This is a genomic window from Spirillospora sp. NPDC029432, from assembly GCF_040703975.1.
Lineage (GTDB): Bacteria > Actinomycetota > Actinomycetes > Streptosporangiales > Streptosporangiaceae > Spirillospora.
Genome location: NZ_JBEZWH010000008.1, coordinates 1 through 115,343 on the forward strand (window position 1 = coordinate 1; position 115,343 = coordinate 115,343).

Below are 115,343 nucleotides of genomic sequence, written 5' to 3' on the forward strand. Positions count from 1 at the left end.
ACGGCTTGGACACCCCCCCGCCCCGGGCCGCGGGGGGGGGGGGGGGCGCTGGGCCCGGGCGGCGGGGCCCCCGCGCGGGCGGCGGGGGGGCCCCACGGCCGCCGGCGCGCCGCCGCGCACCGCCGTCCAGCCGGGCCCGGAGACCGCGGCGCCGTCCACCAGCACCGCCGGCGGCCCGCCCGTGCCGGTGAGGACCAGCGTCAGCTCCGCGGTGTTCGCGGGCAGCTCGTAGCGGCCGGCGCGGGGGGCCTCGTGCTCGGCGTACGGGTCGAAACCGCCCTGACGGCCGATCTCCGTCCCGTCGGCCAGGACGCGGCACGGCGCGGCCGATACCACCAGGACGGTCGTCCCGGGCCCCGGCACGGTGGTGAACGCGACCTGCTCGCCGGGCGGGCCGTCCCCCGCGACGGTCATCCACTCCGGGCGGCGGTGGGCGGCCGGGTCGGTCACCACGGCGACGTGGGCGCGCAGCCGCACGTCCTCGTCCGGGACGAGCCGCAGCTCGACGTCGTGGTCCCCGGCGGGCAGCGGGCCCGACCCGATCGCCAGGTACCCGAGGTCGTCGAACGGGACGGCCGCGCCGTCCACCAGCAGCGTCTTCGCCGCGGCCGCGCCGACGGCCAGATGCCCCTCGGCCGGTACGGTCAGCCGCGTGCGGAACGTAACCGGCTCTCCGGCGCGCACGTCGCCGAAGTCGAGGAACTCCTCCGGCACGTGCCCCTTGGGCCCGAGGACGCCGCGGTGCACGGGGTCCTTGCGGATGCCGCGCGAGTCGGAGTACACGGCCGTGCGCCAGGGTTCGCCGTCCGGCGTTCCGCGGTGCCAGATCCCGTGCGGGCCGAAGGTGGCGTGGGCGGGCGTCCAGCCGTCCTCGCCCTCGACGCGGTGCAGCAGGTCCCAGCGTTCCAGCGGTACGGGTTCCCCGGCCGGGCGGGCGAAGTCCCCCCAGGTGTTGTCGAGCGTCGGGACGAGGTCCATGTCCCAGGACGAGCCGAGGTCGATCACGGTCTCCGGCCCGGGCGCGGCGGGGGCGGGCGGCGCGTCCGCGGCCTCGCCGCCGGGGAAGACGAGCAGTGCCGCGGGCCCGTCGTCGAACGGCACGACGACCTTCGTCCCCGTCCCGGACGGCGTGCACGCGAGCGGGCGCGGCGGCCCGCCGAACGGGCTCACCAGGTACGCCGGGCCGGTCGCGCCCTCGACGCGCACCGGCACGTCCCGCAGGTAGCGGTCGGGGTCGAAGTCGTAGGTGACGTCGAGCCAGCCGAGATCGATGCCGCGCTCGTCGGGCCGCCCGACCGAGACCCGGCTGGCCATGGACGCCGACGCGGTCAGGAACACGACGGTCGCGCCGTCCACCTCGCGGACCAGGGCGGGGACCGGCGCGTCCACCCGGCGCCCCTCCCCCAGCAGCGCGCCGAGGCCGGCCACGTCCGGAACGGTCTCGACGAGCCCGGCAAGCCTCGCGACCGCCTCGCCGGCCGCGGCGTCGCCGACGCCCTCGCACGGCGGCGGGCCGATCGCGATGACGCGCCCGCCGCCCTCGGCCAGTTCGGCGAGCCGCCGGGCGGTGCCGCCCTCCAGGACGGTGCAGGCGGGCAGGAGGACGGTGGCGTACGACTCGCCGGCGACGTTCAGCCGTCCCCCGGCGACCTCCGCCCGCCGCGCCGAGTCGTCGTCGAGGACGTCGGCGTCGATCCGCAGCCGGTCGAGCGCGCCGGGCACCATCCGGAACCACGCCATGTCGCCGACCAGGGCGCGGTAGGTGTCCTGGGCGAGCGCAGCGGCGGCGTCCACGCCGTCCAGCCGGGTCCCGGCCTGCGCGGTCGCGGTCGGGAAGAGCACGGCGACGTCGCACACGTGCCGGCCCAGCGACAGCGCCACGCAGAGCCGCGCGACGGCGTCGGCGAAGACCTTGTGGTGCGCCCAGTACGGCTGGCGCCAGTCGGTGGCCGGCGGCGCCCACTCCCACCATCCCGCCTTCGTCGCGGCGTATACCGCGTGCGGGTTGTAGAGGGTCGCCCCGGCGCGCAGCCAGGGCAGCAGCCAGTCGAACGTCTCCTCCAGCGTGCCGCCCCAGCCGCTGGAGTGGAACGCCTCGATCCACGTGCGGTCCCGCCCGTACAGGTGCGCCAGGGACGAGTGGACGCGGGCGTCGCCGTGGTGGTCGGAGCCGGGGGCGCCGAACCACTGGTGCGTGCGCGCGTAGTCGGCGTACAGCCGCACGCCGTCCACCGGCAGGCCGGCGCGCGCCGGGTCCTGCTGGTCGCAGCCGTGCAGCAGCCCGTGCCGCTCGTGCCATTCGGCGAGCGGGCGGAAGAACGCCTCCTCGGCCAGCTCGGCGCGGGTCAGGTGGTAGTCGCGCCGGACCGCGCCGGCGCCCCCACCGCCGCCCACTGTGCCGCCCTCCTTCGTGTCGCTCCAGAGCGCGCCGAGGTGCGGTGCGAGGTCGTAGCCGCGCCGCCGCAGGAACTCCGCGGCGAACGACTCCGTCCAGGTCGGCAGCGACGCCAGCTCGTCCTGGAACGATCCCACGATCACGTCCCCGAAACGGTGCCCGAGGCGCCGCTCGAACTCGCCGTGGACCCGGTCGAGCAGCACCGCGCACGCCTCGGCCGACAGGTAGTCGAAGCCGCGCGCCGTGGTGCCGCCGCCGCGCTCCAGCCACTGCCCGGCGAAGCCCGGAACGTCCCGGACCAGGCGGGCCTGGAGGTCGGCGCCGGAGAAGCCGAGCTGGTCGTAGAACCACAGCGACACGCCCAGCTCCGCGGCGTCCTCGCAGACGCCGTCCAGCAGCTCCCACCACGCCTCGGAGAAGAACGGCGGGTCGTCGGCGTCCGACCCGAACATCGGCCCGGACGGCGCCAGGTTCAGGACGACCAGGTTGAAGACGCCGCCCTCGGTGAACCGTTCGAGCTGGCGGCGCAGCCGCGGCCGCTCCAGCCGCTCGCCGCTCCACCACCAGATGGGCGCCGGGGAGTACGCGCGCGGCGGCGAGTCCAGGACCGCGCGCAGCCGGGGCGGGATCATCCCTTGAGCCCGCTCGCGAAGCCCTTGATGACGTACCGCTGGAGCAGCAGGAACACCACCAGGATCGGCAGCGCGGCCAGCACCAGGCCGGCGAAGACCAGGCCGTAGTCCGACACGTACTGGCCGACGAACGCGAAGATCCGCACCGGGACCGTCTCGCGCGCCGAGCCGCCCAGGTAGAGCAGCGGGGTGAAGAAGTCGTTCCAGATGAACACCGCGTTCAGGATCAGCACCGTGCCGGTGATCGGCCGCAGCAGCGGGAACACCACCCGGGTGAACGCCTGGAGGTGGCCCGCGCCGTCGATCATCGCGGCGTTGGCGTAGTCGGCCGGCAGCGCCCGGATGAACCCGGTGTAGAGGAAGATCGTGAACGGCAGCTGGATGCCGGTGTAGAAGATGATCATCCCCTGGTAGGTGCCGAGCAGCCCGGCCGCGTCCACCATCTTGAACAGCGGGATCATGCCGAGCTGGAACGGCAGCACGATGCCCAGCAGGAACAGCACGTACAGCCCGAACCCGAGCCGGGTGGCGCAGCGGGCCAGGAAGTACGCGGCGAACGAGCCGACCGCGATCAGCACCAGCAGGCTCACCGCCGTGATCATGGTGCTGTTCAGCAGCGCCGAGCCGAGCGAGGCCCGCTCCCAGGCGTCGGAGAAGTTCCCGAACGTCGGGGACGTCGGCGGTGACAGCGGCGCCGACGCGATCTCCTGCTTGCCCTTCAGCGACAGCGTGATCAGGGCGTACACCGGGAACAGGAACGCCAGGGCGACGGCGATCATCACGAGTTCGAGCAGGAACGTGCGGAACCCGTAGCGGAGGCTCACGCGCTCACCTCCCGGCCGCGCAGGTAGTAGATCTGGACGAGCGACACCGCGGCCACGAACAGCGCCAGCACCAGCGCGATCGCCGTGCTGTAGCCGTAGTTGCCGAAGACGAACGCCTGCTTGTAGAGGACGGTGGACAGCGTCTCGCTGGCGTGCCCAGGGCCGCCGTTCGTCGCCGCGTACACCTGGTCGAACAGCTTGAGCCCGCCGATGGTGGACAGCATCAGGTTGATCGTCACCGCGGGCGCGAGCAGCGGCCAGGTCACGTGCCGGAATCGCTGGAACCGCCCGGCGCCGTCGATCATCGCGGCCTCGTGCAGGTCCTGCGGGACGCCCTCCAGGCCGGCCAGGAAGATGACCATGGAGTAGCCGGCGAACTGCCAGACCACCATCCCGGCCACCGACCAGATGGCCAGCGACGGGTTCCCGAGCCAGTCCTGGCGCAGGCCGCCGAGCCCGACGGCCCCGAGGATGCCGTTGAGCCCGGCGTCCGGCGCCGGGTTGTAGACGTACTTCCACAGGAACGCCACCATGACCGGGCTGACGACGGCGGGGGCGAAGAACACCACCCGCAGCGCGGCCCGCGACTTGATGCGGGTGTGCACGCCGAGCGCGAGCAGCAGCCCGATCCCGTTCTGCACGAGGACGATCGCGACGGTCAGCAGCAGCGTGTTGACCAGCGAGCCGCGGGCCGCCTCGTCGCCCCACAGCCGGGTGAAGTTCGCGAACCCGTTGAACGAGCGGTCGCCGAGGCCGTTCCAGTCGGTGAAGGCGTAGATCATGCCGCTGGCGCTCGGGTAGAGCACCACCAGCGCGTACACGGCGAGGGCGGGCGCCGCGAACCACCACGGCGGCGTCAGGAACCCGCCCCGGCGCCGCCGGGGGCGCCGCCCTTCCGGGGCGGCGCCCTTACCGGCCGGGCGGCCGGCCGCCGGCGTGGCCGGGGCGCTTGTCGTGGATGCCACTGGCTACTTCTTCCGGTAGGTCTCGTCCAGCTTCGCCAGCCCCTGGGGGATGGTGGTCTTGCCGCCGAGCAGCTCCTGGACCATGGCGAAGTGCGCGGGCTGGACCTCGGCGTTGGGCCAGGCCTGGTCCATGAACGGGACGGCCTTGCCGCCGTCCATGAAGGGCAGGAACGGGTCCAGCACCGGGTCGATCTTGGAGCTGCCGTCGCGGACGAACGGGACGCACGCGACGGCCTCGGACCAGGCGTTGATGTTGCGCTGCTCGCCGAGGAACTCGACGAACGCCTTGGCGGAGTCCTTGTTCTTGCTGCGGGCGCTGACGCCCACGCCGACGACGACGCCGGCGGGAATCCACACGTCCGCCTCCTTGTCCGCGCCGGGCACCGGGAACATCGACAGGTCGGCGGCGTTCGTGGCGGCCTTGCGGAAGTCGGGCAGCACCGCCGAGACCTGGATCGCCATCCCGGCCTTGCCGGTGGCGACCATGGAGGTGGCCTGCTCGAAGGTGGTGCCGTTGGGGTTGTCGTTGAAGAAGCCGCGCTTCTGCAGCTCCAGGTACATCTCCAGCGCCTGCACCCAGCCGGACTGGGCGAACGACGCCGACCCGGCCTTCATCTGCTCGTCGAACTTCGGGTTCTTGGCGTACACGGTCGACGGCACCAGCGCGTAGGTGATCAGCTGCGTGATCCAGGGGGTCTGCGCGCCCAGCGCGATCGGGATCCTGCCCTTCTTCTTGATCTTGTCGCAGACCTGGAGGAACTCGCTCCAGGTCTTGGGCGGCTCGACCCCGGCCTCCTGGAAGACCTTCTTGTTGTAGATGGCGCCGATGACGCTGGAGCCGGGCGAGTAGATGAAGGTCTTGCCGTCCAGCTGGTACGCGGGCTTGAAGTTCGCCGGGACCTTCTTGGTCCACGCCTGGTCGCTCAGGTCGGCGAGCAGCCCGGCCTGGGCGATCTGCGCCATGCTCATCGCGCTGCCGTTGCCCGGGAACACCACGTGCACGTCCGGGGCGTTCCCGGCGCCGAGCTGGGTGCGCACCGAGGTCTGCACCTGGTCGGTGGGCGCGTACGAGGCGTTGAACTTGACCTTGGTGTACGCCTTGGTGAGCGCGTCGAGCGGCTTCTGCTGGTCGGCGACGCCGACCAGGCGCAGGGTGCCGGACCCGCCCGACGAGCCGCCGCCGCAGGCCGCCAGGACCCCGGGCAGCGCTACCGCCGCGGCCGCCCCGCCGGTCGCGCGCAGGAAGTTGCGGCGGCTCAGGGGCGCCCTCTCGAACGACGATGTCATGTGTCCTCCTCGATGACCGGCGGGGAACCGCCGGGACCGTCCCGCTCGGGGACGGGGGTCAATGGGCCTCCGCGGTGAAGCGGTACTCCCCCGACGTCACGTGGCAGCGGAGCGCGCCGGGCTCCGCCGCGATGATCCGCACCCCGGGCGCGGCGGACGCGGGCACGCCGCCCTCCCGCACGCCGCCGGGGTCCGGCGTGGGGACGACCACGGTCGCGGACGCTCCCGGCGGCACCGTCACCTGGAGCCGGAACTCGCCGTCCTCGCGGGTCCAGGCGGTGCGGACGGTGCCGCGCACCGACTCGTACGACGCGCTCGCCGCGGTCAGCCCGCCGGGGCGGGGGCGGATCAGCAGCTCGCGGTACCCGGCCGAGCCCGGGGCCTGGCCGAGGCCGGCGACGCCCTGGTAGAGCCACTCGCCGACCGAGCCGAGCGCGTAGTGGTTGAACGAGTTCATCGCGGCGGCCTGGAACCCGCGCTCGTCGGTGTAGCCGTCCCAGCGCTCCCAGATCGTGGTGGCGCCGTGCCGCAGCGGGTACAGCCACGACGGCGCCTCGGTACGGCGCAGCAGCGCGTGCGCGAGGTCGGCGCGGCCGTGCGCGTCGAGCACCGGCGCGATCAGCCCGACGCCGAGGAACCCGGTGGTCACCCCGGGTCCGGCGGCCTCGACCAGCTCGGCCAGCCGCGCGGCGGCGCGCGGCACGAGCGCGGCGGGCAGCAGGTCGAACGCCAGGGCCAGCAGGTACGCGGTCTGGGTGTCGCCCTCGATCCGGCCGTCCGGGGACACGAACCGCTCGCCGAACGCCTTGCGGACGTGCTCGGCGAGCGATCCGTACCGGCGCGCCGTCTCGCCGCGGCCGAGGACCTCGGCGGCGCGGGCGGTCAGCTCGGCGCTGCGGGCGAAGTACGCGGTGGCGACGACGTCGCGCGGGGTCGGGGTGAGCGCGAGCCAGTCGGCGAAGTGCGGGCCGACGCGGCGGCTCCACACCAGGTCGGGGTTGTGCCGGTGGACGAAGTCGACCCAGGCGCACATGGCGTCGAGGTTGCGTTCCAGGACGCGCTCGTCGCCGTAGACGGTGTAGAGGTGCCAGGGCACCAGGACCCCGGCGTCGCCCCACCCGGGGGCGCCCTCGTCGGCGACGCCGACCAGCCGCGGCGCGACGTTGGTGAAGCAGCCGTCCGCCGACTGGGCGCCGCGCACCTCGCGCAGCCAGCCGTCGAAGAAGGCCGCGACGTCGGCGTTCAGGCACGCGGTCGGCAGGAACACCTGGGCGTCGGCGAGCCAGCCGAGCCGCTCGTCGCGCTGCGGGCAGTCGGTGGGGACGCTGACGAAGTTGGACCGCTGGCCCCACTCGATGTTGCGGTGCAGCCGCTCGATATCCGGGTCCGAGCAGGCGAACCCGCCCGCCCAGGGCGTGTCGCTGTGCAGGACCACGCCGGTGATGTCGGCCGCGTCCAGGGAGTCGAGCCCGGACACCTCGGCGTACCGGAAGCCGTGGTAGGTGAAGCGCGGCTCGAAGACCGTCTCGGCGGCGTCGCCCGCGACGAGCACGTCGGTGGCGGCGGCCGTGCGCAGGTTCGCGGTGTAGAGGCGGCCGTCGGCGTCGAGGGTCTCGGCGTGCCGGATCACGACCCGGTCGCCGCGGGTCAGGCCGCGCGCGGCGAGCCGTACCCGGCCCGCGAAGTTCTGCCCGAAGTCGACGAGGTGGCGGCCGTCCGGGTCGCGGGTGACCGACACGGCGGGCAGCTCCCGGACGGCGCGGACGGGCTGCGCGACCGACGCGACGAGCAGGCCGTGATCGGCGCCGGTGACCTGGGCGGGGAGCCAGCCGCCGGGGTCTCCCGCCGGCGCCTCCGCCGCGTCCGGGAGGTCCCAGCCGGGGGTCTCGCGGCGGAGGTCGTGGCACTCCCCCATCAGCAGGTCGGCGTACCGGACGGGCGAGCGGGCCGTCAGCCAGTCCCCGCCCGTGGCGATGACCTCGGTGGCGCCGTCGGCGTAAGTGAGGTGCAGCTCGGCCAGCAGTTCCGGGAACGTTCCGTAGTGGGCGCCGGAGCGGCGGGCGTCGAAGCCGGTGAAGCCGCTCCACCAGCCGTCGGCGATCGTCGCGGCGATCACGTTGCCGCCCGCGCGGACCAGCGCGGTCACGTCGTAGGTCTGGTACTCGATCCGGTCGCGGTAGTCGGTCCAGCCGGGGGCCAGCTCGGCGTCGCCGGCGCGGGCGCCGTTGACGCGCACCTCGTACAGGCCCTTGACGGTGACGTACAGCCGGGCGCGGACGGGCGCGGCGGGCGTCGCGAACGCGCGCCGCAGCCGGATCGCCGGTTCGAGCCCGTGGTCGGGGATGGCGAGGACGCCCTCCTCCGGGGCGTCCACCACGTCCAGCGCGGCCCGGTCGTGCGTGATCCACGACGCCGTCCAGCCGGACGGCGCGCCCATCCCGGTCTCGAACCACGACTCCGCCTCGCCCGTCGCGCCGTCCTCGGCGGTGACGGTGACGGTCCAGCGGTAGCGGGTGCGGGGGCGAAGCGGCTCGCCGCCGTAGAGCGCCCCGACGGCGGCCGGGTCGGCGACCCGGCCGGAGTCCCACACCTCGGTGCCGTTCCCGGTGCCGTCGTCGGTGCGCACGCGCACGCGGTACGCGGCGGGCGCGTCGCCGCGCCGGCCGGAGGCCAGCCGCCAGGACAGCAGCGGGGCGGCCGCGTCGAGGCCCAGCGGCTCGGCGCGGTGGTCGCAGCGGAGCCCGTAGGGCGCCAGCGGCGCGCTGGGGGAACCGGTCACCGGGGACTCCGATCATGGATATCAATAGTTCTGCTGAGAACTTAACGCGATTTTACGAGAAATTAAGAGTAGAAGTCGCCCGATCCGGGTGTCAAGGCTCACAAGCCTCAAAAGGAGGGCCGTTTCGGCGACCGCCCCGCCGATTTCCGCGCACGTCTAATAACCTCATCGCCCTAGGTCAGAGCGGCTATGAGGATTCCCTTTCCGGTGCCGTTCGGTGGAATGTGAATGGCCGGGCGGCTCCGGCGGCGCTGATTGAGATAGGAACGCTGTTCGACGTTACGAACCGGCCCGCCAGCGTTCTCGGGCGTCCGCGACCCGTTTCCGGTAGGCCGCGTACTCCTCCTCGTAGAAGGCGGCGCGGCCGGCGTCGGGATCGCGGACGCCGGCGGGCCGCGTCCACTCGGCCGTGTCGAGCCCGTGCCCCGCGGCCAGCACGGCGCCCCGCGCCCCCGCCTCCGCCGCGGCGACCCGCAGGGGTCGGCCGAGCACGTCGGCGAACAGCCCGAGCCAGGAGTCGCTGCGCGTGCCGCCGCCCGCCACGGCGAGCTCCCCGGAAAGGCCCGCGGCGGCCAGGCAGTGCCGCGCCGCGAACGCGATGCCCTCGCAGGTCGCCCGGACGAGATCGGCGGTCGTGGTCTCCAGGCTCACGCCGGTGATCTCCGCGCGGGCGGCCGGCTCGACGAACGGGGCCCGCTCCCCCGAGGGCGCGAAGAACGGCAGGACCCGCACGCCGCGCGCCCCCGGCGGGGAGGCGGCGAGCAGGTCCTCCAGGTCGCCGTGCGCCGCGCCGACGGCGTCCAGCACCCAGTCCAGCGCGGCGGTGCCGACCATCGCGGGCATGCCGCGCAGCCAGCGGTCGGGCCGCCCGGTGGCGAAGTGGAACCCGGCCGGCTCGCCGTCCAGCATCGGCTCGTCGATCACCGCCAGGCAGGCCAGCGTGGTCCCGATGATCAGCAGCCCGTCGCCCGGCTCGGTCACCCCGGCGCCGAGCGCGCACGCGGGCACGTCGAACGGCCCGGCGGTCATCGGCGTCCCCGCCGGCAGCGGCCGGTCCGCGAGCACCTCCCCCGCGGGGCGCGGCTCGGCGACGGGCGCGAGCAGTGCGGCGCGGTGCGACAGCCCGCAGGCGGCCAGCGCCCCGGCGTCGTAGGCGCGCGTCCGGGGGTTCAGGAACGGCACCGAGGCGTCGCTCATGTCGGTGCCGCGGACGCCGGTCAGCCGCTGGAAGACCACGTCCTTGCAGTACGCGGCGGTCGCGGCGGCGTCCAGCGCCGCGGGCTCGTGCCGGTCCAGCCAGGCGAGCACGGGCGCCGGGCAGCCCGGGAACAGGGCGTTGCCGGTGCGCCGGAACACCGTCTCCGCGACGCCGTTCGCCGACCATTCGGCGACGATGCCCGCCGCCCTCGCGTCCATCCAGGTGATCGCGGGACGGACCGGCCGGGCGTCCCGGTCGACCAGCCACACGCCGTCGCCCTGGCGGGTCAGCCCGGCCGCGACCGGATCGGGATGGCGGGCGGTGAGCGCGCCGAGCACCTCGGCGACGGCGCCCGCGACCTCGTCCGGATCCTGCTCGGCGCGGCCGTCCAGCGCGCGCGTGCGGGCGGGGCGCGCCTCGACGGCCAGCACCCGGCCGGTCTCACCGAACGCCGCGGCCTTGACCACGGACGTGCCCACGTCGATCCCGATGAACATCGTGGGCCTCCTCACTCTGTCGGGGGGCGCCCCGTCGGGGCGTTCAGGAGGGGTTGAGGCAGTGGGCGAGCGGCTCGCCCCGGTGCAGGCGGCCGACCTCGGCCGCGACGATCCGCGCCGCCTTCTCGGCGACGGCGCGGCTCGCGCCGCCCAGGTGCGGGGTCATGACCAGGTTCGGCGCGGACAGCACGCGCGCGCCGGGCGGCGGCGGCTCCTCGGCGAACGTGTCGAGCCCGGCCGCCAGCAGGTGGCCCGACTCCAGCGCGTCGCACAGGGCGTCCTGGTCCAGCAGCGCGCCCCGGGCGCAGTTGATCAGCACCGAGCCGGGCGGCATCAGGCCGATCTCGCGGGCGCCGATCAGGCCGCGGGTCTCGGGGGTGAGCCGGGCGTGCAGCGAGACGATCCGGGAGCGGCGCACCAGGTCGTCCAGGCCGGCGGCGCCGCCGCCGTCCGGCAGGTACGGGTCGTACACCTGGACGTCGGCGCCGAAGCCGGTGAGGATGCGCGCGACGCGGCTCCCGACGGCGCCGCCGCCGACCAGCCCGACCGCGGTGCCCTCCAGCTCCAGGCCGGTGGCGTCGTAGGTGTAGTAGCGCCCGCCCCACTCCCCGCGCCGGGCCAGCGCGGCGTGCGTCTCGGGGATGCGCCGCAGCGCGGCCAGCAGCAGGCCGACGGTGTACTCGGCGGTGGCGGTCGCGTTGCGGCCCGGCGCGTAGCAGACCCGCACGCCGCGGGCCGTGGCGGCCTCGACGTTCACGTTGATCGGGCCGCCCCGCGCGACGGCGACCAGTTCCAGGTCCGGCGCGTTGTCCAGGACCTTGGCGGTGATCGGCGCCATCTGCGTCACGCAGGCCCGGACGCCGTCCAGCGCCTCGATCAGCGCCTCCTCGGTGCCGGACGCCTCGTCCACCTCGGCCACCGGGCCGAACGGGGTCACCGGCCAGGGCAGCTCCAGCGGGCGGACGTCGGCGGCGGCGCCGAGCTCGGCGCGCAGCGCGCCGTCCAGCAGCTCCGGGAGGACGAAGCGGTCTCCCGCGGCCAGCACCCTCATGTCGTCGCCATCTCGTAGGTCACCTTCTGTTCGTCGAGGTCGCGCAGTGCCTCGGCGCCGGCGCCGTCGTCCACGATGACGCGGTCGAACACCGAGAGCGGCGCCACCCTGTGCAGCGCCACGCGGTTGAGCTTGGAGTGGTCGAGCAGCAGCACGTTGCGGGCCGCGGCGCCGAGCATGGCGCGCTTGACCGAGACGATGTGCTGCTCCTGGTGGTAGGCGAACCCGCCGGAGACCGCGGAGGTGGACACGAAGCACAGGTCGACGTGCAGCGCCGTGATGGCGTCCACGCAGGCCACCCCGAGGAACGAGTCGTGCAGCGGGTCGTAGTCGCCGCCGAGCGCCATCAGCCGGATGTCGCGCTCGCTGGCCAGCAGGTTGATCGCCTCGCGGAAGTTGGTGATGACGGTCAGCGGCGTGATGCCCGCCAGCCGGCGGGCGAGCGCGAGCGTCGTGGTGGAGTCGTCCAGCATCACCGCCATGCCGGGCTCGACGAGGTCGACGGCCCGCGCGGCGATGGCGTCCTTGGCGGCGCGCATCGACTTCATCCGGTAGGCGACGTTGCTCTCGAACACCCCGGACGGCTGGGCGGTCACCCCGCCGCGGTGCTTGCGCACGATGCCCTGGCGCTCGAGCTCGTCGAGGTCGCGGTGGATCGTCATGAGGCTCACGCCGAAGCGCTCGGCCAGGTCGGCCGCGGTGACCGAGCCCGCGGTGAGGACGAGGTCGGCGATGTCCTGCCGGCGGCGCTCGGGGCCACGGCGGCCGCTGCTGTCGTGGGTCATGCTTCGATCCTCCCGTGGAGGCGCACCGCACGACCGGTGATCGACGGAGACCAGGCGAGGCAGAGAGTGCGGGTTACGGGGTTGCGGGATGGTCGGCGAGGTCTGGATGGTCGGGAAGGTCGCGATGGTATGGCGGGCCGCCCGCTAACAGTCGCGGTCGGCCACGTCACAGAGCTTGTAACATCGCCCGCCATCTCGTCAACCCCCAGTACAGGCCCGTTTGAAGGCCGATCGTCCACCCCGGGACGCAGACAAGATAACGTCATGTTGTTGTAAGTTCACATCAGTAAGCGCGAAAACAAAGGGGTAAATATCGTGGGAGTGGGGCCACCGGACGCCGTCTGGGTCGGCATCGACGTCGGTACGCAGGGCGTCCGCGCGCTCGCCGTCACCGCCGCGGGCGAGGTCGCCGGGCGCGGCGCGGCGCCGCTGACCGGGCGGCGCGACGGCGCGCGGCACGAGCAGACCCCCGCGGACTGGTGGACGGCCGTCGCGGCGGCCGCCCGCACCGCGCTCGCGGACGTCCCGCCCGCCGCCGTGCGCGGCGCGGCCGTCTGCAGCACCTCCGGCACGGTCCTCCTCACCGATCCGGACGGCGAGCCGCTGACCGAGGGCCTCATGTACGACGATGGCCGCGCCCCCGAACAGGCCCGCGCCGCGCAGGAGGCCGGGGAGGCGCTTTGGGACCGGCTCGGCCTCCGCATCCAGCCGTCCTGGGCCCTCGCCAAGGTGCTGTGGCTCGCCCGCGAGCACCCCGCCGACCTCCCCCGCGCCCGCGTCGCCCACCAGGCCGACCTCGTCGTCGCTCGGCTCACCGGCGGGCCAGCCGCCACCGACTCCAGCCACGCCCTCAAGACCGGGTACGACCTCCAGGCCGAGGCGTGGCCGCGCGAGGTGCACGAGCGGCTGGGCCTGCCCGCTTCCCTGTTCCCCGAGGTCGTCCGCCCAGGCACCGCCGTCGGCGAGGTCACCGCGGAAGCCGCGGCGGCGACCGGCCTGCCGGCCGGCACCCCGGTCGTCGCCGGGATGACCGACGGCTGCGCCTCCCAGCTCGGCTCCGGCGCCCTCCGCGTCGGCCGCTGGAACTCGGTGCTCGGCACGACGCTCGTCCACAAGGGCGTGACCGCGGCCCCGGTGCGCGACCCGGCCGGGGTCATGTACAGCCACCGCGCCCCCGACGGCGCGTGGCTGCCCGGCGGCGCCTCCAGCGTCGGCGCGGGCGTCCTCACCGCCGGCGCCGCCGACCCCGCCGACCTCCCGCGCCTGGACGAGCTGGCCGCGCGGCACGAACCGTCCGGAGCGCTGGCCTACCCGCTGGTGTCCCGCGGCGAGCGGTTCCCGTTCCTCGCGCCCGAGGCCGAGGGCTTCCTGCTGGGGACCCCGTCCGGCGAAGGCGACCGGCACGCCGCGCTCCTCCAGGGCGTCGCGTTCACCGAACGGCTCGCGCTCGCGTACGTGCGTCAGCTGGGCGCCACCGTCGAGGGCCCGATCACGTTCACCGGCGGGGCCGCCCGCAGCGCGTACTGGTGCCGGCTCCGCGCCGACGTCCTCGGCCGCGAGGCCCGCGTCCCCGAGCACGCGGACGCCGCCCTCGGCATGGCCGTGCTCGCCGCGTACGGGACGCGCGGGGACGCCTCGCTGGCGGACGTCGCGGAGTCCATGGTGCGCGTCCGCGCGGTCGTGGAGCCCCGCCCGGGCAGGATGGAACGGTTCACCGAGCCGTTCCACCGCCTGCTGGACGAACTGGAACGGCGCGGCTGGCTGCCCTCCGAGGTGGCCGCCTACGCACGCGAGCACGGATGACGGGGCCGATGAGCACGACACTCTTCCTCACACGGCACGGGCAGACCGTGTGGCACGCCGAGAACCGGTACGCGGGGGTCAGCGACATCGCGCTCACCGCCGCGGGCCGGGAGCAGGCCGAGCGGCTCGGCGCGTGGGCCGGCGGCGCCGCGCTCGACGCGGTCTGGGCGTCGCCGCTGAGGCGCGCCCGCGCGACCGCGGCGCCCGCCGCCGCGGCCCTCGGCCTGCCGGTCACGGTCGACGGCGACCTGACCGAGCTGGACTTCGGCTCGGCGGAGGGCCGCACGCTCGCCGAGCTGCCGCCCGCCGAGGTCGCCGCGTTCCGCGCCGATCCCGTCGCGGGCGCGTTCCCGGGCGGCGAGGACCCGGCCAAGGCCGCCGTCCGCGGCGCCGCGGCCCTGCGCCGCGTCGCCGCCCGCCACGAGGGCGGCCGCGTCCTCGTGGTCGCGCACAACACCCTGCTGCGGCTGACGCTCTGCGAGCTGATCGGCATCCCGCCCGCGCGCTACCGGTCGCTGTTCCCGCAGGTGGGCAACTGCACCCTCACCGAACTCCGCCTGGACGCCGCGGCCACGGCCCTCATGTCGTTCAACGCCCCGCTCCCCTGACACGGCCCCGGCCGTGTCAGGGGAGCGGCGCCGTCACGATCCGACCGGCTCCGGTTCCGGTTCCGGCTCCTGTTCGGGGCCCGCCCGGTCGCGGTGCAGCACCATCGCCACGCGGTAGCCGACGGCGGTGATGGGGACGGCGACGATGGCGCCCGCGATCCCGGCCAGCAGCGTCCCGGCCGTGACCGCCACCAGGATCACCGCCGGGTGCAGGTTCAGCGCCCGGCCCATGATGAGCGGCTGCAGCAGGTTGCCCTCGGCCTGCTGGACGAGGATCACCGCGGCCAGCACCAGCAGCGCGTCGGTCAGGCCGTTGCTCACGAACGCGATCAGCACCGCCGCCGCGCCCGCCACCGTCGCGCCGACGATCGGGACGAACGCGGCGACGAAGGTCAGCAGCGCGAGCGGCAGCGCCAGCGGCACGCCGATCACCAGGAGCGCGACCCCGATGCCGGCGGCGTCCACCGCCGCGACCAGCACGGTCCCGCGGATGTAGGAGACGAGGGCCTCCCACCCGGCCCGCGCGGCGGTGTCGACGCGCTCGCGGGAGCGCCGCGGGATCATGCCCAGCGCCCAGCGCCACATGCCGGGGCCGTCCTTGAGCACGAAGAAGAGCAGCACCAGGGCGATCACGATGGACGCCACGGTCTGGGTGGCGGCCCCCGCCCCGGCGGCGGGATCGGGCGCGGCCCTGACCAGCGCGTTCTGCAGCGTGTCGGTGATCGAGTCGAGCTGCCTGGTGTTGATCGGGAACGGGCCGTTCAGGAGCAGGTCGCGGACCTTGTCCAGGCCCTCGTCCAGCCCCTTGCGCAGGTGCGGCCACTGGCGGACGGTCTGGTTGCCGATCAGCGCGATCGGCACCGCGATGATGGCCAGCAGCGCGAGCACCCCGGCGAGCGCGGCCAGCCACGCCGGCACCCGCACCGCGCGCAGCCACCGCGGGATCGGCTCGACCAGCGCGGCCATCAGCAGGGTCGCCACCAGCGCGAGCGTGAGCGGCGCCAGATGGACCAGCAGCCACAGCACCAGCCCGCCCGCCGCCGTCAGGACCAGCAGGCAGGCGGCGGTCAGCGCGGCCCGCTGCAGCCCGGGCGGCGGCACCTTGTCACGGGAGTCCATCACCGCCGCGTTACCCCGGGCGCCCCGCGTTAACCCGCCCAGCGAAGGCGTCAGGCCACCGGGGGCGCGTTCCAGGGACGCCCCTCGGCTACATATGGTGTGGGGTCTGTCACTGTCAGCGACATTTCCCTCCACGGTGTGCGTTCGGTCAACTACGCTCCGTGAGAGTCGAGTGACAGCCAGAGAACGGAACCGGCATGACCACGAGCGGCATCCCCACCGCACCCGGGGCGCTCCCCCTCGTCGGGCACGCACCGCGCATGCTGCGCGATCCGCTGCGCTTCGTCGCCGGGCTCGCCGCCCACGGCGACCTCGTCCGGATCCGGCAGGGCACGTCCCGCGCCGTCGTGGTCTGCCGTCCCGACCTGGTCCGCGAGGTCCTGCGGGACGACAGCCGTTTCAGCCCCGGCGACCACCCGCACGGCGGGCGGCGCGGCGCCGCCGGGCCGGCCTTCGACGCGTCCCGGATGCCCGGCTACGCGGCCGTGATGGCCGAGCACATCGAGCGCGTCACCGGCCGCTGGAAGGACGGGCGGATCGTGGACGTGGCGGCCGAGGCGCGGGACATCGCCGCCGCCGCCACGTTCGGCGCCCTCGTGTCCGGGGGCGCGTCGCGGGCGGCGGCCCGGCGGTGCGTCCGGGACGCCCGCACCGTCCTGGACGGCGCGTACCGCCGCACGTTCCCGCCGGTGCCGCCGGCCCGGCCGCCCGGCCCCGGCCGCGTCCGCCGCGCCGCCGCGAACCGCCGGCTGCGGCAGGCCGTGAAGGAGTTCACCGACGCCTACCGGGCCGAGGGCGACGACCGCGGCGACCTGCTGTCGGTGCTCGCGGGCGTCCACGACGGCGGCGCGGACGAGCCGCCCCGCACCCCCGACGAGATCGCCGATCAGGCGCTCGCGTTCTTCGGCGCGGGCTGGTGCACCACCGCCGCCACGGTGGCCTGGGCGCTGCACCTGCTGGCCGGGCGGCCCGACGTCCAGCGGCGGCTGCATCTGGAGGCCGACGCCGTCCTGGACGGCGGCACCGCCGCGTTCGAGCACCTGCCGCGCCTGGAGGTGACCGGGCGGATCGTCACCGAGACGCTGCGCATGTACCCGCCGGTGTGGCTGCTGACCCGGACGCTGAGCGCGGACACCGAGCTGGGCGGCCAGCGGCTGCGCGCCGGTACGGCCCTGCTGTGCAGCCCCTACCTGATCCATCACCGCGAGGACCTGTACCCCGACCCCGGCCGCTTCGACCCCGACCGCTGGACGGCGGACAAGGAGCGGCCGAGCGACGCCTACCTGGCGTTCGGCGCCGGCGACCGCGGGTGCGCGGGCGACGCGTTCGCCGTGACGGCGGCCACGCTCACCCTGGCCTCCATCGCCGCCCGCTGGCGGCTGCTTCCGGTGCCGGGCGCGGCGCCGCGCGCGAAGGCGGCCGGCACGATCAGCCCGGAGGGGCTGCGGATGCGCACCATGTCCCGCTCGGCGGTGCCCTCCCTGACGCGGGAGGGCACCCCCTGAGCCGGCCCCCTGAGCCAAACCGGCCGGTGGCGTCAGTCGGCGACGAGGCGGGCCCGGCGGCCTTCGCGCTCGCGCTGGCGGCGGACGACGTGGCGGCCGGGCGTGACGCCGCTGGCGCCGTGCTCGGGATGCAGGAGGTAGGCGACGGCGGTGTTCTCGAAGACGCCGATCGCCAGCCCGTCGGCGTCCCGGACGTTGCGCGTCCAGCGGCAGGTGCCCCTGTCGGCGACCAGCGTGTGCGGGTTGGCGCCCGACTCGCCGCGCAGCAGCTCGATGCCGTCGGGCGGCACCTCGGCCCAGCCGCCGAGGCCGGCCGGGCCGGGATGGATCGTGATCATCGGCTCGATCATGGCGAGCGGGATGACGATGAGGTCGCCCTGGGCCTGGAGCCCGTCGACGACGGGGATGCTCAGCGAGAGGTCGAGGTGGTCGAGGACGTCCATGCGGGTCTGCCACATGAGCGCCTCGAGGGTCATGTCGGTCATGGTGATCACCTTCAGGTTCGGCGGACGAGCCGGGAGTACTGCTCGGCGGACAGCCCGTAGGTCCAGCCGGCGGCGGCGACCGGGTCGGTCAGGTGGCCCGGCACGGTCAGCCCGTAGCGGCGGCGCGTCCCGTCGCGCTCGACGGAGCCGTTCACCGCGAGGAGCACGCGGGTGTCGCGGCGCATGTCGTACAGGCGCAGCTCGGAGCCCGGATTGCCGGGGTCGGGGGCGGTGCCGAGGAGCCGGAGCCCGGCCTGGTCGATGTACGCGTCCCAGCCGAGGCGCTCGATCGCGCAGCGGCGGACCTCGACGTTGCCCTCGCGGTCGATCCGCCACGCGGCCGGATCGTCGATCACCCAGGCCGGGACCGGGGCGCCGTGCCAGGCGTGCACGGCGAAGCCGTCGGCGAACCGTACCGCCGGGCCGTCCCCGGCGTGCAGCCGGACCGCGCGGCCGTCCCACTCCTCGGTGCGCAGGGTGACGGGGCCCTCGGAGACGACGCACACGTCCTCGCGCGGCCACCACCAGCGGCACGCGCGCGCCGCGGCGGTCCACAGGTCCAGGTGCCCGGCCTGCTCGGGCGTGAAGATCTCCCCGGCCAGCCTGCGGCAGGCGTCGTAGCGCGCGACCCAGGCGGCGGAGAGCGTGGTCGCCCAGTATTGCGGCGGCGTGCCGCCGTGCGCGGCGCGGAGGGCCGTGCCCAGGGTGGCGTCCACGGAGTCCCGCAGGGGTCGCATCGCGACGTTGACCGGCGTGTTCAGCCGGAACTGCCGCAGGAGGACCACGTCCAGATCCGAGGACAGCCGTAGGGCGAGGTCGCTGAGCCGGCGCGGCAGGGGCCACTCCGTCATGCGCTCCGCGGGTTTCCCGGGTCTGAGGCGTGCCCCGGGCGGTACGGTCTCCACCGCCGAGAGCGGTGACGGCACCCAGTGGAATCGGGGCGGATCGAGTCCGAGCCGTCCGTACAGCCCGGAGATGGCGGCCTCTGCGGCCGGACGGTCGGCGGGGCGCGTCGAGAGCACGCGGCCCAGCCATTCTTGACGGATGTCGGCAGCTTCCCGCTGCGTGCGTGCGCTCACCGGATGAGGGCGGCGCCGCCCCTTTCAAGGTCCATGCCGGGCATGGTGGCAGACCGTCCCGCGGGTGTCCACCGGATTTCCGCTCCGGTCAGCAGTGCCGGCGGACGTACCCGGACTCGCCGGCGGGGCGGACGTCGCGGTCGCGCAGGACGATCGACAGGGTGCGGCCCCAGCCGCGGCAGGCGGCGGCGAACCCGGCGGGCTCGTACTCGATGTCGAAGAGCCGGCCGCCGTACGCGCGGTCGAACGCGGCGCATTCGCCGTACCGGCCGCACTCCTCGACGACGGCGAAGTCGAAGCCGACGCTCGCGCGTTCGTCCAGCAGGGCGGCGGTGTTCTTCTGGGCGACGGCCAGTCCGCGCGCGTGCGCGCGGCCCGCCAGGAGGCGCGCGTAGGCGGCGGCGTCCTCCGCTGAGAGCAGCCCCTGGGAGCGTTCGTAGGAGTCGAGGTTGTCCAGCTCCACCGCGTCGAAGCCCGCGTCCGCGCAGCCGTCGAGCCAGGGGCCAACGACCTTGAGCAGGGCCGCGCGCTTCGCCTCGGCCGAGATGTCGAACAGCGGCTCCCGCCAGTCCTCGTCGATGACCGGCGCGCCGTTCCGGCCGTACAGGAAGAGCTCGCGGTGGACGTGGGTGGCGTCGGGCTGAGCCTGGAAGGCGTTGACGTAGCAGATGTTGTAGAGCCCAGGTGCGGGCTTGGCGGTGCGGTCCCGGGAGACGGCCTTGACCCGCGCCGGCGGCGGGTACGGGCCGCCGAGCTGGTAGTCGAAGTCCGCGTTCGCCGCCGGCGGGCGCGCCTCGTTCCGGGCCGGGGCGGTGGCGGGCGACGAGCAGGCCGCCGTGAACGAGGCGAGCAGGAGCAGCGCGGCGGCGGTCCGCCGCAGGTAGGGGAGCACGGAGGACAAACGTACCGGTGCGGTGATGCGCGACCGCGACCGGAGCGTTACCGGGCGGACCGCACAATGCGGTTCATGCGATCTCTGCGCCGGGTCTTGGTCGTCGTGGTGGCGCTGCTCGCGGGGGCGCTCCTGGCCGCGGAACCGGCCGCGGCGGGGAACACCCCCGGGCGGGTGGTGCTGATCGGGGTGCCGGGGCTGCGCTGGGGCGATGTGAAGCCGCGGGCCACGCCGGTGCTGTGGGAGCTGGCGGAGCGGGCCTCGATCGCCAACATCGCGGTGCGCGGGGTGACCCCGCGCACCTGCGCGGCCGAGGGCTGGCTCACGATCTCCGCCGGGAGCCGCGCCCGGCCGCCCGGCGGGGAGTGCGCGCAGCCGCCCCGGCCGAGGCGCGACGGCGCGGGCGTGGTCGTCCCGGGGTATGCCGGGATGCGGGCGCACAACGCGGCGGCGAACTACGCGTCCCAGGTCGGGCTGCTGGGCGGCGCCGTCCGCCGGGCGGGCGAGTGCACGACCGCGGTCGGCCCCGGCGGCGCCCTCGCCGCCGCCGATCCGGCCGGGCGGGTCGACCACTACCGCGAGCACGTCCGCGACATGGCGGCGCGGGACTGGGAGCGCTGCCGGGTCACGGTCGTGGACGTGGACGACGTCGCGCGCCGCGAGGACGGGCGGGCGGCGGCGCTGGCGCGGGCCGACGAGCGGATCGGCGCGGTGCTCGACCGGGCCCCGCGGGACGCGGCGGTGCTGGTCGTGGGGGTGGCCGACGCGGGGCACCCGGGCCTGCGGGTCGCGATCGACGCGCATCCGGCGGCGGGGCCCGGCTACCTCACCGTGTCGTCGACGCGGCGGGCCGGGCTGCTGACGCTGACCGACGTGACGCCGACGGTGCTGCGGCTGGCGGGCGTGCCGGTGCCCGCGAGTCTCACCGGCGCCTCCTGGACGCACCGGGAACGGGCGGCGGAACGGCCCGTCGAGCGGCTGCGGGAGCGGGACCTGGCCGCCCGCGTCACCCGGTCGATGGTGGCGCCGTTCAACATCGCGCTCGTGGGCGGGCAGCTGGCGGTGTACGGCCTCGCCGCCCTGGCGTGGCGCCGCGGCGCGCGCCGGCGGGTGCTCCCGGCCGTCCGGTACGCGGCGCTGCTCGCCGCGGCCGCGCCCGCCGCGACGTACCTGGCGAATCTCGTCCCGTGGTGGCGGGCGGAGCATCCGGCGGCCGGGCTGGCGGCGGCCGTCCTCGCGGCGGGCGCCGCCGTCGTGGGGCTGGCCGTGGCCGGGCCGTGGCGGCGGCGCCCGCTCGGGCCGGTCACGGCGGTCGCGGCGGTCACCTGCGTGACGCTGGCCGCCGACGCCGTCGCCGGTTCGCCGCTGCAGGCCGACAGCCTCAACGGCAACTTCTCCCTGGCCGCGGGCCGCTTCTACGGCTTCGGGAACCTGACGTTCGCGCTGTTCGCCACGGCCGCGCTGATCTGCGCGGCCGGGCTCGCGGCGCCCGCGGTCGCCGCCGGGCGCCGCCGCCTGGCGGTGGCGCTGACCGTCCTGGTCGGCGGCGCCGCGATCGTGGTGGACGGGTGGCCGGGCTGGGGCAGCGACTTCGGCGGCGTGCTCGCGCTGACGCCGGGCGTGGTGCTGCTGGCGCTGTGGGCGGCGGGCCGCCGGATCTCGCTCCGGCCGCTGCTGGCGGCCGGGGCGGGCGGCGCGCTGCTCGTCGCCGGGCTGGCGTACGCCGACTCGCTGCGCCCGGCCGCCGCCCGCTCCCATCTCGGGGACTTCTGGCACCGGGCGCTCGGCGGCGGCGCGTGGCCGGTGCTGGAGCGCAAGGCGGACTCGATGCTGAACTCGCTCGGCACCGCCTGGATCACGCTGCCGGCCGCGGGCGCCCTCGTCCTGCTGATGGCCGTGCTGCTGCGGCGCGACGGCGTGCTCGGCCGCCTCTACCGGGACGCGCCCGCCCTGCGCGCCGCGCTGCTCGCCGTGCTGGTCACCGCCGCGGCCGGCTTCGCGGTGAACGACTCGGGCATCGCGGTCCCGGCGCTGGCGCTGCTGATCGCCGCCCCGCTCACCCTGGCCGCGGCGGTCAGCCGTTCAGAAGCGGGATGAGCTGCTCCTCCTCGTAGTCGAGATGGGCCTCCAGCGCGGCGGTGAGCCGTTCCACCTCGGCGAGCAGGACCTCGCGGTCGGGCCGTTCCGCGGCCAGCAGCGCGCTCAGCTCGTCCAGGAGGCGCTTGACCGTGCGGTGCTCCTCGCGCAGCCGGGCCATGGCGGGGGCGAGCTCGGGGACCGCCCGCTCGAAGTGCGGGAACATCCCGCCGTCCTCCATGGCGTGGTGGTGCTCCAGTCCCTGGCACAGCGTCAGGCAGTTGATCCGCAGCTGGGCGCCCAGGCCGGGCCCCGAGTCCGCGATCTCCTTGCGGACGAGCTCCAGTTCCCTGCGGAACGCGGCGTGCACGGCCTTGAGCGCGTCGCCGGGCCGCCCCTCCGGAGAACCGCCGTCGATGGCCTTGAGCGCGACCACCGGCAGGGTCCGGGTGGTCTTGGCCTGGTATTCGGCCCAGCCGGGGTCGGCCTCGACCGCGCGGGCGAAGATCTCGTCGCGTTCGGCGCCGGCCAGGACGACCGCGTCCGCCTCGTAGGTGAAGGTGCCGTCCTCGATGGTGACGCGCGGGTTCGCGACCAGGTTGTGGTACCAGGCCGGGTGCCTGGGCGCGCCCGCGGCGGAGGCGATCACGATGACGCGCTCGCCGCCGTCGGGGAGGTAGCCCAGCGGGGTGGTGTGCCGGGCGCCCGTCCGCGCCCCGGTGGTGGTCAGCAGGAGGAGCCGGCCGCCCTCGAAGGGCCCGCCGACGCGGCCCGCGTTCGCCCGGAACTCGTCGATGACGTGCTGGTTGAAATCGATCGGCAAAGTGCGCTGCTCTCTACTTCTTCGTGGGATCGGGGAACGTCTCAGGAAGAAGGAGCGGGCGGGCCCCTGGCCCGCCGGACGCTCACGCGCCGGCCGGGAACCTCTCTCGCTCCTGGCCCATGGCCGACCCGGCAGTCACGATCATGACCCTAACCGCGGGTGCCCGCAGCGGCAACCGCGAACTCGCCCCCCGGCCGATGCCGCCGGCCGGAGGGGCCCGGTAGGCTGCCGGAATCATTCGGGAGCCGAGGTGAGTGAAACGCGTCCGGGAACGGTGACCGGGGATGCCGCGCGCATCACCCGGGTGGACGAGGTGGCCGCGCGCACCGTCGATCTCACGATCGCCTCGCCCGCGCTCGGCCGCGACGGGCACGCGCGGATCCTGCTGCCCGCCCGGCCGGCCGCGGACGCGCCCGTCCTCCTGCTGCTGCACGGCTGCTGCGACATGATCCCCGGCTGGACGGCGTGGACGGCGAACACCGACGTCGCGGAGCTGACCGCCGGCACCGGCGTCATGGTCGTGATGCCCGAGGCGGGCACGCACGGCATGTACTCCGACTGGTGGAACGGCGGCGCCGGCGGCCCGCCCGCGTGGGAGACGTTCCACCTGCGCGAGCTGCTGCCGCTCCTGGAACGGGAGTTCGGCGCGGGCGGCCGGCGCGCGGTGGCGGGCCTGTCCATGGGCGGCCTCGGCACGCTGGGGTACGCGGCGCGGCACCGGGACCTGTTCCGTTCGGCGGCCTCGTTCAGCGGCGTGCTCCACACGGTGCCGGGGGCCGGGATGCTGATGGAGATGGTGGCGGCGTTCGGCGGCGACCCGCTCGCGCTGTGGGGCGACCCGGTGGAGCAGGCCGCGATCTGGCGCGCGCACAGCCCGTACGAGCTGGCTCCGCGCCTGCGCGGCCTGCCCCTCTACATCGCCTCCGGCAACGGGACGCCGGGACCGCTCGATCCGCCGGGCGCGGCCGACGACGCCCTGGAGGCCGTGCTCGACCGCGCCAACCGGGCGTTCGTCGAGCGGGCTGGGGAGCTCGGCCTCACCGTGACCGCGAACCTCTACGGGCCGGGCACGCACACCTGGCCGTACTGGGAGCGGGAGCTGCACCGGGCGTTCCCGATGCTCATGCGGTCGATCGGCGCCGCCTGAGAGCGGCTACCGCTGCCGGCGCAGGCCGCGCACGAACCGCCAGAGCGCGGAGCGCGGGGCCTCCTGCCGTTCCCGGACGGGCTGGGCCGGGGCCGCGGCGGCACCGGCCGGTCCGGCGGGGCGGCCCTGCTCGGCCAGCTCGAACCGGACGGGCAGCGACCGCAGTCCGCGCATCAGCGGCGACGAGCGCCACGGGAGCTGGTCGGCCGGCAGGGTCAGCGCCAGGGCGCCGAAGCGCTCGAAGAGCCGCTCGATGGCGATGGTGACGATCGTGGTGGCCAGCTCGCGGCCCAGGCAGTCGTGCGGGCCCGCGCCCCAGGCCAGGTGCGCGCGGGAGCTGAACATCGCGTCCGTGCCGCGCCCGGCGGCGAACGCGGGGTCGGCGTGCGCGGCGGCGACCGACAGCATCACCGGCTCGCCGGCGGCGATGGTGACGTCGCCCAGCCGGACGTCGACCGAGGGGCAGCGGAAGGTGAGGTTGGCCATCGGCGGGTTCAGCATCGCGACCCGGTTCACCGTCTCCCGGATCATCCCGGCCGACAGGCTGGCCCGGACCTCGGGATTGGCGGTGATCACCTCGGCGATGGTGTTGCCGATGAGCACGCCGGTGTAGTCGCCGGTGACGCCCACGATCATCATCAGCTCGCGGGACATCTCGTCGACGGTGAGCCCCGGGTGCGCGGCGAGGAGGTACGAGGGCATGTCCTCCTGCGGGCGGGCCATCCGGGCGGCGCCCAGCTCGCCCAGCGCGGCCAGCAGCCGGTCGAGCGCGGCGGCCGAGTCGGGGCCGGCGTCCAGCACCCGCCACATGTCCATGAGGACCTCGTCGCCGCCGTCGCCCTGCACGCCGAGCAGCTCGCCCACCACCATCAGCGGCAGCGGCCGGGCGTACTGCGCGGACAGGTCGGCCCACCCTGTCGGCCCGCCCTCGGACATGACGTCGATGAGCTCGTCGGCGTACCGGGTGATGACCTGGCGCAACCGGCGGGCCTGCGCGTGCGCGGGGTCCTGGTACGGCTTGAGCGCCTCGTGGTACGCGGCGCGCAGGTCGCGCAGCCGCCCGCCCTCCTGGAAGACGATGTGGTCGACCGCGAGCGCGGGGCGCAGCGGCCAGTCCTCGGGCACCCGGCCCTCGGTCCACGCGGGCCAGTCCGCGAGCCGCTTGCTCCAGATGCCGCGCTGGTTGCGCAGCACCTCCAGCACCTCGGCGTAGCCGAGGGCCAGCCAGAACGGGACGCCGAGGACGTCGACCGGCGCGACCGGGCCGTACTTGGCGCGCAGCCGCTCGTACACGAGCGCCGGGCGGGAGTCGTAGTCCCGCGTGATCAGCGTCTCCAGGGTCCTCGTCTCCAGCGACCCGCCGGAGAAAGCCGGTCCGGTGCCGGGCCTGGTCCGGTAGACGTCCAAGGCTCCCCCTCGGTCGACCGTACGGCCGCGCGGCCGGATGAGGGCATGCGTCACCCGCGTGACCGGCCGCCGGTCGTGTTCTGTGATGAGGTGGTCACTCTAGCGAGTTTTATGGGGGCTTAAAAGAGATAGCGGATAGGCCGCAAATGACGGCTCCGGTGGGGATTCCGCCAGGTCCGGCATGCGTGTGATCGCCCGTTCCCCGGGGCGGCCGTTGACAGCCCGCCCCGCCGGCTTCCAGCCTGTGGCACGTGTCGTACCAGAAGAGCGTGCTGCTGCTCGCCACCGTCATCATGCTCACGGTGGCCGCCGGGATCGTCGCGGCGGCCACCGTCCGGGCGCCCCGGACGGTGACCACGGACCCGGTGCCGTACGGTGCCGCGGCCGCTCAGGCGCGCCCGACGCCCGCGAGCGTGTAGGTGCGCTCGGGGAAGGCGATCCGCTCGTCGTCCGGCCCGGGGCGCCACTGCGAGGTGTACGTCAGCCCGGGCTCCACCAGCTCGAACGCCGCGACGATGCGCGCGATCTCGTCCCGGCCGCGGCCCCAGAACAGCCCGTCGGTCGGCCGGAACACCTGGCCGACCTCGCCGCCCGCCTCGGGCCGCGGCTCCTGGGTGATGTGGGTGAAGACCAGGTGGCCGCCCGGCAGCGCGGCGTGCAGCCGCTCGACGGCGGCGGCGGCCTCGGCGGCGTCCTCGATGAAGTGCAGCACCCGGTCCAGGATGACCGCCACCGGCCGGTCGAAGTCGATCAGCCGCCGGACCTCGGGGTCCTCGGTGACGGCGTCCGGCCGGCGCGGGTCGGCGCCGGCCACCAGCGTCCGTCCGGTGGCGCCGGTCAGCAGCGCCCGCGCGTGCGCCAGCACGACCGGGTCGCTGTCGGCGAACACCACCCGCGCGTCCGGGGCCAGCCCGGTCGCCACGTCGTGGACGCCGCCGCGCGTCGGCAGCTTCGTGCCGATGTCGATGAACTGCCGGACGCCCTCCCCGATGAGGAAGCGGACCGCGCGGCCGATGAACAGGTGGTTCTGCCGGGCGGCCATCCGCGACTCGGGGATGATCTTCAGCAGCTGCTCGGCCACCCTGCGGTCGGCCTCGTAGTTGTCCTTCCCGCCGAGCAGGTAGTCGTAGATGCGCGCCGTGTTGGGGGTGGTGAGGTCCACGCCCGTGGGCGCCCATTCCGCCGCGGCCATGGCACCTCCGGAATCGGCTCGGACGAGGGATCGTGCCATGACCTTAATGCCTCCGCGCGATCCATACCGCCGAGTCCGGTGGCCTGGATCAGCCTTCGAGTCCGGTGGCCTCGTGCGGCGCCCCGACCGGCTTGGACTCCGGCGACCCCCGTTGCCGCAGGTAGATGGACAGCGCCGCCATCGACGCCACCGCCAGGAACTCCGACTGCCAGTTCTGCAGCGTCCGGTTCCAGAAGTCGGGCGAGGCCAGGTAGCCGCCCCACGACACGGTGTCCTCGTACTGCGCGAGCTGCTGGGAGTTGTACGAGACCAGCCCCGTCACCGACTGCACCAGCCACGACAGCGCGAAGACCAGGCCCATCACCAGGCCGAGCGAGCGCGAGAACAGCGCCCCGCGCAGCCCGCCGGCGCGCGCCCAGGCGGGCGACGACGGGTCGGCGTGCTCCCCCGCGCGCTGGTCCCGGTCGGACTCCGTCCCCGCCTGCTCCGCGGTCTTGGACTCGGTCGAGCCGCGCTGGATCAGCCACACGGTGATGAAGATGTAGAGGAAGAACTGCAGGTACTCCGACTGCCAGTTCTCGGTCACGTCCACGGCGAACGACGAGCCGGTGAGGTAGTCGCCGAGCCCGGCCTCCGGCGCGCCCTCGGCGACCTGCTCGTCGTTGTAGTCGGCCAGGCCCGAGAACGCCTGGCCGATGAGGGCCAGCAGGAGCGCCCCGAGGAAGAACAGCGTCAGCCCGTTGTCCCGCAGAAAGCGTCGCATCCCGTCCCTTCCCGCGTCAGCGGTGCAGCAGCCCGATGGCGGCGAAGTAGGCCAGCCCGCCGAAAAGGATCACCAGGATCGCGGTGAAGACCACCTTCATCCGCCCTCCTCCCTTCGCGCCCACCGCCGGTCTACGCCGACACCTCGCAGTCGTACGGGCGGTCCCCCTGCGCCCGGCAGCCGGCGGCGCTCACGCGCCAGCCGTCCCCCCACCGGGTGAGGAACACGGTGTCGGAGCCCGCGCCGGCGCGGGCCCGGTCCGACCAGACCTCCACGTCGTGGACGGGCCCGCCGCGCAGGCCCAGCCCGAGGATCTCCTGTGCGCAGTCCGACCCGCCCGACTCCAGCGAGCGCGCCGCCCGCGGTACGAGCCGCTCGCAGGCGGCCCGGCCGTCGCCGTCGCGCACGGCCCCGTACAGCGAGGCGACCGCCGACCGCACGCCGCCGTCCTCGGCCGCGGCGCACCCGTTGCACGCGGCTCCCGCCAGAACGGCCCCGGCCACCAGCCGGGCGGCCGGAAACCGCACCCCCCATCGAAGCATGCACCGGCATTACCCGTACGCCGCCGCGCGGAACATGCCTCTCGTCCAGATCGCCCCGGAGGCGATACCGCCGTCCTCCGAGTCCCAACGGGAGCGTTCCAAATTGTCATGCGCTCACAATTTCGCGTGCGCCGTTGACATGCGGCGCGCGACCAATCCAAACGACTTGCCGCACGAGTGAAAAGCTGTGACGATCTCGCGTCAAAATTGTCTGCGAGGGGCGATATGTCACTATCTCTTTCCGTTCGGTTACGGCTCCGTGCGCGCATCGCGCTTTCGCGTTCGCTCACGGCGGTTCCCTTAAGGCTCGTCATCGCCGTCCGCGACCGGAACGCGGCCTCGGGCCGCCTTTTCTGGCGCGCGCTCGCCGGGGTCCTGCGGCACCGGCCGCTCTCCCCGCTGACCGAATTCGAGCTTCCCGGCGGCTCGGGGGTACGGCTCGACGCGTCCCGGTCGCGGCTCGCGCAGCTCCTCTTCTGGTACGGCGAGCACGGCTACGAGGGCGCCGAGACCCACTGGTGGCGGACGCTCTGCGCCCGCTCCACCCGGATCCTGGAGATCGGCGCGAACATCGGCTACTACACCGTCCAGGGCGCGCTGGCCGCGCCGGGAACGCCGTACACCACCGTCGAGGCCAACCCCGAGTCCGCGGCGATCACCAGCCGGAACGTGGAGCTGAACGGGCTGGAGCACGTCACCGTCGTCCAGGCCGCCGTCGTCGGCGAGGGGGCGCCGGCGGCGATGGAGCTGGCGCTGCCCGACCAGGAGCGCTACGCCGCGCCCACCGGGGCGTACCTCGCCACCGGCACCGAGGGCATCTCCGGCCGCCCCGCCACCGCGTCGGTGACCGTCCCGACCGTGCCGATGAGCGCGCTGGTGGAGAAGGTCGACCTGGTCAAGCTCGACATCGAGGGGTACGAGGCCAACGTCCTGGAGTCGGTGCGGGACTGGCTGCTGGAGGAGCGGCCGGTGATCGTCGTGGAGGTGCTGCGGGAGGCGCACCGGCTCCGGGAGGTCATCCGGGAGCTGCGCGCGGCGGGGTACGAGGTGCGCGCGATCGGCGCGGACCGGCTGCACGTGATCGGCGACGCCGAGCTGCGCGATCCGGCGCCGCTGCCGCGCTACGGCTCGCGGGACGTGATCCTCGTCCCGGGCGAGCGGATCGGCATCGTCGAGGCGTGATCACCACCGCGGGTGCGCGAGGATGGGGGGATGGGTGAGGTCACGGCAAGCGCGGAGAAGACCGTCGGCGCGAGCCCCGAGCGGGTGGTCGCGGCGCTCGGGGACTACAGCGGCACCCGGTCGCGGGTGCTGACCGAGCACTTCAGCGAGTACGAGGTGCGCGAGGGCGGGCAGGGCGAGGGGACCACGGTCCACTGGAAGCTGGCCGCGACCAGCAAGCGGGTCCGCGACTGCCTGGTGTCGGTGACCGTTCCGGACGCGAACACGCTGGTGGAGCGGGACGCCAACTCCTCCATGGTCACGACCTGGACGGTCTCCCCCGCCGGGCAGGGCGCGCGGGTACGGGTGACCACGACGTGGAACGGCGCCGGCGGCGTCGGCGGGTTCTTCGAGCGGACGTTCGCGCCGCGCGGGCTCCAGCGGATCTACGAGGCGCAGCTGGAGAAGCTCGAAGCCGAGCTCGGCAGGTGAGGCGGGCGCGGAGCGACGGCTACCGCCGGCGCTCGGCGCGGATCCTGCTGGTGGACGCCTCGGACCGGCTGCTGCTGTTCCGGTTCCGGCACCGGGAGGCGCCCGGGCACTGCTGGATCACGCCCGGCGGCGGGGTCGGCGCCCGCGAGGGTCTCGCCGAGGCCGCGGCGCGCGAGCTGCGCGAGGAGACCGGGCTGGCGGTCGCGCCGGGCGAGCTCGGCGCGCCGGTCGCGACGACCTCGGGGTACGCCGACCTGGGCTGGGCGCGCGGCAGGTTCCGCGACGACTTCTTCCTGTACCGGACGCGGGCGCACGAGGTCGACACCGGCGGGCAGGAGGCGTTCGAGCGCGAGCACATGCTCGGGCACCGGTGGTGGACGGTGGACGAGCTGGCGGCGACCGGCGACCCGGTCTTCCCCCTGGAGCTGGCGCCGCTGCTTGCGGACCTGCTCAAGGGGGACGTTCCGGACGAGCCCGTCCGGCTGCCCTGGCACCACTGACCGTTCAGTACGTCTCCAGCGCGCTGCGGGCGCGCTCGACCTCGGGCGGCACGGGGCGGCGCGCGTCCGCGACCCGCGGCCAGGCGCGGGCGGCGTCGGCCAGCCCGCCGCGGCCGTCCCGGCTGGTGAGGGCGGTCAGCGCGGTCCGGACGAAGACCGGGATCGGGCGGCGCAGCCACGCCGTCAGCAGCCGGTTGCGGGTCTCGCGGCGCCGCCGCGCGCCGGGGTCGGGGCGGTGCGGCGACGGGTGGTGGTGGACGATGATCTCGGGCAGGTAGGCCAGGCCCCAGCCGGCCGCGGCCAGGTCCAGCGCGAGCAGCTCCTCCTCGCCGCCGAAGTGCAGCGTCTCGGAGAAGCCGCCGACGGCGAGGAACGCGTCCCGGCGGACGACGGCGGAGCAGGCCAGGAAGCCGAGGATGGCGCGTCCGGGCAGGTCGCCGGGGTGGCCGAGCGGCGACCTGGCCATCAGCTCCGACACCGGTTCCAGGCGCTCGCGCTCGCCGACCAGGACGCGGGCGGCGACCAGCGCCGTCCGGGGGTGGGCGTCCATGACGGCGGCCGCGTGCTCCAGCGATCCGGGCGCCCACCAGGAGTCGTCGTCGGCGAACGCGACGTACCGGGTCCGGGCGAGCCGGACGCCGGTGTTGCGGGCGGCGGCGCCCTCGTTGCGGGGCAGCCGGACCACCCGCGCCCCGGCCTCCTCGGCGACCTCGGCGGTGCCGTCGGCGGAGGCGTTGTCGACCACGATCACCGGGGCGGTGTGCCTGCTCAGGCTGCGGCGCAGTTCGGCGGCCCGGTCGCGGGTCGCGACCACGATCGTGACATCGGACATGGCGGTCTCCGGTCTGCGGCAGGACATCCGCGGCGGGCTAGCTGACGTAGCGGCGGGCGCGCGACCGCCGCTGGGGGGCGTCCAGGGTGCGCAGCCGCGCCTCGACGTGCGCGGGCACCCGGTGGCGCTCGCGGAGCACCCAGGGGATCCCGGCGGCGGCGCGGGCCAGCGCGGCGGCGGTGTGCCGGTCGCGGGGCACGCCGTTCAGCAGCCCCCCGGTACGGCGCGCCGCGGCGGGCAGCGGCCGCCGCAGCCAGGTGGTCCACAGGGTGTTGCGGATGCCGTCGCGGCGCCGCAGGTGCGGGTCGCGGACGCCGGACGGCTCGTGGTGCACGACGACGTCGGCGGCGTAGCAGAGGTGGTAGCCGAGCGTCATCAGGTCCGCGGCGAGCAGCTCCTCCTCGCCGCCGAGCCAGAGCCGGGACGAGAATCCGCCGGCCTCCCGGAACGCGTCCGCGCGCAGCGCCGAGGCGCCCGCGAGGAACGAGCCGAGCGCGGGCCCTGGCAGCCATTCCGGCCCCGGTACGGGCGAGTCCCGCAGCTCGGGGACTATCGGGTCCTCGCGGCCGCCGGGCTCGACGAGGATGCGGCCGGTGACGGCGGCGAGGCGGGGGCGGGCGTCCAGCAGGGCGGCGGCGCGGGCGAGCGAGCCCGGCGCCCACCAGGTGTCGTCGTCGCAGAACGCCACGTACGGCGTCCGCACGTGGTCGACGGCCAGGTTGCGGCCCACCGCGCCCAGGTTGCGGTCCGCGCGGATCAGCGTGGCCTCCGGGTGCTCGGCGGCGACGGCCTCCGCCGTGCCGTCGCCGGAGGCGTTGTCGACGACGATGACCGGTGGCCGCTCCGGCAGCGCGGCCAGCCGGGACAGGGTCCGCAGCAGCGAGGCGCGCCGGTCGCGGGTGATGACGACGACCGTGCAGTGCATGACCGCGCACCTACCCGTGTTGGGGCGGTACATGTCGCCTGGTCACGCCGTGCTCCCGGGGGGGCGCGCGCACCCCTGATGCTGGTGTGACTTTCATCACAGCACTTCTTCCGACTCTTCCGTTTGTCCCGCTTCTCCTCGGTGAGATCCAGAGGTGAATGACCTATAGGTGATTTCGCGAGGCCAGCGACTTCACTCCTGAAATCTCAACTCGCCCGCACGCGCCGGTGCCGTTTCGGCATGGACATCGGCCGTGCTGCCCGGGTGCGCCTCGCCCGCGCCGATCGGCACGCCTTCACGAGCCACGTTGAACGCGCGTGTTCTCCGGATAATTCGGGCGTCGCCGGGTGAACCCGTCGGATCGGAGTCACCGAAATGCGCATTCTCGGAATAAATGCCATCTTCCATGACCCCGCCGCCGCGCTGGTGGTGGACGGGACGGTCGTGGCGGCCGCCGAGGAGGAGCGGTTCAGCCGGCGCAAGCACGGCAAGCGCCCGGTCCCGTTCTCGGCCTGGGAACTGCCCGAGCACGCCGCGCGATGGTGCCTGGCGGAGGCCGGGCTCGAACCCGGCGACCTGGACGCCGTCGCCTACTCCTACGACCCGATGCTCGCCGAGCCCGGCATCGAGGGCCACGACGCGGGCTGGGAGGAGCTGCGCACCCGCTACGCCACCCGGGCCCCGTACTTCCTGGCGACCGCGCTGCCCGGGCTGGACCCCGGCATCGTCCGGTACGTCCCGCACCACCTGGCGCACGCCGCGTCCGCCGCGCTGGCCGCGCCGGACCCCGGCCGGGGCGACGTGCTGGTCCTGGACGGGCGCGGCGAGGCGCACTCCCATCTGGCCGGCACCTACGAAGGCGGCGGGTTCACCACGTTCGCGTCGCAGCGGCTGCCGCACTCGCTCGGCCTCATGTACGAGGAGCTGACCGAGCACCTGGGCTTCCTGCGCTCCAGCGACGAGTACAAGGTCATGGCGCTCGCCTCGTACGGCGAGCCGCGCTTCCTGGACGAGCTGCGCGAGCACGTGCGCGCCACCGGCGACGGCGGGTTCTCGATCGGGCGGATCGACTGGGGCGCGCTGGCCAAGGCGCGTTCGGGCGAGGACCGCTGGACCGACGACCACGCCGACCTGGCCGCCAGCGTGCAGGCGCGGCTGGAGGAGGTCCTCCTGGAGCTCGCGGCCTGGACGCACGGCCGCAGCGGCGCGGACCGGCTGACGCTGGCCGGCGGGGTGGCGCTCAACTGCGTCGCCAACTCCCGGCTGGCGGCCGAGAGCCCGTACACCGACATCTGGGTGCAGCCCGCCGCCGGCGACGCGGGCACCGCGCTCGGCGCCGCGCTGCACCTGGCCTGGGACGCCGGCGAGCGGATCGCGCCGATGCCCGGCGCCGCGCTCGGCCGGGAATGGAGCGACGGGGAGCTGGCCGCCCGCTTGGAGGAGGCGCACGTCCCGTACGAGCGGCCCGCCGACCTCGCCGGGACGGTCGCCGACGCGCTGGCCCGCGACGAGATCGTCGCCTGGTTCCAGGGCCGCAGCGAGTACGGCCCGCGCGCGCTGGGCCACCGCTCCCTGCTCGCCCACCCGGGCAGCGCCGGCAACCTCGACCGGCTCAACGCCGTCAAGGGCCGCGAGCAGTTCCGGCCGATCGCGCCGATGGTCGCGCTGCACCGCGCCGCCGACATCTTCGAGGGGCCGATCCCGAGCCCGTACATGCTGTTCGTCCACCGGGTGAAGCCGGAATGGCGGGACCGCATCCCGGCCGTCGTGCACGTGGACGGCACCGCCCGCGTCCAGACCGTGGCGCGCGAGGACGAGCCGCTGGTGGCGGACCTGCTGGAGGCGTTCCACACCCGCACCGGGCTGCCGGTCGTGGTGAACACCAGCCTCAACACCGCGGGCCGGCCGATGGTCGACGACCCGCGCGACGCGCTGGAGTGCTTCGGGTCCGCGCCGGTGGACCTGCTGGCCATCGGCCCGTACGTGGTGCGGCGGTCCGCCCTGTACGAGAAGGGGGCCCCCGCCTGATGGCAGCGCTCTCGTCCCTCTCGTACAGCGTCGTCGTCCCGACGATCGGGCGGCCGAGCCTCCGCACGCTCCTGCGGACGCTGCTGAACTCGCTCGCCGCCGCCGCCGGCGCGGACGGCCCGCGCGCGATCATCGTGGTGGACGACCGGCCGGAGCCGGGCGCCCCGCTGCCGCTGCCGCCCGAGGTCGACGAGCGGGTGGAGGTGCTGCGGTCCGGCGGGCGCGGCCCGGCCGCCGCGCGCAACGCGGGCTGGCGCGCCGCCACCACCGAGTGGGTCGTGTTCCTGGACGACGACGTCGTCATCGCGCAGGGCTGGGCGGCCGAACTGGCCGCCGACCTGGCCGCGGTGCCGGCCGGCGCCGGCGGCAGCCAGGGCCGGCTGACCGTGCCGCTGCCCGCCGGGCGGCGCCCCACCGACTGGGAGCGCAACACCGCCGGGCTGGAACGGGCGTCCTGGATCACCGCCGACATGGCCTACCGGCGCGCCGTGCTCGCCGAATGCGGGGGCTTCGACGAGCGCTACGGCCGCGCGTACCGGGAGGACGCCGACCTCGCGCTGCGGGCCATGGACGCCGGCCACCGGCTCGTCCGCGGTACCCGCCGGGTCACGCACCCGGTGCGGCCCGCCGGCTTCTGGGCCTCGGTACGGGCCCAGGCGGGCAACGCCGACGACGTCCTGATGAAGCGCGTGCACGGCCGGGACTGGCGGGCCCGCGCGGGCGAGGGCCGCGGCCGCTTCCGCCGCCACCTCCTCACCACCACCGCCGGCACGACCGCACTCGCCGCCCTCGCCCTCCTCACCACCCGCACCGCCCGCCCTACCCCACTCACCGAGCGAGCTGGGATCGCCGCCTCCCTCGGCCTCCGGGCCCGGACACACACTCCCGCCCCTGCCGGAACCGCCGCATCCCTCGGCCGCTGGGCCCGGACACACGCTCCCGGCCCTGCCGGGACCGCCGCGTCCTTTGGGCGTCGGGCATGGGGGCGTTCTCCGGGGCTCGCGGGGATCGCCGCCGCCGCTGGGCTGGTGTGGGTCGGGATGACCGCCGAGTTCGCCGCCGCACGCATCCGGCCGGGTCCGCGCTCGCCCGGCGAGATCGCCCGGATGCTGGTCACCAGCGTCGCGATCCCGCCCGCCGCCGTCCGGCACCGCGTGCGGGGGCTGATCCGGCACCGCAAGGCCGCGCCCTGGCCGCGGCGCCGGGTCGTGCTGTTCGACCGGGACGACACGCTCATCCACGACGTCCCGTACAACGGCGACCCCGCCCACGTCGAGCCGATGCCGGGCGCCGCGGACGCGCTCGAACGGCTGCGCCGCCACGGCGTGCGCATCGGCGTCGTGTCCAACCAGTCCGGCGTCGGCAAGGGCTACATCACCGCGCGGGACGTCCTGCGCGTCAACGCCCGCGTCGAGGAGCTGCTCGGCCGCATCGACGTGTGGGAGATCTGCCCGCACGACCACGCCGCCGGCTGCTCCTGCCGCAAGCCGCGCCCCGGCCTGGTCGAGCGCGCCGCCGAACGGCTCGGCGCGCACCCGTCCGACTGCGTGGTCATCGGCGACATCGGCCGGGACGTGGAGGCCGCGGCGGCCGCGGGGGCCCGCGGCATCCTCGTCCCGACCGCCCGGACCCGGCTGGAGGAGATCGCGCGGGCCCGCGAGGTCGCGCCCGACCTCCGCAGCGCCGTAGACCTCGTACTCGGGGAGGAGCACGGCCGATGAGAGCACTGGTCGCACGCCTCGACAACCTCGGCGACGTCCTGCTCGCCGGGCCCGCGATCCGGGCCGTGGCCGCACGCGCCGACGAGGTCGTCCTGCTGTGCGGGCCGCGCGGCCGGGCCGCCGCCGACCTGCTGCCGGGCGTCGACCGCGTCGTGGAGTGGTGCGCGCCCTGGATCGACCCCGAACCCGGGCCGGTCGACGCCGCCGCGCTCGGCGACCTGGTGCGGACCGTCCGCGACGGCCGCTTCGACCGGGCGCTGATCTTCACCTCGTTCCACCAGTCGCCGCTGCCGCTGGCGCTCCAGTTCCGGCTGGCCGGCGTGCCCTGGATCGGCGGGATCAGCGAGGACTACCCGGGGTCGCTGCTGGACCTGCGGCACCGGCCCGACGGCGACGTCCCGGAGACCGAGCGGATGCTGGCGCTGGCCGCCGACGCCGGCTTCCCCGCCCCCGCCGACACGCGGCTGCGGGTCCGCGGCGGGCTGCCCGAGGCGTGGCCGTTCACCGGCGGCCCCGGGCACGTCGTCGTCCACCCCGGGACGTCCGTGCCGGCGCGCGCCTGGCCGCCCGAGCGCTGCGCCGAGGCGGTACGGCTGCTGGCCGCCGCCGGGCACCGCGTCGTCGTCACCGGCCACCGCGACGAGAAGGAGCTCACCGCGTACGTCGCGGGCGACGACGGGCTCGACCTCGGCGGACGCACCTCGCTGGCCGAGCTGGCGGGCGTGCTGGCCGAGGCCCGCGCCGTCGTCGCCGGCAACACCGGCCCCGCCCACCTGGCCGCCGCCGTGGGCACGCCGGTCGTGTCGCTGTTCGCGCCGACCGTCCCGGCCGCGCGCTGGGCGCCGTACGGGGTCCGCACGATCCTCCTCGGCGACCAGGACGCCCCCTGCAAGGACACCCGGGCGCGCGAGTGCCCGGTCCCCGGCCACCCCTGCCTCGCCGCGGTGCCCGCGGCCCGGGTCGTCGCGGCCGTCGAGGAGCTGATCGGCCGATGAGGGTCCTGCTCTGGCACGTGCACGGGTCGTGGGCGACGTCGTTCGTCCACGGGCCGCAGACCACCCTGGTACCACTCACCCCGGACCGGGGGCCGGACGGCAGGGGCCGCCCGGACACCTTCCACTGGCCCGACCGCGCCGTCGAGGTGCCGTACGACCTGCTGCGGGACGAGCACGTGGACGCCGTCGTCCTGCAGCGCCCGCGCGAGATCGGGCTGTGCGAGCGCTGGCTGGGCCGCCGCCCCGGCCGCGACGTCCCGGCCGTCTACGTCGAGCACGACACCCCGCGCCGCACGCCCGCCGACGCCAGCCTGCCCGAGGAGGTCGTCCCCGACAGCCGGCACTTCCTCTACAACCGCTCCGACATCCCCGTCGTCCACGTCACCCACTTCAACGAGCTGTTCTGGAACTGCGGCCGCGCACCCACCACGGTCATCGAGCACGGCGTCGTGGACCCCGGCCACCGGTTCGCGGGCGACCGGCCGCGCGCCGCCGTCGTCGTCAACGACCCGCTGCGCCGCGGCCGGGTCGCCGGCACCGACCTGCTCCCGGCGCTCGCCGAGGCCGTGCCGCTGGACCTGTTCGGGATGAACGTCTCGGACGTCCCCCGCCGGCTCGGCATCGCCCCGGAACGCCTCCGGACCTACGAGGACCTCCCCCAGGCGCGGATGCACGAGGAACTGGCCCGGTGCCGGGTCTACGTGCACCCGTACCGCTGGACCTCGCTCGGCCTCGCGCTGATCGAGGCGATGATGCTCGGCCTCCCGGTGGTGGCGCTGGCGACCACCGAGGCCGTCGAAGCCGTCCCGCCCGAGGCCGGCGTGCTGTCCACCAGGGTCGCCACCCTGGCCGAGGCGGCGCGCTCCCTCGCGGCGGACGGACCGCGCGCACGCCAGATGGGGAAGGAGGCGCGCGCCCACGCCGTGGACCGGTACGGGCTGCCCCGCTTCCTGCGGGACTGGCGGCACATCCTCACGGAGGTGACCCGATGAAGATAGCCATGGTCTCCGAGCACGCGAGCCCGCTCGCCACACGGGAAGGACTCGGCGGTGCCGACGGAGGCGGGCAGAACGTCTTCGTGGCCGACCTCGCGACCGAGATGGGCCGCCAGGGCCATCACGTCACCGTCTACACCAGGCGGGACGCGCCCGGCCTGCCGGACCGGCTGAGACTGGCGCCCGGCGTGACCGTCGAGCACGTCCCCGCGGGGCCGGCCGAGTCCGTGCCCAAGGACGACCTGCTGCCGCTGATGCCCGACTTCGCGCGCTACCTGGAGGGCCGCTGGGCCGCCGCGCCGCCCGACGTCGTGCACGCGCACTTCTGGATGAGCGGCCTGGCGTCCTTGCAGGCGGCCGAGGCGCTGCAGCGTTCGGGCGCGGGGGCGGTCCCGGTCGTGCAGACGTACCACGCGCTCGGCACGGTGAAGCGCCGCCACCAGGGCGGCAGGGACACCAGCCCGGAGGCGCGGATCCGGCTGGAGTCGGCGATCGGCCGCACCGCCGGCGGCGTCATCGCCACCTGCTCCGACGAGACCAGGGAGCTGCTGCGGATGGGCGTGCCCCGAGAGCGGATCGGGGTGGTGCCGTGCGGGGTGGACCTCGACCGGTTCAGTCCCGGGCGGCCGGCCGCGCCGGCCGACGCGGCGGCGCCGTCCGGCTTCGGCGGGCCCGCCGCCGAGCCCGCCCGGCTGGTGGTGCTGTCCCGGCTGGTCGAGCGCAAGGGCGTGGACACCGCGATCGAGGCGCTGGCGCAGATCCCGGGCGCCGAGCTGCTGGTCGCCGGCGGCCCGCCGCGCGCCGGGCTGGACGCCGACCCGGAGGTGGCCCGGCTGCGGGAGGTCGCCCGCAAGGCGGGGGTCGCGGGCCGGGTGGAGTTCCTCGGCCGGGTCGGCCGCGCGGACGTCCCGGCGCTGCTGCGCTCGGCCGACCTGGTGGTGACGCTGCCGTGGTACGAGCCGTTCGGGATGGTGCCGCTGGAGGCCATGGCCTGCGGCGTCCCGGTGGTCGCCACGGCCGTCGGCGGGCACCTCGACAGCATCGTGGACGCGGTCACCGGCGTCCTGGTGGCGCCCCGGCGGCCGGTGGAGACGGCGCGCCGGATCCGGGACCTGCTGGCCGACCCGACCGGCCGGGCGGCGATGGGCTTCGCCGGCTCCGACCGGGCCAGGTCCCGCTACTCCTGGACGCGGATCGCGCGCGAGACGCTCGCCGTCTACGAGCGCGCCGCCGCCCGCAGCGAGGTGACGGTGTGACCACCACCAACACCCCGGCCCGGACGCGATCCGCCGGGGGGACGGCGCGGGACCACCGGCTGGAGGAGCTGGCCGAGGCGGCGCTGCGGTTCCGGGAGCGGACGCCGAAGATCACCGTGTGGGGCCGCCGGCTCGCGCGCGTGCTGGACGGCGGCGGCCGGCTGCTGGCCTGCGGCAACGGCGGGAGCGCGGCGGAGGCGCAGCATCTGACCGCGGAACTGGTCGGCCGGTACGAGGACGAGCGGCGCCCGCTGGCGGCGATCCCGCTGCACGGCGACACCTCCGCCATCACCGCGATCGGCAACGACTACGGGCCGGTGAACGCGTTCGCCCGCCAGGTCCGCGCGCACGGCCGTCCCGGCGACGTGCTGGTGTGCCTGTCCACCAGCGGCCGCAGCGCCAACGTGATCGCCGCGGCGCGGCAGGCCCGGCGGCTCGGCGTGACCGCCTGGGCGATCACCGGCCCGGGGCCCAACCCGCTGGCCGACGCCTGCGACGACGCGCTCACCGTCGACGCGGGCTGCACCTCGACCGTCCAGGAGATCCACCTCGCGGCGATCCATCTGCTGTGCGGGGTGGTGGACGACACGCTGAAAGGAACGTGATCGAGAGTGAACCGGCCGCTGGTGGTCGTCGGGGACGTCCTGCTCGACATCGACATCGTGGGGGCGGCGTCGCGGCTGTGCCCGGACGCGCCGGTGCCGGTCATCGACCAGGCGGACGAGCGGCCCCGGCCGGGCGGCGCCGGGCTGGCGGCGCTGCTGGCGGCCGCCGAGGGCCGCGAGGTCGTGCTGGTCACGGCGCTCGCCGACGACGAGCCCGGGCACCGGCTGCGCGCCCTGCTGGAGCCGCACCTGGAGGTGGCCGCGTTCCATCTGCACGGCGGCACGCCCTGCAAGCTGCGCATCCAGGCCGAGGGGCATTCGGTGGCGCGGCTGGACGTCGGCGAGGGCCGGGCGCAGGACGGCCCGGTCGGGCCCCGGGTGGCGGAGGCCTTAGCCGGGGCCGGCGCCGTGCTGGTCTCCGACTACGGCCGCGGCGTGACCGGGCACGCGGCGATCCGCACCCTGCTGGAACGGCTCGCGGCCGAGGTGCCCGTCGTGTGGGATCCGCACCCGCGCGGCCGGACGCCGGTGCGCGGCACCCGGCTGATGACCCCCAACGAGGACGAGGCGGCGCGGCTGGCCGCCGCCGAGGGTGCGGAGATCCCCGGGTCGGGGCTGGCCCCGGCCACCCGCCGGGCCCGGCATCTGGCCGGCGCCTGGGGGCTGGAGGCCGTCGCGGTCACGCTCGGCGCCGAGGGCGCGCTGCTGTGCGGCGGTACGGGCGCGCCGTTCCTGGCCCCCGCCGAGCCGGCCGCCTCCCACGGGACGGCGGACGCGTGCGGCGCCGGCGACAGCTTCGCCGCCCGCGCCACCGAGGTGCTGGCCGACGGCGGCGGGCTCGCCGAGGCGGTCGGCGAGGGCGTGCGCCGCGCGTCGGAGTTCGTCGGCTCCGGTGCCGCCACCGCGGTCGCGGCGGGGCTGGCCGACACGGGCTCGCCCGCCGTCCGGCCGCCGCGCGACCGCACCGACGCCTGGGACGTCGTCGAGCGCACCCGGCGCGCCGGCGGCACCGTGGTCGCCACCGGCGGCTGCTTCGACCTGCTGCACGCCGGGCACGTCAACCTGCTCCAGCAGGCCCGCCGGCTCGGCGACTGCCTCATCGTCTGCGTCAACTCCGACGCCTCCGTGCGGCGCCGCAAGGGCCCAGGCCGGCCGGTCGCGCCCGCCTGCGACCGGGTCCGGGTGCTGCGGGCGCTCAGCGACGTCGACGCGACCATCGTGTTCGACGAGGACACCCCCGAACCCCTTCTGGAACGGCTCCGCCCCGACATCTGGGTGAAGGGCGCCGACTACACCGGCGTCACGCTGCCCGAGGCGGACACGGTACGCGCCGGCGGGGGCGAGATCGTGCTGCTGCCGTTCCTGGAAGGCCGCTCGACCACCCGCATGCTGTCCACCAGGAAAGGAACCTGATCATGAAGGTGCTCATCACCGGCGGCTCCTCCGGCCTGGGCGCGGCCGTCGCCCGCCGCGTCGCCGCCGACGGCGGGACGCCGCTGATCGTCGACCTGCATCCGCCCAAGACCGAGGACGGCGCGCCGGACGGCGAGGTCATGTTCCGGCAGGCGGACCTGGCGGACCGGCGGTGCGCCGAGCGGGCCGTGCACGGGCTGGCCCGCGAGGCCGGCGGGCTGGACGCCGTCGTCACCGCGGCCGGCATCGACGCCTGCGGGAAACTGAACGACGTGCCCGCCGAGGACTGGGAGCGGGTCGTGCAGGTGAACCTGCTGGGCACCGCCGCCGTCGTCCGCGCCGCCATCCCGTACCTGGAGCACGCGCCGAACGGCCGGATCGTCACCTGCGCGTCCACGCTCGGGCTGAAGGCGGTGAGCGACGCGACCGCGTACTGCGCGTCCAAGTTCGGCGTCGTCGGCTTCAGCCGGGCGCTGGCCACCGAGCTGGCCGGGCACATCGGCGTCACGATGCTGGTGCCGGGCGGCATGGACACCGCGTTCTTCGACGGCCGCGACGAGCAGTACAGGCCCGGCCCGGACGCCAAGCTCAACAGGCCGGCGGACGTGGCCGCCGCGGTGGCGTTCGCGCTGTCGCAGCCGGCCGGGTGCGAGGTGCGCGAGCTGGTGGTCTGCCCGGCCGAGGAGCCCTCGTGGCCGTGACACGGGACCGCCCGCCGCGGGCGCTGGTGCTGCGGGCGCTGGGCCTGGGCGACCTGCTGACCGCCGTGCCCGCGCTGCGGGCGCTGCGCCGCGGGCTGCCGGGCTGGCGGATCACGCTGGCCGCGCCCCGCCGGGTGGCGCCGCTGGCCCTGCTCAGCGGGGCCGTGGACGACGTGTTCCCGGCGTCCGGGCTGGCCCCGCTGCCGCCGCTGGACGGCCCGGTCGAGCTGGCGGTGAACCTGCACGGCAGCGGCCCGGAGAGCCATCTGCTGCTGGAGTCGCTGCGGCCGGAACGGATGATCGCGTTCGCGAACCGGGACGTGCCCGGCAGCGACGGGCCTGCCTGGAAGGCGCGGGAGCACGAAGTCGAGCGGTGGTGCCGGCTGGTGTCGGCGCACGGCTTCGACGCCGACCCGGCCGATCTGGACCTGGCCCGGCCGCCGCTGGCGTCGCCGGCGCCCGGCGCCGTGGTGATCCACCCGGGTGCCGGGTATCCGGCGCGGTGCTGGCCCGCCGAGCGGTACGGCGCCGTCGCCGCGGCGCTGCGGGAGCGCGGCGAGCGAGTCGTGGTGACCGGCGGGCCCGCCGAGGCGGGGACCGTGCGGGACGTCGCGCTGCTGGGCGGGCTCGGCCCGGGCGGGGACCTGTCCGGCCGGACCGGGGCGCTGGAGCTGGCCGCCCTGGTCGCGCGGGCGAAGCTGGTGATCTGCGGCGACACCGGCACCGGCCATCTGGCCACCGCGTACCGCACCCCGTCGGTGCTGCTGTTCGGCCCGACGCCGCCGGAGCTGTGGGGGCCGCCGCCCGACCGCGCCCGGCACCAGGTCCTGTGGAGCGGCCGCCGCGGGGACCCCCGCGGCGACGTGCCCGATCCGGGGCTGCTGGAGATCTCCGCCGACCGCGTCGCCGAGGCGGCGGTCCGGTCGCTGGAGCGCCTTGAAGGAGGTATTCACGATGAGAACTCCGCGCGCGGTCGTGACCGGGGGCGCGGGCTTCCTCGGCTCGCACCTGTGCGAGGCCCTGCTGGCCCGCGACATATCGGTGGTCTGCCTCGATAACCTGCTGACCGGCTCGGCGCGCACCATCGCGCACCTGCTGCCCAGGCGGGACTTCACGTTCCTGCAGAGCGACGTGACCCGCCCGGTGCGGGTGGAGGGCCCGGTCGGGTACGTGTTCCACCTGGCCTCGGCCGCCTCGCCGGCCGACTACCTGCGCTGGCCGATCCAGACGCTGGAGGTCGGCAGCCAGGGCACCCGCAACGCGCTGGAGCTGGCGCGGCGCAAGGACGCCCGGTTCCTGCTGGCCTCGACGTCGGAGGTGTACGGGGACCCGCTGGAGCATCCGCAGCGCGAGTCGTACTGGGGCAACGTGAACCCGGTCGGGCCGCGCAGCGTGTACGACGAGGCCAAGCGGTTCGGCGAGGCGCTGACCTCGGCGTTCCGGCACTCGCGCGGCCTCGACGCCGCGATCGTGCGGATCTTCAACACGTACGGCCCGCGGATGCGGCCCGACGACGGCCGCGCGATCCCGACGTTCGTGCGGCAGGCGCTGCGGAACGAGCCGCTCACCGTCACCGGGGACGGCTCGCAGACCCGCTCGATCTGCCATGTCGACGACACCGTCCGGGGCATCGTCGAGCTGGGCCTGGCCGGGCACTCCGGGCCGATGAACATCGGGAGCCCGTACGAGACCTCGATGCTGGAGCTGGCCCGGCGGATCATCGACCTGACCGGGTCGCGCTCGCCGATCCGGTTCATCGACCGGCCGGTGGACGACCCGGCGGTGCGGCGCCCGGACACGTCGCTGGCCCGCGCGGAGCTCGGCTGGGAGCCGGCGGTGACCGTCGAGGAGGGGCTGCGCGGCACGATCGAGTGGTTCGTCCGGGAGCTGGCGCTGACCCGGTCCGCCTGACCGGCGCCGGGGCTCAGGCCCTCCGGGCTCCGATCGAGGCCATCAGGTCCGGCCAGATCCGGGTGGCGACCCGGATCCAGGACGGCCAGTTGTGCCGGCCGGCCCCGTAGATGTCGGCGGTGTAGGGGACGCCGAGCTCGTCCAGCCGGTCGCGGAACGCCACGTTCGTCTCGCCGACCTGCTTCTCGCTGAACAGGCCGACGTCCCACGGCGTGCCCGGCGGGTCGCCCGGGCCGGGCTCCCCGGTGGTGCCCGAAGAGAAGAAGATCTTCGTGCCGCGCAGCCGGGGGGCCAGCTCGTACGGATCGTGGGCGCGCCAGTTGTCGGCGTTCGCGACCACGAAGCCGTAGATGGCGAACGGGTCCTGCCCGTTGAGCGCGTTGGTCGCCAGCGTCAGCGCCGGCATCCCGGGCGCCCGCAGCCACAGCACCCCGCTCAGCGACGCCACGTGCGTGAACATCCCCGGGAAGCGGGCGGCGTAGGTGATCGCGCCCTGCCCGCCGGCCGAGTCGCCGATCGCCGCCCGGGTCCCGTTCGCGCGGTAGTTGCGCTCGATCAGCTGGACGACCTCCTGGGTGTGGAAGGTCTGCCACTTCGGCGTGCCGCCGCGGCCGTAGTTGTACCAGTTCGCGTACGCGCCGTCCGCGGCCTCGGGCATCACGACGATCGCCTCGTACGCGGCGGCCCAGCCTTCGATGTCGGTGTTGCGGGGCCAGGAGGTGTAGTCGTCCTGGCCGCCGTGGTAGGCGTACAGCACGGGCCAGGTCTCCGCCGCGTCCGGGCTCCAGCCCTTCGGCAGCAGGATCCTGGTCTTGACGGACTTCCCGAGGGACGGCGAGTCGATCGTGATGTCGACCTCGTTGGGCCCGAGCCGGGTCTCGGCGGTGATCCGGGCGCCGGTGTCGGCCGCCCGGAACGGCGCGGTGCGGGCGGCGCCCGCGTGCGCCGCGCCGGGCGGCGCGATCCCGGTTCCGGCCAGCGCGGCGGCGGCGAGCAGGAGGCCGGCCCGCGACCGGGGCCGGCGCGGGCGGGGGGCGGGGCGGTCGCGGCGGGTCATGCTGTACCTCGTTCCACGGGATGGGGCTCGGGACGGGCGTGCGGGGCGGCCGCCGCGGTCTCGGCGGCGTCCTCCTCGATGAGGCCGAACTCGACGGCGGCGTGCAGGAGGAGCATCAGCTCGGTGCGGCGCAGGGGGTCGTTCATGCCGTCGCCCAGCAGCCGCCGGAGCCGGCGGATCCGGTAGCGGACGGTCTGGTCGTGCACCATCAGCCGCTCCGCCGCGTCGACGGCGTTGTCGTGGCACTTCATGTACTCCAGCAGCGTGCGGGCGAAGAGCACGCGCCGGTGCGGCGGCAGCTCGTCCAGGGGGCGCAGCCGCTCGCCGACCGCGAGCGCCAGCAGCTCGCGGCTCATCGAGGCGGCCACGGCGGGGACGTTGTCCAGGCAGCGGATCACGTCCCGGCGCGCGGGGCCGTCCCGCCCGGTGAGCGCGAGCGTCCGCCGGGCCCACCGCAGCGACAGCGCCCCGCCGTCCGGCGGTACGGTCGGCCCGATCGCGGCCCGGCAGCCGCCGAGCAGGGTCGCCAGGAAGCCCTCCTGGCCGGGGCCGTCGGGGTCGGGGACCAGCAGGTACGGGTCGTCGCGGTCCCAGTCGGCCAGGATCGCGGGCGGCAGCACCGGCACCGGGCGCCCGGCGGGCGGGCGGACGGCGACGGCGGCGATCGTGCGCGGCAGGCTCCAGCCGGCCGGCCGGGCCAGCTCGGCGATCGCGCCGCGGCTGGCCGGCGGGTCGGCGATGAGCAGGTCGCGCAGCCGCCAGCGGAGCCGCTCGCGCTCGGTGGCGAGCCGCTGGGTGGCCTCGGCGTAGCCGCGCGAGGCCGCGCCGGCGACCTGTTCCAGGAACTCGAACAGCGCCTCGGTGATCTGGCCGAGGGTCTCCAGCGACCAGTCCAGCCGCCGGGTCTCGTCGATGAACCGCCGGCAGGCGACCTGGCCGCCGACCCGGATCGCGGTCTGCAGGCCGTCGAGGCTGCGGCCGCGGCGCGCCTCGTACGCCCCGATCCCGGCGTAGAGGCCGGTCAGGGCCGCGCCGTCCGGCGGGGCGCCGGCCAGCACCTCGACGAAGTGCTCGACGGACTGGACGACGGCCCAGCGCATGGCGCGGTCGAAGCGGCCGCCCGGCGGGGCGGCGTACTCGGGCACGAGCCGGCGGATCTCCTGCACCACCTCCTCGGCCGCGGCCGGCACGTGCGCGCGGAGCGGCTCGGCCTCGCGGGGCGCCTGCGGTGGCGGGGTCGTCGCCACGGGGAACGTTCTGTGGGTCACCGGAACCTCCGGTAGCGGGGGGACCCGAGCGTGTGGCCGGGGCTCGGGGGCCCCAATATCACCGGTTGTCACCGCCGCCGGAACTCACTTACCGCAAGATCAGACAAGTCAGACTTATCAGTTGATTAAGTGTGAGCACCTGATTACTTGAGCTATCGGGCAAAAGTACCTATTGCGTTCCCGTAGAAGTGTGGTCAAGCTAACTCTCACGCTTCACCCCCCCGCCTCGCACCGTGTGCTCTCCGTACACGGTGCGGCAGGCATGTGCGGACGGCAGGAGTTACAGATGAGCCAAGGCAACACTCGTCAGAGGCCCTCCTCCCGGACGGCGTCGCCCCCGCCTCGACACCGGGGGCCGGGGGGTGCCACGCTGGCCGTCGTCTTCCTGGCGTTCTTCGCGCTGGCACTCGCCGTCCTGCTGCGCGGGTTCGTGGCCGAGCGGCTGCTGGTCGCCCCCGCCGACCAGTACTCCAAGGCCGTGCTGCAGGCCCCGAACGCCACCTACGTCGACGGCGCCACGGGCACCGTCCGCAGGGGCGCCACGCTGACGCTGACCTCCACGCTGCGCGGCGACGTCAAGGCCGCCAAGGACGACACCGTCGTGTGGGACACCTTCCTCGTCCTGGAGGACCTGCAGAACCAGGCCAAGGTCGAGATCTCCGAGTCCCGGCTGGCCTTCGACCGGCGGACCGCCGCCATGGTGAACTGCTGCGGCGGCGTCAACGTCCCCGCGGGCGGCGGGCCCGTGTACGGGCTGTTCTTCCCGATCGGCGTGGAGAAGAAGACCTACGCCGTCTACGACACCTCGACGAAGAAGGCCTGGCCGATGCGGTTCGAGGGGACCGAGAACCGGGACGGGCGGGAGCTCTACCGCTACAGCCAGCAGGTCGACGAGACCAACCTCGGCCAGTACCGGAGCCCCGTGCCGAGCACGCTGCTCGGCCTGCCCGGCAAGGCCCGGAACGTCACCGTCGACCGCTGGTACCGCGCCACCGTCACCTCCTGGATCGACCCGCGCAGCGGCATCACCGTGGACCGGCGCCAGCAGATCACCTCGACCCTGAAGGGCCAGAACGGGCAGGGCCAGCTCGTCGTGGCCGACCTGGACCTGCGGATGGACGACGCCACGCGCAAGTCGCTGGGAGAGAAGGCCGACAGCGCCGCCGCCTCCGCCCTGTACCTGCGGACGATCGGCCCGGCCTCGGCCCTGGGCGTCAGCGTCCTGCTGTTCCTCCTGGCCGCGGTCCTGCTGGTGCGCCGGCGGCGCGCCCGGTCGCTCGCCAACGAGCCGTTCTGAGACACGGAGACGGATACAGATACGGAGACAGCGGAAGGGCCCGGCCGTCGCGTACGGCCGGGCCCTTCCCTTCGCGGAGCGGGTCTCAGTCCTCGTCGGGGAGCCGCCGGGCCAGCACCCGGTAGGTGTTGGAACGGCCCGTCCGCTTGATCAGCGGGTGCAGGAACTGGTCCAGCGCCGCCGCCGCGAACATGAGCGGGCCCGCCGCCACGTACACGGCAGTACGGGCCGCGCCGCGCAGCCGCCGGTACCGCGCGCTCCGCCACGGCTTGGCCGGATCCGGCACGACGCGGTGCGCCAGCATCATCACGACCATGAGCAGGTCGACGGGCTGGTGCGCCGGGCCGCGCTCGACCGCGACGGCCGTGAACCCGCGCTCGGACAGGGCGCCGACCAGGTTGCGGACCGTGACGAAGTGCAGGTGCTGCGGCTGGAACCAGGCGTGCCACCAGCGGCCCGCCAGCCGGCCGACGATCCACTCCGGGTCGGGCACCTCGATGAGCAGGTGGCCGCCCGGCGGCAGCACCCGCGCGGCGGCGTCCAGCTCCGCGCGCGGGTCCATGGTGTGCTCCAGGTAGTGGTGCATGCTCACCACGTCGTACGCGCCGGCCAGCTTGTCGGCGAGGTCGGGGAAGAAGCCCAGGTGGCCGCCGTCGATCCAGCCGCGGTCCTCGGCCTCCTTCACGCTGACGCTCATGTCGAGGGCGTCGAACCTCGTCTGCGGCCACACGTCCCGGGCGGCGTTGCAGAAGTGGCCGTGGCCGCCGCCGACGTCCAGCCACGCCTTCGGCTCGGCGTGCCCGCGCAGCATCCGGGCGCGGTCGCGGTAGTGCGGCGCGGCCAGCCGGAAGCCGCGCTCCACCTCCGGGCCGCCGGGCCCGTCGTAGAAGTCGCGGTAGTGGAAGTCCAGGCCCTCGGCGTTGAGCCGCGGGTTCTGGAACACGTGCCCGCAGGCGTCGCAGGCGTCCAGCCTGAACACGCCGGGCCGGTGGTGCTGGTGGTCGCCGCTGGTGACGCGGTGCCGCAGCGCGGTGCTGCCGCACCAAGGGCAGTCCGTGCGGCGCGGCTCGTAGAAGCGCTCCACACCGCGCGCGATCTCGGCCGCGTACCGTTCCCGCTGGCGCGGCAGGTCGGGGTCGGGCGCCTCCCGCTCCAGCGCGACGCGGATCCAGCGGTAGAGCGCTCCCACGGGCCGCGCGAGCGCGAACCGGCGCCGGTCGTGCGGGCGCAGCGCCGTCCCGGCGGTGGCCAGGTACGGCTGCGCCGCCGCCGCGGCGAGCACCCCGGCGGCGGGCAGCGCGTCGCGCAGCCGCCGGGCGCCGAGCACGCTCTTCACCAGGGCGGCGGCCAGCGCGGCCAGCCCGATGAGGTTGCCGGTCAGGTACACCGGCAGGTCGCTGGGCCAGCGGCCGCGCAGGATCCGGCGCCGGTCGGCGGCCGGGCACCCGGCCGGGACGATCCCCGGCGCCACCGCCAGGTCGGCGTGCACCGGCGCGTACCGCTTGAGCCGTACGGCCAGCTCCTCCATCTCGGCGGCGGACAGGCCCGCGAACCGGGTGATCCCGGCCCGCCGGACGACGTCCGCCGCCACCAGCACCGCGTGCCCCCCGCCGCCGCCCGGGGCGAGCCGGGAGCCCCGGTAGGTCTCGGGGTCCACGCGGCGGACCAGTTCCAGCGCCCGGGCGGCGTCCAGCCCCGCCGGGACGAGGTCGAGCACCTGCAGCCCGCGCTCGCGCGCGTACGCGGAGGCGGCCCGGCGGGTGGCCTCGTCGAGCGCGACACCGGCCGCGGTCACGAAGTGGTGGTCGTCCGGTACGGGTTCGTCGGAAGGCGGCAGCGGCGTCAGCCGGGCCGCCCGTTCTCTTCGCCACAGGGCGTCGGCCACCAGGCCGGCCGCCGCGAGCGTCAGCAACGGTCGCACGCGCATGTCGGTCCCTTCGCGGGTTGGGACGGATGAGACGGGACGGGATAGACGAGATAGGCGGGATAGGCGGGATGGACGGGAGGCGAACGAAGAAGGTCGGGGCGATGCTCGCCGAGCGCTTCCGGCCCCGAAACCCGGTGCTCGCCAAACGGGCGGCCGCATTCGCTCAGCCCGCTGAGTAGCCCCGGCGGAGGCCCCGCCGGTTGCTCCGCCCGCTGACAAACGCCCCGCGAAAAGATCGCCGGTCACCGCGGAGCGTGCGGTCCGGGCCGTCCCGAGACTTGAGCCGCTCACGCCGCCCGCCGGGCCGGGGACAGGCCGCATCCCCGCCGGGCGGGCCGGCAGCAGGCCGAGGAAAGGACGTACCGCCCGTGTCACCCGTGTATCCCGCTTTCCAGCGGATCTCCGTGCTCGCCGCGCTCGCCGCCGGCGCCCTGGCCGCCCCGGCGGCCGCCGCGCCGCCGGCCGCGCATGCGGCGGCCAACCCCTACGAGCGGGGCCCCGCCCCCACCGAGGCGAGCGTGACCGCGCCGCGCGGCCCGTTCGCCACCGCGACCAAGAAGGTCGGCGCGTTCAGCCACCCGGGGATCCGGTCGGGCACGATCTACTACCCGACCGACACGAGCCAGGGCACGTTCGGCGCGATCGCCGTCTCGCCCGGCTTCGTCTCCCCCGAGCTGGCCGTGTCCTGGTACGGCCCGCGGCTGGCGTCCCAGGGCTTCGTGGTCATGACCATCGAGACCACCACCGGGTTCGACCTGCCCGAGGCGCGCGGCGCGCAGCTGCTGGCGGCGCTGGACCATCTGAAGCAGGACGCGACCGTGCGGAGCCGGATCGACCCGAACCGGCTGGCGGTCATGGGCTGGTCGATGGGCGGCGGGGGCACCCTCCGCGCGGCCCAGAAGACGCCGGCGCTGAAGGCCGCCGTCCCGCTCGCGCCCTGGGACCTGGGGGTGAACTTCGGGAACGTCCGGGTGCCGACGATGGTCATCGGCGCCGACAACGACTCCATCGCGGGCACCGGGGCGCACGCCGAGCCCTTCTACGGGCAGATCCCGGTGGAGAAGGCGTACCTGGAGCTGAACAACGCCGACCACTTCACCTTCACCGCCGACAACACGACGATCGCCAAGTACTCGATCTCGTGGATGAAGCGGTGGGTGGACGAGGACACCCGCTACGACCGGTTCCTGTGCCCGCCGCCCGCCGGGAACAGCGGCACGATCCAGGAGTACCGCTCGACCTGCCCGTACTGACCTGGCCTACTGACCTGGCCCTACCGACCGGCCGCCCTTCGCCGCGCCCCCGCGTTGAACGCCCGTTCAGCGGGCTACGATGCCGGGGGCGAGGCGAAGGAGGACGGGGTGGCGGAAGCGGCACGGGGGCGGGCCGGAGAGCGCACGGCCGCGGGACCGAAGGGGCCCCCGCCGAGCAACGCGGTGGCCGCGACCGACGATCCGGCGGCCGCCGCGATCATCCGCGCTGCCGTGGAGGTCATGTCCCGGCACGGCTACCACGGCACCTCGGTCCGCGACGTCGCCGACGCGGCCGGGGTCAGCCCGGGGCTGCTCTACCACCACTTCGGCTCCAAGCACGACCTGCTGCTCACGATCCTGGACCGCGGGATGGACCGGCTCGTGCGCGACACCGAGGACGCCCTCTTCCACGCCGGCGACGATCCGGCCGGGCGGCTGCGCGCGATCGTCCGCGTCCACGTGCTGGCCCACACCAAGTCCCGGCGGGAGAGCCTGCTCGGCAACACCGAGCTGCGCAGCCTCTCCCCCGCCGCGCGGGCCCTCATCGTCGCCAAGCGCGACACCCAGCAGCGGATGTTCGACCGCGTGCTCGCCGACGGCGTGCGGCGCGGCGCGTTCACCACGCCGCACCCGGTGGAGGCGGCCCGGATGATCGTGACCGCGTGCACGGCCGTCGCGACCTGGTTCCGCGAGTCCGGGCCGCTGTCGGGCGAGCAGATCGCCGACATCTACGAGCGGCTCGCCCTGGACACCGCGGGCCACCGCGGCTGATCGATGTTCTACAGAAGGTTGACGGACTGGAGAGCCCGTGTAGAAGATTAGCCGCATGGACATCTCGTTCGACCGGAGCCCGGACGCGTACCGGCACTGGCGGCTGCGGGTCGAGGCGCCCGTCGCCTGGCTGGAGATGGACGTCGACGAGGACGGCGGGCTCGTCCCGGGCTACGAGCTGAAGCTGAACTCCTACGACCTGGGCGTCGACATCGAGCTGTACGACGCCGTCCAGCGGCTGCGGTTCGAGCACCCCGAGGTGCGCGTGGTCGTGCTGACCAGCGCCAAGGAAGGCGTCTTCTGCGCCGGCGCCAACATCAGGATGCTCGCGGCGTCCTCGCACCGGTGGAAGGTGAACTTCTGCAAGTTCACCAACGAGACCCGCAACGGCATGGAGGACGCGAGCGAGCACTCCGGCCTGACGTTCATCGCGGCGGTGAACGGCTCGTGCGCCGGCGGCGGCTACGAGCTGGCGCTGGCCTGCGACCGGATCCTGCTGATCGACGACAACGCGTCCTCGGTCGCGCTCCCCGAGGTGCCGCTGCTCGGCGTCCTCCCGGGGACGGGCGGCCTGACGCGCGTCGTGGACAAGCGCGGCGTGCGCAAGGACCTGGCGGACGTGTTCGCGACGCGGAGCGCCGGCGTGCGCGGCCGGACGGCCGTCGAGTGGGGGCTGGTCGACGAGATCGTCCCACGGCGCGACTTCCGCGAGACCGTCGGGCGCCGCGCCCGGGAGGCGGCGGAGCGCGGCCCGCGCGGCGACGCCTCCGAGGCCGTCGCGCTGGAGCCGCTCGCGCGGGAGGAGACCGGGGACGGCCTCGCCTACCGGCACGTCCGCGCGCGGTACGACCGCCCCGCCGGCCTGGTGGAGATCACCGCGCTCGGCCCGGAACGGGGCGACACCGGCTGGCTGCTCGCCCTCACCCGCGAGCTGGACGATCTCATCCTCCGCCTCCGCGCCAACGAGCCCGAACTCGGCACGTGGGTGATCCGCACCGAGGGCGACCCGGACGAGGTCATCGCCCAGGAGAAGGCCGTCCTGGACCGCGGCGACTGGCTCGCGAACGAGATCCTGCACTACTACAAGAGGACGCTGAAGCGGCTCGACGTCACCAGCCGCAGCCTGGTCGCGCTCATCGAGCCGGGGAGCTGCTTCGCCGGCGTCCTGCTCGAACTCGCCCTCGCCTGCGACCTCCAGTACATGCTGGACGGCCCCCCGATCGACGACCCCGACAGCGACGAGCGCGCGTCGATCCGCCTGTCGGAGGCCAACTTCGGGACGTTCCCCATGGGCAACGGCCTGTCCCGGCTGGAGTCGCGCTTCTACCGCCGCGCCGGCCACCTGGAGCTGCTGCGCAAGGAGGCGGAGGAACCGCTGGACGCGGCCCGGGCCCGCGACCTGGAACTGGTGACCGACGCGCCCGACGACATCGACTGGGAGGACGAGGTCCGGCTGGTGCTGGAGGCGCGGGCGGCGCTCAGCCCGGACGCCCTCACCGGCATGGAGGCCAACCACCGGTTCGTCGGCCCGGAGACCCTGGAGACCAAGATCTTCGGCCGGCTCTCCGCCTGGCAGAACTGGATCTTCACCCGGCCGAACGCCGCCGGGGACGAGGGCGCCCTGCGCCGCTACGGGACCGGGCGCCGGCCGGCCTACGACCGGAAGCGAGTGTGACGACCGTGCCGAGATCGACCACCCCGATCGACTACGACTCCAAGATCCCCAACAATGTCGACCTGGCCGGCGACCGGCGGCTGCAGCGGGCGCTGGAGGGCTGGCAGCCCAAGTTCCTCGACTGGTGGGGCGAGATGGGACCGGCCCTGGAGTCGCAGGGCGTCTACCTGCGCACGGCGGTGTCCGTGGGCCGCGAGGGCTGGGCGCACTTCGGCCATGTGCGGCCGCACGACTACCGGTGGGGCATCTTCCTGTCCGAGCGCGACCCCGACCGGCGGATCGGGTTCGGGGAGCACCGCGGCGAGCCGGCCTGGCAGCAGGTGCCGGGCGAGTACCGCGCGGACCTCCAGCGCCTCATCGTCGTCCAGGGCGACACCGAGCCCGCGTCCGTGGAGCAGCAGCGGCTGCTCGGGCGGACCGCGCCCAGCCTGTACGACCTGCGCAACCTCTTCCAGGTGAACGTGGAGGAGGGCCGCCACCTGTGGGCGATGGTCTACCTCCTGCACGCCTACTTCGGGCGGGAGGGCCGCGAGGAGGCCGAGGCGCTGCTGCACCGCAACTCCGGCAGCCCGGACGCGCCGCGCATCCTGGGCGCGTTCAACGAGGAGACCGCCGACTGGCTGGCGTTCTTCATGTTCACCTACTTCACCGACCGGGACGGCAAGTACCAGCTCGGCACGCTGAAGGAGAGCGCGTTCGACCCGCTGTCGCGGACCTGCGAGTTCATGCTGAAGGAGGAGGCGCACCACATGATGGTGGGCACCACCGGCGTGGACCGGGTGGTGCGGCGCAGCGCGGAGCTGATCCGCGAGCACGACACGATGGACATCGCGGCCTGCGGCGGCATCCCGCTGGACGTGATCCAGAAGTACCTCAACTTCCACTACACGGTCTCGCTCGACCTGTTCGGCAGCGAGACCTCGACGAACGCCGCCAACTACTACACCGCCGGGCTCAAGGGGCGCTGGCAGGAGGCGCGGCGCAAGGACGACCACCGGCTCGCCGACGACAGCGCGTGGCTGGAGCGGCCGGGCGACGACGGCACCTGGACGCGCGAGGAGCTGCCGGCGCTGCTGGCGCTGAACCTGGACCTGCGGCAGGAGTACATCGCCGACTGCGCCAGCGGCGTGAAGCGCTGGAACCGCATCCTGGAGGAGTACGGGATCGAGGACCGCTTCTACCTGCCGCACCCCGGCTTCAACCGGAAGGTCGGCGTCGCGGCCGGGCTGCGCGTCACGCCCGGCGGCGAGATCGTCGACGAGGCCGCCTGGGAGGCGGGCCGGCGGCGCTGGCTGCCGACGGCCGAGGACCTGGCCTTCGTCCGGTCGCTGATGCGGCCGGTGTACGAGCGCGGGAAGATCGCCGGCTGGCTGGCGCCGCCGGCGAACGGGATCAACGGACAGCCGTTCGACTACGAGTACGTGCTCCTGGGCTGAGAGGGCGGGCCGCCATGGCTGAGGTGTTCAACGCGACGGACTACCTGGTCGACCGGCATCTGCGGGCCGGGAACGGCGGCCGCACGGCCGTGGTGGCCCCCGGCCGGTCGCTCACCTACGCGGAGCTCGCCGGCGAGGTCGGCCGGGTGGCGGCCGGGCTGCGGGCGCTCGGCGTGCGGCCCGAGGAGCGGGTCGCGATGTGCATGGCGGACGGCGTCGAGCTGTTCGCGGCCCTGCTCGCCACCATGCGGATCGGCGCGGTCGCCGTCCCCTGCTCGACCATGCTCACCGGCCCCGAGCTGGGCACGCTCGTGGCCGACTCGCGGGCGCGGGTGCTGCTGGGCTCCCGCGAGTTCGGGCCGGCCGTGCGCGGCGCGCTGGCGGAGGCCCCGGAGGTCCGGCACGCCGTCCTGACCGGGGACGATCTCACGGCCCTGCCGGAGCACGTCGAGGCGCGGACGTGGCGGGCGTTCCTGGACGCGGGCGAAGCGAGCGAAGCCAGCGGAGAGGGCGGCGGGCCGGAGCCCTACCCGTCCTGGGCGGAGTCCCCGGCGCTGTGGCTCTACACGTCCGGCACGACCGGCAGGCCCAAGGCGGCGATGCACCGGCACGTCGACATCCGGCTGGTCGCGGAGCTGTACGGGCAGCGGGTCCTCGGCATCGGGCCGGGCGACCGGTGCCTGTCGGTGGCGAAGCTGTTCTTCGCCTACGGCATCGGCAACTCGATGTTCTTCCCGCTGTCGGTGGGCGCGGCGGCGCTGCTGGAGCCGTCCCGGCCGGCCCCGGACCTGTTCGCCCGGCGGGCCGCCGAGGACCGGGCGACGCTGCTGTTCGGGACGCCGAGCTTCTGGGGGCCGCTGCTGGCGTCGGGCGTCCCGGACGGGGCGTTCGCGACCGTGCGGCAGGGCGTGTCGGCGGGCGAGGCGCTGCCGCCGCGCATGTTCCACGGGATGCGCGACCGCTTCGGCGTCGAGGTCCTGGACGGCATCGGCTCCACCGAGATGCTGCACATCTTCATCTCCAACCGCGCCGGGCGGGTGCGTCCGGGGTCGTCGGGCGTTCCCGTGCCGGGCTACGACGTGGAACTGCGCGACACCGCCGGCGCGGTGGTCGAGGCCGCGGGCGAGCCCGGCGAGCTGTACGTGCGGGGCGAGTCGGCGGCGGTCGGCTACTGGTGCCGTGCCGAGACGACCCGGCGGGTCTTCCTCGGCGGCTGGACGCGGACCGGCGACACCTACGTCCGCAACGAGGACGGCACGTACACCTGTCTCGGCCGCACCAACGACCTGCTCAAGGCGGGCGGGATCTGGGTCTCCCCCACCGAGGTCGAGGAGCGGCTGCTGGCGCATCCGGACGTGGCGGAGGTCGCGGTGGTGGGCGTGCCGGACGCCGACGGGCTGGACAGGCCGGTGGCGTGCGTGGTCCCGATGCCGGGCGGCAAGGTCGAGCCGGGCGAGCTGATCGCCTGGTGCCGGGAGGGGCTGGCCTCGTTCAAGCGGCCGCGCGGCGTGGTGGAGCTGGCCGAGCTGCCCAAGACCGCCACCGGCAAGATCCGCCGCAACGTGCTGCGGGAGCTGGCCCGTACCGAGTCCCTGGCGGAGCCGGGGGAACCCGGGGAACCGGGAGAGCCGGTGGAACCGGAGGAGGCGGTTTGATCGACGGTGAGCCCGTGGTCGACGCGCACGTGCACGCGCCGCGGCTGTCCACGCTGAAGCCGTCCTGGCTGGAGTGGGCGGAGCGGTTCTCCGGCCCGCATCCGTGGCGGGACGCCTACGACGGGCGCGGCGATCCGGTGCCGGAGCGGCTGGACGCGCTGATGGAGGCGGAGGGCGTCGACCGCGCGCTGCTGTTCTGCGAGTACAGCCCGCGCGCCACCGGGATCCAGCCGGTCGAGGACGTGCTGCCGATCGTCGAGTACAACCCGGTGCGGTTCCGGCTGGTCGCCAACGTGAACCCGCACCTGCACCATCCCGTCGCCGCCGAGGCCGAACGGCAGCTCGGCCTCGGCGCGGTGGCGGTCAAGCTGCATCCGGTGCACGGCGGCTTCTCGCCCGCCGACCGGGAGCTGTACGCGCTGTACTCGCTGTGCGGCGAGCGCGGCGTCCCGGTGATCCTCCATTCGGGGACCTCCAGCTTCCCCGGCTCGCGGACGCGGTACGGCGACCCGCAGCTGATGCTGGACGTGATCGAGGACTTCCCGGACGTGCACTTCGTGTTCGCGCACGGCGGCCGGGGCTGGTGGTACGACACCGCGGCGTTCCTGGCACTGTCCAAGCCGAACGTGTGGCTGGACCTGGCCGGGCTGCCGCCCCGCAGGCTGCCGGAGTACTACGCGCGCTTCGGCCTGCCCCGGCTCGCGGACCGGATGATCTTCGGTACGGACTGGCCGGGCGTGCCGGGCACCGCGCGCAACGTGGCCGCCCTGCGCGAGCTGGGACTGCCCGGCGACACGTTGCGGGCCGTGCTGTCCGGCAACGCCGCCAAGGTCTTCCCGGGGCTCGGCGTCTGAGCGCGCGCGTCTCGGGGCGGGTTCAGGAGGCGAGCTCGTCCCAGCGGGCCTGCGCGGCGGGCCGCCACCCGGCGTGCCGGTCGTGGAACAGCTGCGCGGCCTGCGCCCCGCTCCAGTCGTCGGGGAGCAGGGTGCGCGGCAGCCGCGGGTCCAGGAACGGGAAGCGGCGCCACTCGTGCACCAGCCGGGTCTGGGCGGCCAGCACCGCGTCCCCGCCGTCCGGCGCGAGCGCGCCGAACTCCGCGATGAACGCCTCGTAGCGCTCCTCCAGGCCGGTGAGGTCCCAGGCGCGGGCGACCATCGCGTCCTGGCTGCCCACGGCGCCGTACGACGCGGTGAACGACATCGCGCCGTCGGCCAGCCCCAGCTCCTTCAGCACGCCGAGCGCCTCGTCCTCGCGGTCGGGGTGCGGGGTGATCCACACGCCGGACTCGGGCGAGCCGAACCCGGCCCAGCTGAGCCGGGTGCGCAGCCGGTGCCGCAGGTCGCGCCGGGCCTCGGGGACGGAGACCAGGACCACCAGCCAGGTGCCGTCCCAGGACGGGCCGCCGTCGCCGAACTCGTAGATCCGCCGCGCGCCCTCGGTGAGCAGCCGGCGGCCCGGCCCGGTCAGCTCCCAGCGCACCCGGCGGCCGACCCGCTCGGACTCCAGCCAGCCCTCGGCGGCGGTACGGGCCAGCGCCTGGCGCGCCGACTTCTCCTCGATGCCGAGCAGCGCGAGCGCGTCCACCAGGACCGAGGTCCACACGGGGGCGCCGCGCGGCAGCGCGTACTCGCCGAGTACGGTCATCAGCAGCGAGCGGGCGCTGGTGTGGCTGACCTCGCGCCGCCGCGACACGACCGGCTCGCTCATCACGCCCCGTCCCGCAGTCTTGACAATCTCCTGACGTTCCGTCAACCGATTGTAGATGATCCGCCGTGCTCGTGCTGCCGCCCGCCCCGACGACGACCGCCGTCCTGCTGGCCCGGGCCGCGCGCCGCCGGGGACTGGAGGTCCGCGAGCTGACGCGCCGTCCGGTCCCGGCCGAGCTGCACGGCCGGGCGCACCTGTACGGGGGCGAGGCGTTCGCGGACGAGGTCGCGGCGGCGCTCGGTATCGCGCTGCTGGACCCGTCCCCGGGCTGGCTGGCCGGCCTGCCGGAGGAGTTCACGCGCAGGCGCGTCCGCCTCACCTCGCTGGCCGGCGCCTACGGCCTGGACGACCCCGCGTTCGTCAAGCCCGCCGCGGGCAAGGCGTTCCCCGCCCGCGTCTATGCCTCCGGCGGCGCGCTCCCCCGCGACGCGCCGGCGTCGCTGCCGGTCCTGGTGGCCGAGCCGGTGACGTTCGCCGAGGAGTACCGCCTGCACATCCTCGACGGGACGGTCCGCGCCGCGAGCCGCTACCGCTCGTACGGGATCCTCGACCCGGCCCCGCTGGCGGACCTCCCGGAACGCCGGGAGATCGAGGGCTTCGCGGCCGGCCTCCTCCGGCACGCCGCCGCCGGGCTGCCGAGCGCGGCCGTCGTCGACATCGGCGTGATCGACGGCCGGCCGGCGGTGGTGGAGGCCAACGAGGGGTGGTTCAGCAACTGCTACGCCGCCGACCCGGACCGCGTCCTGGACGTCGTCCTGCGCGCGGCCGGCCCGGCCGCGCTCCTCGCGTCACGGGACGTCCCGTTCCTGCGGGCTGGCGGGCGGGAGGTCGCGGCCCTGCGGGTACAGCCACCGGCGCAGGACCCGGCTGAGGAACGGCATCAGCGCGTACGTGAGCACCGGCACGAGTAGCAGCGGGAACACGACCGCCTTCAGCGCCACCGGCCACGGCTGCGTCGGCGGCACCACGATCAGCTGGATCAGCAGGCTCATCGGGTAGACGGCGCAGAAGGTGACGACCACCATCTTCCAGCGGGGCGGCGCCGGGACGGACTCGCCGGGCAGGCTGAACCAGGTCTCCAGCCCGGTCGTGTGGTGCCGGTGCCCCTTGGCGATCCCGTCGAGGCGGTCGAGCCAGCCGGCCCGCTCCTCCGAGTCCAGCCAGGCGTCCAGCCGCTCCCTGTCGGTGAAGTTGAGGACCGTGTAGTAGCGGTAGCGCGCGCCCTCGGAGCGCAGCCAGGTCGCGCCGAGATGGCCGGGCCAGCGGGCCCCGGCCTGGTTGATCCCGCTGGCCCACCTCTCGAACTCGCGTTCCCGGCCGGGGCGCACGTCCCACGTGAACACCACCGTGACGGTGCCGTCGCCGCCGCCGGTGGCGTCCATCAGACCGGCTCGGGTTCCGGCTGCGGCCCCGGCCCGGGCCCCGGCCCCGGCGCGGGCGGCACGATCGGGCCCGGCTGCGGCGGCGAGGGCCGCGGCTCGGGGTGGGGGGCGGGATGCGGGGCCGGCGGCGGAGGCACCGTTCCCGCGGCCGTGTCCGTTCGCGGCTCCAGCCTCATGGATCCTCCCGTCGTCAAGGGGTCAAGCCGAGGTGCCTTGATACCCGCCCCCCGCCGTGCCCATTCGGGTGAACGCGATCACGCCGCGCCCCGAATCGTCGTTCGGCGGGCGGAATGACGGTGATGATCGATATGCTCCTGCGCGGCAGGGCCGTAGCGCAGAGGTCGTCGCGCCTTAGCTGCAAGCTGGAGGACGCCGGTTCGAATCCGGCCGGCCCTGTCACGATCACTCTCGCCGGCCCCTCGCGGGGGCGGCGGGGGTGATCGAAATGCGATGGCAGGTTGTCGGACGTGCCCGCTATGGTGCGGTTCCATGAGGCCGTAGCGCAGTGGAGGCGCACCAGCACGCCAGGCTGGAGGACGCCGGTTCGAATCCGGCCGGTCTCACGTGCATGTCTTTCTGGAGAGGTCGTAGGAGCCCCGATGACGCCGGTCGACGCCGACATCGAGGCCTGCCTGCGGGTGCTGGCGTGGGCGCGCACGGCCGCGCCCGGCGACCCGCGCTGGCGCGAGGTCGGCGACGCGGCGACGCTCGTCCACCAGGCGGCCAAGAAGGCCCGCAAGCTCGAGCGGCGGGCCGAGCGGCGCCGCCACGATCGCGAGGTCACGGCGGCGACGGCCCGGTTCCGCGACCAGGACCCGGCGCCCGCGCCGGCGCTCCCCGCACCGGAGTCCGCACCAGAGTCCGCACCGGAGTCCGCGCCGGGGCGGCTGCGCAACGAGCGCCGCTGCTACGTCTGCAAGGACCTCTACCGGGAGATCCACGCCGAGTACCACATGCTCTGCCCGCCGTGCGCGGCCGAGAACGCCGCCCGCCGGCACGCGCGCTGCGACCTGACCGGGCGGCGGGCGATCGTCACCGGCGGCCGGGTGAAGATCGGCTTCCAGGTGGCGCTGAAGCTGCTGCGCGACGGTGCCGAGGTCATGGTCACCACCCGGTTCCCGCGCGACGCCGCCCGGCGGTTCGCCGAGGTCCCCGACGCGGCCGACTGGCTCGGCCGGCTGCATGTGCACGGCGTCGACCTGCTCGACCTGCCGGGCGTGGCCGGGCTGCTGCGCACGGTGCACGAGCGGTTCGACCATCTCGACATCCTGATCAACAACGCGGCGCAGACGATCCGGCGGCCCGCCGCGTACCACCGCGAGGTGCGCGCGGCCGAGAAGGCCGCGCTCACCGGGCCGGCCGCCCGGATCGAGGTGACCGAGCACCGGACCGGCGACCTGCTGCCCGCGCTCGGCGGCGCCGAGCCGGCGGCCGTGGAGGCGGTGTTCCCCGCGGGCCGCACCGACGAGACGGGCCAGCCGCTCGACCTGCGCGACCGCAACAGCTGGAGCCTGCGGCTGCACGAGGTGGATCCCGGCGAGTGGCTGGAGGTCCAGATGGTGAACGCGTTCGCGCCGTTCCTGCTGACCTCGCGGCTGCGCGGGCTGCTGGAGGCGTCCCCGTGGCCGGACCGCTACGTCGTCCAGGTCTCGGCGATGGAGGGCAGCTTCTCCCGCCGCGGCAAGACCGTCCGGCATCCGCACACCAACATGGCCAAGGCGTCGCTCAACATGATGACCCGCACGTCGGCCGCCGACTACGCGGCCGCCGGCATCCACATGACCAGCGTGGACACCGGGTGGATCACCGACGAGCGGGCGCATCCGGCCAAGCTGGCGCAGCGCGAGGCGGGCTTCCGGCCGCCGCTGGACGTCATCGACGGCGCCGCCCGGGTGTACGACCCGGTGGTGCGCGGCGTCGCGGACGGCGAGCGGCTGTCCGGGCTGTTCCTGAAGGACTACCGACCGGTGGAGTGGTGATGGCAGAACCTACGCCCGTACGCTGCCCGGCGATCGAGCACCCCGACGTGCCGGCCGCCGACCCGACCGGGCTCGACCCGCTGCTGGCCCGGCTGGCCGCGCCCGCCGGGGTCGAGGCGGACGAGACGTTCCCGCTCGGGACGCTCCGCGCGGACGGCCGGGTCGACCTGTGCAAGCAGGGCCTCGGCGCGCCCGGCGTGGCCAGGCTGCTGCCCGCCGCCGTCGCGTCCCCGCACGCGGTGCACGTGCTGCTCGGCACCAACGCCATCGGCGACGAGGGCGCCCGCTCGGTCGCGGCCGCGCTGGAGCCCGGCCACGGCCTGGAGACCCTCTACCTGGGCTGCAACCGCATCGGCCCGGACGGCGCGGCCGCGCTCGCCGGCCGGCTGGCCGGCGACGGCACCGTCCGCGCCGTGTGGCTCAAGCGCAACCCGGTCGGCGACGAGGGCGCGCGGGCGATGGCCGGCATGCTGCGCCGCAACACGTCCGTCCGCACGCTCGACCTGGTCAACACGGGCGTGACGGGCGAGGGCCTGCGCGCCCTGCTGGACGCGCTGCTCGACCGCCCGGCGCCGCTGGAGCGGCTGTTCCTCGGCGGCAACGGCCTGAGCCCCGACGAGGCGGACCTGCTGGCGGCGCTGATCCGCGACGGCGGCGTCCGGGAGCTGTTCATGTCGGCCAACCACCTGGGCGACGAGGGCGCCGCCGTGCTGGCCGCGGCGGCCGACCCCGGCCGTCCGGTACGGCTCGGGCTCGGCGGCAACGGCATCGGCCCGGCCGGCGCCCGCGCGCTGGCGGCGGCGCTGGAGGGCATCGAGTCGCTCGACCTGGGCCGCCCGCCGTCCGAGCGCGCGCTGGGCGCCCCGCCGAACGCCACCGGTGACGAGGGCGCGGCCGCGCTCGCCGCCGCGCTGCCCGGCAGCCCGCTGCGCCGCCTCGAACTGCGCCGTACCGGCATCACCGGCCGCGGCGCCAAGACGCTGCTGTCGCACGTGCCCGACGACACGCGGCTGGAGTACGTGGGCCTCGGCCCGGGCGTCCCGCGCAAGGTGAAGCGCGCCTTCGCGCCGCGGCTGCGCCCGGCCGGCCGCACGCACCCCAACATGCAGGCCATCGGCAGCGTCTACCGGTGAGCGGGAACGCCCTGAGGGAGCTGCCGAACTGGCGGCGGGTCCGCCGGTACGCGGTGCCGCGCTGGATGATCGAGGAGGCCACCGAGCGCCGGCTCGCCGGCGACTGGGCGGGCGCGTGCGCGGCCGCGCGGGTCCGCGTCGCCGTCGACCCGCCGTCGATCGCGCGCGAGCACGGCGCGGAGGTCGCGGCGGCGGTCGAGGACGACCTGCGCCACCTCGCGCCCGACCTGCTGCGCTGGCACTTCCCCCGGTACGGCAGCGGCCGCAGCACGATCGCCGTGCGCCACGCGCTCGTGCTGGGCGAGTACGGCGGCGTGCCGCTGCACGTCCTCACCCCCACGATGGCCGACGGGCCGCAGCACCTCACGCTGCGGTTCCAGCCGGTCCAGGACGGCGGCGAGGGGTTCACGCACACGGTCGACTGGTCCGGCGTCCGGCATCTCTGGGACGTCCGGCACACCGCCGAGCTGCTCGAACGCTGCGGCGGCACGGACCGCGCCCCGTTCTTCCACCCTGACGGCACGCCGCTCGCCGAGGCGGAGCTGGGCCGTTCCGGGGACGCGCCCGGCCGTACCGAGCTCACCACCCTGCTGCTGGACCGCGGCGAGCTGGAGGCGGCGTTCGAGGCGGCGGGCATCGAGCTGGACCTGACGCCGCCCGACGTGCCGAGCTACTACAACGCCGAGCCGCGCCCCGTCCTGTCGGGACTGCCGCTCGCGCTGGAGCGGATCGTGCCGGAGGCCCGCCGCATCGGCGGCGACCGGTTCCAGGTCGCCGGCACGTGGCGGTGCGCCACCCTGATCGAACTCGGCGAGCGGCCCCGCGTCCAGGTGGTGGACACGAAGCGGGCGGAGGGCGCCCACGCGCTTCCCTGGCCGGTCTGGCGCCGGCTCCCCGACCTCGACCTGCTCCGTACCGGGGTGATCGGCCCGGACGACCTGCACCCCCTCGTCCGGTCGGCGCTCTTCCCGGCGTACCCGTACCCGGACCGTCCCGCCGGCCCGCCCGCCGAGCCCGCGGCGCCCGAGCCCGTACGGGTGCGCTGCAAGGGCGAATGGCACGAGATCGCCGTGCGCGACGGCGACCTGCGCATCCCGCACACCGACGAGGAGCGGGACCGCGAGCAGGCCCTGGAGGCCCTCGGCGGCGAGGTGACCGGCTGCTTCGCCGTGCACACGGCGTGGCGCACGTCCGAGGGGCGGCTGCCGCGCAGGCTGCGCGAGCAGCGGCAGGCGCTGTTCCTGCACGCGCAGCACGGCGACACCCCCGCCGTCCTCCACCTGCTCGACACCGGCGCCGCCACCCGCTTTCTCGACGGGCGCAAGCGCACGCTGCTGCACTACCTCCACCTCCTCGACCATGAGGAGCTCCTCCCCCGCCTGCTGAAGGCCGGCGTCGACCTGGAGGCCCGCGACCAGGGCGGCCGCACGCCGCTGCACATGGCCGTCGGCGACCACGGCTCCCCGGAGCTCGTGCGCGCGCTGGTGGACGCGGGCGCCCGGCTCGACGTCGTGGACGACATGGAGTTCGGCCTGATCGACCTGATCAAGCGGTGGAAGCGCACCGACCTGGACTGGCTGAAGGTCCGCCTCGAAGCCGAGCACCCCGACGCCGGCGGCGGCTACTGGTCCTACGACGAGGACTACTGATCGACACCGGCGGCGCCCACCTGGCCGCGTGGCGGCGGATCCGCCGCCACGCCGTACCGCGCTGGATGATCGAGCGGGCCACCGCGCACCGCCTCGACGGCGACTGGCGCGCCGCGTGCGCCGCCGCGAACGTCGACGTCGCGTTCACCCTCGACGAGATCGCCCGCGACCATGGCACCGCCATGGCGGCCGCCGTCGCCGAGGACCTGCGCCATCTCGTTCCCGACCTGGTGCGCTGGAACCTTCCCAGGACGGGCCACGGCCGTACGACCGTCGCCGCCCGCCGGGTCGTCCTGCTGGCGGACTACTTCGAGTCGGAGAGCCTGGACGCGACGGGCATCTGCTGCGGATGCGACTGCCACCTGCTGTACGTCGAGACGCCCACCCTGGTCGACGGCCCGCAGCGGCTGCGGCTGGGCTTCGGGGTGCCGCGCGCCGCCCTCGGCCGCCGCCCGCTCCAGTACGACTACTGGCTGCGTTTCCGGCATCTGTGGGACTCCCGCCACACCGGCGAGCTGCTGCGGCGCTGCGGGGGCGGCGACCGCGCCCCGTTCTTCCACCGCGACGGCACTCCCCTCGGCGAGCGGGAGAAGCCCCGGCACGACCCCGGCCCCGACGATCCCGTCGCGCACGCCGAGTGGGTGACCGGGCTCCTGGACGCGGGCCGGATCGAGGCGGCGCTCGAGAGCGCCGGCATCGGTATCGACGCGGGCGGGGACGCGCCCCTGCCCCTGGCGGCGCTGGCGGGCGTCCCGCTCGCCGCCGCCCGCCTCCCCGCCGAGTTGCCGCAGCGGCGGTGGCCGGTCCAGGGACTGGAGCGCGAGGAGGCCGAATGGGAGGTGACCCGCCCGGGCGGCCGGTCACCCGCGGTGGGCCTGCGCCGGGACAAGGGCCGGGGCGCGTCCGGGATCGTGCTCTTCGCCGTCCGCGGCGAGCGGCGCACCGCCGCGCTCCCGCACGGATGCCTCCGGCCACCGGATCTCGACCTGCTGCGGGCGGGCCTGATCACGCCGGAGGAGCTCCATCCGCTCGTGCGGTCGGCGCTGTTCCCCGAACGCCCGCCCGCGACCGGCCCCGTGGGGCCGCCCGCGCCCGCGCGCCCGGAGCCCGTCCGCGTCCGCTGCCGCGACGGGTGGCACGAGGTGCGCCCCGACCGCGAAGGGCTCCGGACACCGCACGACCGCGGCGAACGCGAACGGGAGCGCGCGATGGCCGCGCTCGGCGGTCCGGTGGCGGGGTGCTTCGCCGCCGAGCGGGCGTGGAACCTGGGCACGGGCCGGCTCCCCCGGGGCCTGCGCGAGCAGCGGGACGAGCTGTTCCTGCGCGCCCAGCACGGTGACACCCCCGGCGTGCTCCTGCTCCTGGACGAGGGCGCCGACGCGCACGTGCGGGACGGGCGCAGGCGCACGCTGCTGCACTACCTCCACAAGGTCGACCACCGGGAGCTGCTCCCGCGGCTGCTCGCGGCCGGGCTCGACCTGGAGGCGCGCGACCGCACCGGACGCACCCCGCTGCACCTCGCGGCCGGCGAGCACGGCTCCGAAGAGCTCGTCCGCGCGCTGCTGGCGGCCGGTGCCCGGATCGACGTGCTGGATCGCTGGGACCTGTCGCTGCGGAGCGTGATCAGGCGCCGCAACATGGTCCGCCGGAACGGCCGCCCCGAGCTGGTGTTCCTGGCCGAGCGCGTCACGCGCGAGTTCCCCGGCCTCCAAGAGATGATCAAGTACGACGTCTTCGGCCGGCTGCACTGAACGAGAAAGGACGAGCGTTGGATCCGTACCCCTCCGGTCCGCTGGCGGCGGCCGACGAGCTGAACGCGCGGGCGCGCGCGTGGCGGAGCGAGCCCGCGGAGAGCGCGCAGCACGACGCGCTCGCGCTCGCGGTGTCCGCGAACCTGCCGGTGCTGCTGTGGGGCGAGCCGGGCATCGGCAAGTCCGCGGGCATGGAGCAGCTCGCGGCCGGGCTGGACGTGCCGCTGGAGACGGTGATCGCCAGCGTGCACGAGCCGTCCGACTTCGCCGGGCTGCCGATCATCGGGGACGATCCGGCGACGTCCGGGGTGCCGATGGCGCCGCCGGACTGGGCGGTGCGGCTCGCGGCCGCGGGGCGCGGCATGGTGTTCTTCGACGAGCTGTCGTCGGCGCCGCCGGCGGTGCAGGCGGCGCTGCTGCGGGTGGTGCTGGAACGCCGGGTGGGCAGCCTGACGCTGCCGGAGCCGGTACGGATCGTCGCGGCGGCCAACCCGCCGTCGAGCGCGGCCGACGGCTGGCATCTGAGCCCGCCGCTGGCCAACCGGTTCGTCCACCTGCACTGGACGCACGAGCCGCGCACGGTCGCGCGCGGCATGGCGGGCACCTGGCCGTCGGTGCGGATCCCGGTGGTCGACCCGGGCAAGGTGCCGGGCGCGGTCGCGCGGGCGCGCGGCGCGGTGTCGGGGTTCCTGACCGCGCGGCCCGGCCTGGCGCACCACCTGCCCGCCGACGCCGAGGGCCGGGGCGGGGCGTGGCCGTCGCCGCGGACCTGGGAGATGGCGCTGCGGCTGCTGGCCACCGGGTACGCGACGGACGCGGGCCGGGAGGGCCTGGCGGCGGCGGTGGTCGGGGCGATCGGCGACGGCCCGGGCATCGAGCTGCTGTCGTACCTGGAGGAGCTGGACCTGCCCGACCCGGACCGGGTCCTGGCCGACCCGGACGCGTTCGCCCTGCCCGAGCGCGGCGACCGGCAGCTGGCGTTCCTGACCGCGATCGTGTCGGCCGTCCAGGGGAACCTGAGCCGCAGGCGCTGGGAGGCGGGCTGGGCGGTGCTGGCCAAGGCCGTGGACGCGGGCGTGCCGGACGTGGCGGCGCGGGCCGCGGTCGACCTGGCGGCGCTGCGCGACACCGACTGGACCGTACCGGCCGGGATCGACGGGTTCATCGACATCCTGCGGCTGTCCGGGGCCATGCCCGGCGGGAGCTGACGGTGGTGCGGCTCGACCGGGACAAGCTGCTGGCGGCGCGCTACCGGGCCGCGTCCGAGCGGCCCTATCTGGCGTCGGCGCTGTACTCGCTGACGGTCGTGCCCTCCGAGGGCGTGCCGACGATGGGCGTGGACCGGCACTGGCGCTGCTACGTGTCGCCCGCGTTCGTCGAGGCGACGCCCGTGCCGGAGCTGGCCGGGGTGTGGATCCACGAGGTGGCGCACCTGCTGCGCGACCACCACGGGCGGGCCGAGCGGCTGCCGGCCGCCGACCAGCGCGACCACGCCCGGGTCAACATCGCCCAGGACTGCGAGATCAACGACGATCTGCTCGCCGACGGGCTGCCGCTGCCGGCCGGGCGGATGGAGCCCGGCGTGTTCGGGCTGGACAAGGGGCTGCTGTTCGAGGCGTACCTGCCGCACATCCCGCCGCAGCCGCACGTGAACTGCGGGTCGGGGGCGCACGCGGTGGCGGCGCCGTGGGAGTCGGACGCGCCGGGCGGGCCCAAGGTGAGCCCGGTCGAGGCGCAGGCGATCCGGCGCGCGACGGCCGAGGCGATCCGGGCGCGGGTGCGCAGCCGCGGCACCGTCCCCGGGGGCTGGCAGCGGTGGGCCGAGGAGATCCTGGAGCCGACCGTCGACTGGCGGCGGGTGCTGGCCGGGGCCGTGCGCGAGGCGGTCGCGTGGGCCGGCGGCGCCGTCGACTACACCTACCGGCGGCCGTCGCGGCGCACGGCGGCGATGCGCGGCGTGGTGCTGCCGACGCTGCAGCGCCCGCTGCCCCGCGTCGCGATCGTCGTCGACACCTCGGGGTCGATGGGCGAGGACGATCTGGCCGCCGCGATGGCCGAGGTCACCGGCGTGCTGCGGGAGGTGGGCGTGCGCGGCAACCGGGTCACCGTGCTGGCCTGCGACGCCGACGTGGCGGCGGTGTCGCGGGTGACGTCGGCCGACCAGGTGACGCTGGCCGGCGGCGGCGGTACGGACATGCGCGTCGGTATCAAGGCCGCGCTGGAGTCGCGCGACAAGCCCAACGTCGTCATCGTCCTGACGGACGGCTACACGCCGTGGCCGGACGAGCCGTCCGGCGCCCGGCTGATCGCCGCGCTCGTCGGCACCGGCGCGCCCGATCCGCCCGGCTGGGTGGAGACCGTACGGCTCGGCGATTCCGCGGGATACTCTGCAGCACGTTCCTGAGCCGGAGGGAAGCGCCGCCATGAGCAGCACCGCGCACGACACGGGACACGAGATCACCGCACCGGGGCGGCCCCGGCTGGAGGAGGTCGGCGACGGCGTCTTCGCCTACCTGCAGCCGGACGGCACCTGGTGGATCAACAACACCGGTTTCGTGGCCGGGTCCCGCGGCGTGATCAGCGTCGACTCCTGCTCCACCGAACGGCGCACCCGCGCGTACCTGGAGGCCGTCCGGTCGGTGACCGACCGGCCCGTGCGGACGCTGGTCAACACCCACCACCACGGCGACCACACGTTCGGGAACCACCTGTTCGGCGGCGCCACGATCGTCGCGCACGAGCGGACCCGGGAGGGCGTGCTGGCGTGGGGCGAGCCGGTGGCCGCGCCGATCTGGACCGATGTCGACTGGGGCGAGTTCACGCTGGAGCCGCCGTTCCTGACCTACACCGAGGGCGTCACGGTCTGGGCCGACGACCTGCGGTGCGAGGTGCGGCACGTCGGCACCCCGGCGCACACCACCAACGACTCGATCGTGTGGATCCCGGACCGGGACGTGCTGTTCTGCGGCGACCTGCTGTTCAACGGCGGCACGCCGTTCCTGCTCCAGGGGTCGGTGGCGGGGGCGATCACGGTGCTGGAGGAGGTCGTCGCGCCGCTGGGCGCCGGGACGATCGTCCCTGGCCACGGCCCGGTGGCCGGGCCCGAGCTGATCGACCGCGTGCTGGGCTACCTGCGGTTCGTGCAGGCGACGGCGAGGGCGGGCCGGGAGGCGGGGCTGTCCCCGCTGGACGCGGCGCGCGAGACCGATCTCGGCCCGTACGCGGAGCTGACCGATCCGGAGCGGCTCGTCGGCAACCTGCACCGCGCGTACTCCGAGCTGGACGGCGCGCCGCTCGGCGCCGAGATCGACACGCTCACCGCGCTGTCCGACATGATCACCTACAACGGCGGCCGCCCGCTGACCTGCCGCGCCTAGCCGGCCCGGACCATGAGCCGCTCGGCGTCCCGCACGTGGTAGCGGAAGTCGGCGCGCAGCGCGCCGACGACCGCCGACATGTGCCAGGCGCCCCAGATCACGGCGACGCCGACGTCCTCGGTGTAGCGCTCGCGGTGGATCCGCCCGAGCGTCCTGATCAGCCGCTGCTCGCGGCCGTCCTCGGAGTGGTCCCCCGCGTGGAGGTCGTGCCCCTCGGCCTCGTCCAGCTCGCCCAGGTCGCGGGGGTCGCCGTAGCGGCCGTGGAGCCACTGGTGGACGGCGCCCGCGGCGTCCAGCGTGGTACGGATCAGCCGGTCGGCGCCGGACGCGGCGGGCCGGGCCGCCGGCGGCCCGTACTCCCAGCTGACCGGGACGCCGAGCGACTCCAGGTCGAGCCCGTGGATCTGGTCGACGAGGTGGTCGTGGCGGAGTTTGGCGAGCCGCTCCTGGACGGGCATGGTCCCGGCCGGCCCGCCCTCGGCGACGATCAGCGCGCACTCGGACGCGCGGGCGGCCACCTCCCGGTAGAACGACCGCTCCGCCACGTGCACCATCGGGAACAGCACGAATCTCAGCGGCGTCGTCCGGCGGCCCAGGGTGAGGACGGTCGCCCGCACGCCGATCACGCTCGACTCGATGAACTGCATGAGGCCCCCGGTGACAGCCCGCCCGTTCAGGATGAGTATCGCCCGCCAGGCCCGGAACGTCACCTCAGGTCGGCCGCCGTGACGAGATGGATCTGGGCGTCGGCCCACGCCGCGGTCATCCGGTACGGGTCGTCGCCCTCGAGCGCCCCCGCGAAGGCGCGCAGCAGGCCCGCCGCCCCGGCCATGCCGATCCCCCCCAGCCGCTCGGCGGCACGGCCGACGCGGGCGCGGGTGCCGTTCGGAAGGTGCCGGAACCCGCGGTGCGCGGCGTCCGCGCACACCTCCAGCGCCGCGGACAGCGCCTCGCTCAGCGGGTCCTCCCGCCGGACGGCCGGCGCGTCGAGCGCGCCGCCGCCGTCCCCCGGCGCCAGGTCGGGGACGATCAGGCCCTCGGTGGTCTGCACGCCGAGCGGGTCCACGACCAGCGCGCCGCGCGACCGCCGGACCGGCCCGCTGACGTAGAGCGGCTCGCCCCGGTCGCCCGCGAGCGCCTCGGCCAGGTGGTCGAGGGCGCCCGGCCGGTACGGCGCGTACGCCGAGGAGATCCGGCCGGAGACGCCGTCGGCGTCGGTGAACGTCGCGGTGAGCCGCTGGTCCCCGGGGCTGTAGCCGATGTCGCCGACCTTGGCGATCTCGACGACCCGGACGAACTCCGCCTCCACGCGCGGCCGGATGAGGCGCGGCGGCAGCGCGTCCAGTTCCCGCTCCAGCGTGCGCAGGTCGCGGGCCAGCAGCGCGGGGGGCAGGTCGCCCCAGGCGCCGCCGACCGGCGTGACCGTCGTCTTCGACACCCGGCCGGTGCCGAGCCTCACGACGCGGCTGGGGCTGCGGGTGGCGTTCTCGGAGACGACGTTCGCCGACGCCAGCGCGCGCAGCGGCGCGCCCGCGATCCGGCGCGGGGCGATGTCGTGGCCGGTGAGGCGCTGCTCCCCGGTCACCTCCCAGCGCCGCTTCAGCACCAGCACGATGCCGCTGGCGGCGTGCGCGAGGAAGACGTCCGCGGTGCGCTCGCCGTCGTCGCCGCCGACACGGCAGCCGAGGGCGGTGAGCCGGACGCGGCGCAGCGGCGTCTCGACGGTCTCGTTGGTGCCGAGCACCTGCGAGCGCGGGCTGCCGCTCGCGTGCAGCGCCGACCGGTGCCGGGCGTGCAGCTCGGCCAGCAGCACGGCCAGCCGCCGCGGCTCGTGCGCGGCGCCGCGGTCGCGGTAGGCGGCCAGCTGCCCGGCGATGTCGTCGAGCGTCGCGGCGGGCCAGTGCAGGTTCTTGGCCGTCAGCTCGCGGGACGCGCGGTGCAGCGCGGTGCTCAGCACCGGTCCCGCGTGCATCGCGCCGTCCAGCAGGATCTGGTCCGCCAGGTCGAGCGCCGCCTCCAGGCCGGAGCCGTTCCCGCCGCCCGCGGCCCTGCCGCCGACGTCGACCCGGACGTCCTCGCCCGCGAGGCCCTGCTCGTCGGCCGCGCGGAACGCCCACACGGCCAGCGCGATGACCTCGCCGCGCATGGCGGCGACCGCGTCGGTGTGCACGTACCCGAACTCGTCCGGCACCAGGAACCGCACGGTGCAGGTCGGCAGCTCGACGGACGCGACCGGGTCGGCGGGCGAGGGCCGGTGCACGCGCGCCGCGTACCCCGACCTGAGCGTGCGGCGCGCGGCCGTGAGCGCGCGCTCCCCCAGGACGCGGGCCAGCGCCTCGTCGTCGTAGGCCCCCGGGGACCAGTCCTTGTACGGGGGCGCCTTCTCCGCCTCCTCCGCCGCGCCCTCTTCGGCGCCGGCGTCCTCGCCGGCGCCGGCCGCCCGCCGCTGGTAGGCGAGCACGAGGCCGATCTGGTGGCGGCACACGCCGGTGGCCGCGCACGTGCAGGCGGCGCCCTCCAGCCCGCCGCCGCCCGGCAGCGTCGTCGCCACGCCGTCGGGGAACGCGCCGGTCACGGTGCCGTCGTCCGCGACCGCGACCTCGGGGACGTTCCCGGCGTCGAGGTCCTTGGTCGCCCGCTTGACCAGGCCGCGGTTGGCCAGCGACGCCAGCGAGTCGGGGGTGAGGGCCAGCAGGTCGGTACGGGTCATCGGCCGATCCGTTCGGCGACGAACGCGGCCAGCTCGCCCGGCGTCATGGCGCCGATGTGGGCGCCGACGTCGGCGAGCCGCTGCGCCAGCTCGCGGTCGTAGGAGGGGTTGGCGTCCTCGTCCAGCGCCGCCAGCCCGAGCACGTGGGTGCCCTGCTCGGACATCTGCCGGACGGTGCGGACCAGCCGGTACGGGTCGCCGCCCTCGTAGAAGTCGGTGACCACGGCGACGATCGAGCGGCGCGGGTTCTCGATCAGCCCGGCGCCGTACTCGACGGCCTGCGCGATGTCGGTGCCGCCGCCGAGCTGCACCTTCATCAGCAGCTCGACCGGGTCGGTGACGTCGGAGGTGAGGTCGACGACGCTGGTGTCGAACGCGATCAGATGGGTCTTCAGCCCCGGCAGCCCCCACAGGCACGCGGCGGTCACCGCCGAGTGGATCACCGAGCCGAGCATGGAGCCCGACTGGTCGACGATCAGGATCATCTGCCACTGGTCGAGCTGCCGCCGGGTGCGGGACAGGAAGTGCGGCTGCTCGATGTAGAGCTTCTTCTCGTCCGGCCGGTAGTGCCCGAGGTTGGCGCGGATCGTGGTGTGGAAGTCGAAGTTGCGGGCCTGCTTGAACCGGCTGGGCCGGCGCGAGCGGGTGCCGTGGAACGACTTGCGCACCTCGGTCGCCATCTTGCGGATCAGTTCCTCGACGACCTTCTCGACGATCCGCCGGGCCAGCGCCAGCACCTCGGGGTTCATCAGGTGCTTGGTGCGCAGGACGGCGCGCAGCAGCGTCGGGTTGGGCTCGACGCGCTCCAGCACCTTGGGGTCGGTGACGACGTCGTGGATCTCGTACCGCTCGACGGCGTCGCGTTCCAGCCGCTCGATGGTCTCCTTGGGGAACAGCCGGTGGACGGCGTCGAGCCAGTCGACGGTGGTCAGCATCGAGGGGCCGCTGCCGCCGGTCCGCTCCATCGTCCGGGCCGGGTCGCCGTCCCCGCCGCCCGTCCCGCCGCCGGGCCGGTTGCCGCCCTTGCGGACGCCGCGGCGCTCCAGGTCGGAGTCGCGCCCGTACAGCCAGTCGAGCGCCTGGTCCTGTCCGGCCGCGGTCCCGCCCAGCGCGCCGCAGGCGGCCTCGGCGGGGGCGCCCAGGACCAGCCGCCATCGTTCCAGGCCCGGATCGGGCTGCGTCATACCGTCTCTTCCTCTCGGAGCGTGTCCTCTCGGAGCGTGCCGTCCGCCGGGGCCAGGCCCTCGGCGGCGAGCAGCCGGCCGACCTTCTCCTCCAGGGCGCGCGCCTCGGCCATCGCGACCGGGTCCCGCACCGAACGCAGCAGCGAGCGGGCCGAGCCCCTGACGCCGCGGCGCTCCAGCAGCCGTTCGGCGATGGCCTCCCGCTCGCGCGGCGGGAAGAACTCGAACGCCTGGCGCAGCGAGGGCAGCGCGACGAGGAAGTCGTCGCCGCCCAGGCCGACGACCAGCTCGTCGAGCACGCCCAGCACGCCGCGCCCGCCCGCGCCCGGCTCCTCGGCGAACACCTCGTCGCGGGCCAGCGCGAACAGCCCGGTGAGCCAGTCGCCGAGGGTGTCGGGCAGCGCCGCGCCGAGCACCGCGCGCTCGGCGTCGGCGGCGGCGCCCAGCGACCAGCCGAGGCCGAACGCGGCGCCGCGCAGGTCCGGCGGCGCCGCGGTGCTGGTGCTGACCCGGGCGGCGACCGCCAGCGCCGCGTCCCGGTCCAGGCCGAGCGGCCCGGCGGCGTGCAGCAGCGCGTCCCGGGTGGCGGCCAGCGCCCGCAGCCGGGGCAGGTCGGCCGGTCCCGGGCCGCCCCGCACGCCCTCCACCAGCCACAGCACCCGGGTCACGCAGCCCTCGACGACCCGGCCGAACAGCGGGCTGCCCGCCGTGCCGAGCAGCCGGTCGTGCCGCCACAGGCCGAGCGTGGTGGCGAGGACGTCGCCGAGCCCGTCCAGTGCCGGGGCGCCCGCGATGGCCGCGGCGATCGTCCCGGCGATCCGGTCCGACAGGTCCGCGCAGCCGCACAGCGCCGCGTCGAACAGCACCGCGGCGAGCAGGCCGACGTCGTTCCCGGCGTCGGCGACGCGCTCCTCCAGGACGGCCATGGCGGCGTCCTCCAGCGTCGCGCCGTACGCGCCCGCCTCGATCAGCGCGGGCAGCCGCCGGTCGCCCGGGGTGAGCGTCCACCCCTCGTCCAGGACGGGCTCGGCGCCGGTGGACGGGCCGTGGTCGCGGTCGAAGCCGGGGATGCGCAGCACGCGAAGGCGGTGCAGGACGCGGCTGCGGGTGAGGCCGCGGTCGTCGGCCAGCTTCAGCGTGACGGTGCCGGAACCGTCCAGCTTCAGGCGCTCCAGTTCCAGCTCGACCTCGTGCACCAGCGGCGGCGCCGGCGTGCCGGGACGCAGCCTTCCGACGCGGTCGCCGCTGAGCGCCTCGACCATCTCGATCACCGCGGGATGCGCGCCGGGGTCGAGCGGGCCGCGCGAGGTCCACGGCAGCCGCTGCTCCAGGTCGTCGGTGACGAGCGCGGCGACCAGCCCGTCCAGCAGGTCGGTGCGGACGGGCGCGGAGTGCCCGCGCAGCCGGGCCAGCCCGTCGGTCAGCGTGCGGGCGGCGATCAGGTCGGCCGTCGACACCGGCTGGCGGCGCTCGCGCAGCCGCTTCACCACCAACTCGGTCAGGCCCGCCGCGGCCGCCTCCGCGCCGCCCTCCCAGAGCCGCTGGTAGTACTCGGGTGAGGGCATCCCGGACTGGTAGCCGGTGAACGCGTCCAGCCGCTGGAACGAGTACGGCACCAGGTAGCTGCCGCCGATCGCGCCCTCCGGCGGCGCCGGGACCTCGGGCCACCCGTCCTCCGGTGGCCCGTCTTCCGGTGGCCCGGTCTCGACCAGGCGGCGGATCGCGGCGCGGTGGTAGCCGCCGGTGACGACCACGATCGGCCGGTCCCCCGCCTCGGCGGCGGCGGCGCGGACCCAGCGGGCCATGTACGCCTCGCGCTCGGTGTCGTCCTCGCCCGCCTCGGACTCGCCGCGGACCAGGTCGAAGTACGCGGCGAGCCGCTCCTCCAGCGTGCCGTCGTCGCCCGCCCCCTCGAACATGTGGTCCCAGAGGGTGTCGGAGTTGTCGACGGCGAACGTCTCGCACAGCCGCTCGACGACGGCGGCGTAGCGGTGGTCGGCGTCGGCGTACCGGTTGCCCAGCCCCGCGAACGCCGGATGCCAGGCCGGCAGGTCGATGAACCGCACCTCGGCACCCGCCGCGCGGCCCTCGTTCACCGCGACCCACTCGGGCGAGTACGCGCAGAACGGGGACCACGAGCCGTGCACCCGCTCCTCGTCCCGGTAGTGGCTGTAGATCGCCACCGGCAGTTCGTGGCCCAGGAGCAGCTCGTCCAGCCGGTCGCTGAAGTCGGCCGGCCCCTCGATCAGCACGAACGCGGGGCGCAACCGGCGGATCGCGTCCCGGACGAGCCGGGAGCAGGCGGGGCTGTGGTGCCGTACCCCGATGTAGGTGATCTCCGCCGTGCGGCGGTCGGTCGCAGCGCCCATCAGCCGGGCAGGACGTGGCGGGCCTCGTGCAGCGCCTTCCACTGCTCGCCCTTGCGGCGCGGCGCCTGCTGCTCCAGGTAGCGGCGGAGCCGGGCGAGGTCGTCGGGGCTGTCCTTGGCGCCGGCGCCCGCCAGGCACTCGACGATGTCGGCCGCGGTGCCCTCCCCGCCGCGCAGGAACCAGCCGCGGATGCCGACCGCGTGCGCGACCGACACCGCCTCGGCGGTGCTCATGACGGTGGACAGCCGGTCCATCGACTGCCCGTTCTCGGTCACGCCGGTGCGCAGCTCGCGGAACGTGGTGACCAGCACCTCCAGGACGTCCCGGCGCGGCGCCACCCCGACCCCGGACTGCTCCAGCAGCCGGGTCGCCTCGCTCTCCACCAGGTCCAGCTCGGTGGCGAAGTCGGCGATCGGGAACACCGTCTCGAAGTTGAACCGGCGCTTGAGCGCGGCGCTCATCTCGTTGACGCCGCGGTCGCGGGTGTTGGCGGTGGCGATGATGTTGAACCCCTCGCGGGCGAACACCATCGCGTCCGGGCCGGTCAGCTCGGGGATGCCGAGCACCCGGTCCGACAGCGGCGACAGCAGCGAGTCCTGCACCTCCAGCGGGCAGCGGGTGATCTCCTCGAACCGCACCACCTTGCCCTCGGCCATCCCGCGCAGCAGCGGCGCGGGCACCAGCGAGCGGTTGGACGGGCCCTCGGAGACCAGCAGCGCGTAGTTCCAGGAGTACTTGATCTGGTCCTCGGTGGTGGCCGCGCCGCCCTGGATCGTCAGCGTCGAGTCGCCGCTGACGGCCGCCGCGATCAGCTCCGACAGCAGCGACTTGGCGGTGCCGGGCTCGCCGACCATCATCAGCCCGCGGCTGGTGGCCAGCGCGACCAGCGCCCGGTCGATCAGCGAGGGGTCGCCGACGAACTTGCGCCGCACGCCGCGTTCGGGGTCGCCCATGATGAAGCGGCGCGCCGCCTCCAGGCTCAGCGCCCAGCCGGGCGGGCGCGGCGCGGTGTCGTCCTCGCGCAGCCGGGCCAGCTCGTCGGCGTACCGCACCTCGGCGGGGGGCCGCTGCAGCCGCTGCTCGTCGGCGGGCTTCTCGGTGGTCTCTGCGGTCATCGTCCTATTCTCCTGGAATCTGGCTAATCGAAGATCAGAGCGCGGCGGCGGCGAGCCAGGTGAGGTCGGCCAGCGCCTCCGAGGCGGTCACGGCGTCCAGCTCGCCGAAGGTCCGGGGCGTCCCTTCGCGCGGCGAGAAGTCGGTCGGCACGTCGCCGATCCACACGTAGTCCAGGGTCTGGTCGCCGCTGGACTCGATGTCGCCGACGTTGATGCCGTCTTCCAGTTCGATCACGACGTGCAGCCCGCCGGGCACGGGCTTGGAGATCCACCGCTCGGCGCCGGCGTCCAGCGGCGTGCCGCGCTCCCAGCCGCGGCGGACCAGCCCCAGCACGCTGTGCACCGGGACGGTGATCTTCTCGAAGCGCTCCAGCCGCCCGGCCGCGCGCTCCCCGGCGGTGAGGGTGTGCACCTCCCGGCCGAGCTGCGGGAACGGCTGCAGGATCTCGTAGTCGGCGAACACCTCCGACCAGGCCGCCGCGCTCGCGCCCGGACCGACCGGATCGACCAGATCGAGCGGGTGGGCGATGCCGATCCGCGCCGTCTCCGGCAGCGTGACCTCGTCGTCCTCGGCACCGGCGAGCGTGCGGTCCTCGGCGACGCGGAACGCGGTGACACGGAACGCGGTGGCCGTGCCGGCGGCTCCGTCCCCGTGCTCGGCGATCCAGACCAGGCGGCGGGCGACGTGCCAGATCAGCGGGTGGTCGACGAAGAGCGTGCGGAACTCCTCGGGCGTCCAGCGCCGGCGTCCGACCATCGCGGCCTTCAGGCGCCGCACCTGGTCGGCGGCGACCGCCCGGACGTCCTTCTTCAGGTCGGCGAACCTCTGGTACGCGGCGGGCGCCAGCTCCTGATCATCCTTGGCGCCCGGCTTGGGGAGGGCCTTGCGCCGCTTGCCGTCCTCGTCGGTCACGTACGGCTTGAGCTGCTCGTCGAACCCGACCACGAAGCGGCGCGGCCCGTAGTCGAGCACCATGCTGCCGTCGGCGGCCAGGCCGAAGTCCGGGACGAGCCGGTCGGCGAGCTGCTCGGCGGTCAGCCCCAGGGCCTCCGCAACGTCCTCGATCTTCTCCTGCGCCCGCGCCTTCAGCGCCTTGAACTTCACCTTCTGCGAGATCCCGTGCAGGTGCAGCAGCGCGACCTCGGAGCCGATCTCGGCGAGCACGTCCAGCCCGCCGACGGCCTTCTTGTGGCCGCCCTCGCCCGGCCACGCCCGGATCACCGGGGTCAGCCGCCGTACGGTCGTGTCGTCGCCGAGCCACGCCAGCTGGTGCAGCGCCCACCCGTCCTTGGACGGCGCGTCCTGCTGCTGCCACTGGCGGAACACGCCCCAGGAGAACTCGGCCAGCGACTCCGGATCGCACACCTCGCGGAGCACGTCGACGCCCGCGTACATCTCGCCGGGCTTGGACATCGCCAGCATCGTGACCGCGTGCCCGGTGGCGGCCGCCGGCAGCGCCAGCTCGCGCCCGCGCAGCAGGAGCTGCGGGAGGAGCTGGGGCGCGGCCCAGGCCGGCGGCTCCGGCGTCTTCGCCGGGAGCCGCTCCAGCGGGTCGGCGGCCAGCAGCGCCGCGACCGCGTCCGCCGCCGCGTCGCCGTGCGCGTCCCGCGCCGCCGTAACGATCGCGTCCGCGCCCGCGGTGGACTCGATCAGCAGCAGGGCCGCCTCGGCCTGCCGGCGTTCCTTCCCGGCCTTGCCGAGCGCGGCGGGGAGCAGCGGCCGCGCGGCGTCGGCGCCGTGCCTGCCGAACCACGCCACGGCCGCCTGCCGGGCCGGCTTCCGGTCGAGAAAGCCGGCCATCAGCGCCGCGACCCGCCCGTCGAGGTACGGCAGCAGCAGCCGCGCGCAGCCGGCCGAGTTGGTATGGGCGGCCCCCAGCGCCATCGGCAGGGCGTCCAGGCCGTAGCGGCCGATCACGTACCGCGCCCACGGCAGATCGTCGGAGTCGAGCCAGCCCACCGCCGACCAGCCCGCGAGCAGCGGCCGTACCAGCTCCGCCGGCCCGCCCGCCATCAGGTACGCGGCGTCGCGGGAGACCAGCCGCCCCTCCCTGTACAGCTCGGCGGCCCCTTCCCAGCCCGCCTGCCGCACGGCGTACCCGCCCCAGCGCGGGAGGGCGCGCACCGACCACGCCTCGCGCTCGCCCTCCGCCCAGCGCATGGCCGGCTCGACGGCGGCGGCCAGCCCCGTGATGACGACCGGCTTGGCGGCGGCGCGACGGCGCGTCCAGGGCGGCTCCACCAGCAGGCGGGGCAGCGCGTCCACCGGCGCGTCCGGCGTCCGGACGTTCGCCTCGGAGACCGATTCGACCAGCTCGCGGCTCTCGGCCGGGAGGCCGGGCAGCTCCTCGGCGACGGTCTCGGGATGGGTCGCCAGGTGCCCCGCGAGCAGCTCCCTGGCCGCCTCGTTCCCGTCCGCGGCGGCGGCCAGCAGCCGCAGCGCCCGCCGCGGGTACCGGTTCATCGCGTCGAGCAGCGCGGGCCGCACGTACTTCTGGGCGAGCCTGTCCAGCAGCGCCTGGAACGCCTCGTCGGTCGGCAGCAGCGCCATCGCCTCCAGGAGGCGCCGCCGGTCGGCCGCGTCGACGTGCACGTTGTCGAACGTCTCGCTGAGGAGCGGCAGCATGAGGCCGGCGCCGAGCCCGTCGGTCATCGTCGCGACCGCCTCCGCCGTGGCCTCGTTCCAGTAGTAGGCGGTGAAGCCGAACGCCGCCAGGTGCCCGGCGTCCCCCATACAGGCCAGCAGCGTGGCTCGCTGCCTGTCGTACCTCGGCAGCGACGCCCGCTCCCGGCAGCACTCCAGCACCCAGTCGTGCCGGGTCGGCACCAGGTACGACACCGCCAGCCGCCGTTCCGGCGTGTCGCGCAGCCCGGCGAGGGCCTCCACGGCCGCGTCGTACTCGACCTGCTCGGCGGCGGCCAGCAGGCCGCGCATCCGGCGGCCGCACCCCTGGGCGACCCCGGTGAAGACCGTTCCCGTCCCGTACTCGGCGGCGATGAGGGCGCCCTGCTCACCGCCGTCCCTCCGGGACAGCCGCAGCGAGTCGGCCCGCACCAGCGCGGCCGCCGCGAACGCCAGGCCGTGTTCGAGGACCCAGGCGTCCAGGAAGGTGCGCAGCACGGCCTGCGCGTCCTCCGTCGACGCGAGCGCGGCCACCCGCGCGACCACGGCCGCGCCCGCCGGATCCGCCGCGCCGTCCAGGTGGCGCCGGGCGGTCTCGGCGTGGTCACGTTCGCCGTGCTCGCCGGTGAGGAGCGCGGCCAGCGCGCCGTCGGCCTCCGCCGCGTACGCGCGGGCCTTCTCCACCGCCGGCTTGGCGACCTTCACCGGTGGCACGGGCGTGCCGCCGCGCCGCGGGTGCAGGTGGCGGCGCCATGCCTCGGGAAGCGTCAGGGTGCTCTCGTTCATGCGCTGCTTTCCAGGTAGGTGAGATCGGCCAAGAGTTCTGACGCGGCCACGGCGTCCAGGGTGCCGAACGTGTGGCGCGTTCCCTTGCTCGGCCAGAAATCGGTCGGCACGTCGTTGATCCAGACGTACTCGAGGGTCTGGTCGCCGCTGGACTCGATGGCGCCGATGTTGATGCCGTACCGGAGGTCGATGACGGCGTGCAGGCCGCCGGGAAGGGGCTTGGAGATCCACCGTTCGACGCCGTTGTCCTCCGCCGTGCCGCGCTCCCAGCCGCGCCGGACCAGGCTCACGACCGCGTGCGGCGGCACCGTGACCCCCTCGAACCGCTCCAGCCGCCCGGACCCGCGCTCCTCCTCGGTGAAGGCGTGCACGTCCCGTCCCAGCTGCGGGAACGGCTGCAGGATCTCGTAGTCGGCGAACACCTCGCCCCACACGGCCCGCTCCTTCTCGGTGAGGAGGACGGGATGGGGGACGCCGATCTCGGCGCCGTCCGGGAGGGTGAGGCCGGCGTCGTCCGCGTCGGCGAACGTGCGGTCCTCGGCGACGCGGAAGGTCGTGCGCGTCCCCTCGTGCTCGGCGGCCCACACCAAGCGGCGCGCGATGTGCCACATCAGCGGGTGCCGGAAGAAGAAGTCGCGGAACTCGCCGGCCGTCCACGTCCGCCCCGCCACCATCGCCGTCTCCAGGCGCCGGATCTGGTCGGAGGCGATGGTCCGCACGCCCTTCTTCAGGTCGGCGAACCTCTGGTACGCGGCGGGCGCCAGCTCCTGATCGTCCTTGGCGCCCGGCTTGGGGAGGGCCTTGCGCCGCTTGCCGTCCTCGTCGGTCACGTACGGCTTGAGCTGCTCGTCGAACCCGACCACGAAGCGGCGCGGCCCGTAGTCGAGCACCATGCTGCCGTCGGCGGCCAGGCCGAAGTCCGGGACGAGCCGGTCGGCGAGCTGCTCGGCGGTCAGCCCCAGGGCCTCCGCGACGTCCTCGATCTTCTCCTGCGCCCGCGCCTTCAGCGCGGCGAACTTCGCCTTCAGGGCGATCCCGTGCAGGGCCAGCAGCGCGGCGTCGGTGCCGATCTCGGCGAGCACGTCCAGCCCCGTGACGGCGCGGTGGTGCATGTTCTCGCCGGGCCACGCGCGGACCACCGGGGTCAGCCGCCGTACGGTCGTGTCGTCGCCGAACCAGCCGAGCTGCGGCAGCGCCCAGGCGTGCGCGGCCGGCGCCCCCACCCCGCGCCACGCCTCGAACAGCTCCCACGAGAACTCGGCCAGCGACTCCGGATCGCACAGCTCTCGGACGGCGTCCACGCCGGGATGCACCTCGCCGGGACGGGACACGGCCAGCAGCGTGATCAGGTGGCCGGTGGCGGTGAGGGGCAGCGCGCGCTCCCGGTCCCGCAGCAGGATCCGCGGGAAGTAGTGCGCGGCCGCCCAGCTGCCGGGGATCTCCAGCTCGGCCGGGAAGACCGCCAGCGGATCGGCCGCCAGGAGCGCCTCGACGGCGTCCGCCGCCGCGTCCCCGTGCGCCCGCGCCGCCCGTACGACCGGCTCGTCCCCGTGCCGGGACGCGACCAGCCGCAGCGCGGCCTCCGCGTCCAGCCGCGCCGGGCCCGGCTTGCCGAGCGCCGCCGGGACGAGCAGCGGCACCGCGCTCAGGCCGTGCCGCTCGAACCATTCCTGCGGCAGGTCGCGGCCGGTCTTCCGGCGCCTCAGCCACTCGGCCATCTGCCGGGCCACGCGGGCGTCGAGGAACGGCAGCAGCAGCCAGGCGTACTCGGCGGGGTAGTGCTTGAAGACCCGCAGGACGGCCGGCAGCGCGTCCGCCCCGAACCTGGCCACGATCGGCGGCATCCAGTCTTCGGCCGTCCAGGGCCGGACGGGGTCCCAGTCCGCCAGCAGCGGCCGCACCAGCTCCTCGGGCGCCACCAGCGCGACGTGGCGCGCGGCCTCCGCGTGAACGCTCCCCCGCCGGAACGCCGCCAGCTCGTCGTCCCAGCCGGCGCCCCCGGCGGGTACGGGCGGCGCGTCGGCGGCCCAGCTCTCCCGCTCGCCGGGCGCCCACCGCACCGCCGTACCCGCCGGGGGCGCCAGCCCCTTGATGACGACCGGCTCGGCGATGGCGCCCTCCCGCAGCCAGGGCGGGTCCACCAGGAACGCTGGCAGCTCGGCCGCGGGCGCGTCCGGCACTTGCGGATCCGCCTCGATCAGGGCCTCGGCGGCCTCGCGGGACGCCTCGTCCAGGTCGTCCAGCCGGTCGCGGTGCCGCCGCAGGTGCGCGGTGAGCGGCTCCTCGTCGCCCCGCCGCGCCAGCACGCGGATCGTCCGTACCGGGAAGCGCTCCATCGCGTCCCGCAGCGCGGCCCTGGCCGCCGTGTCGCCGTCCGCGTCGAACCGCCGCAGAGCGCCGAACGCGGCGTCCGACGGCAGGATCGCCAGCGCCTCCAGCGGCGGCCCGGCCCGGTACGCGCCGTCCGCCTCCTCGATGATCAGGGGGGCGGCGGCGTTCCCGGCGCCCTCGACGAGGGTGGCGACCACGTCCGCCGCGTCGTCCGCCCAGCCCGCCGGGACGCGGCCGTCGAGAAGATCGAGATGCCGGGCCTGCGCCGAGCACAGCAGCATCCACCAGTCCTCCCGCGCGGGCGGCGCCGCGCGGCACTCCTCCACCCAGTCCGCCCGGTGGGGCATCAGGTACGCGGCCACCAGCCGGCGCCGCGGCGTGTCCCGGAGCGCCTCCAGCCGCGCCTCGGCGTCCCGGTGCTCGTCCTCGCCGGCGGCGGCCAGCAGCGTCCGGATCCTGCGGCCCGCCTGCCGCTCCACCCGCACCCACGTCCGGTAGTCCCCCTGCTGGTGGAGCCGGATGTAGTTGTCGTCGCGGTAGCCGCCGTACCTGTCGCTCCCCAGGTCGCCCAGGAGAACGAACGCGGCGGCGGTGAACGCGATCCCGTGCTCGGCGGTCCAGGCGTCCACGTGCGCGACGGCACTGCGCGGGTCGTCCCATCGCTCGCGCGCCGCCATCATCGTGCCCACGGCGGCCGCGCCCAGCGGATCGGCCTCACCTTCCAGATAGGCCCGCACCGCCCGGACCGGCTCCGGCTCGCTCTCCTCCGCCGCGAGCACCCGCTCGAACCAGTCGGCCGCCTTGCGCACCTTCGCCGCCACCCGCTTGGGGGCCGTCGCGGAAACGGCGACCTCCGGCACCGCCGTACCGCCGCGCCGCGGATGCAGCAGCGGGAGCCAGGCGTCCGGGATCACCAGGGAGTTCTCGTCGGGGAGAAGCCGATCTTCCATGGGACGTCACGTTAGAGGACCCCTGCGACAAAGCGCCGCAAGTTGGCGAACCCCCTGCCACCTGTGCACACCACCGCGAACCGGCAACCCGGCGCCGCCCGTCCAGCCACCCGTTCAATCGTCCACGGCCCCTCCCGCGTTGCCGCCGCGTGTGCCAGGCGGCGTCCGGGCAACGGCGTGGGCTGGGCTGCGGGCTCAGCGGGACAGGGCGGAGGTCTCCAGGTCGGTCAGGTCGGCGAGAAGCTCCGAGATCAAGGTCGGCGGGAGGTCGCCGAAGCGCAGCGGCGGGGCGTCCGGGCCGCCGGGGGCCGGACCGTAGAGGTCGGGAGTGCCGCTCAGGCGGATCTCTTCGAGGGTCTGCTCCGGGAACTCCTCCACCTCGCCGACGATGATGCCCGGGTCGAGGGAGATGACGAGATGGTGGCCGGGCGTGATCTCGCGGGAGATCCAGGGTTCGATGCCGGCGTCGAGGGGTTCGCCGCGGCGCCAGCCACGGCGGGTCAGGCCGAGGACCTTGCCGACCGGGACCACGAGGCCCTCGAAGCGGGGCAGTGACGCGGCGGCCCTCTCGTGTTCGGCCAGCTCGTGGACGGTACGGCCGAGCTGCGGGAACGGCTGCAGGATCTCGTAGTCGGCGAAGAGGGCCGACCAGGCGGCGGTGGCCGTGCCGAGGGTCAGCGGGTGGGCCAGGGAGATCGTGGAGTCGGGCGGGAGGGTGATGGCGTCGTCGTCGGCGTCGGCGAACGTGCGGTCCTCGGCGAGCCGGAACGCCGTGGTGGTGCCGCCGCTCTCGGCCGTCCAGACCAGGCGCCGGACGAGGTGCCAGAGAAGCGGGTGCTCGACGAAGAACTCCTGGAATTCGGCCAGGGGCCACCGGCGGCCGGTGACCATGGCGGTCTCCAGGCGGGCGATCTGGTCGGCCGCGACCGTGCGGACGTCCTTCTTCAGGGCCGTGTAGGTCTTGTACGCCGCAGGTGCCAGGCCGGGGTCGTCCTTGGCGCCGGGTTTGGGGAGGTCCCTGCGGCGCTTGCCGTTCTCGTCCAGGACGTACGGGCCGAGCTGCTCGTCGAACGCGACCGTGAAGCGGCGGGGGCCGTAGTCGAGGGTCAGGCCGCCGCGGGCGTCGAGGCCGAAGTCGGGGACGAGGCGGTCGGCGAGCTGCTCGGGGGTGAGCTCCAGCCGCGCGGCGACCTCTTCGATCTTCTCCTGGGCGCGCGTCCTGAGGCCCTTGAACTTGACCTTCGACGAGATCGCGTGCAGGTGCGTCAGGGCGACGTCGGTGCCGATGGCGGCGAGCACGTCGAGGCCCTGGACCGCCCGGGTGTGGCCGCCCTCGCCCGGCCAGGCGCGGATCAGCGGGGCCAGCCGCCGTACCGTCTCGTCGTCGCCGAGCAGGCCGAGCTGGGTCAGGACCCAGCCGTCCTTGGCGGGCGCGTCGTGCGCCCGCCAGCGGCGGAAGAGGGACCAGGAGAACTCGGCCAGCGACGCCGGGTCGCACAGGTCGCGGACGATCGGTACGCCCGGGTAGACGCCGTCGGGCCTCGACATCGCGAGCATGGTCAGCAGGTGGCCGGCGGACTCGGCGGGCAGGGCCTCGTCCCGGTCGCGGAGGAGGATCTGCGGGAGGAGGCGGGTGTCGGCCCAGGCGGGGGCCTTCGGGACGCGGGCGGGCAGCACCTCCAGCGGGTCGGTGGCGAGCATCGTCTCGAGCGCCCGGACGGCCCGGTCGCCGTACGGGCGGGCCGCCTCGGTGACGGCGGCGGAGCCGAGGCGGGCGGCGAGGTGGCGGAGGGCCCCCTCGGCGCCGGCGCGTTCGGCGCCCGGCCCGCCCAGGGCGGCCGGCAGCAGCATCGGCACGGCCTCCGCGCCGTGCCGCCCGAACCAGGCGGCGGCGTGCCCGCGGGCGGTCTTGAGGCGCGTCAGCCAGTTCGCCTGGAGCGCGGCGACCTCCGGGTCCAGGAACGGCAGCAGGCAGCCGCCCCAGCTCGCCGGGTTGGCCCGGGCCGTCCTGAGCGCGAGGGGCAGCGCGTCGAGCCCGAACCGCGCGACGATCGGGCGGATGCGGTGGCCGACGTACCACATGTCCGGGGGGACCCACGTCTCCAGAAGCGGGACGACGCGTTCCGCGGACGCCTCCAGGAGGAGCGCGGCCTGCTGGTACGGGGGCAGCGTGGTGAGCTTCCCGATCAGCTCGTCGGCATCGGCGCGCTGGTGCCATCGGCCGCGCCCCTCGGTGCTCCAGGCGTCCCGCTCGCCGGGCTCCCACACCGCCGAGCGCCGGTCGGGCGGTTCGAGGCCGGTGATGACCGGTGGTTCGGCCGCCTTGCGGCGGCGGGTCCAGGGCGGGGCGGTCAGCAGCGGCGGCAGCGTCGCGGCGGGGGCCTCGGCCCGCCGTTCCAGGGAGGCGGCGAGCGGCTCGACCACCGCGCGATCGGCGGCGGGCATCGCCGGCAGCACCCGCGCCGTGACGTCCGGATGGGCCGGCAGGTGCGCGCGCAGCGTCTCGGCCGCCAGCCGCGCGGCCTTGGACGTCTCGGCGGAGGCCGGTGCGAGCAGCCGCAGCGCGCGGGCGGGGAACCGGCCCGCCGCCGACGCCACGGCGGGAAGCACGTAGCGGTCGCCGATCCGGTCCAGCAGGCCCTGGAATGCCTCGTCGGTCGGCAGCAGGGTCAGGACCTGGAGGAAGAGCTTGCGCGTGCGGGCGTCCAGCGTGCCGGTGCCGAGCGCCTCCAGCAGCGCCGGCGCGATGGCCGGGCCGGCGCCGTCGAGGATGGTGGCGAGGATGTCGACCGCCGCCTCCCCGTAGCCGAGGCGCAACCGGCCGTTCAGCGACACGGCCTGCTCGGGGGTGCCCAGCGAGGCCCACAGCAGCCAGCCGCTGTAGGTGGGCGCTCCCGGCGCGAACGTGGTGCAGCACTCGTCGACCCAGTCCTGCCGGGTGGGGACGAGGTAGGACACCATGGCCTGCTGGTAGGGGGAGAGCCGGTGGTCGGCCAGGAGCTTGACGGCGTTCTCGTACTCGTCGTCGCCCGCCGCCGCGAGGAGCGCGCGCAGCTTGCGCCCCACATGCCGGGTCTGCCAGAGGCGGTACGAGTCCTCGTCGGGGTCGGCGAACCGGATCGCGTTGGGATCGAGGTGGCGGTACTTGTAGCCGCGGTACTGGCCGCTGACGGCGAGCCGGGCGTACTCCGCGTAGGCGCGGGCGGCGAAGACCAGGCCGTGCTCGGCGATCCAGGCGTCGACATGGCGCTCGAAGAGCCGGTCGTAGCCGGCGCCCGTCCCGCCGACCCGGACGCTCGCGACCACGGCCGCACCCAGCGGGACGCGGTGGCCGTCCAGGAACGCGCAGGCCGCCTCGACCGCGTCAGCCTCGCTGTCGGGCGAGGTCAGGGCGGTCTCCAGCGCCGTGATCTCGGCATCCTCGCGGGCCAGGGAGGCGAGCTCGGCAGGGGGGGTCTCCTCGATCGCGACCGCCGGGACGGCACGGCCCCCGCGCCGGGGGTGCACGCGGCTCCGCCAGGCCGCGGGCATGGTCAGGACCTGCTCCTCGGGGAAGGCGGCGCCGGCCGGCGCGGAGGGTGCGCTGCTCATGCCGCCATAAGGTACGGCAGCCCACCGACAGGATTCCGTTCCGCCCGGAATTCGGTGGATTTCATTAGAGTCTGCTCCGTGGCCGATGAGCAGAGCGAAGCATTCACGCACCGGATCCGGGTCCGCTACAGCGACTGCGACATGCAAGGCGTCGTATTCAACTCGAACTACTTCGTCTATCTCGACGACACGATGGACATGTGGCTCCAGGAAAGGCTGGGGCGGCACTTCCACGAGGAGTTCGACTACATGGTCAAAAAGGCCTCGCTGGAGTGGGACGCGCCCGCGCGGATGCGCGAGGTGGTCGAGATGCGGCCCGAGGTGACCCGCTGGGGGCGGAGCTCGTTCGACGTGCGCGTCCGGCTGTCGGTGGAGGGCAGGCCCGTCGGGACGGCCGAGTTCGTGTTCATCAGCGTCAAGCCGGGGGCGCACGAGCCGCCCGTGACCGTTCCGGTGCCGGACGAGGTCCGGGCCGCCCTCTCCTAGAGGTGCTCGCCGAGCCGGTAAACACGCCGGGCGTTTCCGGCGGTGATGAGCCGCGCGATGCGTGAGGCGTCCGTCTGTGTCCACGCACCGTCGTCGACGCCTTCGCCCAGTACGTGCGCCAGCGCTCTCCTGAAGAGCAGCGCGCCGAGGTAGTACAGCTCGGGGAGCGCGAACGCGTCCGACGCGTACAGCACCTTGCCGAACGGCGCCAGTTCCATGAGCTCGGCCAGGAGGACCGGCGCGCGGTGGCCCAGGTTGTGCGTGGCCAGGCTGACGTCCACGAAGACGTTCTCGAAGACCTGGGCCAGGTAGCCCGCCTGCCGCTGGTAGGGGTAGTTGTGCAGCAGCATGACCGGTACGCCCGCCGGTTCGAGTTCCCGCAGGAGCGGGGTCAGCAGCGACGGGTCGGTCCTGTGCAGGTCGATGTCGGAATCGCCGTACCCCACGTGGAACTGGATGGGCAGCCCGTACTCGGCGGCGGCCCACACCAGGAAGCGGTGGAGCGTCTCGTCCGAGAGGCGGGGCAGGGACCGGCCGCCGGCCATGGCGCGGTCGGCCTCGCGGTGCAGGCGCTCCGCCGCGGCCCTGGTCTCGGCCGCCGAGGGTCGTTCGCCGGAAAGGTCCAGGCCCGCGCGGTAGGCGGCGACCGACTTGAACCCCACCGCGTCCCCGATCCGCGCGTCGAGGCGGGCGCGTACCTCGCGGGCGAACGCGTCCGCGCCCACGCCCTCGGCGACGGCCTTCTCCGCGAGGTCCTCCAGCCGTACGATCTGGTGCCCGCGGGCCCCGGCCAGCCTGCCCAGCTCGGCCGGCTCCAGGAGCGGTTCGGGGGTGAAGCCGGTGTCGACGCAGAGGTCGTCCAGGCCGGCGCCGCCGAGGAAGCGGCGGCCGACCTCGGTGACGCCCAGCTCGGCGCGGCGCGCGACGTAGTCGGCCGGAGAGGCGTGGGCCTCCAGGTCCAGTACGGGCGCGCACCAGCGCCGCAGCGCGAACCCGATCCGCGTGTCGAACAGGCCGCCTCCCAGCGGGCCGAGGGAGGACGTCTCGGTCAGCCGCCCGGCGAGGCCGTCCTGGTCGAGATCGCGCTGGAGCACTCCGTGGCAGTGGTGGTCGACCAGCCGCAGTGACTCGATTTCGTCAAGCATTCGCGCTCCTACGTGCAACGACACGGCCGCCTTCCTACGATGCCGTTACCGTCGTCTCCGCCGCCGTAACCCCCGGGTTGGGAGCGTTCACCGTGAAGCAGATGGTTCAGGCTCTTGATGGCACCGAGCGGGCGCGGCGCAGGGAGGCCGCTCTCGCCGTCGTCGCCGATCCCCCGGCCGACGACCTCGCGGCGGTCGCGCTGACGTGGGTCGACACCAGCGGCATCACCAGGACGAAGGCTGTGCCGTTCAACCGGCTCATCGACGCCGCCGAATGGGGCGTCGGCATGTCGCCGGTGTTCGACGCGTTCCTCGTCGACGACTCGATCGTGTCCGGCGAGTACGCGGGCGGGCCCGCCGGGGATCTGCGGCTGCATCCCGTTCTGGACCGGCTCGTCCCGCTGGCGGCGATGCCCGGATGGGCGTGGGCGCCGGCCGAGCGGTTCACGCAGGAGGGCGCGCCGCACCCGATCGACGCCAGGTGGCTCCTCGGCAGGGAGGTCGACCGGCTGGCGGCCGAGGGACTGAAGGTGCTGGCCGCGTTCGAGGTCGAATGGGCGGTCTCCAAGGGGGACGGCGAGGACTTCTCCCCCGCCTGCAAGGGTCCCGCCTACGGGATGACACGGCTCGCCGAACTGTCCGACTACCTGCGCGACGTGCTGCGCGCCCTTGAGGCGAGCGACGTCGCCGTGGTGCAGATCCATCCCGAGTACGCGGCGGGCCAGATGGAGCTGTCGGTGGCCTGCGACGACCCGCTGAGCGCGGCGGACGCGCTGGTCCTGGTACGGACGGTGATCCGCGCGGTCTCGCTCCGGCACGGGCTGTCGGCGTCCTTCTCCCCCAAGGTGACGGCCGATTCGGTCGGGAACGGCGGCCACGTCCATCTGAGCCTGTGGCGCGAGGAGTCGCCCGGCAAGCGGGTCAACCTGATGGCGGGCGGGGACGGCCCGTTCGGGATGACGCGTGCGGGCGAGTCGTTCGCCGCCGGGATCCTGGAGCACCTGCCGGCGCTGCTCGCGATCGGTGCGCCCTCCGTGGCGAGCTACCTGCGCCTCATCCCGTCCCACTGGGCGGGCGTGTTCGCCTGCTGGGGGCTGGAGAACAGGGAGGCGGCGCTGCGCTTCGTCCAGGGGCCCGCCGGGTTTCGCGCCGTGTCGGCCAACCTGGAGGTGAAGTGCTTCGACGGCGCCGCCAACCCCTATCTCGCCCTGGCGGCGCTGCTCGCGGCCGGGCATGCGGGCGTGGAGTCCGGCGGCGTGCTGCCCGAGCCCGTGAACGACGTCGATCCGGCCCTGATGGACGCGGACGAGCGCGCCCGGCGCGGCATCCGCGCGCTGCCGGCCTCCCTGGAGGAGGCGGTCGCCGCGTTCGAGAAGGACCCGATGATGCGGGCGCGCTTCGGTGACGCCTTCATCGACACCGTGGCGGTCGTGCGGCGGGGCGAGGCCGCGCTGTTCGAGGGCTCGACCCCGGAGGAGATCACCGCCGCCACCCGCTGGCGCCACTGACGCCCGCGGGCGGCGGCCCGGCGCGGCGCGTCAGAACGTGACGAGCGGGTCGCCGACGAAGTCCGCGACGAAGTTGACGAAGAAGAACCCGAAGAACAGGAAGTTCAGCACCAGGATGACGTGGTGCCAGGCCCGCGGCCGGGCGGGGCGCGGCAGCTTCGCGTTCAGGTACATGAGCATGAACGGGAAGGCCAGCGCTCCCAGGTTGGACATGTTGGCCGACCACTGGACCAGGCTGACGGGCAGCGCCAGATGCAGGATGATCGCGATGATCACCAGCAGGACCAGCATGAACGGGTAGTAGAAGCGCCGCGGGTCGCCCTCCAGGAGCGCCCTCAGCCGGGGGCTGGTGGCGTGCGCGGCGTCGGTGGTGACCCGCACCATCGCCTCGAAGATGCCCAGCTGCGTGGTGAACAGGATGAGCACGCCCAGTACCAGGGCCGCGTAGAACAGCCAGCGGCCGTACTCCTCGCCGAGCGCGCTCGCCACGAACGTCGGCACGTCGGCCTGGGTCGGCTTGGTGCCGCTGAGCTCGACCGCGCGGGCCATGAGGATCGTCGGCAGCAGCATCCCGATCATCGCGCCGGCGAAGAAGATGCCCCACATGTCGGTCAGCAGCAGCCGGTACCAGCGCTTCCAGAGCGCCCGGTTCTTCGGGTCGTCGGGGAACGTGACGCCGCTGGCGAGCACCTTGACCCGCTCGCCGCGCATGCCGGAGATGAAGCCGACCCGATGCCCCATCCCGTAGCCCTTGTCCCGGTAGTGCCCCATCACGTACCAGTTGAGGCCGGACGCGAGCGCGGTGAACCCGGCCAGGCCGCCGATCTGCGTGGCGGTGATCCCCTCCGGTGGCGCGGCGGGCGTGACGAAGCCCTTGATCCCCTCCCACCAGAGGCCGAACGGCACCACGAACAGGCACAGCAGCACCAGCCCGATCAGGATCGCGCCGATCATGACCCAGTTGGCGAGCTCCAGCGCCCGCGAGATCCGGCGGGCGCCCGCGGTGATGGCGAAGACCACGAGCAGCAGCACGATCGCCCAGATCCTGGGCTCCTCGGCGTCCTTGGCCGGGATCTCGCCGTGGACCAGCGCGTACATCCCCTGCCCCGCGGAGGCGGCCCAGCCGCCCGCGATGAACGCGAAGATGACGACGAAGACCGACAGCGGCACCCACAGGAACCAGCCGGGCGGCACCCGGCCCCAGCCGACGACCGGCACCTCGCCGGTGGCCATCACGTACCGCGAGCACTCGATGTTGTAGAGCGTCTGGAGTACGGCGGACACGACGATGACCCAGCCGACGCCCTCGAAGCCGAACTGGCCGACCGCCTGGGGGCCGAGCAGCCACTCGCCGCTCCCGATGGAGATGCCGAGCGCGATGAGGCTCGGGCCGAGCGCGTACATGAACAGCTCGCGTGGACCGATCCGGCGTACGCCGAAGACCTCCTCCGGGGTGGGGAGGTCGGTGACCGGCAGATCGGGCCTGCTGACCCCGATCTTGTGCAGTTTTGCGGCGGACGCCGGCGGTTCGTCAGAGGTGGGATCGGCCATGGGACGCCTCCCGTTGAACGGACCCCCGACTTCCTCGGCTGCCTGCATGATCCGTCAGGGAGACGGTCGCGGCAAGACCTCAATACCGGCGATTCCGGTCCGTCGCCGCCCGGCCGCTCACGAGCCCCCGCACCGGGGCTCGGAGGCGGTCACGACGTGGCCGGCGTCGTACGGCTGGAGCCGCATCTGGACCGCCCCGCACGCGCAGCGGGTGTAGGTGACGACGCCGGTGGAGGTGAGATGGCGGGACAGCACCTGATAGATCTCGGACTGGGGCCAACCGCAGCGCGGGCACTCGTCCACCATCGTTTTCCGTCTCCACTGGCCGGACGTAAGGCTTCTTACTAATATGACGGTTACATCATGACATCGTGCGGGAGCCGGGGCAATGCAGATCACCGGATACAGGAGTCACGGCGTGGCCGCCGCGGTCGCGCTGGTGAACGCCGTCACCGGCCAGGCCGGGAACGACGCGGACCACCCGGAGGACTCGGAGAACACGAGGGACTCGGAGGACGCGCTGCGCGCGCTGCTGCGCGAGTGCGGGTTCTTCTGGCGCCAGTTCGAGCCGCGGCACGCGGACGCCTTCCGCGAGTGGGGCCGCACGCTGCGGCCGTTCTTCGAGGCGACCGAGCTCGAAGAGGCCGTGGGACTGCTGAACGGGCTGCTGCTCCAGGTCCCGATGCATCCGCACCTGGCCGACCACGACGATCCGGCCGGGCTGCACATCCACTACGCGCCGCCGTCGGCGGACCTGCCGCACCGCTTCCGCGCGACCACGCTGATGAACCTGTCGGAGCTGGTCTGCAAGTACGGGCTGAGCCGTACGGGCGTGTGCGCCGCGGAGGGCTGTGACCGCGTCTACGCCGACACCTCGCGCGCCGGGCGGCGGCGCTTCTGCTCGGAGGCGTGCGCCAACCGCACGAACGTCGCCGCCTTTCGCGCGCGCAAGCGGGACGCCCCTTAGGGCTCCCCCTCTTAAGCGGCGTCCTCGTGGTCGTGGTCCTGGGCCGCCTTGGAGGACGCGCTGCCGTCATCGGGCAGCGAGGGGCCGCGCGGCGGGATCCGGTCGGCGCGGGCCGGGTCGATGCGGTCAAGCGTCCCCGCCGCCGCGGCGTGCACGAGGTCCACCATGGAGACGTAGGCCGTACGGACCTGGAAGCGCTCCCGTTCCGGAGGCAGCGCGCTCAGCTCCACGAGCAGCGACCCTCCGCCGCGCAGCCCGTAGGCGTTGCGCGCGATCCCCTCGTAGGAGCCGCCCGGGTACTGGGACACGACAGCGCCAGCCTTGGTGAATGCGTCGTACACGCGTACGCCGACCTGCTTGGAGCGCTTGAGCGCGGCGGCGGGCACGGCCGGGTTGGTCGGCCACAGGATGGAGGTCGTGATCTCCCTGCCGTCCGGCGGCGGGAAAGCGTACCGGCCCTGCATGTGGTAATCGACCATGACGGCCGGCCGGAACGACTCGTACCGGCGCTGGATCGCCGCCGCCTCGGGCACCGGGTTGTCCTCGGGCCGTACGGCGGGGTCGTGGTAGCGGTTGATGTCGTAGCCCTTGCCGGGCTCCCCGTACTCCGGCCGCGCACCCGGGTCGTAGTTGTAGCGCCACTGGTGGTGGTGGCCGTCCGGGTTGGCCCGTACGACGATGCCCAGGGTCACCCTGGAGCGCAGATGGCGGGAGGCCCGGTCGTTCTTCAGCCCCAGGGTGCGCAGGGCGTCCAGTGCCGACTCCGTGGCGAGCGGCTCGTCGCCGTGCTGCTGCGTCACGTACATCAGCCGTGTCGAGCCGGTGCCGACCGTGGCGAACCAGATCGGGCGCCCCTGGTTGCTCGTCCCGATGCTGCGCACGTGTACGCGTCCATGGGAGGCGCGCTCGATGCGCTTGAGGGCGCGCGCCAGCTCCGCGTTGGTGTGCAGGCGCACGCCCTCCTGCCCCTGCTGCACGGAGGGGAGGGCGGCGGCCGGCGGGGCGGCGTTCGCCGGAACGCTCAGCACGCCCGCTGAGAGGGCGAGGACGGAGAACCCGGCCGCGAGGGAGCGGACCGTGCGCGAGCTGACAGAGGGCACTTCGTCCGCCTAACGGAAGGTGGGCTCGAGAATGTCGATTCCCCGGTTGTGGTCGGCCACGTAGATGCGGCCGCCGTGGTAGTAGGAGGCCCAGGTGTGGGCGTCGGCGGGCCGGAAGTAGGCGATCTGGCGCGGGTTCGTGGGGTCGCGGACGTCGATGAACCGGGTGCCCTGGTTGTAGAACGCGTGCGCCAGCACGCCGTCCTTGATGTCGAAGTAGTGCGCCGAGCACTCCTCCGCGCCGGGCCTGGTGCCCTCCTGGCCCGCGACGCTCCACGTCCCCAGGGTGCGCAGGCGGAACGGCTTCTCCGGCGTCGAGCGCCAGCCCTGGCCGCCGTAGGAGCCCTTGAGGGAGGCGATGACGAGCAGGCCGTCGTTGGCGCATCCGTCGTTGAAGGTCTCCTCGGTGACGATGAGCGTCTGCCCGTCGCCCCACTTGCGCGGGTCCGGGCCCTGGTCCCGGGTGCGGCCCACCGCGCGGAAGCTGTTGTGCATGAACGAGGAGTTGGTGCTGGCCTCGTCGATGCCGCCGCCCGCGTAGGGCACGGGGTCCCACGCGGTGGCGACGCGGTGGCGCTTCTTCACCGGGTCGTAGTGGCGGCCGCTGGTGTGGTAGCCGCGGACGCCGCCGCGCCCCGACGCCCAGGCGATACCGCTGGAGTCGACCTGGATGTCGTGGGTGTAGTCGGTCTTGCCGTCGTTGCGGCCCGTGTCGATGGGCTTCTTGAAGACCTTGGGCTTGCGCGGGTCGCGCACGTCCGTGACCCAGACGGGGCGGCCGCCCCAGTCGGCGGGCATCCACTCCGCCTTGGCCGGGCCGCCGGTCCACAGGTAGCGGCAGTCGTTGACGCACGACGTGGTGTGCCCGGCCGGGATCACCTGGTAGGCGATCTGCCGGGGACTCTCCGGCCTGGACACGTCGATCACGTACACGCCCGACTCGCCGGTGTCGGTGTTGCCGCCGAACGCCCTGGGGTCGCGGGACAGGTAGATGATCTTTCGCTTGTGGTCGGCCTCGGTGTCCTCGCCCTGCCAGTAGCCGGGCAGGTCGAACGTGCCCACCAGCTTGGGGTTGCGGGGGTCGGCGGTGATGTCGTACCCCTTCATGCCGAACCGCCCCGTCACGTACATGATGGTGCGCTTGTTCGGCCCCTTGCCGTAGTCCATGAAGACCAGCGAGGTGGACTCCTTGGGGGCCGGCACGTTGCCGACGTGCCGGACGCCCTTGATGGCGCCGGGATCGTCCTTGGCCGCCTTGCCGGACGAGCGCGGAGCGTGCCCTGAATGGGCTCCGAGGTCGCGGCCCTCGCTCTGGGCCTGGGCGACGCCGTTCGCCCGCGTGCTCTGGTTTCCGGGCTCGGGAGGGCATGCCCATGCCACTCCGGCCGCCGCGACCACCGCCGCCGACGCGATCACGACCGGGCCGAACAGCAGCCGCCCGGCCCGGGTGCGGGGGAGCGTCGTGCGCGAGTGCATCGCGTACCTCCACGGAAGCGGAAACGGTCGGGCGGACATCGCCGAGCCAAGTGTGAACCGTGCGACGTTCGTGATCAATCGTCGATGACTCACAAAACAACCGGCCTCCGGCTGTGGTCAGGCACCGCCGTCGCAGGTCACGGAGCCGCGCCCGGGCGCCGCCGCCCGGCGCCCTTCCGGATCCGGCCGACGGTGTCGTACCCTCACCGGCGTCGGAGGAACGCCTGCCGGGGAGCCGCCCTTGAACAGCGTCACGCGCACCGCCGCCCTGGTCGCCGGGGCCGTGGTGATGCTGGTGGCGCCGGTGGCCGCCATGAAGGCCATGCGGGATCCCGGCGATCCGCGGCTCACGGTCGGCGCCGCGCCGGCCGCCACGCTCGTCCCCGGCGACGTCCGGGACGCCACCGGCCGGATGATCGCCGGCGCCGTCTGGACCGGGCTGGTGACGTACGACCTCCGGACCGGCTCCCCCGTCATGGCCGCCGCGGAGTCCGTCACCTCCGACGACCGGCGGGTGTGGACCGTGCGGCTGCGGCAGGGCGGGCGGTTCCACGACGGCACGCCCGTCACCGCGCGCTCGTTCACCGAGGCGTGGACGGCGGTCGTCCGCGAAGGCTGGCACGGCGCGCCGATGCTCACCGACGTCGCCCGGGTGAAGGGCGCGACGCCGCGCGGCGACGAGATCGGCGGCCTCGCCGTGAAGGACGACCGCACCTTCGAGGTGACCCTGGACGAGCCCCTCAACGGCTTCCCCTCCCTGCTGGGCGACCCCGCTTTCCTGCCGATGCCCGACGGCGTCCTCCGTTCGCGCGATTGGGCGTCGTACGGGCGGCGCCCTGTCGGCAACGGCCCGTTCAAGGTCGGTGCGCACGGGCCGAAGGAGACCGTTCTCGAACGGCCCGGCGCCCGCGCCGTCGCCGTGAAGGCGATGCCGGACGCGGCGAAGCAGTACGCCGCCGTCGAGCTCGAGGACCTGGACGTCGCGACGGCCGTCCCCGCCGACAGGCACGAGACGATGGACGGCGAGTTCCGCGGCCGGCACCTGACCCTGCCCGGCCGGACCATGACGTATCTGGCGTTCCCTTCATGGGAAGAGCGCTTCACTCCCGCCATCCGGCAGGCCCTGTCCATGGCCATCGACCGGAACGCCGTGACCGAGGGCGCGCTGGGGCATCAGGCGACTCCCGCGAACTCCCTGATCCCTCCCGGGATCCGGTTCGGGAGCCGCGAGGGCCAGTGCCGCCTGTGCGTGCACGACGCGAAGGCCGCCGGCGCCGCGTGGACCGACGCCGGAGGCTTCAAGGGAACGCTCACCCTCTGGCACTCCCCCGCCGACTCCCCTTGGGTGGAGGCTCTCGCGGAGCAGCTGCGCAAGGGGCTGACCATCGACGTGCAACCGCGTCCCGTGGAGCCCGCCGATCTGCGCACGGCGCTGGACGAGCGCAGGGTGGACGGCCCCTTCGTCGTCCACTCGACCGCCCCCTACCCCGCGCCGGTGGGAGCCCTGCGCCCCCTCCTGGAGACGGGCGGCGGGCAGTCGGACGGCTACTTCTCCGGCCTGATCACTCAGGCCGAGCGCGCGCCGTCGCCCGAGAACGGCGTGATCCCCGCACGGCTCGCGGAGTCGGCCCTGCTGCGCGACATGGCGACGATGCCCCTGTGGTCGGCCCACGACCACTTCGTGTGGTCCGAGCGCGTGCGCGGCGTCACGGCGGACCCGTTCACCGGCCTACGCCTGGACCGCCTGTCCCTCAAGGGATGAGTCCAGGCGGTGCGTCAGCGCCGTATGCCTGCGCCCCGCCCCGGCGGTGCGCACGGCGGCCGCCAGCGCCCGGCGCGAGCCGACCAGGACGACGAGCTTCTTCGCCCGCGTGATGCCCGTGTAGAGCAGGTTGCGCCGCAGCATCATCCACGCGCTGGTGGTGAGCGGTATGACGACGGCCGGATACTCGCTGCCCTGCGAACGGTGGATGGTGATGGCGTAGGCGTGCGCCAGTTCGTCCAGCTCGTCGAACGCGTAGTCGATGCTCTCGTCCTCGTCGGTCCGCACCGTCAGCGAGTGCTCCTCCAGGGAGACGGACGTGACGACGCCGACCGTTCCGTTGAAGACGCCGGCCTCGCCCTTGTCGTAGTTGTTGCGGAGCTGGGTGACCTTGTCGCCCACCCGGAACACGCGGCCGCCGTACCGGCGTTCGGGCCGGTCCTCGGCGTGCGGCGTCAGCGCCTCCTGCAGCAGGCCGTTGAGGGCGCCCGCCCCCGCCGGCCCCCGGTGCATGGGCGCCAGCACCTGGACGTCGCGGCGCGGATCGATACCGAATCTGCGCGGAATCCGGTTGGCGACGACGTCCACCGTCAATTCGGCCGTCGGCTCGGGCTCATCGCACGGGAACAAAAAGAAATCCGGATAACCCTTGGTATGAGGATGCTCGCCGGAATTCACCCGGTGCGCGTTCACCACGATCCCCGACTCCTGCGCCTGCCGGAAGATCTTCGTCAGCCGTACCCGGGGCACCGCCTCGGCCGCCAGCAGATCGGCCAGCACTTCCCCGGCGCCCACCGAGGGCAGCTGGTCGACATCGCCCACCAGCAGCAGGTGGGCACCGCGCGGAACCGCCTTGACCAGCTTGTTCGCCAGGATCAGATCGACCATCGAGCTCTCGTCGACCACCACCAGGTCGGCGTCCAGCGGGTTGTCGAGATCGAACTTGGCGTCCCCGCCCGGCTGGAGTTGCAGCAGCCGGTGCACGGTCGCGGCCTCGTGCCCGGTCAGCTCCGCCAGCCGCTTGGCCGCCCGCCCCGTCGGCGCCACCAGCACGATCCTGGCCTTCTTCGCCGCCGCCAGCTCCACGATCGACCGCACGGTGAAGCTCTTGCCGCAGCCGGGGCCGCCCGTCAGCACCGCGACCTTCGAGGTCAGCGCCAGCCGGACGGCCTCCTCCTGCTCGGGCGCCAGGTCCGCGCCCGTCTTCTGCCGCAGCCACGCCAGCGCCCTGTCCCAGTCGACGTCGGCGAACGCCTTCAGACGGTCGTGCCCGGCGTCCAGCAGCTCGCGCAGCCCGTACGCGAGCGAACGCTCCGCCCTATGGAACGGCACCAGGTACACGGCCGGGACCGTAGTGTCGTCACTGCCCGGCACCTGCTCCCGTACGACGCCCTCCTCCTGGACCAGCTCGTCCAGCGCGGGGGCGATCAGCTCCCTGCCGACCCCCAGGATCTTCTCCGCCGCCGTGACCAGGTTCGGTTCGGGCAGGAAGCAGTGCCCGTCGTCGGCCGCCTCCGACAGCGTGTACTGCAACCCCGCCTTGACGCGTTCCGGGCTGTCGTGCGGGATGCCCACCGCCTGCGCGATCGTGTCGGCGGTCTTGAACCCGATGCCCCACACGTCGGCGGCCAGCCGGTAGGGCTCCCGCCGCACGGTGTCGACCGAGGCGTCCCCGTACTGCTTGTAGATGCGCACGGCCAGCGAGGTCGACACGCCGACCCCCTGGAGGAAGACCATGACCTCCTTGATGGCCTTCTGCTCCTCCCAGGCCTCCCCGATCCGCTTGGTGCGCTTGGGCCCGAGCCCCTGCACCTCGACCAGCCGCCCGGGCTCCTCCTCGATGACGCGCAGGATGTCGGTGCCGAAGTGGGACACCATCCGGTCGGCCATCACCGGCCCGATCCCCTTGATCATCCCGGAGCCGAGGTAGCGCCTGATGCCCTGCACGGTCGCGGGCAGCACGGTCGTGTACGACTCGACTTCGAACTGGCGCCCGTACTTGGGGTGCGACCGCCAGCGCCCGGTCAGCCGCAGGCTCTCCCCGACCTGCGCCCCCAGCAGCGCCCCCACCACGGTCAGCAGATCGCCGCCGCTCCGCTCCGTCGCCACCCGCGCCACGGTGTAGCCGGTGTCCTCGTTCGCGTACGTGACCCGTTCGAGAACCGCCTCCAGCTCCGCCATGCCGCCAGATTCTACGCATCACCGCCGACACTTCCGGAAAGGCGCCGAGCCCGCGGGCGGCGAGGTTATCCACAATTCCCGGACCCCCTGGGCCCGCGCGGCCCGCGAATCCGACGATGGCCTGGCATCGCATTCGAGAAAGGGGAACGAAATGCCCGGACCGGTACCCGGCATCAGCGCGCTCGTCTACATCGCCGTCTGGCTCCTCACCCTGACCGTCCGCGCGGCCCGGGGCCGGCGATGAAGATCTCGGCATGGACCTCACCTGGACGGCCCAGATCGCCGGCCACCGGGCCCGCTACGTCGGCGACGCCGTCGCCTGGGCCGCCGACCCCGAGACCCTCCCCTACCTCCGGAGGCAGGTCCGCCGCTGGATGGCCGGCTTCTTCCAGAACGTCCGCCTCCACCTTCCGCGCCTGCTCGTCCGCAAGCCCCTCCTGGCACTCTGGGTCGGCCTGGCCGTCCCGGAGATCCTGCTGGCCCCCCTCTGGTGGATCACCCCCGTCCTGCTCACGTACGCCTGGCACCTTCCCCTTGCGGAGGCCCTCGCCTGGTGGGCCGCCACCGAACTGCTCCTCCTGGCGCCGCCGCTCCTCTACGCCGCCCACCGCCGCGGCATCCCGTACCGGCGCATCCTCGTCAACCTCCCCTGCGTCTACGCGACCAGGGCCGTCAACACCTACTACGCCTGGAGAGCCCTGATCACCGAACTCCTCCTGGCCCCGCTGGGCCTGGCCTCGTCCCTCACGACCTACGAGAAGGGCCGCCCCGATACCGACGGCGCGGCGCGATGCGGGGGGGTGATGGGGTGATGCAGGGGTGATGAGCTTCCGCCGCCGCCGGAGCCGGTAGCGGCCGGGCCCCGGACGGCAACGAGATCAGTGATCCGTCTCGGCGGCGGCCCGCCTTAGCGCCGGGCCATGGTGTGGAGGGCCTCGCGGGTGGTGTGGGCGGGGGTCCAGTGGAGGTCCCGGCGGGCCTTGGTGGTGTCGACCGTCATCGGGTGGCGGACGGCGTGGATCCATTCCGCCTGGGCGGGCATGGCGGGGAGGGCGTCGACGAGTTCGGCCGTGAGGCCGACCAGCTCGCCGGGGACGGGGACGGCGTAGGCGCCGATGGCGCGGGCGAAGTCCGTGACGGTGATCTCGCCGTCGCCGGCCAGGTTGTACGCTCCGGGCGGGCCGGCGGCGGTGACGGCCGCGGTGGCGGCGGCCGCCACGTCGTCCTGGTGGACGAGCTGGAAGCGGGTGCCGGGGTCGGGCAGTACGGGGTGCAGGCCGGGGACGGCGCCGAGCAGGCGGCGGAGGGGTTCGGGGACGCGCCGGGCGGCCTGCTCCCAGGGCATGTTGCGCAGCAGGACGGTGGCCTCGGGCCCCACGACGACGCAGGGGCGCAGGACGTAGGTCTCCAGGCCGGCCGTGGTCTCTGCCAGGAGGCGTTCGCAGGCGGCCTTCTGGGCCGAGTAGTAGTGCTCGGGCGAGCCGCGGGGCGGGACGTCCTCGGTGATGGGGCTGGGGTTGTCCTTGTGGTAGCCGTACGCGGCGACGGAGGAGGTGTAGACGAGGCGTCCGGGACGGGCGGCAGACGCGGTGGCCTCGAAGACGTTGCGGGTGCCGGACAGGTTGATCCGTTCGCTCTCCTCGCGGGAGCCCACGATGACGTACGCCAGGTGGACGACGACGTCCGCGGCGGCGACCAGGGCGTCGACGGCGGGGCGATCGAGGATGTCGCCCCGCCGGTACTCGGTCTTGGTCCAGCCGCGCGAGGCCGGGTCGAACGGGCGCCGGGCCATGCCCAGGACGCGCTCGACGCGGCCGTCGCGTTCCAGGGCGCGGACCACCGAGGTGCCTATCTCGCCGGTGGGGCCGGTCACGGCGACGGTGAGTCCCATCGGAGGCTCCTGTCTGTCAGGCGAGCGGTGTCCTACCCGCCGACACCTCCAGCACACCGGTCTCCGTGACCAGCGCCGTGACCAGCCGGGCCGGGGTGACGTCGAACGCCGGGTTGAACGCGCGGGCGCCGTCGGGGGCGGCGCCGTCCAGGACCTCGCCGGCGGCGCGCTCCTCGATCGGGATGCCCGCCCCGGTCGGCGTGGCCGGGTCGACGGTGCTCCAGGGCGCCGCGACGACGAACGGGATGCCCGCGTCGGCGCAGGCCAGCGCCACCCCGAGGGAGCCGATCTTGTTGGCGGTGTCGCCGTTCGCCGCGATCCGGTCGGCGCCGATGACGGCCACGTCGACCAGCCCGCGCAGGATCGTGCTCGGCGCGGCGCCGTCGGTCTGCACGCGGTACGGGATGCCGGCCTGCCGCAGTTCCCAGGCGGTGAGGCGGGTGCCCTGGAGCAGGGGGCGGGTCTCGTCGGCGTAGACGAGTTCGAGCCGGCCGCGGTCGTGGAGTTCGCGGACCACGCCGAGCGCGGTCCCCCAGCCGGCCGTGGCGAGCGCCCCGGCGTTGCAGTGGGTGAGGACGCGGAGGGGCCGTTCCCCGGTGCGGGCGAGGATCCAGTCGGCGCCGAGCCGGCCGATCGCCCGGTTGCCGCGCACGTCCTCGTCCAGCAGGGCCTGGGCTTCGGCGAGCACGGCGGCGGTCCCCTCGCGCATCAGGGGCAGCACCCGGTCGACGCCGGCGGCGAGGTTGACCGCGGTCGGGCGGGCGGAGCGGACGCGGGCGATGGCGGCGTCCAGTTCCGCTTCGGGCCAGCGCTTCCGTTCGGCCTCGAGCATGGCGACGGCGACCCCGAACGCGCCCGCGACGCCCAGCGCGGGCGCGCCCCGGACGGCGAGCCGCTGAATGGCGTCGACCAGCGTCGCGGTGTCGCGGACGTCCAGGTGCTCGACGCGGCCGGGCAGGACGGTCTGGTCGATGAGCCGCAGGGCGTCGCCGGTCCATGCCACGGCCCGGATGTCGTTCGCCACGCCTGCCCCCCGATGTCTCCCGGCATATCCCGGCGTATCCCGGTACGGGCCCCACGCTACCCAGCACCGCCGGCCGCCCCTCGCCCGCGGGTCGGCGAAAATCCGTTTTCCCCGACACCGTAAGGCTTTCCGCACCCTTGTGACCTGCGAGGACTTGACACGGATCGAATCTGTGTTCGAAATTGGTGGCGGCTCGGAAAGGAGGCGGCGTGGCGGACGCGGCGCCGGCGGGGGCGCCGCCGATGGACGCGCCGTGCGCCGGCCTTCCCGTGCTGCCCGCGCTGCGCCCGCTGCTGCCGGGCGGGCTGCGGCCCGGGTCGGCCGTGGGCGTGGCCGGACCCGGTTCCGCGTCCCTGGGGCTGGCGCTGGTCGCCGGGGTGTCACGACGGGCAGGGGAAGCCGGTGGGGCGGGTGAAGCGGATGCGGCAGGTGCAGCAGGTGCGGGAGACGGCGGAGGGTGGTGCGCCATCGTGGGGCTTCCCGATCTCGGCCTCGCCGCCGCGGCGGGGATGGGCGCCGCCCCCGAACGCCTGCTGCTCGTCGACGAGCCGGGCGAGCGCTGGCCGGACGTGGTGGCGGCGCTGGCCGAGGCGGTCGACCTGGTGCTGCTGAACGTCGTGGAACGCCCCGCCGCCCCGGCCGTCCGGCGGCTGTCGGCCCTGGCCCGCAAGCACGGCTGCGTCCTCGCGCTGACCGGCGCGTACGCCCGCGAGTGGCCGGGGACGCGGCTCCGGCTGCGGGTGGCCGACTCCGAGTGGCGGGGGCTCGGCGACGGCCACGGGGTACTGCGCGGCCGCCGCGCCCGGGTCGTGGCGGACGCGCCCGGCCGGGAGCGGGACGGCTGGCTCTGGCTGCCCGGCCCCGACGGCGCCGTCACCCCGGCCGGCCCGCCCGCGGTGGGCCCGGCGGGGCGGCCGGACCGTCCCGGCCGCCCGAGGCTGGACGTGGTCGCGTGAGCCGGGTGCTGGTCGTGTGGTGCCCCGACTGGCCGGTCACGGCGGTCGGGGTGGACGCGGGCACGCCCGGCGCGGTCGTGGCGGAGCAGCGGGTGGCGGCGTGCAGCGCGGCGGCGCGGGCGGCCGGCGTGCGGCGCGGGCAGCGGATCAGGGACGCCCAGCGGCGCTGCCCCGACCTGGTCGTACGGGAGCGCGACCGGGACGCCGAGGGGCGGCTGTTCGAGGCGGTCGCCGAGGCGGTGGCGGAGCTGACGCCCAAGGTGGAGGTGGTGCGGCCGGGGTTGTGCGCCGTTCCCGCGCGGGGCGCGGCCCGCTTCTACGGGGGCGAGGAGTCGCTGCGGCTGCTGGTGCAGGACGCGGTGGTGGAGGCGGGGTTCGACTGCGGCGCGGGGATCGCCGACGGGCTGTTCGCGGCGGAGCTGGCGGCGCGCGCCCAGGGAGGCCAGGGAGGCACGGTCGTCCCGGAAGGGGGCGCGGCGGCGTTCCTGGCGCCGTACCCGCTGTCGGTCCTGGACCGGCCCGAGCTGGCCGATCTGCTGCGGCGGCTGGGCGTACGGACGCTGGGCGACTTCGCGGCGCTGCCGTCGGGGCATGTGGCGGGACGGTTCGGGCCGGACGGGGCATTGGCGCACCGGCTGGCGCGGGGCGAGGAGCCGCGGCCGGTCGCGCCCGCGCCGGCGGCGGCCGACCTGTCCGTGCGGGACGAGTTCGATCCGCCGGCGGCGCGGGCCGAGCAGGTGGTGTTCGCGGCCAAGCGGCTGGCGGGCCGGCTGCACGCGGGGCTCGGCGCGGGCGGGCTGGCCTGCGTGCGGCTGGCGGTGGACGTGGGGTTCGCCGACGGCCACGTGCTGCGGCGGCTGTGGCGGCACGACGGTGCGCTGTCGGAGGCGGCGGTGGCCGAACGGGTCCGATGGCAGCTGTCGGCGGGCCGGGTCGACGAGTCGGTGTGGGGCGGGGTGACGTGGCTGGAGCTGTCGCCCGACCAGCTCGTCCCGGACGAGGGCCGGCAGGAGGCCCTCTGGGGGCGTACGGCGGTCACCGAGCGGGTCGCGCGCGCCGCCGACCGGATCCAGGCCCTGCTCGGCCACGGCGGGATCACCCGTCCCGTGCTGGTGGGCGGCCGCGGGCCCGGCGAGTGGGTCGTCAAGGTGCCGGTCGGCGATCTGCCGCCCGGCGAGCGCGGCGACGGCCCCTGGCCCGGGCGGATCCCCGACCCGGCACCGTCGCTGGTGCCGGGGCCGGGGTGGTCCGCCGAGGTCACGGACGCGTCGGGGGCGCCGGTCACGGTGTCGGGCCGCTGCGCGGTGTCGGCGCCGCCCGCGTACGTCGCGGTGGGCGGCGGCCCGGCGGCGCCGGTCGCGTCCTGGACGGGCCCGTGGCCGGCCGTGGAGCGGTGGTGGGACGCCGCGCACGCGCGCCGCCGCGCCCGCTTCCAGATGGTGACCGGCGAGGGGCGCGCGTACCTGCTGGCCGTGGAGTCCGGCCGCTGGCACGTGGAGGCGTCCTATGACTGACTGGTACAACCCGGCCGTACCGTGGCGCGAGTTCGAGAAGCGCCTGACATGGGGCGAAGGCGACGGCACGGCCCCAGAGCGCCACGGCAGCTCCGGGACGCGGGGCGGTGCTGGTGGGACGGGCGTTCGGGACGCGGAGGCGCCTTCGCGTGTCGCGGCGGACGGTGTGGCGTGGGCGGAGCTGCACTGCCACACGTCGTTCAGCTTCCTGGACGGGGCGAGCGAGCCCGCGGCGCTGGTGGCGGAGGCGGCGCGGCTCGGCGTCGGGACGATGGCCGTCACCGACCACGACGGCATGTACGGGACGGTGCAGTTCGCGCAAGCGGCGGGCGAGGCCGGGATCCGGACGGTGTTCGGCGCGGAGCTGGGCATCGGCCTGCCGGGGCCGCGCGCGGGCGAGCCGGATCCGGCTGGGCGGCACCTGCTCGTGCTGGCCAGGAGCCCGGAGGGGTACGCCCGGCTCTGCTCGGCGATCACGGCGGCGCAGCTGGCGGGCGGGGAGAAGGGCCGTCCGGTGTACGACCTGGAGGCGCTGGCCGGCGCCCACGGCGGCGAGTGGGCCGTGCTCACGGGATGCCGCAAGGGGCACGTTCCGGCGGCGCTCGACGGGGGCGGGCCGGAGGCGGCGGAGCGCGAGCTGCGGAGGCTGATGGAGATGTTCGGCCGGGAGAACGTGTTCGCCGAGCTGATCGACCACGGCCAGCCGGGCGACGACCCGCGCAACGACCTGCTGTTCGAGCTGGCCGGCCGGACCGGGGCGGGCGTGGTCGCGTCCAACAACGTGCACTTCGCGGCGCCGGGCGCGGACGCGCGGCTGGCGCAGGCGCTGGCGGCGGTGCGGGCGCGGCGCAGCCTGGACGATATGGCGGGCTGGCTCCCGGCGGGCGGCACGGCGCACGTGCGGAGCGGCGCGGAGATGGCGGCGCGGCTGGCGCGGTTCCCGGGCGTGCGGGAGGCGACGGTGGAGCTGGCCGGGGAGTGCGCGTTCGACTTCCAGGTGATGGCGCCGCGGCTGCCGCGGTGGCCCGTGCCGGACGGGCACACGGAGGCCACCTGGCTGCGGAGCCTGGTGGCGGACGGCGCGCGCGAACGGTACGGGCCGCCCGAGCGCGAGCGCGTCCCCGGCGCGTACGCGCAGATCGCCCGCGAGCTGGACGTGATCGAGCAGCTCGGCTTCCCCGGCTACTTCCTGATCGTCCACGACATCGTGGAGTTCTGCCGCGGCGCGAACATCCTGTGCCAGGGGCGCGGCTCGGCGGCGAACTCCGCGGTCTGCTACGCGCTGGGCATCACGGGCGTCGACGCCGTCCACCACGGGCTGCTGTTCGAGCGGTTCCTGTCGCCGGGCCGGGACGGCCCGCCCGACATCGACCTCGACATCGAGCACCGCCGCCGCGAGGAGGCGATCCAGTACGTCTACCGCAAGTACGGGCGCGAGCGCACCGCGCAGGTCGCCAACGTGATCAGCTACCGGCCGCGGATGGCCGTCCGGGACGCGGCCCGCGCGCTCGGCTTCTCGCCCGGCCAGCAGGACGCCTGGTCGCGCGGCATCGACACCCGCGACCCCGTAGGAGCGGAGAGCGAGATCCCCGCGCCGGTGACCGCCCTGGCGGAGCGGATGCTGGCGCTGCCGCGCCACCTCGGGATCCACTCCGGCGGGATGGTGATCGCGGACCGGCCGGTCGGCGAGATCTGCCCGATCGAGTGGGCCGCCATGCCGGGCCGCAGCGTCCTCCAGTGGGACAAGGACGACTGCGCGGCGGCCGGGCTGGTGAAGTTCGACCTGCTGGGGCTGGGCATGCTCGCGGCCCTGCACGACTGCTTCGACCTGGTGGACGAGCACCACGGCGTCCGGTACGACCTCCAGTCCATCCCGCCGGACGACCCCGAGGTGTACGAGATGCTCGGCGACGCCGACACGGTCGGGGTGTTCCAGGTGGAGTCGCGGGCGCAGATGGCCACGCTCCCCCGCCTGCGGCCGAGGGAGTTCTACGACCTCGTCGTGGAGGTCGCGCTCATCCGTCCAGGCCCCATCCAGGGCGGCTCGGTGCATCCCTACCTGCGCCGCCGTAAGGGGAAGGAGGCCGCGACCTGCCCTCACCCGCTCATGGAGAGCGCCCTCGCCCGCACGCTCGGCGTGCCGCTGTTCCAGGAGCAGATGATGCAGCTCGCCGTGGACTGCGCGGGGTTCACGCCCGCCGAGTCCGACGAGCTGCGGCAGGCGATGGGCGCCAAGCGCGCGCCGGAACGGGTCGAGCGCCTCAAGCGGCGGCTCCTCGACGGGATGGCCGAGCGCGGCATCCCCTCGCGCATCGCGGAGGACGTCTACGAGAAGATCCTCGGCTTCACGGGCTTCGGCTTCCCCGAATCCCACGCGCAGAGCTTCGCGCACCTCGTCTACGCCAGCTCGTACCTCAAGCGCCACTACCCGGCGGCCTTCACGGCGGCGCTAGTACGCAACCAGCCCATGGGCTTCTACAGCCCGCAGACCCTCCTGGAGGACGCGCGCCGCCACGGCGTCGAGGTGCGGGGCGTGGACGTCAACGCGAGCGGCGTCCACCCCACCCTGGAAGAGCCCCTCCCCGTGAACAGCGAGCACCCCCACGCGCCCTCGCGGCCCCAACCGGCGATCCGCCTCGGCCTGAACGGGATCCGCAACCTGGGCGAGGACGCGGCCGAGGCCATCGCGGCGGGGCGGCCGTACGCGAGCATGGCGGACCTCGCCCGCCGCGTCCGGCTCTCGACGCCCGCGCTGGAGGCGCTCGCGACGGCGGGCGCGTTCGGCTCCCTGCCCGTCCACGACGGGGGCGCGCCGCTCTCCCGCCGCGAGGCGCTCTGGGCGGCGGGCGCCCTCGCGGGCACCGGCCCGGGGCAGCTCAGGAACGTCACCCCGGGAGCCGGCGCCCCCGCGCTCCCGCCCATGACGCCCGTGGAGGAGACCCTGGCCGACCTCTGGTCGACGGGCGTCTCGCACACCCACCCCATGGCCCACGTACGCGAGGCCCTGGACGAGCTCGGCGCGACCCCGTCCAGGGGCCTGCCCGCCGTGCCCGCAGAGACCAGCGTCGTCGTCGCCGGGCTCGTCACGCACCGGCAGCGGCCCCCGACCGCCGGCGGCATGGTCTTCATGACGCTGGAGGACGAGACCGGGATCCTGAACGTGATCTGCCCGCCGCAGGTGTTCCGGCGCCACCGCGGCCTGGCCCTCGACTCCCAGGCCCTCCTCGTGAACGGCCGGCTCGAACGCGCCGACGGCGTCACCAACATCCGCGCCACCCGCCTGCGGCGCCTCCCCGTCCCCGGGCGCGTGAAGGCCCGCAACTTCCACTAGGACCAGCTGGGGTGGCCGATCCCCCCGCCCTTCGGCCCGAACGGCCGGTCCCCCGTGCCGTCCGCCTTGACCGTGCGGATCTCCGGCTTCTCGTACGGGCCGCGCGCATAGCAGATCCACTCGCCGTCGCGGGACCACGCGGCGTCCATCTCGTGCTCCGCGCCCGCCGTCACCCGGCGCGCGCCGGACCCGTCGGCGTTCGCCACCCACACGTCCGCCTCCGGGTACGCGCCGCGCGTGTAGGCGATCCTGGTGCCGTCCGGTGACCACTCGGGGTCCGCCGCGGGCACGCCGTCCGCGGTCACCTTCCGCCAGGCGCCCGGGTTCCGCGGGTCGAGCGTGAAGATCGCCTGCGTCCCGTCCCGCTTGCTCCAGAACGCCAGCCGCCCGGTGGACGACCACATCGGGTCGTCCTTGTCGGCCGCGTCCGAGGTCAGCCTCCTCGGCTCGGTCTCGCCGATCGTGATCGCGTAGATCTGCCGGACGCCGCCCTCCTTGCCCATGAAGGCCAGCTGCCTACCGTCCGGCGACCAGGTGACCCGCCCACCGGCGAGCCGGTCGGTCACCCTCCTCGGGTCGCTGCCGTCCGGGTTGACGAGCCACGCCTCCGTACGGGCCCCGTTCCTGCGGGTGAACGCGATCGTCCTCCCGTCGGGCGAACGTTCCGGAAGCATGTCGCACGCGGCCCCGGTGACCAGCGGAACGGCCGCGTCGTGGCCCGGCGTGTACGTCCCGATGTCGCCGTGGCACTCCTTGGGCCACCCGGCCTTGGTGTCGATCCGTACCAGCAGCGCCTCGGTGGGCGGTCCGCCGGGCTTCACCGCCGGCGCGCGTTTGGCGGGCTCGTCCCCCAGCAGCGCCACCAGCAGCCCTCCGCCGGCGAGCACCACCGCGACGGCCGCCGCCCCGGCCCCCGCGGCGAGGGCCTTCCGCCGCCCCGGCTTCCCGGGCCCCGCCGGAGGCGCCTGCGCCGGCCCCGGCCCGTACGCCGCCGGGTCCGTGATGGTCTCCCCCGCCGGCTCCGTCCCCGGCTCCACCGCAGGCGGCCGAGCCGCCCCGGCCCCATGCCGCACCTCGGCCGCACGCCCACCCGGCGTCCGGACCTCGGGCTCCGCCGCACGCCGCTCCCCCGCGTCCGGGCCGGCGGCCCGCGCCGCGTGCGGCCCGGCCGGCGCCGCACTCGACGGCGCCCCCGGAGGCGATGGGGCCGGACTCGAAGGCGATGGCGCAGGGCTCTGGGGCGGTGCGGCGGCCCCCGAAGGTGAGGACCCTGGGCTCGGAGGCGTGGGCGCCGGGGGTGGAAGGGATGGGCTCCGGGCCGGAGGGGGCGGGACCGGGTCGGGGGTGGGGAGGCGCGTGGGCGGGGCCTGGCGGGAGGTGGGCGGGGTCGTCCAGGATTCGCCGAGGGTCGTGCTGACCTCGGATTCGCCGGCGCCGCCGCCGACCAGGCTGAGGAGGAGGTCCTGGGCGGTGGGGCGGGTCTCGGGATCCTTGCCGAGGGCGGCGCGGACGAGGGCGGCCAGCGGCTCGGTGAGGGCGCCGAGTTCGGGGTCGGCGTGGAGGGCGCGGCCGACCATGACCTGGATGGAGCCCTGCCCGAACGGGTTGCGGCCGTTGGCGGCGTAGGCGATCAGGCAGCCCCAGGCGAAGACGTCGACGGCGGGGGTGATCTTCTGGGTGAGGATCTGCTCGGGGGCGATGTAGCCGGGGGTGCCGACGACCTGGCCGGTGGCGGTGTGCGAGGTGGCCATGTCGAGCGCGCGGGCGATACCGAAGTCGATCACGCGCGGGCCGGAGATCGACAGCAGCACGTTGCTGGGCTTGAGATCGCGGTGGACGAGGCCCGCGGAGTGGATGGCGACCAGGGCGGCCGCCACGCCGACGGCGACGCCGTGCAGGAGGCCCGGGGAGAGGGTGCCCTGGTCGTTGATGTGCTGGAGGAGGGACGGGCCCTCGATGTACTCGGTGACCATGTAGGCCATGCCGAGGTCCTGGCCGTGGTCGAGGACCTGGGCGGTGCAGAACGAGGCGACGCGCTCGGCGTTGCGGCACTCGTCGCCGAAGCGGGCGACGAAGGCGCGGTCGCCGGCGAGCTCGGGCCGGACGACCTTGACGGCGACGCGGCGGCCGTCGGTGCCGCGGCCGAGGTAGACGGCGCCCATGCCGCCTTCGCCGATCTTGGCGTCCAGGGTGTACGGGCCCACCCGGGCCGGGTCGTGGGGCTGCAGCTCGCGCAGGGACACCGCGCCAGGCCGGCTCTCCATGGGCGTACACCTCTCGCCGCCGGGCCCCCTCCCGTCGGCGCGCGTCGTCTGCGGACGGCGCCTGGGCCCACCCCAGTCCAGAGTGGCAGAGAACGCCGCCCGGGTCCGCGGGCCGCCCTAGGCCGGAAAAGGTCAATGTTCGGCCAAGCGTCGCCAGAAATGCGGCAAAGGCTTGATCAGGCGGACGTTCCCGAAACTTACGCTGATCGGCGGCAGCGATCTGCGGAGGGTGTTCGTGCTCGGGTGGCTCCACCGCCGGGGAGGCGTCGCGGTGGCGCTGCTGCTCGCCGTCTCGGGCTGCACGGCACGCGAGCACCGCCAGCCGGCGCCGGTCACCGATGTCACGGAGGTGCGGGCCGTCGATCCCGGCCGCGTCCCGGGGATCATGCCGGTCACGCGGGTGGACGAGCGGCGGCGGGCGTTCGCGGCGTACCCGTCGGTCGCCGGTGCCCGGCCGCTGGACGACGCGCTGGCGCGGGCCGTGGACGAGTGGTTCCGGCTGCACGAGGAACGGCGCGGCGTTCACGAGCTGAACGTGGAGTGGTCGCTCACGGCCTTCTCGGACCGCGTGATCGGTGTCCGCCTGGTCGCGGAGCACGGGGACACAGGGGGCGGCGGCGCAGAGCACGGAGGCACAGAGCACGGAGGCACGGGCCGCGGGGGCGCCGGGGAGCGCGAAGGCACCGAGCGCCGCACGTTCTGGTACGACCGGGACGCCGGCGCGGTGCGCGCACCGGGCGACCTGGTGGACGAGGCGCGGCTGGCCGAGCTGGTGCGCCAGGAGGCGCAGACGGGCCGGGCGGGCCATGCCGCGCCGGGCGGCTTCCCGTCGCTGGCGTTCAACGACCAGGGCGATCTGGTGGCCGAGTTCGGCTCCGAGGCGGTCGCGATCGGGTACCGGGCGTACGAGCCGCTGCTGACGCCGTTCGGTCACCGGGCGCGGGACGCCGCGCTGACGGTCCGGCCGGTGCCGCGGCGGGACGCGGTGCCGCGGACGCTGGTGGCGCCGGTCGACTGCCGTACGGCCAAGTGCGTGGCGCTGACGTTCGACGACGGGCCGGGGCCCGAGACGGGGCGGCTGCTGGACATCCTCGCCGGGCACGGGGCGCGCGCGACGTTCTTCGTGGTGGGCGGGAACGCGGCCGCGCTGCCCGCGACGCTGCGGCGGCAGCGGGCCGCCGGGCACGTGATCGGCAACCACACGCACGCGCACCGCGATCTCACCCGGCTGCCGGCGCTGCGGGTCAGCTCGGAGATCCAGCGGACGCAGCGGGCCATCAAGGCCGCGACCGGGGAGGGCGCCACGCTGCTGCGGGCGCCGTACGGCGCCGTGAACGGGACGGTGACCGCGGTGGCCAGGTCGCTGGGGCTGGCGCACGTCGGCTGGAACGCCGCTCCGGAGGGCGGCGGGGACATCGCGGCCGAGGCCGTGGCGGGGGCCAGGCCGGGCGGCGTCGTCCGGCTGCGGGACGTGGACCGGGAGTCGGTGGACGCGGTCCCGGAGATCCTCGCCAGGCTGGCGGCGGACGGCTACACGTTCGTGACCGTTCCCGAGTTGCGGGCCGCCGGGACGGTCCCGCGCTGACCTCAGCTGATCAGGTCGAGCCGGCGGAGGATGACGCCCTCGCGCAGCGCCCAGGGGCAGACCTCCAGCTGCGCCACGCCGAACAGGTCCATCGCGGCGTCGGCGACGATGGCGCCGGCGGGCAGCTGCGGGACGCGGCTCTCGGACACCCCGGGCAGCCCGGCACGTTCCATCGGCTCCATCAGCGCCAGTTTCTCCGCCCATTCGGTGACATCGCCATGGCGGAGGGAGCGCTTGACGAACGGGCCCTCGGACGAGGGCGCGGCCCCGGCGATGCGGGCGAGCTGCTTGAACGTCTTGGACGTGGCCACCGCGTGGTCGGGCGCCCCGTACCGGGCGACCTCGCCGACATGGCGGGCGATCTCGGCGCGGACGTGGCGGCGCAGCTTGCGGGCCTCGTCGGCGGGCACCGGGTCGGCGGTGAACCAGTCGCGGGTGAGCCGGACGGCGCCCAGCGGCAGCGAGATCGCGGCGTCCGGATCCTCGTCGATGCCGGCCGCGATCTCCAGCGAGCCGCCGCCGATGTCGATGACCAGCAGCCGGCCGGACGACCAGCCGAACCAGCGCCGGACCGCCAGGAACGTCAGCCTGGCCTCCTCCTCGCCGGACAGCACCTCGATGCCGACCTCGCAGTCGGCGCGGAGCCGATCGAGGACCTGCTCGCCGTTGGCGGCGTCCCGGACGGCCGAGGTGGCGAAGGCGACGAGGTCCTCCACGCCCTTGTCCTCGGCGACCTGGAGCGCCTCCTGAACGAAGTCGCGCAGCCGGCCCTCGCCCTCCTCCGACAGCCGGTCGCCGTCTTCGAGGTGCGCGGCCAGCCGCAGCTCCGCCTTGTGTGAGAACGCCGGGAGCGGGCGCGCGCCGCGGTGCGCGTCCACCACAAGGAGGTGCACCGTGTTCGAGCCCACGTCCAGCACGCCGAGTCGCATGGAAACGACGCTACCGAAAGGAGGTTACGGGCTCGTGAGCGGATCATGACTTATGGGGCGAAGTCCGTCCTGTTCAGGTAGTGCGCGCCTATCGGATCGGCCAGATACCCAGATACAGGGTCCCGCGCGCCCGGCCGCTAACGTGGGCGGCGTGAGCGGCCAGGAAGCGGGAGACGCGGGAGACGCGGAAGCGGGTGGCCCGGAAGCGGGAGGCGCGGAACGGCGGTGGCGGGTGCCGCCCGCGCACACCGTGCTGAAGGCGGCCGCGGCCGCGGCGTTCGCGGCGCTGGCCCTCACGTCCCGCGACGACCGCCCGTTCCTGCTGCTGGCGCTGGTCGCGGCGGCCGGGCTGGCGGCGCTCGCGCTGCGGGACGTGCTCGCGCCCGTGCGGGTCGCGGCGGACACCGAGGGCGTGACCGTCGTCAGCGGGTACGCCGGGCACGCCCGGATCCCGTGGGACGAGGTGGCCGCCGTGCGGGTGGACGAGCGGCGCCGGCTGCTCCTGCACACCCGGCTGCTGGAGATCGAGACCGGCGACGACCTGCATCTCTTCCGCGCGTACGACCTCGGCGGCGAGGTCGCGGACGTCGCCGCCGAGCTGGACCGGCTGCGTTCGGGCGGCCGGCCGGACGATCAGCCGGGCAGCGGGTCGCCCGCGGCCGGATAGGAGCTCTGCGCGCCCGGCTTGCGGACGGCGGCGGCGCCGACGCGGACCGCGTACCGGGCCGCGTCCGCGAGGCCGTCGCCGCGCGCCAGCCGCAGGCAGAGCGCGGCGGTGAACGCGTCGCCGGCGCCCGTGGTGTCGACCGCCTCGACCTCGGGCGACGGCACGGCCGTCACCCCGGAGGCGTCGGCGGCCAGGGCGCCCGCAGCGCCGAGCGTGATCAGCACCGAGCGCGGGCCGCGGTCCAGCAGCCCGTGGGCCATCGCGGCGGGCTCGTCGCGGTGGCCGAGCAGGAACGCCGCCTCGTGCTCGTTCACCACCAGCGGGTCGCACAGCTCCAGCACCCCGGCGGGCAGCTCCGCGGGCGGGGACAGGTTCAGCACGATCCGCGCGCCCGCGGCCGCGGCGGTGCGGGCCGCCGCGGCGACGGTCTCCAGCGGGATCTCCAGCTGGAACGACACCACGGCGGCGCCCGCCAGCAGGTCGCGGGCCCGCTCGGCGTCCGCCGGGACGAGCCGCGCGTTGGCACCGGGCGAGACGATGATGCTGTTGTCCCCGCCGGTGTCCACGGTGATCAGCGCGACCCCGCTCGGCCCCGGCGTGACGCTCAGGTGGGACAGGTCCACGCCCGCCGCCGCCAGCGCGTCCCGGAGCAGGGCGCCGTGGCCGTCGTCGCCGATTCGGCCGAGGATCGCGGCCCGGCCGCCGAGCCGGGCGGCGGCGACGGCCTGGTTGGCCCCCTTGCCGCCCGGATAGGTGGCCAGGTCGGTGCCCAGCACGGTCTCGCCGGGGGCCGGCCGCCGGTCGACCCCGATCACCAGGTCGGCGTTCACCGATCCGACCACGACCACTTCATGCCGCTGCGCCACTGCGCCTCTCTCTCCCGCTCTCTAGGACGTCTCCGCTACGACGTCTCCGCTAGGACGTCGCGAACTCGGCCGCGTTCTCGCGGGTGGCCATCTTCACCGGCACCATCGAGGTCGCGGCGAGCCCGTCGCCGTTCGCCGCCTTCACGGCGCTCTGGACCGCCATCCTGCCCAGCAGCGCCGGCTGCTGCGCCACCGTGGCGTTCATCGTCCCCGCCTGGACGGCCTTGATGCCGTCCGGGGTGCCGTCGAAGCCGACCACCTTGACCTGCTTGCCCGCCTTGCCGCCGAGGGCCTTGACCGCGCCCAGCGCCATCTCGTCGTTCTCGGCGAAGACGCCGTTCAGGTCCGGGTTGGACTGCATGAGGTTGGTCATGACGTCCAGCCCCTTGGTGCGGTCGAAGTCGGCGGGCTGCTTCGCGACGACCTGGACACCGGGGAACTTCTCGATCCCCTCCTCGAAGCCCTGGCCGCGCTCGCGGGACGCCGAGGCGCCCGGCTGCCCCTGGATGCCGACGATCTTGCCCTTGCCGCCCAGCTCCTTCGCCATCCGCTCGGCCGCGAGCCGGCCGCCGGCGACGTTGTCGGAGGCGACCAGCTGGGCGACCTTCGCGCCGTTCACCGTGCGGTCGGCCGCGATCACCGGGATCTCGGCGCGGTTGGCGGCCTGGACGGCGGGCGCGGCGGCGTCGGAGTCCACCGGGTTGACGATGATCGCCTTCATGCCCTGGCTGGTGAAGTTCTGGACCTGGTTGACCTGCTGGGACGCGTCGTTCTGCGCGTCGGACACGGTCAGCGTGACGCCCTGCCTCCGCGCCTCGTCCTCGGCGCCCTGCCGGAACTGGACGAAGAACGGGTTGTTCAGCGTCGACACCGACAGCCCGACCTTGAGCCCGCCGCCCGCGACCGTGCCGGTCTTGGACCCGCCGCCGGTGGAGGCGACGGCGACGGCCAGCGCGACCACGGCCGCCGCGACGACCGCGCCGCCGGCCCAGAACGCCGCCGGGCGCACCTTCGTGCCGCGCCGCCGCACCGTGTCCAGCAGGACGGCCAGCGCGATCACCACGCCGATCACGACCTGCTGCCAGAACGCCGACACCGACAGCAGGTTCAGCCCGTTGCGCAGCACGGCCAGGATCAGCGCGCCGACGAGGGTGCCGAACGCGCGGCCCTTGCCGCCCGACAGGCTGGCGCCGCCGATGACGACGGCCGCGATGGCGTCCAGCTCGTAGCCGCTGGCGGCCTGCGGCTGCGCGGAGGCGAGCCGGCCGGCCAGCACGATCCCGGCCACGGCCGCGAACGCGCCCGACAGCGCGTACGTGACGAGCTTCTGCCGCGGCACGCGGATCCCCGACAGGCGCGCGGCCTCCTCGTTGCCGCCGATCGCGTACATCGCCCGGCCGCTGTAGGTGCGGGCCAGGAGGAACGCGGTGAGCAGCCCCATCACGACCATCACGATCACCGGGACCGGCAGGTACGAGCCGATCGTGTCGCCCACGTGCGTGACGGCGTCCGGCAGCGCGATCGGGCTGCCCTCGGAGATCACCAGGGCCAGCCCGCGGGCGATGCCCAGCATGGCCAGGGTGGCGATGAACGGCGGCAGCTTCCCGTACGTGATGAGCGCGCCGTTGACCAGCCCGGCCGCGACACCGACCGCGACCGCCAGCACCACCGCTATCGGCCACGGCAGCCCGTGCGTGGTGGCCGTCCATGCCAGGACGACCGCCGACAGCGCCGCCACCGCGCCGACCGACAGGTCGATGCCCGCGGTGACGATC

At 74.9% G+C, this 115,343-nt stretch carries 87 protein-coding genes, 2 tRNA genes and 1 pseudogene (1 of these 90 running past the window's edge); 46 read left to right on the forward strand and 44 right to left on the reverse strand.

Annotated elements, in window-relative coordinates:
- The 8 genes from AB0881_RS08515 to AB0881_RS08550 form a co-directional block, all read right to left on the reverse strand.
- Positions 1 to 3,027: glycosyl hydrolase (locus tag AB0881_RS08515; RefSeq protein WP_366615389.1), on the reverse strand; the 3,027-nt coding region annotated here is incomplete at its 3' end.
- Positions 3,024 to 3,851 (reverse strand): carbohydrate ABC transporter permease, encoded by an 828-nt coding sequence (locus tag AB0881_RS08520; protein ID WP_366615391.1) that lies wholly within the window; start codon positions 3,849 to 3,851, stop codon positions 3,024 to 3,026. The genes AB0881_RS08520 and AB0881_RS08515, both read right to left, overlap by 4 nt.
- Positions 3,848 to 4,816, reverse strand: a complete 969-nt coding sequence (locus AB0881_RS08525) for a sugar ABC transporter permease (protein ID WP_366615392.1) — start codon at positions 4,814 to 4,816, stop codon at positions 3,848 to 3,850. Before AB0881_RS08525 ends, AB0881_RS08520 begins: the two co-directional genes overlap by 4 nt.
- 3 nt (positions 4,817 to 4,819) lie before the next feature.
- Positions 4,820 to 6,103 carry an extracellular solute-binding protein gene (locus AB0881_RS08530; protein ID WP_366615394.1) on the reverse strand — a complete coding sequence of 428 codons (1,284 nt, stop codon included), beginning with the start codon at positions 6,101 to 6,103 and terminating at the stop codon, positions 4,820 to 4,822.
- Positions 6,104 to 6,161: 58 nt separating this feature from the next.
- Positions 6,162 to 8,882 (reverse strand): family 78 glycoside hydrolase catalytic domain, encoded by a 2,721-nt coding sequence (locus tag AB0881_RS08535; RefSeq protein WP_366615396.1) that lies wholly within the window; start codon positions 8,880 to 8,882, stop codon positions 6,162 to 6,164.
- A gap of 279 nt (positions 8,883 to 9,161) precedes the next feature.
- Complete coding sequence (locus AB0881_RS08540) at positions 9,162 to 10,577, reverse strand: FGGY family carbohydrate kinase (RefSeq protein ID WP_366615397.1); 1,416 nt, start codon at positions 10,575 to 10,577, stop codon at positions 9,162 to 9,164.
- A gap of 43 nt (positions 10,578 to 10,620) precedes the next feature.
- Positions 10,621 to 11,628, reverse strand: coding sequence for a 2-hydroxyacid dehydrogenase (locus AB0881_RS08545; protein ID WP_366615399.1), 1,008 nt, complete (start codon positions 11,626 to 11,628; stop codon positions 10,621 to 10,623).
- Complete coding sequence (locus tag AB0881_RS08550) at positions 11,625 to 12,413, reverse strand: DeoR/GlpR family DNA-binding transcription regulator (protein ID WP_366615401.1); 789 nt, start codon at positions 12,411 to 12,413, stop codon at positions 11,625 to 11,627. Before AB0881_RS08550 ends, AB0881_RS08545 begins: the two co-directional genes overlap by 4 nt.
- Before the next feature lie 315 nt (positions 12,414 to 12,728).
- On the opposite strand from AB0881_RS08550, the gene AB0881_RS08555 reads away from it, so the two are divergent.
- On the forward strand, positions 12,729 to 14,216 hold the full coding sequence (locus AB0881_RS08555) for an FGGY family carbohydrate kinase (protein WP_366615402.1): 1,488 nt from the start codon (positions 12,729 to 12,731) through the stop codon (positions 14,214 to 14,216).
- 8 nt (positions 14,217 to 14,224) lie between these two features.
- Complete coding sequence (locus AB0881_RS08560) at positions 14,225 to 14,824, forward strand: histidine phosphatase family protein (protein ID WP_366615404.1); 600 nt, start codon at positions 14,225 to 14,227, stop codon at positions 14,822 to 14,824.
- A gap of 33 nt (positions 14,825 to 14,857) precedes the next feature.
- On the opposite strand, the gene AB0881_RS08565 is transcribed toward AB0881_RS08560, so the two are convergent.
- Positions 14,858 to 15,943: an AI-2E family transporter gene (locus AB0881_RS08565; RefSeq protein WP_366615406.1), complete on the reverse strand. Its 1,086-nt coding sequence runs from the start codon at positions 15,941 to 15,943 to the stop codon at positions 14,858 to 14,860.
- A gap of 197 nt (positions 15,944 to 16,140) precedes the next feature.
- Here AB0881_RS08565 and AB0881_RS08570 point away from each other — a divergent pair, with 197 nt between their 5' ends.
- Positions 16,141 to 17,448: a cytochrome P450 gene (locus tag AB0881_RS08570; protein WP_366615408.1), complete on the forward strand. Its 1,308-nt coding sequence runs from the start codon at positions 16,141 to 16,143 to the stop codon at positions 17,446 to 17,448.
- Between the two features lie 32 nt (positions 17,449 to 17,480).
- On the opposite strand, the gene AB0881_RS08575 is transcribed toward AB0881_RS08570, so the two are convergent.
- The 3 genes from AB0881_RS08575 to AB0881_RS08585 form a co-directional block, all read right to left on the reverse strand.
- Positions 17,481 to 17,933: a hypothetical protein gene (locus AB0881_RS08575; RefSeq protein ID WP_366615410.1), complete on the reverse strand. Its 453-nt coding sequence runs from the start codon at positions 17,931 to 17,933 to the stop codon at positions 17,481 to 17,483.
- Positions 17,934 to 17,944: 11 nt separating this feature from the next.
- Positions 17,945 to 18,784, reverse strand: coding sequence for a DUF6745 domain-containing protein (locus AB0881_RS08580; RefSeq protein ID WP_366615412.1), 840 nt, complete (start codon positions 18,782 to 18,784; stop codon positions 17,945 to 17,947).
- A gap of 316 nt (positions 18,785 to 19,100) precedes the next feature.
- Positions 19,101 to 19,904: an endo alpha-1,4 polygalactosaminidase gene (locus AB0881_RS08585; RefSeq protein ID WP_366615414.1), complete on the reverse strand. Its 804-nt coding sequence runs from the start codon at positions 19,902 to 19,904 to the stop codon at positions 19,101 to 19,103.
- A 75-nt stretch (positions 19,905 to 19,979) separates the two neighbouring features.
- On the opposite strand from AB0881_RS08585, the gene AB0881_RS08590 reads away from it, so the two are divergent.
- Entirely contained in the window at positions 19,980 to 22,001 is a 2,022-nt protein-coding gene (locus AB0881_RS08590; RefSeq protein ID WP_366615415.1) for a hypothetical protein, read from the forward strand.
- On the opposite strand, the gene AB0881_RS08595 is transcribed toward AB0881_RS08590, so the two are convergent.
- A complete protein-coding gene (locus tag AB0881_RS08595) occupies positions 21,979 to 22,803 on the reverse strand; it encodes a nitroreductase/quinone reductase family protein (RefSeq protein WP_366615416.1) in 825 nt (274 codons plus the stop codon). The genes AB0881_RS08590 and AB0881_RS08595 overlap by 23 nt on opposite strands.
- Positions 22,804 to 23,053: 250 nt before the next feature.
- On the opposite strand from AB0881_RS08595, the gene AB0881_RS08600 reads away from it, so the two are divergent.
- Positions 23,054 to 23,950 carry an alpha/beta hydrolase family protein gene (locus AB0881_RS08600; RefSeq protein ID WP_366615418.1) on the forward strand — a complete coding sequence of 299 codons (897 nt, stop codon included), beginning with the start codon at positions 23,054 to 23,056 and terminating at the stop codon, positions 23,948 to 23,950.
- Between the two features lie 6 nt (positions 23,951 to 23,956).
- Here AB0881_RS08600 and AB0881_RS08605 read toward each other — a convergent pair whose 3' ends face one another.
- Complete coding sequence (locus AB0881_RS08605; protein WP_366615419.1) at positions 23,957 to 25,357, reverse strand: cytochrome P450; 1,401 nt, start codon at positions 25,355 to 25,357, stop codon at positions 23,957 to 23,959.
- A gap of 251 nt (positions 25,358 to 25,608) precedes the next feature.
- On the opposite strand from AB0881_RS08605, the gene AB0881_RS08610 reads away from it, so the two are divergent.
- Entirely contained in the window at positions 25,609 to 25,776 is a 168-nt protein-coding gene (locus tag AB0881_RS08610) for a hypothetical protein (RefSeq protein ID WP_366615420.1), read from the forward strand.
- On the opposite strand, the gene AB0881_RS08615 is transcribed toward AB0881_RS08610, so the two are convergent.
- The 3 genes from AB0881_RS08615 to AB0881_RS08625 form a co-directional block, all read right to left on the reverse strand.
- Positions 25,746 to 26,549, reverse strand: a complete 804-nt coding sequence (locus AB0881_RS08615) for an SAM-dependent methyltransferase (protein WP_366615421.1) — start codon at positions 26,547 to 26,549, stop codon at positions 25,746 to 25,748. The genes AB0881_RS08610 and AB0881_RS08615 overlap by 31 nt on opposite strands.
- A gap of 88 nt (positions 26,550 to 26,637) precedes the next feature.
- Positions 26,638 to 27,312 (reverse strand): DUF6766 family protein, encoded by a 675-nt coding sequence (locus AB0881_RS08620; protein WP_366615423.1) that lies wholly within the window; start codon positions 27,310 to 27,312, stop codon positions 26,638 to 26,640.
- A 131-nt stretch (positions 27,313 to 27,443) separates the two neighbouring features.
- The gene (locus AB0881_RS08625; RefSeq protein ID WP_366615424.1) at positions 27,444 to 27,839 is read right to left on the reverse strand and encodes a hypothetical protein; all 396 of its coding nucleotides are present in this window, start codon (positions 27,837 to 27,839) and stop codon (positions 27,444 to 27,446) included.
- 240 nt (positions 27,840 to 28,079) lie between these two features.
- On the opposite strand from AB0881_RS08625, the gene AB0881_RS08630 reads away from it, so the two are divergent.
- The 3 genes from AB0881_RS08630 to AB0881_RS08640 are packed head-to-tail and all read left to right on the forward strand — an operon-like array spanning position 28,080 to position 30,007.
- On the forward strand, positions 28,080 to 29,036 hold the full coding sequence (locus AB0881_RS08630; RefSeq protein ID WP_366615426.1) for an FkbM family methyltransferase: 957 nt from the start codon (positions 28,080 to 28,082) through the stop codon (positions 29,034 to 29,036).
- A 30-nt stretch (positions 29,037 to 29,066) separates the two neighbouring features.
- Positions 29,067 to 29,507 carry an SRPBCC family protein gene (locus AB0881_RS08635; protein WP_366615427.1) on the forward strand — a complete coding sequence of 147 codons (441 nt, stop codon included), beginning with the start codon at positions 29,067 to 29,069 and terminating at the stop codon, positions 29,505 to 29,507.
- Positions 29,504 to 30,007 (forward strand): NUDIX domain-containing protein, encoded by a 504-nt coding sequence (locus AB0881_RS08640; RefSeq protein ID WP_366615429.1) that lies wholly within the window; start codon positions 29,504 to 29,506, stop codon positions 30,005 to 30,007. Before AB0881_RS08635 ends, AB0881_RS08640 begins: the two co-directional genes overlap by 4 nt.
- A gap of 4 nt (positions 30,008 to 30,011) precedes the next feature.
- Here the strand turns inward: AB0881_RS08640 and AB0881_RS08645 are convergent, their stop codons facing one another.
- Positions 30,012 to 30,839 (reverse strand): glycosyltransferase family 2 protein, encoded by an 828-nt coding sequence (locus AB0881_RS08645; RefSeq protein ID WP_366615430.1) that lies wholly within the window; start codon positions 30,837 to 30,839, stop codon positions 30,012 to 30,014.
- A 37-nt stretch (positions 30,840 to 30,876) separates the two neighbouring features.
- Positions 30,877 to 31,764 carry a glycosyltransferase gene (locus AB0881_RS08650; protein WP_366615431.1) on the reverse strand — a complete coding sequence of 296 codons (888 nt, stop codon included), beginning with the start codon at positions 31,762 to 31,764 and terminating at the stop codon, positions 30,877 to 30,879.
- A gap of 375 nt (positions 31,765 to 32,139) precedes the next feature.
- Here AB0881_RS08650 and AB0881_RS08655 point away from each other — a divergent pair, with 375 nt between their 5' ends.
- The 10 genes from AB0881_RS08655 to AB0881_RS08700 are packed head-to-tail and all read left to right on the forward strand — an operon-like array spanning position 32,140 to position 43,389.
- Positions 32,140 to 33,792 (forward strand): carbamoyltransferase C-terminal domain-containing protein, encoded by a 1,653-nt coding sequence (locus tag AB0881_RS08655; protein ID WP_366615432.1) that lies wholly within the window; start codon positions 32,140 to 32,142, stop codon positions 33,790 to 33,792.
- Positions 33,792 to 35,513: an HAD-IIIA family hydrolase gene (locus tag AB0881_RS08660; protein ID WP_366615433.1), complete on the forward strand. Its 1,722-nt coding sequence runs from the start codon at positions 33,792 to 33,794 to the stop codon at positions 35,511 to 35,513. Before AB0881_RS08655 ends, AB0881_RS08660 begins: the two co-directional genes overlap by 1 nt.
- Positions 35,510 to 36,508, forward strand: a complete 999-nt coding sequence (locus AB0881_RS08665; RefSeq protein ID WP_366615435.1) for a glycosyltransferase family 9 protein — start codon at positions 35,510 to 35,512, stop codon at positions 36,506 to 36,508. Before AB0881_RS08660 ends, AB0881_RS08665 begins: the two co-directional genes overlap by 4 nt.
- On the forward strand, positions 36,505 to 37,500 hold the full coding sequence (locus AB0881_RS08670; protein WP_366615436.1) for a glycosyltransferase: 996 nt from the start codon (positions 36,505 to 36,507) through the stop codon (positions 37,498 to 37,500). Before AB0881_RS08665 ends, AB0881_RS08670 begins: the two co-directional genes overlap by 4 nt.
- Entirely contained in the window at positions 37,497 to 38,759 is a 1,263-nt protein-coding gene (locus AB0881_RS08675; protein WP_366615438.1) for a glycosyltransferase, read from the forward strand. The genes AB0881_RS08670 and AB0881_RS08675 overlap by 4 nt, the downstream gene beginning before the upstream one ends.
- Before the next feature lie 59 nt (positions 38,760 to 38,818).
- A complete protein-coding gene (locus tag AB0881_RS08680; protein ID WP_366615646.1) occupies positions 38,819 to 39,364 on the forward strand; it encodes an SIS domain-containing protein in 546 nt (181 codons plus the stop codon).
- A 6-nt stretch (positions 39,365 to 39,370) separates the two neighbouring features.
- Positions 39,371 to 40,777 (forward strand): PfkB family carbohydrate kinase, encoded by a 1,407-nt coding sequence (locus AB0881_RS08685; RefSeq protein ID WP_366615440.1) that lies wholly within the window; start codon positions 39,371 to 39,373, stop codon positions 40,775 to 40,777.
- A gap of 2 nt (positions 40,778 to 40,779) precedes the next feature.
- Positions 40,780 to 41,478, forward strand: a complete 699-nt coding sequence (locus AB0881_RS08690; protein ID WP_366615442.1) for an SDR family NAD(P)-dependent oxidoreductase — start codon at positions 40,780 to 40,782, stop codon at positions 41,476 to 41,478.
- Positions 41,469 to 42,536 carry a glycosyltransferase family 9 protein gene (locus tag AB0881_RS08695; protein WP_366615443.1) on the forward strand — a complete coding sequence of 356 codons (1,068 nt, stop codon included), beginning with the start codon at positions 41,469 to 41,471 and terminating at the stop codon, positions 42,534 to 42,536. The genes AB0881_RS08690 and AB0881_RS08695 overlap by 10 nt, the downstream gene beginning before the upstream one ends.
- Positions 42,433 to 43,389 (forward strand): NAD-dependent epimerase/dehydratase family protein, encoded by a 957-nt coding sequence (locus AB0881_RS08700; protein ID WP_366615445.1) that lies wholly within the window; start codon positions 42,433 to 42,435, stop codon positions 43,387 to 43,389. Before AB0881_RS08695 ends, AB0881_RS08700 begins: the two co-directional genes overlap by 104 nt.
- Before the next feature lie 13 nt (positions 43,390 to 43,402).
- On the opposite strand, the gene AB0881_RS08705 is transcribed toward AB0881_RS08700, so the two are convergent.
- Together AB0881_RS08705 and AB0881_RS08710 are read right to left on the reverse strand one after the other, a co-directional pair.
- Positions 43,403 to 44,446, reverse strand: coding sequence for an alpha/beta hydrolase-fold protein (locus tag AB0881_RS08705; RefSeq protein ID WP_366615446.1), 1,044 nt, complete (start codon positions 44,444 to 44,446; stop codon positions 43,403 to 43,405).
- A complete protein-coding gene (locus tag AB0881_RS08710; RefSeq protein WP_366615448.1) occupies positions 44,443 to 45,714 on the reverse strand; it encodes a helix-turn-helix domain-containing protein in 1,272 nt (423 codons plus the stop codon). Before AB0881_RS08710 ends, AB0881_RS08705 begins: the two co-directional genes overlap by 4 nt.
- A gap of 286 nt (positions 45,715 to 46,000) precedes the next feature.
- On the opposite strand from AB0881_RS08710, the gene AB0881_RS08715 reads away from it, so the two are divergent.
- The gene (locus AB0881_RS08715) at positions 46,001 to 47,011 is read left to right on the forward strand and encodes a DUF3068 domain-containing protein (protein WP_366615450.1); all 1,011 of its coding nucleotides are present in this window, start codon (positions 46,001 to 46,003) and stop codon (positions 47,009 to 47,011) included.
- An 85-nt stretch (positions 47,012 to 47,096) separates the two neighbouring features.
- On the opposite strand, the gene AB0881_RS08720 is transcribed toward AB0881_RS08715, so the two are convergent.
- Positions 47,097 to 48,938 (reverse strand): methyltransferase domain-containing protein, encoded by a 1,842-nt coding sequence (locus AB0881_RS08720; RefSeq protein WP_366615451.1) that lies wholly within the window; start codon positions 48,936 to 48,938, stop codon positions 47,097 to 47,099.
- A gap of 368 nt (positions 48,939 to 49,306) precedes the next feature.
- On the opposite strand from AB0881_RS08720, the gene AB0881_RS08725 reads away from it, so the two are divergent.
- The 6 genes from AB0881_RS08725 to AB0881_RS08750 all read left to right on the forward strand — a co-directional run bounded on the left by AB0881_RS08725 (position 49,307) and on the right by AB0881_RS08750 (position 56,582).
- Entirely contained in the window at positions 49,307 to 50,191 is an 885-nt protein-coding gene (locus tag AB0881_RS08725; RefSeq protein ID WP_366615452.1) for an alpha/beta hydrolase, read from the forward strand.
- A gap of 108 nt (positions 50,192 to 50,299) precedes the next feature.
- Positions 50,300 to 50,962, forward strand: a complete 663-nt coding sequence (locus tag AB0881_RS08730; RefSeq protein WP_366615454.1) for a TetR/AcrR family transcriptional regulator — start codon at positions 50,300 to 50,302, stop codon at positions 50,960 to 50,962.
- A 55-nt stretch (positions 50,963 to 51,017) separates the two neighbouring features.
- Complete coding sequence (gene boxC, locus AB0881_RS08735; RefSeq protein WP_366615456.1) at positions 51,018 to 52,637, forward strand: 2,3-epoxybenzoyl-CoA dihydrolase; 1,620 nt, start codon at positions 51,018 to 51,020, stop codon at positions 52,635 to 52,637.
- A gap of 5 nt (positions 52,638 to 52,642) precedes the next feature.
- Positions 52,643 to 54,073 carry a benzoyl-CoA 2,3-epoxidase subunit BoxB gene (boxB, locus tag AB0881_RS08740; protein WP_366615457.1) on the forward strand — a complete coding sequence of 477 codons (1,431 nt, stop codon included), beginning with the start codon at positions 52,643 to 52,645 and terminating at the stop codon, positions 54,071 to 54,073.
- 14 nt (positions 54,074 to 54,087) lie between these two features.
- Positions 54,088 to 55,728: a benzoate-CoA ligase family protein gene (locus AB0881_RS08745; protein ID WP_366615459.1), complete on the forward strand. Its 1,641-nt coding sequence runs from the start codon at positions 54,088 to 54,090 to the stop codon at positions 55,726 to 55,728.
- Entirely contained in the window at positions 55,725 to 56,582 is an 858-nt protein-coding gene (locus tag AB0881_RS08750; RefSeq protein WP_366615461.1) for an amidohydrolase family protein, read from the forward strand. The genes AB0881_RS08745 and AB0881_RS08750 overlap by 4 nt, the downstream gene beginning before the upstream one ends.
- A 22-nt stretch (positions 56,583 to 56,604) precedes the next feature.
- Here AB0881_RS08750 and AB0881_RS08755 read toward each other — a convergent pair whose 3' ends face one another.
- The gene (locus AB0881_RS08755; protein WP_366615463.1) at positions 56,605 to 57,435 is read right to left on the reverse strand and encodes a PaaX family transcriptional regulator C-terminal domain-containing protein; all 831 of its coding nucleotides are present in this window, start codon (positions 57,433 to 57,435) and stop codon (positions 56,605 to 56,607) included.
- Positions 57,436 to 57,506: 71 nt separating this feature from the next.
- Here AB0881_RS08755 and AB0881_RS08760 point away from each other — a divergent pair.
- Positions 57,507 to 58,175: pseudogene (locus AB0881_RS08760) on the forward strand (ATP-grasp domain-containing protein); the annotation flags it as partial.
- 48 nt (positions 58,176 to 58,223) lie between these two features.
- On the opposite strand, the gene AB0881_RS08765 reads toward AB0881_RS08760, so the two are convergent.
- Positions 58,224 to 58,817, reverse strand: a complete 594-nt coding sequence (locus AB0881_RS08765) for an antibiotic biosynthesis monooxygenase (protein ID WP_366615465.1) — start codon at positions 58,815 to 58,817, stop codon at positions 58,224 to 58,226.
- A 323-nt stretch (positions 58,818 to 59,140) separates the two neighbouring features.
- Here AB0881_RS08765 and AB0881_RS08770 point away from each other — a divergent pair.
- The 9 genes from AB0881_RS08770 (at position 59,141) to AB0881_RS08810 (ending at position 68,706) form a co-directional block, all read left to right on the forward strand.
- A tRNA-Cys gene (locus AB0881_RS08770) sits at positions 59,141 to 59,213 on the forward strand.
- Between the two features lie 95 nt (positions 59,214 to 59,308).
- Positions 59,309 to 59,380: transfer RNA gene (locus AB0881_RS08775), tRNA-Gly, on the forward strand.
- Positions 59,381 to 59,416: 36 nt separating this feature from the next.
- Complete coding sequence (locus AB0881_RS08780) at positions 59,417 to 60,796, forward strand: SDR family NAD(P)-dependent oxidoreductase (protein WP_366615467.1); 1,380 nt, start codon at positions 59,417 to 59,419, stop codon at positions 60,794 to 60,796.
- Positions 60,796 to 61,929 carry a gala protein gene (locus AB0881_RS08785; RefSeq protein ID WP_366615469.1) on the forward strand — a complete coding sequence of 378 codons (1,134 nt, stop codon included), beginning with the start codon at positions 60,796 to 60,798 and terminating at the stop codon, positions 61,927 to 61,929. The genes AB0881_RS08780 and AB0881_RS08785 overlap by 1 nt, the downstream gene beginning before the upstream one ends.
- The gene (locus AB0881_RS08790; protein ID WP_366615471.1) at positions 61,926 to 63,578 is read left to right on the forward strand and encodes an ankyrin repeat domain-containing protein; all 1,653 of its coding nucleotides are present in this window, start codon (positions 61,926 to 61,928) and stop codon (positions 63,576 to 63,578) included. The genes AB0881_RS08785 and AB0881_RS08790 overlap by 4 nt, the downstream gene beginning before the upstream one ends.
- A 65-nt stretch (positions 63,579 to 63,643) precedes the next feature.
- Positions 63,644 to 65,329: an ankyrin repeat domain-containing protein gene (locus AB0881_RS08795; RefSeq protein ID WP_366615472.1), complete on the forward strand. Its 1,686-nt coding sequence runs from the start codon at positions 63,644 to 63,646 to the stop codon at positions 65,327 to 65,329.
- A gap of 17 nt (positions 65,330 to 65,346) precedes the next feature.
- Positions 65,347 to 66,537: an AAA family ATPase gene (locus AB0881_RS08800; protein ID WP_366615474.1), complete on the forward strand. Its 1,191-nt coding sequence runs from the start codon at positions 65,347 to 65,349 to the stop codon at positions 66,535 to 66,537.
- A gap of 2 nt (positions 66,538 to 66,539) precedes the next feature.
- Complete coding sequence (locus tag AB0881_RS08805) at positions 66,540 to 67,733, forward strand: VWA-like domain-containing protein (protein ID WP_366615476.1); 1,194 nt, start codon at positions 66,540 to 66,542, stop codon at positions 67,731 to 67,733.
- Between the two features lie 19 nt (positions 67,734 to 67,752).
- Entirely contained in the window at positions 67,753 to 68,706 is a 954-nt protein-coding gene (locus AB0881_RS08810; RefSeq protein WP_366615478.1) for an MBL fold metallo-hydrolase, read from the forward strand.
- Here the strand turns inward: AB0881_RS08810 and AB0881_RS08815 are convergent.
- The 8 genes from AB0881_RS08815 to AB0881_RS08850 all read right to left on the reverse strand — a co-directional run bounded on the left by AB0881_RS08815 (position 68,703) and on the right by AB0881_RS08850 (position 86,365).
- Positions 68,703 to 69,353 (reverse strand): hypothetical protein, encoded by a 651-nt coding sequence (locus tag AB0881_RS08815; RefSeq protein WP_366615479.1) that lies wholly within the window; start codon positions 69,351 to 69,353, stop codon positions 68,703 to 68,705. The two genes, AB0881_RS08810 and AB0881_RS08815, sit on opposite strands and share 4 nt — an antisense overlap.
- 59 nt (positions 69,354 to 69,412) lie before the next feature.
- Positions 69,413 to 71,416 (reverse strand): hypothetical protein, encoded by a 2,004-nt coding sequence (locus AB0881_RS08820; protein WP_366615481.1) that lies wholly within the window; start codon positions 71,414 to 71,416, stop codon positions 69,413 to 69,415.
- Positions 71,413 to 72,600 (reverse strand): VWA domain-containing protein, encoded by a 1,188-nt coding sequence (locus AB0881_RS08825; protein ID WP_366615483.1) that lies wholly within the window; start codon positions 72,598 to 72,600, stop codon positions 71,413 to 71,415. The genes AB0881_RS08820 and AB0881_RS08825 overlap by 4 nt, the downstream gene beginning before the upstream one ends.
- Entirely contained in the window at positions 72,597 to 74,969 is a 2,373-nt protein-coding gene (locus AB0881_RS08830) for a DUF5682 family protein (RefSeq protein WP_366615484.1), read from the reverse strand. Before AB0881_RS08830 ends, AB0881_RS08825 begins: the two co-directional genes overlap by 4 nt.
- Positions 74,969 to 76,084 carry an AAA family ATPase gene (locus tag AB0881_RS08835; RefSeq protein ID WP_366615485.1) on the reverse strand — a complete coding sequence of 372 codons (1,116 nt, stop codon included), beginning with the start codon at positions 76,082 to 76,084 and terminating at the stop codon, positions 74,969 to 74,971. Before AB0881_RS08835 ends, AB0881_RS08830 begins: the two co-directional genes overlap by 1 nt.
- Positions 76,085 to 76,118: 34 nt before the next feature.
- Positions 76,119 to 79,493 (reverse strand): DUF4132 domain-containing protein, encoded by a 3,375-nt coding sequence (locus AB0881_RS08840; RefSeq protein WP_366615487.1) that lies wholly within the window; start codon positions 79,491 to 79,493, stop codon positions 76,119 to 76,121.
- A complete protein-coding gene (locus AB0881_RS08845; RefSeq protein WP_366615489.1) occupies positions 79,490 to 82,774 on the reverse strand; it encodes a DUF4132 domain-containing protein in 3,285 nt (1,094 codons plus the stop codon). The genes AB0881_RS08840 and AB0881_RS08845 overlap by 4 nt, the downstream gene beginning before the upstream one ends.
- A 195-nt stretch (positions 82,775 to 82,969) precedes the next feature.
- Entirely contained in the window at positions 82,970 to 86,365 is a 3,396-nt protein-coding gene (locus AB0881_RS08850) for a DUF4132 domain-containing protein (RefSeq protein WP_366615490.1), read from the reverse strand.
- Between the two features lie 78 nt (positions 86,366 to 86,443).
- On the opposite strand from AB0881_RS08850, the gene AB0881_RS08855 reads away from it, so the two are divergent.
- The gene (locus AB0881_RS08855) at positions 86,444 to 86,851 is read left to right on the forward strand and encodes a thioesterase family protein (RefSeq protein ID WP_366615491.1); all 408 of its coding nucleotides are present in this window, start codon (positions 86,444 to 86,446) and stop codon (positions 86,849 to 86,851) included.
- Here AB0881_RS08855 and AB0881_RS08860 read toward each other — a convergent pair.
- Entirely contained in the window at positions 86,848 to 87,996 is a 1,149-nt protein-coding gene (locus AB0881_RS08860) for an amidohydrolase family protein (RefSeq protein ID WP_366615492.1), read from the reverse strand. The genes AB0881_RS08855 and AB0881_RS08860 overlap by 4 nt on opposite strands.
- A 101-nt stretch (positions 87,997 to 88,097) precedes the next feature.
- On the opposite strand from AB0881_RS08860, the gene AB0881_RS08865 reads away from it, so the two are divergent.
- Positions 88,098 to 89,504: a glutamine synthetase family protein gene (locus AB0881_RS08865; RefSeq protein ID WP_366615648.1), complete on the forward strand. Its 1,407-nt coding sequence runs from the start codon at positions 88,098 to 88,100 to the stop codon at positions 89,502 to 89,504.
- Positions 89,505 to 89,534: 30 nt separating this feature from the next.
- On the opposite strand, the gene AB0881_RS08870 is transcribed toward AB0881_RS08865, so the two are convergent.
- Together AB0881_RS08870 and AB0881_RS08875 are read right to left on the reverse strand one after the other, a co-directional pair.
- Complete coding sequence (locus AB0881_RS08870) at positions 89,535 to 91,055, reverse strand: Nramp family divalent metal transporter (protein ID WP_366615493.1); 1,521 nt, start codon at positions 91,053 to 91,055, stop codon at positions 89,535 to 89,537.
- Between the two features lie 117 nt (positions 91,056 to 91,172).
- Positions 91,173 to 91,361 carry a hypothetical protein gene (locus AB0881_RS08875; protein WP_366615494.1) on the reverse strand — a complete coding sequence of 63 codons (189 nt, stop codon included), beginning with the start codon at positions 91,359 to 91,361 and terminating at the stop codon, positions 91,173 to 91,175.
- An 82-nt stretch (positions 91,362 to 91,443) separates the two neighbouring features.
- Here AB0881_RS08875 and AB0881_RS08880 point away from each other — a divergent pair, with 82 nt between their 5' ends.
- The gene (locus AB0881_RS08880) at positions 91,444 to 92,022 is read left to right on the forward strand and encodes a CGNR zinc finger domain-containing protein (protein WP_366615495.1); all 579 of its coding nucleotides are present in this window, start codon (positions 91,444 to 91,446) and stop codon (positions 92,020 to 92,022) included.
- An 11-nt stretch (positions 92,023 to 92,033) separates the two neighbouring features.
- On the opposite strand, the gene AB0881_RS08885 is transcribed toward AB0881_RS08880, so the two are convergent.
- Positions 92,034 to 93,122, reverse strand: a complete 1,089-nt coding sequence (locus AB0881_RS08885) for a M14 family zinc carboxypeptidase (RefSeq protein ID WP_366615496.1) — start codon at positions 93,120 to 93,122, stop codon at positions 92,034 to 92,036.
- Positions 93,123 to 93,131: 9 nt separating this feature from the next.
- A complete protein-coding gene (locus AB0881_RS08890; RefSeq protein WP_366615497.1) occupies positions 93,132 to 94,598 on the reverse strand; it encodes a hypothetical protein in 1,467 nt (488 codons plus the stop codon).
- Between the two features lie 241 nt (positions 94,599 to 94,839).
- Here AB0881_RS08890 and AB0881_RS08895 point away from each other — a divergent pair, with 241 nt between their 5' ends.
- Positions 94,840 to 96,360: an ABC transporter substrate-binding protein gene (locus tag AB0881_RS08895; RefSeq protein ID WP_366615498.1), complete on the forward strand. Its 1,521-nt coding sequence runs from the start codon at positions 94,840 to 94,842 to the stop codon at positions 96,358 to 96,360.
- Here the strand turns inward: AB0881_RS08895 and AB0881_RS08900 are convergent.
- Positions 96,328 to 98,541: an ATP-dependent RecD-like DNA helicase gene (locus AB0881_RS08900; protein ID WP_366615500.1), complete on the reverse strand. Its 2,214-nt coding sequence runs from the start codon at positions 98,539 to 98,541 to the stop codon at positions 96,328 to 96,330. The two genes, AB0881_RS08895 and AB0881_RS08900, sit on opposite strands and share 33 nt — an antisense overlap.
- Positions 98,542 to 98,795: 254 nt before the next feature.
- Between AB0881_RS08900 and AB0881_RS08905 the strand changes: the two genes are divergently transcribed.
- A complete protein-coding gene (locus tag AB0881_RS08905; protein ID WP_366615502.1) occupies positions 98,796 to 99,353 on the forward strand; it encodes a hypothetical protein in 558 nt (185 codons plus the stop codon).
- A 95-nt stretch (positions 99,354 to 99,448) separates the two neighbouring features.
- On the opposite strand, the gene AB0881_RS08910 is transcribed toward AB0881_RS08905, so the two are convergent.
- Both AB0881_RS08910 and mtnA read right to left on the reverse strand, forming a co-directional pair.
- On the reverse strand, positions 99,449 to 100,432 hold the full coding sequence (locus AB0881_RS08910; RefSeq protein ID WP_366615503.1) for an NAD-dependent epimerase/dehydratase family protein: 984 nt from the start codon (positions 100,430 to 100,432) through the stop codon (positions 99,449 to 99,451).
- 16 nt (positions 100,433 to 100,448) lie between these two features.
- Positions 100,449 to 101,456 carry an S-methyl-5-thioribose-1-phosphate isomerase gene (gene mtnA / locus AB0881_RS08915; protein ID WP_366615504.1) on the reverse strand — a complete coding sequence of 336 codons (1,008 nt, stop codon included), beginning with the start codon at positions 101,454 to 101,456 and terminating at the stop codon, positions 100,449 to 100,451.
- 209 nt (positions 101,457 to 101,665) lie between these two features.
- Between mtnA and AB0881_RS08920 the strand changes: the two genes are divergently transcribed.
- From AB0881_RS08920 to AB0881_RS08930, 3 genes are read left to right on the forward strand one after another with little or no spacing between them, the layout of a single operon-like run.
- On the forward strand, positions 101,666 to 102,412 hold the full coding sequence (locus AB0881_RS08920; RefSeq protein WP_366615505.1) for a hypothetical protein: 747 nt from the start codon (positions 101,666 to 101,668) through the stop codon (positions 102,410 to 102,412).
- A complete protein-coding gene (locus tag AB0881_RS08925; RefSeq protein ID WP_366615506.1) occupies positions 102,409 to 103,926 on the forward strand; it encodes a DNA polymerase Y family protein in 1,518 nt (505 codons plus the stop codon). Before AB0881_RS08920 ends, AB0881_RS08925 begins: the two co-directional genes overlap by 4 nt.
- Positions 103,919 to 107,257 (forward strand): error-prone DNA polymerase, encoded by a 3,339-nt coding sequence (locus tag AB0881_RS08930; protein WP_366615508.1) that lies wholly within the window; start codon positions 103,919 to 103,921, stop codon positions 107,255 to 107,257. Before AB0881_RS08925 ends, AB0881_RS08930 begins: the two co-directional genes overlap by 8 nt.
- On the opposite strand, the gene AB0881_RS08935 is transcribed toward AB0881_RS08930, so the two are convergent.
- Positions 107,254 to 109,521: a protein kinase gene (locus tag AB0881_RS08935; protein WP_366615509.1), complete on the reverse strand. Its 2,268-nt coding sequence runs from the start codon at positions 109,519 to 109,521 to the stop codon at positions 107,254 to 107,256. The two genes, AB0881_RS08930 and AB0881_RS08935, sit on opposite strands and share 4 nt — an antisense overlap.
- Before the next feature lie 235 nt (positions 109,522 to 109,756).
- On the opposite strand from AB0881_RS08935, the gene AB0881_RS08940 reads away from it, so the two are divergent.
- On the forward strand, positions 109,757 to 111,106 hold the full coding sequence (locus tag AB0881_RS08940; RefSeq protein ID WP_366615511.1) for a polysaccharide deacetylase family protein: 1,350 nt from the start codon (positions 109,757 to 109,759) through the stop codon (positions 111,104 to 111,106).
- Between the two features lie 2 nt (positions 111,107 to 111,108).
- On the opposite strand, the gene AB0881_RS08945 is transcribed toward AB0881_RS08940, so the two are convergent.
- A complete protein-coding gene (locus tag AB0881_RS08945; RefSeq protein WP_366615512.1) occupies positions 111,109 to 112,035 on the reverse strand; it encodes a Ppx/GppA phosphatase family protein in 927 nt (308 codons plus the stop codon).
- 151 nt (positions 112,036 to 112,186) lie between these two features.
- On the opposite strand from AB0881_RS08945, the gene AB0881_RS08950 reads away from it, so the two are divergent.
- Positions 112,187 to 112,702: a PH domain-containing protein gene (locus tag AB0881_RS08950; protein ID WP_366615513.1), complete on the forward strand. Its 516-nt coding sequence runs from the start codon at positions 112,187 to 112,189 to the stop codon at positions 112,700 to 112,702.
- Here AB0881_RS08950 and AB0881_RS08955 read toward each other — a convergent pair.
- Positions 112,669 to 113,568 carry a ribokinase gene (locus AB0881_RS08955; RefSeq protein ID WP_366615514.1) on the reverse strand — a complete coding sequence of 300 codons (900 nt, stop codon included), beginning with the start codon at positions 113,566 to 113,568 and terminating at the stop codon, positions 112,669 to 112,671. The genes AB0881_RS08950 and AB0881_RS08955 overlap by 34 nt on opposite strands.
- Positions 113,569 to 113,617: 49 nt before the next feature.
- Positions 113,618 to 115,343: the 3' portion of a substrate-binding domain-containing protein gene (locus AB0881_RS08960; RefSeq protein ID WP_366615515.1), read on the reverse strand. Its footprint extends 224 nt past the window's final position; the window shows 1,726 of its 1,950 coding nt (coding positions 225–1,950); its start codon lies beyond the right edge, outside the window; its stop codon occupies positions 113,618 to 113,620.

What these genes read in the sequence shown, in the direction of transcription:
- AB0881_RS08765 (WP_366615465.1), bottom strand. Translation starts at nt 58,817, where the DNA reads ATGGACGCCACCGGCGGCGGCGACGGCACCGTCACGGTGGTGTTCACG.
- AB0881_RS08850 (WP_366615490.1), bottom strand. Translation starts at nt 86,365, where the DNA reads ATGAGCAGCGCACCCTCCGCGCCGGCCGGCGCCGCCTTCCCCGAGGAG.
- AB0881_RS08665 (WP_366615435.1), top strand. Translation starts at nt 35,510, where the DNA reads ATGAGAGCACTGGTCGCACGCCTCGACAACCTCGGCGACGTCCTGCTC.
- AB0881_RS08900 (WP_366615500.1), bottom strand. Translation starts at nt 98,541, where the DNA reads ATGGCGGAGCTGGAGGCGGTTCTCGAACGGGTCACGTACGCGAACGAG.
- AB0881_RS08655 (WP_366615432.1), top strand. Translation starts at nt 32,140, where the DNA reads ATGCGCATTCTCGGAATAAATGCCATCTTCCATGACCCCGCCGCCGCG.
- AB0881_RS08580 (WP_366615412.1), bottom strand. Translation starts at nt 18,784, where the DNA reads ATGACGGAGTGGCCCCTGCCGCGCCGGCTCAGCGACCTCGCCCTACGG.
- AB0881_RS08865 (WP_366615648.1), top strand. Translation starts at nt 88,098, where the DNA reads ATGGTTCAGGCTCTTGATGGCACCGAGCGGGCGCGGCGCAGGGAGGCC.
- AB0881_RS08575 (WP_366615410.1), bottom strand. Translation starts at nt 17,933, where the DNA reads ATGACCGACATGACCCTCGAGGCGCTCATGTGGCAGACCCGCATGGAC.
- AB0881_RS08530 (WP_366615394.1), bottom strand. Translation starts at nt 6,103, where the DNA reads ATGACATCGTCGTTCGAGAGGGCGCCCCTGAGCCGCCGCAACTTCCTG.
- AB0881_RS08875 (WP_366615494.1), bottom strand. Translation starts at nt 91,361, where the DNA reads ATGGTGGACGAGTGCCCGCGCTGCGGTTGGCCCCAGTCCGAGATCTAT.
- AB0881_RS08590 (WP_366615415.1), top strand. Translation starts at nt 19,980, where the DNA reads ATGCGATCTCTGCGCCGGGTCTTGGTCGTCGTGGTGGCGCTGCTCGCG.
- AB0881_RS08935 (WP_366615509.1), bottom strand. Translation starts at nt 109,521, where the DNA reads ATGGAGAGCCGGCCTGGCGCGGTGTCCCTGCGCGAGCTGCAGCCCCAC.
- AB0881_RS08705 (WP_366615446.1), bottom strand. Translation starts at nt 44,446, where the DNA reads ATGACCCGCCGCGACCGCCCCGCCCCCCGCCCGCGCCGGCCCCGGTCG.
- AB0881_RS08830 (WP_366615484.1), bottom strand. Translation starts at nt 74,969, where the DNA reads ATGGGCGCTGCGACCGACCGCCGCACGGCGGAGATCACCTACATCGGG.
- AB0881_RS08715 (WP_366615450.1), top strand. Translation starts at nt 46,001, where the DNA reads ATGAGCCAAGGCAACACTCGTCAGAGGCCCTCCTCCCGGACGGCGTCG.
- AB0881_RS08565 (WP_366615406.1), bottom strand. Translation starts at nt 15,943, where the DNA reads ATGGACTCCCGTGACAAGGTGCCGCCGCCCGGGCTGCAGCGGGCCGCG.
- AB0881_RS08835 (WP_366615485.1), bottom strand. Translation starts at nt 76,084, where the DNA reads ATGACCGCAGAGACCACCGAGAAGCCCGCCGACGAGCAGCGGCTGCAG.
- AB0881_RS08810 (WP_366615478.1), top strand. Translation starts at nt 67,753, where the DNA reads ATGAGCAGCACCGCGCACGACACGGGACACGAGATCACCGCACCGGGG.
- AB0881_RS08840 (WP_366615487.1), bottom strand. Translation starts at nt 79,493, where the DNA reads ATGAACGAGAGCACCCTGACGCTTCCCGAGGCATGGCGCCGCCACCTG.
- AB0881_RS08815 (WP_366615479.1), bottom strand. Translation starts at nt 69,353, where the DNA reads ATGCAGTTCATCGAGTCGAGCGTGATCGGCGTGCGGGCGACCGTCCTC.
- AB0881_RS08615 (WP_366615421.1), bottom strand. Translation starts at nt 26,549, where the DNA reads ATGGCCGCGGCGGAATGGGCGCCCACGGGCGTGGACCTCACCACCCCC.
- boxC (WP_366615456.1), top strand. Translation starts at nt 51,018, where the DNA reads ATGGACATCTCGTTCGACCGGAGCCCGGACGCGTACCGGCACTGGCGG.
- AB0881_RS08755 (WP_366615463.1), bottom strand. Translation starts at nt 57,435, where the DNA reads ATGAGCGAGCCGGTCGTGTCGCGGCGGCGCGAGGTCAGCCACACCAGC.
- AB0881_RS08825 (WP_366615483.1), bottom strand. Translation starts at nt 72,600, where the DNA reads ATGACGCAGCCCGATCCGGGCCTGGAACGATGGCGGCTGGTCCTGGGC.
- AB0881_RS08845 (WP_366615489.1), bottom strand. Translation starts at nt 82,774, where the DNA reads ATGGAAGATCGGCTTCTCCCCGACGAGAACTCCCTGGTGATCCCGGAC.
- AB0881_RS08720 (WP_366615451.1), bottom strand. Translation starts at nt 48,938, where the DNA reads ATGCGCGTGCGACCGTTGCTGACGCTCGCGGCGGCCGGCCTGGTGGCC.
- AB0881_RS08930 (WP_366615508.1), top strand. Translation starts at nt 103,919, where the DNA reads ATGACTGACTGGTACAACCCGGCCGTACCGTGGCGCGAGTTCGAGAAG.
- AB0881_RS08795 (WP_366615472.1), top strand. Translation starts at nt 63,644, where the DNA reads ATGATCGAGCGGGCCACCGCGCACCGCCTCGACGGCGACTGGCGCGCC.
- AB0881_RS08905 (WP_366615502.1), top strand. Translation starts at nt 98,796, where the DNA reads ATGGACCTCACCTGGACGGCCCAGATCGCCGGCCACCGGGCCCGCTAC.
- AB0881_RS08660 (WP_366615433.1), top strand. Translation starts at nt 33,792, where the DNA reads ATGGCAGCGCTCTCGTCCCTCTCGTACAGCGTCGTCGTCCCGACGATC.
- AB0881_RS08635 (WP_366615427.1), top strand. Translation starts at nt 29,067, where the DNA reads ATGGGTGAGGTCACGGCAAGCGCGGAGAAGACCGTCGGCGCGAGCCCC.
- AB0881_RS08675 (WP_366615438.1), top strand. Translation starts at nt 37,497, where the DNA reads ATGAAGATAGCCATGGTCTCCGAGCACGCGAGCCCGCTCGCCACACGG.
- AB0881_RS08560 (WP_366615404.1), top strand. Translation starts at nt 14,225, where the DNA reads ATGAGCACGACACTCTTCCTCACACGGCACGGGCAGACCGTGTGGCAC.
- AB0881_RS08570 (WP_366615408.1), top strand. Translation starts at nt 16,141, where the DNA reads ATGACCACGAGCGGCATCCCCACCGCACCCGGGGCGCTCCCCCTCGTC.
- AB0881_RS08550 (WP_366615401.1), bottom strand. Translation starts at nt 12,413, where the DNA reads ATGACCCACGACAGCAGCGGCCGCCGTGGCCCCGAGCGCCGCCGGCAG.
- AB0881_RS08890 (WP_366615497.1), bottom strand. Translation starts at nt 94,598, where the DNA reads ATGCACTCGCGCACGACGCTCCCCCGCACCCGGGCCGGGCGGCTGCTG.
- AB0881_RS08945 (WP_366615512.1), bottom strand. Translation starts at nt 112,035, where the DNA reads ATGCGACTCGGCGTGCTGGACGTGGGCTCGAACACGGTGCACCTCCTT.
- AB0881_RS08545 (WP_366615399.1), bottom strand. Translation starts at nt 11,628, where the DNA reads ATGAGGGTGCTGGCCGCGGGAGACCGCTTCGTCCTCCCGGAGCTGCTG.
- AB0881_RS08700 (WP_366615445.1), top strand. Translation starts at nt 42,433, where the DNA reads ATGAGAACTCCGCGCGCGGTCGTGACCGGGGGCGCGGGCTTCCTCGGC.
- AB0881_RS08620 (WP_366615423.1), bottom strand. Translation starts at nt 27,312, where the DNA reads ATGCGACGCTTTCTGCGGGACAACGGGCTGACGCTGTTCTTCCTCGGG.
- AB0881_RS08880 (WP_366615495.1), top strand. Translation starts at nt 91,444, where the DNA reads ATGCAGATCACCGGATACAGGAGTCACGGCGTGGCCGCCGCGGTCGCG.
- AB0881_RS08870 (WP_366615493.1), bottom strand. Translation starts at nt 91,055, where the DNA reads ATGGCCGATCCCACCTCTGACGAACCGCCGGCGTCCGCCGCAAAACTG.
- AB0881_RS08780 (WP_366615467.1), top strand. Translation starts at nt 59,417, where the DNA reads ATGACGCCGGTCGACGCCGACATCGAGGCCTGCCTGCGGGTGCTGGCG.
- AB0881_RS08645 (WP_366615430.1), bottom strand. Translation starts at nt 30,839, where the DNA reads ATGTCCGATGTCACGATCGTGGTCGCGACCCGCGACCGGGCCGCCGAA.
- AB0881_RS08540 (WP_366615397.1), bottom strand. Translation starts at nt 10,577, where the DNA reads ATGTTCATCGGGATCGACGTGGGCACGTCCGTGGTCAAGGCCGCGGCG.
- AB0881_RS08785 (WP_366615469.1), top strand. Translation starts at nt 60,796, where the DNA reads ATGGCAGAACCTACGCCCGTACGCTGCCCGGCGATCGAGCACCCCGAC.
- AB0881_RS08910 (WP_366615503.1), bottom strand. Translation starts at nt 100,432, where the DNA reads ATGGGACTCACCGTCGCCGTGACCGGCCCCACCGGCGAGATAGGCACC.
- AB0881_RS08630 (WP_366615426.1), top strand. Translation starts at nt 28,080, where the DNA reads ATGTCACTATCTCTTTCCGTTCGGTTACGGCTCCGTGCGCGCATCGCG.
- AB0881_RS08745 (WP_366615459.1), top strand. Translation starts at nt 54,088, where the DNA reads ATGGCTGAGGTGTTCAACGCGACGGACTACCTGGTCGACCGGCATCTG.
- AB0881_RS08860 (WP_366615492.1), bottom strand. Translation starts at nt 87,996, where the DNA reads ATGCTTGACGAAATCGAGTCACTGCGGCTGGTCGACCACCACTGCCAC.
- AB0881_RS08650 (WP_366615431.1), bottom strand. Translation starts at nt 31,764, where the DNA reads ATGCACTGCACGGTCGTCGTCATCACCCGCGACCGGCGCGCCTCGCTG.
- AB0881_RS08820 (WP_366615481.1), bottom strand. Translation starts at nt 71,416, where the DNA reads ATGACCCGTACCGACCTGCTGGCCCTCACCCCCGACTCGCTGGCGTCG.
- AB0881_RS08690 (WP_366615442.1), top strand. Translation starts at nt 40,780, where the DNA reads ATGAAGGTGCTCATCACCGGCGGCTCCTCCGGCCTGGGCGCGGCCGTC.
- AB0881_RS08670 (WP_366615436.1), top strand. Translation starts at nt 36,505, where the DNA reads ATGAGGGTCCTGCTCTGGCACGTGCACGGGTCGTGGGCGACGTCGTTC.